The 115,343-nt window shown below is 38.5% G+C and carries 106 protein-coding genes and 2 pseudogenes (2 of these 108 cut by a window edge); 55 read left to right on the top strand and 53 right to left on the bottom strand.

What is annotated here, in order from left to right:
• Positions 1-1,230, top strand: partial view of a glutamyl-tRNA reductase gene (locus H6G06_RS09665; protein ID WP_190559468.1) — the 3' portion only. Its footprint begins 57 nt before the window's first position; 1,230 of the gene's 1,287 nt are visible here — the last part of the coding sequence; the start codon falls outside the window, past its left edge; it ends in the stop codon at positions 1,228-1,230.
• Positions 1,231-1,317: 87 nt separating this feature from the next.
• Here H6G06_RS09665 and H6G06_RS09660 read toward each other — a convergent pair whose 3' ends face one another.
• A complete protein-coding gene (locus H6G06_RS09660) occupies positions 1,318-1,650 on the bottom strand; it encodes an ArsR/SmtB family transcription factor (protein ID WP_190559466.1) in 333 nt (110 codons plus the stop codon).
• Positions 1,651-1,740: 90 nt separating this feature from the next.
• On the opposite strand from H6G06_RS09660, the gene H6G06_RS09655 reads away from it, so the two are divergent.
• Entirely contained in the window at positions 1,741-2,442 is a 702-nt protein-coding gene (locus tag H6G06_RS09655; RefSeq protein WP_190559464.1) for an MBL fold metallo-hydrolase, read from the top strand.
• A 151-nt stretch (positions 2,443-2,593) separates the two neighbouring features.
• On the opposite strand, the gene H6G06_RS09650 is transcribed toward H6G06_RS09655, so the two are convergent.
• From H6G06_RS09650 to H6G06_RS09635, 4 genes are all read right to left on the bottom strand, one after another.
• On the bottom strand, positions 2,594-2,770 hold the full coding sequence (locus tag H6G06_RS09650; RefSeq protein WP_190559462.1) for a helix-turn-helix domain-containing protein: 177 nt from the start codon (positions 2,768-2,770) through the stop codon (positions 2,594-2,596).
• A 265-nt stretch (positions 2,771-3,035) separates the two neighbouring features.
• Entirely contained in the window at positions 3,036-3,821 is a 786-nt protein-coding gene (locus tag H6G06_RS09645; protein ID WP_190559460.1) for an ABC transporter ATP-binding protein, read from the bottom strand.
• A gap of 101 nt (positions 3,822-3,922) precedes the next feature.
• Positions 3,923-4,492 (bottom strand): Uma2 family endonuclease, encoded by a 570-nt coding sequence (locus tag H6G06_RS09640; protein ID WP_190559458.1) that lies wholly within the window; start codon positions 4,490-4,492, stop codon positions 3,923-3,925.
• 101 nt (positions 4,493-4,593) lie between these two features.
• A complete protein-coding gene (locus H6G06_RS09635) occupies positions 4,594-5,703 on the bottom strand; it encodes a branched-chain amino acid ABC transporter permease (protein WP_190559456.1) in 1,110 nt (369 codons plus the stop codon).
• Between the two features lie 292 nt (positions 5,704-5,995).
• Between H6G06_RS09635 and H6G06_RS09630 the strand changes: the two genes are divergently transcribed.
• Positions 5,996-6,193: a hypothetical protein gene (locus H6G06_RS09630; RefSeq protein WP_190559838.1), complete on the top strand. Its 198-nt coding sequence runs from the start codon at positions 5,996-5,998 to the stop codon at positions 6,191-6,193.
• Between the two features lie 47 nt (positions 6,194-6,240).
• Positions 6,241-6,501, top strand: coding sequence for a cytotoxic translational repressor of toxin-antitoxin stability system (locus H6G06_RS09625; RefSeq protein ID WP_190559836.1), 261 nt, complete (start codon positions 6,241-6,243; stop codon positions 6,499-6,501).
• Positions 6,502-6,557: 56 nt separating this feature from the next.
• Here the strand turns inward: H6G06_RS09625 and H6G06_RS27795 are convergent, their stop codons facing one another.
• Complete coding sequence (locus H6G06_RS27795) at positions 6,558-6,689, bottom strand: hypothetical protein (RefSeq protein WP_277875189.1); 132 nt, start codon at positions 6,687-6,689, stop codon at positions 6,558-6,560.
• A gap of 174 nt (positions 6,690-6,863) precedes the next feature.
• On the opposite strand from H6G06_RS27795, the gene H6G06_RS09620 reads away from it, so the two are divergent.
• From H6G06_RS09620 to H6G06_RS09610, 3 genes and pseudogenes are all read left to right on the top strand, one after another.
• Positions 6,864-8,447: a glucose-6-phosphate isomerase gene (locus H6G06_RS09620; RefSeq protein ID WP_190559834.1), complete on the top strand. Its 1,584-nt coding sequence runs from the start codon at positions 6,864-6,866 to the stop codon at positions 8,445-8,447.
• 242 nt (positions 8,448-8,689) lie between these two features.
• Positions 8,690-9,007 carry a hypothetical protein gene (locus H6G06_RS09615; protein ID WP_190559454.1) on the top strand — a complete coding sequence of 106 codons (318 nt, stop codon included), beginning with the start codon at positions 8,690-8,692 and terminating at the stop codon, positions 9,005-9,007.
• A pseudogene (locus tag H6G06_RS09610) lies at positions 9,004-9,326 on the top strand (aspartyl protease). Before H6G06_RS09615 ends, H6G06_RS09610 begins: the two are co-directional and overlap by 4 nt.
• Positions 9,327-9,373: 47 nt before the next feature.
• Here H6G06_RS09610 and H6G06_RS09605 read toward each other — a convergent pair.
• The 5 genes from H6G06_RS09605 to H6G06_RS09585 all read right to left on the bottom strand — a co-directional run bounded on the left by H6G06_RS09605 (position 9,374) and on the right by H6G06_RS09585 (position 15,670).
• Positions 9,374-10,771 carry a DUF1802 family protein gene (locus H6G06_RS09605; protein ID WP_190559452.1) on the bottom strand — a complete coding sequence of 466 codons (1,398 nt, stop codon included), beginning with the start codon at positions 10,769-10,771 and terminating at the stop codon, positions 9,374-9,376.
• Between the two features lie 6 nt (positions 10,772-10,777).
• Entirely contained in the window at positions 10,778-12,730 is a 1,953-nt protein-coding gene (locus tag H6G06_RS09600; protein WP_190559450.1) for a P-loop NTPase fold protein, read from the bottom strand.
• Between the two features lie 47 nt (positions 12,731-12,777).
• The gene (locus tag H6G06_RS09595; protein ID WP_190559448.1) at positions 12,778-13,449 is read right to left on the bottom strand and encodes a hypothetical protein; all 672 of its coding nucleotides are present in this window, start codon (positions 13,447-13,449) and stop codon (positions 12,778-12,780) included.
• A gap of 440 nt (positions 13,450-13,889) precedes the next feature.
• Positions 13,890-15,020: an aldo/keto reductase gene (locus H6G06_RS09590; RefSeq protein ID WP_190559447.1), complete on the bottom strand. Its 1,131-nt coding sequence runs from the start codon at positions 15,018-15,020 to the stop codon at positions 13,890-13,892.
• Positions 15,021-15,172: 152 nt separating this feature from the next.
• On the bottom strand, positions 15,173-15,670 hold the full coding sequence (locus H6G06_RS09585) for a bifunctional nuclease family protein (protein ID WP_190559445.1): 498 nt from the start codon (positions 15,668-15,670) through the stop codon (positions 15,173-15,175).
• Between the two features lie 369 nt (positions 15,671-16,039).
• On the opposite strand from H6G06_RS09585, the gene H6G06_RS09580 reads away from it, so the two are divergent.
• Complete coding sequence (locus H6G06_RS09580) at positions 16,040-16,696, top strand: riboflavin synthase (protein WP_190559443.1); 657 nt, start codon at positions 16,040-16,042, stop codon at positions 16,694-16,696.
• A gap of 228 nt (positions 16,697-16,924) precedes the next feature.
• On the opposite strand, the gene H6G06_RS09575 is transcribed toward H6G06_RS09580, so the two are convergent.
• The gene (locus H6G06_RS09575) at positions 16,925-18,598 is read right to left on the bottom strand and encodes a M23 family metallopeptidase (protein WP_190559441.1); all 1,674 of its coding nucleotides are present in this window, start codon (positions 18,596-18,598) and stop codon (positions 16,925-16,927) included.
• Positions 18,599-18,804: 206 nt separating this feature from the next.
• Positions 18,805-19,614, bottom strand: a complete 810-nt coding sequence (locus H6G06_RS09570; protein ID WP_190559439.1) for a biotin--[acetyl-CoA-carboxylase] ligase — start codon at positions 19,612-19,614, stop codon at positions 18,805-18,807.
• A 77-nt stretch (positions 19,615-19,691) separates the two neighbouring features.
• Between H6G06_RS09570 and pgeF the strand changes: the two genes are divergently transcribed.
• Positions 19,692-20,468 carry a peptidoglycan editing factor PgeF gene (gene pgeF, locus H6G06_RS09565; protein ID WP_190559437.1) on the top strand — a complete coding sequence of 259 codons (777 nt, stop codon included), beginning with the start codon at positions 19,692-19,694 and terminating at the stop codon, positions 20,466-20,468.
• Between the two features lie 324 nt (positions 20,469-20,792).
• On the top strand, positions 20,793-22,646 hold the full coding sequence (locus H6G06_RS09560; RefSeq protein WP_242039647.1) for a c-type heme family protein: 1,854 nt from the start codon (positions 20,793-20,795) through the stop codon (positions 22,644-22,646).
• Between the two features lie 19 nt (positions 22,647-22,665).
• Here the strand turns inward: H6G06_RS09560 and H6G06_RS09555 are convergent, their stop codons facing one another.
• From H6G06_RS09555 to csaB, 3 genes are all read right to left on the bottom strand, one after another.
• Complete coding sequence (locus H6G06_RS09555) at positions 22,666-23,244, bottom strand: Uma2 family endonuclease (protein WP_190559435.1); 579 nt, start codon at positions 23,242-23,244, stop codon at positions 22,666-22,668.
• 248 nt (positions 23,245-23,492) lie between these two features.
• On the bottom strand, positions 23,493-23,621 hold the full coding sequence (locus H6G06_RS27790; protein ID WP_277875185.1) for a hypothetical protein: 129 nt from the start codon (positions 23,619-23,621) through the stop codon (positions 23,493-23,495).
• A gap of 86 nt (positions 23,622-23,707) precedes the next feature.
• Complete coding sequence (csaB, locus tag H6G06_RS09550; RefSeq protein WP_190559433.1) at positions 23,708-24,754, bottom strand: polysaccharide pyruvyl transferase CsaB; 1,047 nt, start codon at positions 24,752-24,754, stop codon at positions 23,708-23,710.
• A gap of 33 nt (positions 24,755-24,787) precedes the next feature.
• On the opposite strand from csaB, the gene H6G06_RS09545 reads away from it, so the two are divergent.
• From H6G06_RS09545 to hisA, 3 genes are all read left to right on the top strand, one after another.
• Complete coding sequence (locus H6G06_RS09545) at positions 24,788-25,123, top strand: DUF2499 domain-containing protein (protein WP_190559431.1); 336 nt, start codon at positions 24,788-24,790, stop codon at positions 25,121-25,123.
• The gene (locus H6G06_RS09540) at positions 25,120-25,431 is read left to right on the top strand and encodes a DUF3593 domain-containing protein (protein ID WP_190559429.1); all 312 of its coding nucleotides are present in this window, start codon (positions 25,120-25,122) and stop codon (positions 25,429-25,431) included. Before H6G06_RS09545 ends, H6G06_RS09540 begins: the two co-directional genes overlap by 4 nt.
• Positions 25,432-25,523: 92 nt before the next feature.
• On the top strand, positions 25,524-26,297 hold the full coding sequence (gene hisA / locus H6G06_RS09535; RefSeq protein WP_190559427.1) for a 1-(5-phosphoribosyl)-5-[(5-phosphoribosylamino)methylideneamino]imidazole-4-carboxamide isomerase: 774 nt from the start codon (positions 25,524-25,526) through the stop codon (positions 26,295-26,297).
• Between the two features lie 321 nt (positions 26,298-26,618).
• Here hisA and H6G06_RS09530 read toward each other — a convergent pair whose 3' ends face one another.
• Together H6G06_RS09530 and H6G06_RS09525 are read right to left on the bottom strand one after the other, a co-directional pair.
• Positions 26,619-27,722 (bottom strand): coiled-coil domain-containing protein, encoded by a 1,104-nt coding sequence (locus H6G06_RS09530; RefSeq protein ID WP_190559425.1) that lies wholly within the window; start codon positions 27,720-27,722, stop codon positions 26,619-26,621.
• A gap of 327 nt (positions 27,723-28,049) precedes the next feature.
• Positions 28,050-29,033 (bottom strand): coiled-coil domain-containing protein, encoded by a 984-nt coding sequence (locus tag H6G06_RS09525; protein ID WP_190559423.1) that lies wholly within the window; start codon positions 29,031-29,033, stop codon positions 28,050-28,052.
• Between the two features lie 600 nt (positions 29,034-29,633).
• Between H6G06_RS09525 and H6G06_RS09520 the strand changes: the two genes are divergently transcribed.
• The 7 genes from H6G06_RS09520 to H6G06_RS09490 all read left to right on the top strand — a co-directional run bounded on the left by H6G06_RS09520 (position 29,634) and on the right by H6G06_RS09490 (position 38,444).
• Positions 29,634-30,386 (top strand): winged helix-turn-helix domain-containing protein, encoded by a 753-nt coding sequence (locus H6G06_RS09520; RefSeq protein WP_190559421.1) that lies wholly within the window; start codon positions 29,634-29,636, stop codon positions 30,384-30,386.
• 53 nt (positions 30,387-30,439) lie between these two features.
• Entirely contained in the window at positions 30,440-31,816 is a 1,377-nt protein-coding gene (locus H6G06_RS09515) for a sensor histidine kinase (protein ID WP_190559419.1), read from the top strand.
• A 28-nt stretch (positions 31,817-31,844) separates the two neighbouring features.
• Positions 31,845-32,510, top strand: coding sequence for a phosphate signaling complex protein PhoU (gene phoU, locus H6G06_RS09510; RefSeq protein WP_190559417.1), 666 nt, complete (start codon positions 31,845-31,847; stop codon positions 32,508-32,510).
• 1,081 nt (positions 32,511-33,591) lie between these two features.
• On the top strand, positions 33,592-34,194 hold the full coding sequence (locus H6G06_RS09505; RefSeq protein ID WP_190559415.1) for a Crp/Fnr family transcriptional regulator: 603 nt from the start codon (positions 33,592-33,594) through the stop codon (positions 34,192-34,194).
• Positions 34,195-34,326: 132 nt separating this feature from the next.
• Complete coding sequence (locus H6G06_RS09500; RefSeq protein WP_190559413.1) at positions 34,327-35,958, top strand: iron uptake porin; 1,632 nt, start codon at positions 34,327-34,329, stop codon at positions 35,956-35,958.
• A 293-nt stretch (positions 35,959-36,251) separates the two neighbouring features.
• On the top strand, positions 36,252-36,932 hold the full coding sequence (locus tag H6G06_RS09495; RefSeq protein WP_190559411.1) for a conjugal transfer protein TrbI: 681 nt from the start codon (positions 36,252-36,254) through the stop codon (positions 36,930-36,932).
• A gap of 270 nt (positions 36,933-37,202) precedes the next feature.
• Positions 37,203-38,444: an S-layer homology domain-containing protein gene (locus H6G06_RS09490; protein ID WP_190559409.1), complete on the top strand. Its 1,242-nt coding sequence runs from the start codon at positions 37,203-37,205 to the stop codon at positions 38,442-38,444.
• Between the two features lie 109 nt (positions 38,445-38,553).
• Here H6G06_RS09490 and H6G06_RS09485 read toward each other — a convergent pair whose 3' ends face one another.
• Positions 38,554-39,912 (bottom strand): GAF domain-containing sensor histidine kinase, encoded by a 1,359-nt coding sequence (locus H6G06_RS09485; RefSeq protein ID WP_190559407.1) that lies wholly within the window; start codon positions 39,910-39,912, stop codon positions 38,554-38,556.
• Positions 39,913-40,307: 395 nt separating this feature from the next.
• Between H6G06_RS09485 and H6G06_RS09480 the strand changes: the two genes are divergently transcribed.
• Complete coding sequence (locus H6G06_RS09480) at positions 40,308-40,625, top strand: DUF3155 domain-containing protein (RefSeq protein WP_190559405.1); 318 nt, start codon at positions 40,308-40,310, stop codon at positions 40,623-40,625.
• 457 nt (positions 40,626-41,082) lie between these two features.
• Here the strand turns inward: H6G06_RS09480 and H6G06_RS09475 are convergent, their stop codons facing one another.
• Complete coding sequence (locus H6G06_RS09475; RefSeq protein ID WP_190559403.1) at positions 41,083-41,613, bottom strand: cofactor assembly of complex C subunit B; 531 nt, start codon at positions 41,611-41,613, stop codon at positions 41,083-41,085.
• Positions 41,614-41,750: 137 nt separating this feature from the next.
• Between H6G06_RS09475 and H6G06_RS09470 the strand changes: the two genes are divergently transcribed.
• From H6G06_RS09470 to nth, 7 genes are all read left to right on the top strand, one after another.
• The gene (locus H6G06_RS09470) at positions 41,751-42,320 is read left to right on the top strand and encodes a DUF3611 family protein (protein WP_190559401.1); all 570 of its coding nucleotides are present in this window, start codon (positions 41,751-41,753) and stop codon (positions 42,318-42,320) included.
• 55 nt (positions 42,321-42,375) lie between these two features.
• On the top strand, positions 42,376-43,656 hold the full coding sequence (serS, locus tag H6G06_RS09465) for a serine--tRNA ligase (protein WP_190559399.1): 1,281 nt from the start codon (positions 42,376-42,378) through the stop codon (positions 43,654-43,656).
• Between the two features lie 193 nt (positions 43,657-43,849).
• Complete coding sequence (locus H6G06_RS09460) at positions 43,850-44,446, top strand: hypothetical protein (RefSeq protein WP_190559397.1); 597 nt, start codon at positions 43,850-43,852, stop codon at positions 44,444-44,446.
• Positions 44,447-44,696: 250 nt separating this feature from the next.
• Complete coding sequence (locus H6G06_RS09455) at positions 44,697-45,143, top strand: DUF433 domain-containing protein (protein ID WP_242039646.1); 447 nt, start codon at positions 44,697-44,699, stop codon at positions 45,141-45,143.
• Complete coding sequence (locus H6G06_RS09450; protein WP_190559395.1) at positions 45,144-45,506, top strand: DUF5615 family PIN-like protein; 363 nt, start codon at positions 45,144-45,146, stop codon at positions 45,504-45,506.
• A gap of 341 nt (positions 45,507-45,847) precedes the next feature.
• A complete protein-coding gene (gene rseP / locus H6G06_RS09445) occupies positions 45,848-46,942 on the top strand; it encodes an RIP metalloprotease RseP (RefSeq protein ID WP_190559393.1) in 1,095 nt (364 codons plus the stop codon).
• A gap of 184 nt (positions 46,943-47,126) precedes the next feature.
• Entirely contained in the window at positions 47,127-47,786 is a 660-nt protein-coding gene (gene nth / locus H6G06_RS09440) for an endonuclease III (protein ID WP_338422930.1), read from the top strand.
• A 150-nt stretch (positions 47,787-47,936) separates the two neighbouring features.
• On the opposite strand, the gene H6G06_RS09435 is transcribed toward nth, so the two are convergent.
• From H6G06_RS09435 to purS, 4 genes are all read right to left on the bottom strand, one after another.
• Positions 47,937-51,548, bottom strand: coding sequence for a helicase-related protein (locus tag H6G06_RS09435; protein WP_190559391.1), 3,612 nt, complete (start codon positions 51,546-51,548; stop codon positions 47,937-47,939).
• A gap of 89 nt (positions 51,549-51,637) precedes the next feature.
• Positions 51,638-54,637, bottom strand: coding sequence for a hypothetical protein (locus H6G06_RS09430; RefSeq protein ID WP_190559389.1), 3,000 nt, complete (start codon positions 54,635-54,637; stop codon positions 51,638-51,640).
• 120 nt (positions 54,638-54,757) lie between these two features.
• Positions 54,758-55,432 (bottom strand): phosphoribosylformylglycinamidine synthase subunit PurQ, encoded by a 675-nt coding sequence (gene purQ / locus H6G06_RS09425; RefSeq protein WP_190559387.1) that lies wholly within the window; start codon positions 55,430-55,432, stop codon positions 54,758-54,760.
• A gap of 147 nt (positions 55,433-55,579) precedes the next feature.
• Positions 55,580-55,858 (bottom strand): phosphoribosylformylglycinamidine synthase subunit PurS, encoded by a 279-nt coding sequence (gene purS / locus H6G06_RS09420; protein WP_190559385.1) that lies wholly within the window; start codon positions 55,856-55,858, stop codon positions 55,580-55,582.
• Positions 55,859-56,057: 199 nt separating this feature from the next.
• Between purS and H6G06_RS09415 the strand changes: the two genes are divergently transcribed.
• Positions 56,058-56,471, top strand: coding sequence for a Fur family transcriptional regulator (locus tag H6G06_RS09415; RefSeq protein WP_190559383.1), 414 nt, complete (start codon positions 56,058-56,060; stop codon positions 56,469-56,471).
• 15 nt (positions 56,472-56,486) lie between these two features.
• Here H6G06_RS09415 and H6G06_RS09410 read toward each other — a convergent pair whose 3' ends face one another.
• Both H6G06_RS09410 and H6G06_RS09405 read right to left on the bottom strand, forming a co-directional pair.
• The gene (locus H6G06_RS09410; protein ID WP_190559381.1) at positions 56,487-57,476 is read right to left on the bottom strand and encodes an SPFH domain-containing protein; all 990 of its coding nucleotides are present in this window, start codon (positions 57,474-57,476) and stop codon (positions 56,487-56,489) included.
• 36 nt (positions 57,477-57,512) lie between these two features.
• Positions 57,513-57,947: an NfeD family protein gene (locus tag H6G06_RS09405; protein WP_190559379.1), complete on the bottom strand. Its 435-nt coding sequence runs from the start codon at positions 57,945-57,947 to the stop codon at positions 57,513-57,515.
• A 387-nt stretch (positions 57,948-58,334) separates the two neighbouring features.
• Between H6G06_RS09405 and H6G06_RS09400 the strand changes: the two genes are divergently transcribed.
• Together H6G06_RS09400 and H6G06_RS09395 are read left to right on the top strand one after the other, a co-directional pair.
• A complete protein-coding gene (locus H6G06_RS09400; protein ID WP_190559377.1) occupies positions 58,335-60,305 on the top strand; it encodes a PP2C family protein-serine/threonine phosphatase in 1,971 nt (656 codons plus the stop codon).
• A gap of 91 nt (positions 60,306-60,396) precedes the next feature.
• Positions 60,397-60,618 (top strand): ferredoxin-thioredoxin reductase variable chain, encoded by a 222-nt coding sequence (locus H6G06_RS09395; RefSeq protein ID WP_190559375.1) that lies wholly within the window; start codon positions 60,397-60,399, stop codon positions 60,616-60,618.
• A gap of 69 nt (positions 60,619-60,687) precedes the next feature.
• Here H6G06_RS09395 and H6G06_RS09390 read toward each other — a convergent pair whose 3' ends face one another.
• The 6 genes from H6G06_RS09390 to H6G06_RS09365 all read right to left on the bottom strand — a co-directional run bounded on the left by H6G06_RS09390 (position 60,688) and on the right by H6G06_RS09365 (position 66,005).
• Positions 60,688-60,906 (bottom strand): hypothetical protein, encoded by a 219-nt coding sequence (locus H6G06_RS09390; protein ID WP_190559373.1) that lies wholly within the window; start codon positions 60,904-60,906, stop codon positions 60,688-60,690.
• A gap of 92 nt (positions 60,907-60,998) precedes the next feature.
• Entirely contained in the window at positions 60,999-61,790 is a 792-nt protein-coding gene (locus tag H6G06_RS09385) for a YdcF family protein (protein WP_190559371.1), read from the bottom strand.
• 80 nt (positions 61,791-61,870) lie between these two features.
• Complete coding sequence (locus H6G06_RS09380; protein ID WP_190559369.1) at positions 61,871-62,383, bottom strand: hypothetical protein; 513 nt, start codon at positions 62,381-62,383, stop codon at positions 61,871-61,873.
• A gap of 115 nt (positions 62,384-62,498) precedes the next feature.
• The gene (locus H6G06_RS09375; protein WP_190559367.1) at positions 62,499-64,064 is read right to left on the bottom strand and encodes a bifunctional aminoglycoside phosphotransferase/ATP-binding protein; all 1,566 of its coding nucleotides are present in this window, start codon (positions 64,062-64,064) and stop codon (positions 62,499-62,501) included.
• A gap of 203 nt (positions 64,065-64,267) precedes the next feature.
• Entirely contained in the window at positions 64,268-64,564 is a 297-nt protein-coding gene (gene rplY / locus H6G06_RS09370) for a 50S ribosomal protein L25 (RefSeq protein ID WP_190559365.1), read from the bottom strand.
• Positions 64,565-64,670: 106 nt separating this feature from the next.
• Entirely contained in the window at positions 64,671-66,005 is a 1,335-nt protein-coding gene (locus tag H6G06_RS09365) for an adenylosuccinate synthase (protein ID WP_190559363.1), read from the bottom strand.
• Between the two features lie 141 nt (positions 66,006-66,146).
• On the opposite strand from H6G06_RS09365, the gene H6G06_RS09360 reads away from it, so the two are divergent.
• From H6G06_RS09360 to H6G06_RS09345, 4 genes are all read left to right on the top strand, one after another.
• Positions 66,147-68,552, top strand: a complete 2,406-nt coding sequence (locus H6G06_RS09360; RefSeq protein ID WP_199306635.1) for an MASE1 domain-containing protein — start codon at positions 66,147-66,149, stop codon at positions 68,550-68,552.
• A gap of 77 nt (positions 68,553-68,629) precedes the next feature.
• A complete protein-coding gene (locus tag H6G06_RS09355; RefSeq protein WP_190559360.1) occupies positions 68,630-68,977 on the top strand; it encodes a hypothetical protein in 348 nt (115 codons plus the stop codon).
• Positions 68,970-72,683 (top strand): PAS domain S-box protein, encoded by a 3,714-nt coding sequence (locus H6G06_RS09350; RefSeq protein ID WP_190559358.1) that lies wholly within the window; start codon positions 68,970-68,972, stop codon positions 72,681-72,683. The genes H6G06_RS09355 and H6G06_RS09350 overlap by 8 nt, the downstream gene beginning before the upstream one ends.
• A gap of 463 nt (positions 72,684-73,146) precedes the next feature.
• The gene (locus H6G06_RS09345; RefSeq protein WP_190559356.1) at positions 73,147-74,532 is read left to right on the top strand and encodes a diguanylate cyclase domain-containing protein; all 1,386 of its coding nucleotides are present in this window, start codon (positions 73,147-73,149) and stop codon (positions 74,530-74,532) included.
• A 56-nt stretch (positions 74,533-74,588) separates the two neighbouring features.
• On the opposite strand, the gene H6G06_RS27020 is transcribed toward H6G06_RS09345, so the two are convergent.
• Positions 74,589-75,647, bottom strand: a complete 1,059-nt coding sequence (locus tag H6G06_RS27020; RefSeq protein ID WP_199306634.1) for a sensor histidine kinase — start codon at positions 75,645-75,647, stop codon at positions 74,589-74,591.
• Between the two features lie 336 nt (positions 75,648-75,983).
• Here H6G06_RS27020 and H6G06_RS09335 point away from each other — a divergent pair, with 336 nt between their 5' ends.
• The 3 genes from H6G06_RS09335 to H6G06_RS09325 all read left to right on the top strand — a co-directional run bounded on the left by H6G06_RS09335 (position 75,984) and on the right by H6G06_RS09325 (position 78,825).
• Positions 75,984-77,027, top strand: coding sequence for an adenosine deaminase (locus tag H6G06_RS09335; RefSeq protein ID WP_190559347.1), 1,044 nt, complete (start codon positions 75,984-75,986; stop codon positions 77,025-77,027).
• 492 nt (positions 77,028-77,519) lie between these two features.
• On the top strand, positions 77,520-78,254 hold the full coding sequence (locus tag H6G06_RS09330) for a Crp/Fnr family transcriptional regulator (RefSeq protein WP_190559346.1): 735 nt from the start codon (positions 77,520-77,522) through the stop codon (positions 78,252-78,254).
• A gap of 142 nt (positions 78,255-78,396) precedes the next feature.
• On the top strand, positions 78,397-78,825 hold the full coding sequence (locus H6G06_RS09325) for a response regulator (protein WP_190559344.1): 429 nt from the start codon (positions 78,397-78,399) through the stop codon (positions 78,823-78,825).
• A gap of 443 nt (positions 78,826-79,268) precedes the next feature.
• On the opposite strand, the gene H6G06_RS09320 is transcribed toward H6G06_RS09325, so the two are convergent.
• The gene (locus H6G06_RS09320; RefSeq protein WP_190559342.1) at positions 79,269-79,595 is read right to left on the bottom strand and encodes a rhodanese-like domain-containing protein; all 327 of its coding nucleotides are present in this window, start codon (positions 79,593-79,595) and stop codon (positions 79,269-79,271) included.
• A gap of 344 nt (positions 79,596-79,939) precedes the next feature.
• Between H6G06_RS09320 and mutL the strand changes: the two genes are divergently transcribed.
• Positions 79,940-81,592 (top strand): DNA mismatch repair endonuclease MutL, encoded by a 1,653-nt coding sequence (mutL, locus tag H6G06_RS09315; RefSeq protein ID WP_190559824.1) that lies wholly within the window; start codon positions 79,940-79,942, stop codon positions 81,590-81,592.
• A gap of 511 nt (positions 81,593-82,103) precedes the next feature.
• Positions 82,104-83,201, top strand: a complete 1,098-nt coding sequence (locus H6G06_RS09310) for a glycosyltransferase family 1 protein (protein ID WP_190559340.1) — start codon at positions 82,104-82,106, stop codon at positions 83,199-83,201.
• A 58-nt stretch (positions 83,202-83,259) separates the two neighbouring features.
• Here H6G06_RS09310 and H6G06_RS27320 read toward each other — a convergent pair.
• Positions 83,260-83,862 (bottom strand): annotated as a pseudogene (locus tag H6G06_RS27320) (DUF29 domain-containing protein).
• A gap of 257 nt (positions 83,863-84,119) precedes the next feature.
• A complete protein-coding gene (locus tag H6G06_RS09295) occupies positions 84,120-84,965 on the bottom strand; it encodes a TetR/AcrR family transcriptional regulator (protein ID WP_190559336.1) in 846 nt (281 codons plus the stop codon).
• A gap of 123 nt (positions 84,966-85,088) precedes the next feature.
• Between H6G06_RS09295 and H6G06_RS09290 the strand changes: the two genes are divergently transcribed.
• The 3 genes from H6G06_RS09290 to H6G06_RS09280 all read left to right on the top strand — a co-directional run bounded on the left by H6G06_RS09290 (position 85,089) and on the right by H6G06_RS09280 (position 88,395).
• Positions 85,089-86,378 carry an ABC exporter membrane fusion protein gene (locus H6G06_RS09290; RefSeq protein ID WP_190559334.1) on the top strand — a complete coding sequence of 430 codons (1,290 nt, stop codon included), beginning with the start codon at positions 85,089-85,091 and terminating at the stop codon, positions 86,376-86,378.
• Positions 86,375-87,556 (top strand): ABC transporter permease DevC, encoded by a 1,182-nt coding sequence (devC, locus tag H6G06_RS09285; protein ID WP_190559332.1) that lies wholly within the window; start codon positions 86,375-86,377, stop codon positions 87,554-87,556. Before H6G06_RS09290 ends, devC begins: the two co-directional genes overlap by 4 nt.
• 122 nt (positions 87,557-87,678) lie before the next feature.
• On the top strand, positions 87,679-88,395 hold the full coding sequence (locus H6G06_RS09280; RefSeq protein WP_190559330.1) for a DevA family ABC transporter ATP-binding protein: 717 nt from the start codon (positions 87,679-87,681) through the stop codon (positions 88,393-88,395).
• Between the two features lie 35 nt (positions 88,396-88,430).
• On the opposite strand, the gene H6G06_RS09275 is transcribed toward H6G06_RS09280, so the two are convergent.
• The 6 genes from H6G06_RS09275 to H6G06_RS09250 form a co-directional block, all read right to left on the bottom strand.
• Positions 88,431-88,892 carry a DUF29 domain-containing protein gene (locus H6G06_RS09275; RefSeq protein WP_190559328.1) on the bottom strand — a complete coding sequence of 154 codons (462 nt, stop codon included), beginning with the start codon at positions 88,890-88,892 and terminating at the stop codon, positions 88,431-88,433.
• A gap of 68 nt (positions 88,893-88,960) precedes the next feature.
• Entirely contained in the window at positions 88,961-89,203 is a 243-nt protein-coding gene (locus tag H6G06_RS09270; RefSeq protein WP_190559326.1) for a YgiT-type zinc finger protein, read from the bottom strand.
• A 199-nt stretch (positions 89,204-89,402) separates the two neighbouring features.
• Complete coding sequence (locus tag H6G06_RS09265; protein WP_190559324.1) at positions 89,403-89,861, bottom strand: DUF29 domain-containing protein; 459 nt, start codon at positions 89,859-89,861, stop codon at positions 89,403-89,405.
• A gap of 103 nt (positions 89,862-89,964) precedes the next feature.
• A complete protein-coding gene (locus H6G06_RS09260; protein WP_190559322.1) occupies positions 89,965-90,801 on the bottom strand; it encodes an Rpn family recombination-promoting nuclease/putative transposase in 837 nt (278 codons plus the stop codon).
• Between the two features lie 202 nt (positions 90,802-91,003).
• On the bottom strand, positions 91,004-92,527 hold the full coding sequence (locus tag H6G06_RS09255; protein ID WP_190559320.1) for an NAD(P)H-hydrate dehydratase: 1,524 nt from the start codon (positions 92,525-92,527) through the stop codon (positions 91,004-91,006).
• A gap of 53 nt (positions 92,528-92,580) precedes the next feature.
• Positions 92,581-93,297, bottom strand: a complete 717-nt coding sequence (locus H6G06_RS09250; RefSeq protein WP_190559318.1) for a hypothetical protein — start codon at positions 93,295-93,297, stop codon at positions 92,581-92,583.
• 216 nt (positions 93,298-93,513) lie between these two features.
• Between H6G06_RS09250 and mnmA the strand changes: the two genes are divergently transcribed.
• Together mnmA and H6G06_RS09240 are read left to right on the top strand one after the other, a co-directional pair.
• Positions 93,514-94,590 carry a tRNA 2-thiouridine(34) synthase MnmA gene (gene mnmA, locus H6G06_RS09245; RefSeq protein WP_190559316.1) on the top strand — a complete coding sequence of 359 codons (1,077 nt, stop codon included), beginning with the start codon at positions 93,514-93,516 and terminating at the stop codon, positions 94,588-94,590.
• Positions 94,591-94,837: 247 nt separating this feature from the next.
• Positions 94,838-95,440 carry a Uma2 family endonuclease gene (locus H6G06_RS09240; RefSeq protein ID WP_190559314.1) on the top strand — a complete coding sequence of 201 codons (603 nt, stop codon included), beginning with the start codon at positions 94,838-94,840 and terminating at the stop codon, positions 95,438-95,440.
• A gap of 36 nt (positions 95,441-95,476) precedes the next feature.
• Here H6G06_RS09240 and H6G06_RS09235 read toward each other — a convergent pair whose 3' ends face one another.
• The 3 genes from H6G06_RS09235 to H6G06_RS09225 all read right to left on the bottom strand — a co-directional run bounded on the left by H6G06_RS09235 (position 95,477) and on the right by H6G06_RS09225 (position 97,038).
• Positions 95,477-95,899, bottom strand: a complete 423-nt coding sequence (locus H6G06_RS09235; RefSeq protein ID WP_190559312.1) for a hypothetical protein — start codon at positions 95,897-95,899, stop codon at positions 95,477-95,479.
• A complete protein-coding gene (locus H6G06_RS09230) occupies positions 95,892-96,338 on the bottom strand; it encodes a Panacea domain-containing protein (protein ID WP_190559310.1) in 447 nt (148 codons plus the stop codon). The genes H6G06_RS09235 and H6G06_RS09230 overlap by 8 nt, the downstream gene beginning before the upstream one ends.
• 253 nt (positions 96,339-96,591) lie before the next feature.
• Positions 96,592-97,038, bottom strand: a complete 447-nt coding sequence (locus tag H6G06_RS09225; RefSeq protein ID WP_190559308.1) for a tellurite resistance TerB family protein — start codon at positions 97,036-97,038, stop codon at positions 96,592-96,594.
• Between the two features lie 269 nt (positions 97,039-97,307).
• Here H6G06_RS09225 and sat point away from each other — a divergent pair, with 269 nt between their 5' ends.
• The 3 genes from sat to H6G06_RS09210 all read left to right on the top strand — a co-directional run bounded on the left by sat (position 97,308) and on the right by H6G06_RS09210 (position 102,675).
• Entirely contained in the window at positions 97,308-98,492 is a 1,185-nt protein-coding gene (sat, locus tag H6G06_RS09220) for a sulfate adenylyltransferase (RefSeq protein WP_190559306.1), read from the top strand.
• A 653-nt stretch (positions 98,493-99,145) separates the two neighbouring features.
• A complete protein-coding gene (locus tag H6G06_RS09215; RefSeq protein WP_190559304.1) occupies positions 99,146-100,465 on the top strand; it encodes an RNA-guided endonuclease InsQ/TnpB family protein in 1,320 nt (439 codons plus the stop codon).
• A gap of 50 nt (positions 100,466-100,515) precedes the next feature.
• A complete protein-coding gene (locus H6G06_RS09210) occupies positions 100,516-102,675 on the top strand; it encodes a caspase family protein (RefSeq protein ID WP_190559302.1) in 2,160 nt (719 codons plus the stop codon).
• A 154-nt stretch (positions 102,676-102,829) separates the two neighbouring features.
• Here the strand turns inward: H6G06_RS09210 and H6G06_RS09205 are convergent, their stop codons facing one another.
• Entirely contained in the window at positions 102,830-103,705 is an 876-nt protein-coding gene (locus H6G06_RS09205) for an S-methyl-5'-thioadenosine phosphorylase (RefSeq protein ID WP_190559300.1), read from the bottom strand.
• 201 nt (positions 103,706-103,906) lie between these two features.
• On the opposite strand from H6G06_RS09205, the gene H6G06_RS09200 reads away from it, so the two are divergent.
• Both H6G06_RS09200 and ygfZ read left to right on the top strand, forming a co-directional pair.
• Positions 103,907-104,101, top strand: coding sequence for a hypothetical protein (locus H6G06_RS09200; RefSeq protein ID WP_422387047.1), 195 nt, complete (start codon positions 103,907-103,909; stop codon positions 104,099-104,101).
• A 353-nt stretch (positions 104,102-104,454) separates the two neighbouring features.
• Complete coding sequence (ygfZ, locus tag H6G06_RS09195) at positions 104,455-105,435, top strand: CAF17-like 4Fe-4S cluster assembly/insertion protein YgfZ (RefSeq protein ID WP_190559296.1); 981 nt, start codon at positions 104,455-104,457, stop codon at positions 105,433-105,435.
• A gap of 83 nt (positions 105,436-105,518) precedes the next feature.
• On the opposite strand, the gene H6G06_RS09190 is transcribed toward ygfZ, so the two are convergent.
• Positions 105,519-106,262 (bottom strand): DUF5331 domain-containing protein, encoded by a 744-nt coding sequence (locus tag H6G06_RS09190; RefSeq protein ID WP_190559294.1) that lies wholly within the window; start codon positions 106,260-106,262, stop codon positions 105,519-105,521.
• Positions 106,263-106,317: 55 nt separating this feature from the next.
• Positions 106,318-106,632, bottom strand: a complete 315-nt coding sequence (locus H6G06_RS09185; RefSeq protein ID WP_190559292.1) for a (2Fe-2S) ferredoxin domain-containing protein — start codon at positions 106,630-106,632, stop codon at positions 106,318-106,320.
• Between the two features lie 657 nt (positions 106,633-107,289).
• Between H6G06_RS09185 and H6G06_RS09180 the strand changes: the two genes are divergently transcribed.
• Entirely contained in the window at positions 107,290-108,552 is a 1,263-nt protein-coding gene (locus tag H6G06_RS09180; RefSeq protein WP_190559290.1) for a glycosyltransferase family 4 protein, read from the top strand.
• Positions 108,553-108,634: 82 nt separating this feature from the next.
• On the opposite strand, the gene H6G06_RS09175 is transcribed toward H6G06_RS09180, so the two are convergent.
• Together H6G06_RS09175 and H6G06_RS09170 are read right to left on the bottom strand one after the other, a co-directional pair.
• Complete coding sequence (locus tag H6G06_RS09175; RefSeq protein WP_190559288.1) at positions 108,635-109,681, bottom strand: DUF1611 domain-containing protein; 1,047 nt, start codon at positions 109,679-109,681, stop codon at positions 108,635-108,637.
• Positions 109,665-110,717: a dipeptide epimerase gene (locus tag H6G06_RS09170; protein ID WP_190559286.1), complete on the bottom strand. Its 1,053-nt coding sequence runs from the start codon at positions 110,715-110,717 to the stop codon at positions 109,665-109,667. Before H6G06_RS09170 ends, H6G06_RS09175 begins: the two co-directional genes overlap by 17 nt.
• An 86-nt stretch (positions 110,718-110,803) precedes the next feature.
• On the opposite strand from H6G06_RS09170, the gene H6G06_RS09165 reads away from it, so the two are divergent.
• The 3 genes from H6G06_RS09165 to H6G06_RS09155 all read left to right on the top strand — a co-directional run bounded on the left by H6G06_RS09165 (position 110,804) and on the right by H6G06_RS09155 (position 112,033).
• Entirely contained in the window at positions 110,804-111,367 is a 564-nt protein-coding gene (locus tag H6G06_RS09165) for an NUDIX hydrolase (protein ID WP_190559285.1), read from the top strand.
• A gap of 95 nt (positions 111,368-111,462) precedes the next feature.
• A complete protein-coding gene (locus H6G06_RS09160) occupies positions 111,463-111,726 on the top strand; it encodes a hypothetical protein (RefSeq protein ID WP_190559283.1) in 264 nt (87 codons plus the stop codon).
• A complete protein-coding gene (locus H6G06_RS09155; RefSeq protein ID WP_190559281.1) occupies positions 111,710-112,033 on the top strand; it encodes a type II toxin-antitoxin system RelE/ParE family toxin in 324 nt (107 codons plus the stop codon). Before H6G06_RS09160 ends, H6G06_RS09155 begins: the two co-directional genes overlap by 17 nt.
• A 14-nt stretch (positions 112,034-112,047) precedes the next feature.
• On the opposite strand, the gene H6G06_RS09150 is transcribed toward H6G06_RS09155, so the two are convergent.
• Positions 112,048-112,971 (bottom strand): nucleoside hydrolase, encoded by a 924-nt coding sequence (locus tag H6G06_RS09150; RefSeq protein WP_190559278.1) that lies wholly within the window; start codon positions 112,969-112,971, stop codon positions 112,048-112,050.
• Positions 112,972-112,987: 16 nt separating this feature from the next.
• Here H6G06_RS09150 and H6G06_RS09145 point away from each other — a divergent pair, with 16 nt between their 5' ends.
• Positions 112,988-113,419: a nucleoside deaminase gene (locus H6G06_RS09145; RefSeq protein WP_190559276.1), complete on the top strand. Its 432-nt coding sequence runs from the start codon at positions 112,988-112,990 to the stop codon at positions 113,417-113,419.
• 246 nt (positions 113,420-113,665) lie between these two features.
• Here the strand turns inward: H6G06_RS09145 and rbsK are convergent, their stop codons facing one another.
• Together rbsK and H6G06_RS09135 are read right to left on the bottom strand one after the other, a co-directional pair.
• Positions 113,666-114,577 (bottom strand): ribokinase, encoded by a 912-nt coding sequence (gene rbsK, locus H6G06_RS09140; protein WP_190559274.1) that lies wholly within the window; start codon positions 114,575-114,577, stop codon positions 113,666-113,668.
• An 18-nt stretch (positions 114,578-114,595) separates the two neighbouring features.
• Positions 114,596-115,343, bottom strand: the 3' portion of a protein-coding gene (locus H6G06_RS09135) for an aromatic ring-hydroxylating oxygenase subunit alpha (protein ID WP_190559272.1). The gene runs 317 nt beyond the window's last position; the window shows 748 of its 1,065 coding nt (coding positions 318-1,065); its start codon lies beyond the right edge, outside the window; the stop codon is at positions 114,596-114,598.

Below are 115,343 nucleotides of genomic sequence, written 5' to 3'. Positions count from 1 at the left end.
AAATTAAGTATTCCCGAACCTCAAACTGAAGGTGCGATCGCTCATCTCCTCAGCTATCCTCATATTGATGAAGTAGCTATCCTCAGCACCTGTAACCGTCTGGAAATCTACATTGTTAGTGATGAAATCACTCAAGGTCTTCAAGAAGTTACCCAGTTTCTGGCAGAACACAGCAAATTACCTGTGATGTCTCTGCGACAACATTTGTTTATGTTGATGCACACTGATTCAGTCATGCACATTATGCGGGTGTCCGCTGGTTTAGATAGTCTTGTTCTGGGTGAAGGTCAAATACTGGCTCAGGTGAAAAATACTCACAAACTGGGACAGCAATACAATGGTATAAAAACAATTTTAAATCGCTTATTTAAACAAGCTTTAACTGCTGGTAAGCGGGTTCGCACCGAAACTAGTATTGGTACTGGTGCAGTTTCCATCAGTTCCGCTGCTGTGGAGTTGGCTCAGATAAAAGTAGAAAATTTAGCTCCCTACCGTGTGGCTATTCTCGGTGCGGGGAAAATGTCCCGGTTATTGGTACAACACCTGATTTCTAAGGGTGCAACTCGAATTAGTATTGTTAATCGTTCCCGTGAACGTGCGGAAGAATTAGCTAAACATTTCCCAGAACAACCTATTGTCATCCATCTGCTCCCGGAAATGATGTCTGTGGTGGCTAATAGTGATTTGGTGTTTACCAGCACTTCTGCAACTGAACCGATTCTAGACCGGGCTAAGTTAGAAATGGTTTTAGACCCTAATCATTCGCTGATGTTATTTGATATTTCTGTACCCAGGAATGTAGATGCAGATGTAAATGATTTAGTAAATGTCCAGGCGTTTAATGTGGACGATTTAAAAGCGGTTGTGGCGCAAAATTACGAAAGTCGCCGCAAAATGGCACAGGAAGCGGAAAAACTCCTAGATGAAGAGGCAGAAGCTTTTGATGTGTGGTGGCGGAGTTTAGAAACTGTTTCTACTATCAGTTCTCTGCGGAATAAAATTGAAAGCATCCGCGAACAAGAACTAGAAAAGGCTTTATCGCGCTTGGGTTCGGAATTTGGAGAAAAACACCAAGAAGTCATTGAGGCTTTAACAAGAGGAATAGTTAATAAAATATTACATGACCCAATGGTACAATTACGGGCGCAACAGGATGTTGAGGCCAGACGTAATTGTATGCAGACTCTGCAAATGTTATTTAACTTAGACGCAGGGAAACAGTTTAGCTGAAATCAGCAGGGGAGCAGAGGAGCAGAGGAGCAGAGGAGCAGGGGAGCAGGGGAGAAGATTTTTCCCAATTCCCAGTCCCCAGTCCCCTCACATTTTGAGTTGTTCTAACTGCTTGGTTTGTTCTTCGAGTCTGACGGATAAGCGATCGCACACCAAATCACATAACTGAAATAAAATAGGATCAGCGATTTCATAAATGACGCTGACTCCCTCCGGTGTCCGTTTGACAATACCTGCTTGAGTCAAAATCTTCAGATGCTTCGATACATTCGCTTGTCCTAGTCCCGTCTCCGCAATGATTTGGGTTACATTCTTCGCTCCAGTTTTCAAACAACACAACACTTGTAACCGACTGACCTCGGACAGCACTTTAAAATATTCTGCAACCTGACTAAGAGCGCCTGGAAATATCTCTGACATAGAAAACTAGAAGAATTTTATAACTTTATCTTGATTATTTTACCATATAGTTATATGATTAAATAAGTAAAAATGAGCGGAGGTGAAAAAATGTTATTTCGCCAACTTTTTGACAAGGAATCTAGTACATATACATATCTAATTGCTGACGAAAATACAAAAGCAGCAATTGTCGTAGATCCGGTATTAGAACAGGTAGAACGAGATTCACAACTAATTCAGGAATTAGGTTTGACACTGCACTACTGTTTAGAAACTCACATTCATGCAGATCACATTACGGGTACAGGTAAATTACGTCAACTAACCGGATGTTTAGGAGCTATACCGGAAAATGCAGCTGCGAATTGTGCAGATCAAAAAATCAAAGATGGAGAAATTCTAGAACTAGGATCAATTGTAATTGAAGCGATCGCCACACCAGGACATACAGACAGTCATCTAGCTTATTTAGTCAACCAAGAAAAGTTATTAACAGGAGATTCCTTATTAATTCGTGGTTGTGGAAGAACTGATTTTCAAAGTGGTGATGCAGGAACTTTGTTTGATGTAGTCACAGAAAGACTATTTGCTCTTCCAGATGAAACTTTAGTTTATCCAGGACATGATTACAACGGTTTTACAGTTTCCACTATTGGAGAAGAAAAGCAATACAATCCTAGATTTCAAGGACATAACCGCGATAGTTTTATTGAATTCATGTCCAATTTAAATTTACCAAATCCGCAAAAAATCATGGCAGCAGTACCAGCAAATCAACGTTGCGGTAATGCTGTTTCAGTTAACAATTAATCCTACAAATTCAAGTAAAGGTAAAAATGGCAATATAACAGTTATAAAGTAGTATAATATACAAGATACCCGACTTCTTTAAGAAGTCAGGTATCTGATAGGATAATATTGCTATATCAAGGTGATGCAAATTCCAAAAAATTACCCAGAATTACAAAATGTGTCGCATTCTGGCTTGATAGTCCATTAATGCACCTTGAGTAATGACAGTGCAACCATTTCGTCTAGTTGTGGGAATTTGTCCTGTTCTTAAAGCTGTATACAAGGTGCTTTGGTCTACACCCAAAAATCTAGCTGCTTCGACAAGGGATGTACCTGGTTGGAGCATACACCCTCTTCTTCTTTTTCTGCTTGCAAATGTGTATAACATATGGCAATTGAAAAATGAATTATTAAATCTTAATGTTTCTAGGCAAAAAATGGGGAGTTAATATTGTTAAACAAAACCAGAAGTAAACAATATCGAGCATATGAAGATATTGAAAACAAATATCTTACCTCCTAACTAATATTTTAACTCAAAAGTCTACTGATATACTGGCTTAATTATGTTGTTCAAGCCAAGGGTAAAAATGCTGATTTTTATCATTTGTCTATTCTCCCAAATATGCCTCTAAAACTTTAGTATTTCTTTGAATTTCAGTGGGAGTACCGACGGCTAAATTTTGCCCTTCTGCTAGTACCCAGACGCGATCGCACAAGGACATAATCACATCCATATTGTGTTCAATAATTAAAAAAGTCATCTCGTCTTCACGGTTCCACCTGAGAATGCGATCGCATATATCATCAATTAATTTGGGATTCACCCCCGCAGCAGGTTCATCTAATAAAATTAACTTAGGATTAGTCATCAAAGCCCTTCCCATTTCCAGCAGCTTGCGCTGTCCCCCAGATAAACCACCAGCATAGTCATTTGCTTTTTTGTCTAACCCTACAGACTCTAATAAAAACATTGCTCTTTCTTTGAGTTGTTTTTCTTCTTTAGCGACAACGTGCGGTTGAAACTGAACTTGCCAAAAATTCTCCCCGGTTTGTTTTTGTGCTGCTAACAGCATATTTTCTAAAACCGACAACCGCGAAAGAGTTCGCGCTACTTGAAAGGTGCGAATTAAACCTTGTTGAGCAATTTGATATGGTTGTAAATTATGAATAGGTTCACCATCAAAAATCACTCTTCCCTTATCTGGGTGGATGAAATTTGATAGTAAATTAAATAAAGTAGTTTTACCAGCACCATTAGGACCAATCAAACCAGTAATGCTACCTTTAATAACTTCGATATTGACCTCTTTAACAGCTTGAATGCCACCGAAGCTTTTACAAAGTCCGGTAGCAGCTAATAGGGGAAATTGGGGGGATGCTATATTATTTACCATAATGATTTATTCTCAACTTAATTTTAATTATTATGAATGATTTATGAATGATTTTCGACAAATACTTAATGCCTAGTTTTATCAATAGCTTTCATTATATTTTATCCTTGTAAAACCTCAGCTACATTTAACTTGAGATCCATAAATAAAGGAGAACAAATTGTCTGATCAACTGTAAAAACTTGCTCTTCATAAAAACCTTCTACCCACTCTAAAACCGTTACCTTTTGCTGCATCGGATCAACAATCCAATATTCAGCAATACCTCGTGCTGCATACTCAGAACGCTTGTAACGATAATCTCGATTTTCCTGATTTGGACTTACTATCTCGACAACTAACAAAGGTGGTGGCATATCCATTAAAATTAGAGAGCGTGTAGCACCCTGCATTACCTGAGCTAATTCTTCAGAAAACACGATCAAATCAGGAACACGCACCCCGACCTGCCGACTATATACAGCCATTTCTGTTTTCATACTCAAGCGGTAATAGGGAATACCTAATTGAGAAAAATAGATTAATAAAAACATTGCTATGCGCCGATTTAGCTCACTTTCTAAAGGCATAGGAATTAATTCTCCGTTCTCCAATTCATATAAAGTATCTGTACCATCATCAAATTGAAGAAATTCTTCAAAGGTCATTTTTTTAGCCGTAGCAACTATCATGGCTATTTCTCCCTATAAACTGCTTGTATTAACTATTTTAACAAATCCTTTATTTTCTCCCTCTCCTACTGAATATTTTGTATTGCCTGTTTCCTGCTGTATTACTTACCAAGAGTAAGTTCCTCCTTTTTACCTAGAATACCTTGAGGTCGCCAAATCATCAGCACCATGAGAATTAGACCGATGAACATAATCCGAAAAGCGCCGATGCGTTCCACATCCAAGGGGACAATTTTTGGTAAAAATTCCCGTGTCAGGGCATCATAAGCAAAATAAATGACTGCACCTAAAATTGTGCCGATATTATTACCAGAACCGCCTAAAATTACCATAATCCAAGCATCAAAGGTGAGTTGGGGCTGAAAATTATCAGGATAAATGGCGCTGAGTTGCCAAGCGAAGAAACCACCAGCAATACCAGCGATCGCACCTCCTAACATTAAAGATTGTAGTTTGTACCAAAAGACGTTTTTACCTAATGCTTTGGGTACTTCTTCATCTTCGCGAATGGCTTTGAGAACTCGACCCCAAGGAGATTTGACTAAAAATTCTAACCGCCAAAATACAAACGCTAATACTAACAAAGCCAACAACATCAAACCTGCTTTAGGATTATAGTCATACAGTCCCATCGCACCAGCAACATAAATTGCTACTGACAATAAACCCAAAATTACACCCACTACCAAACGGGAAATGAATTCTTGGTTGTTGCTTGGGGATTTTTGAGCCGTTTTCACCCAGCGCCACAAAGAAAATAGAGTAATAATTGTTAGTAGGGTAAGTACAGCAATCATTAGCAATCGGAAAAATAAGTTTGGCGTTGTGTTTAAGGGTATGAGATAACTCTGCACACCAAACGCCCCAGATACCCAAGCATCACCCACTGGTAAATCTTGGTTATTCACCACCAAACGAATTAGTTCCCCAGTGCCGATAGTAACAATACCTAGATAATCTTCCCGTAACCTTAAAGTTGCAAAACCAATTACCAAACCCAACAAAGCGGCGACAATTGCCCCAGCTATAGCTGAAAATAATAGAGGTACACCCTTTAAACTTAACAAGACAGTGGTGTATGCGCCCAAAGTCATAAAAGCAATATGACCAAAGTTAATCAACCCTGTAAAACCCCACTGCAAATTAAGTCCTAGTGCGAACAGGGCAAAAGTAGCGGTAGAAATAGCCAGAAAAATCAGATATTCAATCATAATTAGTCATTAGTCATTAGTCATTAGTCATTAGTCATTAGTCATTAGTCATTAGTCATTGGTCATTGGTCATTGGTCATTGGTCATTGGTCATTGGTCATTGGTCATTGGTCATTGGTCATTGGGTTATTCATCTTCCCAGTCCCCAGTCCCCAGTCCCCAGTCCCCAGTCCCCAGTCCCCAGTCCCCAGTCCCCAAGAATGCAACGGAATAGATTGTAGTGTAACTTGGGTATTGTAAAACTTCGCCCAATATTGTCTACTATTGATTTGAACTGGAGATGGTGAACAATATGAATTTAATGCGGATTAGGATGCACCACCTCATTGAGCAAATACCTGATGAGGATCTGCAAAGTGTTTGGGAGGTTGTCCAAGCCTTGCATTTTGACTGTTATATGCTCAAAGCTATGGGAAAAGTTAAGCGATCGCAGCATCCGTGGGACATACTCACCCATGATGAGGCCATACGACTATTAATGTTTATGTAATCAGCAACGAAAGTTAACAACAAAAAATTGGGTGAGCAAGAGTGAATCTGGAAGTAGAAGTGCGCTATGCCAGGTCTTTTTTGGTAGACCTCAAAAGTTTAGAACCAGTTGCCTATGAACGGGTGTATGATTTTGCTTTTATTGAGTGTATTAACAACAAGTGGCATTTGCACAGCCTGCCGGAGTTGCGACAGCTTGATGATGAGGGTATTTTTTATCGTTTTACCATAGATAACTATCTGATTGGCATAGAAATTACGGGGGAAATAGTCAAATTCTTGCGTGTTGTTCCTAAGCCTGATGTTTAAAGAATTCAAAATGCAAAATAGCCTAACGGCAAGGCTTACGTCCATAAAATTCAAATCTACCGACTCATAACTTCTGGATGTTTGATTGTTTCTGGCAGCTTGAGTAAAGCCTGTTCGAGTAAATTCAGGTACTTTTCTAAGTCCCCCATAAAGTAGGGTAGCAATCTACTTAGTTGTGCTGTAGTCATATAGATGTTGAAATGATATGGGTAGTGCCTTACACTTCAACCTGGCTCGTCTCCTACTCGGAAAGCTCCCTGCTCCCCTGCCTGTCAATTGTAAACTGTATAAGACAAAGCAGGGATCGCCAAAACCATACATTAAACTGGAGTTTGACCAATATATTTGAGATTTCCCTCATGATGGATGCTAAGGCACTTTGGCAACGTTACCAAGATTGGTTATATTACCACGAGGGATTAGGACTGTATCTAGATATTAGCCGGATGCGGTTCGATGATGCTTTCGTGGAATCGTTGCAGCCGAAGTTTGACAAAGCGTTTGCGGATATGGCAGCTTTAGAGAAGGGAGCGATCGCCAATCCTGATGAAAACCGGATGGTAGGACACTACTGGTTGCGGAATCCCGATTTAGCACCGACTCCAGAACTAACACAAGAAATTGTCCAAACCTTAGAACAAATCGAAGCTTTTGCTGACCAGGTACACACTGGGGCTGTACATCCCCCCAAGGAAAGCCGCTTCACAGATATCATTTCTATCGGTATTGGTGGTTCGGCTTTGGGGCCAGAATTTGTGGCTGAAGCCCTCGCACCCGATTTTCCACCCCTGAAGATTCATTTTATCGACAATACCGATCCTACAGGTATTGATCGGGTTCTCTCCCACATCGACAATTTAGCCAGCACTTTAGTATTAGTCATTTCTAAATCTGGGGGAACTCCCGAACCCCGTAACGGCATGATTGAGGTGAAAAAAGCCTATGCTGCCAAAAATTTAGACTTTACTAAATATGCAGTTGCTGTTACTGGACCAGATAGCAACCTAGATAAAGTCGCAAAATCTGAAAACTGGTTAGCCCGGTTTGCGATGTATGACTGGGTAGGTGGACGTACCTCGGAAATGTCTGCTGTAGGGCTAGTACCTGCGGCTTTACAGGGCATTGATGTCCGTGCCATGCTGGATGGGGCAAAAGAAATGGATGACGCTACTCGCGTCGCTAATATCAAAAATAACCCAGCGGCTTTGTTAGCTTTGGCTTGGTATTTCTCCGGTAATGGCAAAGGCGAAAAAGATATGGTTGTCTTACCTTACAAAGACAGCTTGTTATTATTTAGCCGCTATTTGCAACAACTGGTAATGGAATCTTTGGGTAAGGAAAAAGACTTAGACGGTAAAACTGTATATCAAGGTATTGCTGTTTATGGTAACAAAGGTTCTACCGACCAACACGCCTATGTACAGCAGTTGCGGGAAGGTGTACCCAATTTCTTTGCAACCTTAATTGAGGTTTTAGAAGACCGTCAAGGTGCATCTCCAGAAATTGATCCTGGTGTGACTTCTGGTGATTATTTGGCTGGTTTCTTGTTAGGAACTCGTCAAGCACTGTATGAAAATAACCGCGATTCGATTACAGTGACTATTCCTCAAGTTAATGCTCGCACAGTTGGCGCGTTAATTGCATTGTATGAACGGGCTGTAGGTTTATATGCCAGTTTAGTAAATGTCAATGCTTATCACCAACCAGGTGTAGAAGCTGGTAAGAAAGCCGCCGCTGTTATTCTCGATTTACAACAAAAAGTAATGACTGTATTGCAAACAGAAAAGAAAGCACTTTCTATTTCTGAAGTTGCTGATAAAGCGGGCGTTGCTAATGAAGTTGAAGCAATTTACAAAATTCTCCGTCATTTACACGCTAATCATCGCGGTGTGGTGTTAACTGGTGATTTAGCTAAACCAGGTAGTTTAACTGTTTCTCTCGGTTAAATACAATTAATTATCTTGGTTTTTTAGATCCTCGATTTCTTGAAGAAGTCGGGGATTTAAATTTTTTAATCTCACGCAAAATAGCAATCGTTCATACCCAGATCCCCGACTTCTAAGATCAATTTATCATTTATGAACACAATAAACAAAAGAAGTCGGGGATCTTATCGCCTCTCATGAATTCTTACAACAAAATATAATATGTTACAATTATCTTAGTTTGAATAATTGAGTTAAAAACTATGACACAATTAACATCACAACAACCAAGAAGAAGAGGCAGAATTTTTCCTGAACTGACTTTATCACCGGAAGAATTAGCTAAACGTAAAGCTGAGAATGAAGTAGAACATCAACGTTATCAAGCTATTTTTGAAAAATTACGTCCTGAGTTGATCAAAGATCATTATGGTTGGTATATTGCCATTGAGCTAAATAGTGGTGATTATGTGATTGATCAAGATAAGGAAGTTGCACATAAAAAAGCACGGGAAAAGTTTCCCAATGCGGATCACTGTGTTTTTTGCCTGAATGAATCGGGGGCAGTTGGTAGAATATGATACAGGGTTATTTTGGTGAGAGGAGGCAGTTATTTTTCGAGATTGAATTAATTACTGCTGATGGCTTGAATTTACCTGTTGATGCTTTGTTTGATACAAGTTTTACAGGGTTTATGGCTATTAATACGCAAGATTTAGATAGTCTCCAATGGGAGTATATAGATAAAGATATTTAGGTAAGGTAATTTTGAATAATCAAGAGTATGAAATTCCTGTTTACGCTGGTGATGAGTTAACGGAGATTTTATTGGGTTCAGAATGGTTGGAGTTTTTGCCTTTGGTGGTGAATTTTAAAGCTGGTGTTTTGACTTTGGGATGATTTTTTCTCACGCAGAGACGCAGAGAGCGCGGAGAGAAGAGTTATTTTTAATTTATTGGTAAGTCGCGTAAATAATAGAATTTATCATTTTTCCAGTCGTTTCCTTTTTCTTTTCCTAAGTAACCTGTTAATGGTGATGATAGTTCTATTAATAAATCATGTACTATTTCATCTGTTAAAGTTGATTTATTGATGGCGTTATAGTGACTACGAATTTCTATCACTGTTACAGAAATTTCGTTAGTTGATTTAGGAATTTCTTTGACTGCTTGAATAATGTGCGATCGCAATTTAATCTCTTTTTCTATTTTATCTATATATTCGTTAATTTTATCATCAATTTGTCCAGGTTCTAAATATTGCTTTAATTCAATTAAATTTATTGCACCTGGATATTTTGCTTTTAGTTCTACTAATTTTTGTAATGTCATAGCTTTAATAATACTGGTTTTAGATATTTTGGCAGATTTTTCGAGAGATTTTTTGAGTTGTTTAGTAGGTTCTCCTGGTCCAATAATTAAGCGTACTGCTTGTAGATAATTTTCTTGCAGATGTCTTTTTCCTATTCTATCTAATTCTTCTACGGCACGATCTGGAATACTTCTCCCTGCTTTACATTCGCACACTAAAGGATAAGGTTGGGAACAATATAAGTCTAAACCTCCAGCACCACCTTTATAAGCATTTTCAACTTGAAATCCTAAAAAATAAAGGCTTTTACGGGAGATGTTTTCAAAGTCTGTACCCGCTTGATAGTTGCTTTTTTTCTCTTCTAGTTCTATGCTTCTATTTCCTAAAGTTGTAATTGTTTTTATCCAAGCTAAATCGGAATTTAGTGTATTTGTAGTTGGTTCATTACTCCAACATAAAAATATTTTGATGTCATTTTCTAATTGTTGTGCTGCTGGGTTATTGTTGGCTATTTGTGATAATGCAGTTTGTAATTCTTCTAGTTCAGGATGTAAGGGAGGTTCTAGTTTTTCTAATTGTTGTTTGCGTTGAAGAAATACTTGATCACTTAATACGGGTTTATCTTCAGATACAGAAATATTATGAGGTAAAGGTGCAAATTTACCTAGTTTATCTTGGATATTGGGAATAGCTGGAATTTCCCAAGGTTGAGATAAATGATAAACGCGCAAATAAGCTAGAAAAAAATGCGGCTGTTTTTTTAATATTTCCTCAAATGTTTCTGGTTTCCAGATTGTTAATTGAGATAAAATATCTAAAGGTTTAGTTTTATCTAGGATTTCGCAAAGTTCACATTTAGCCCATGCTTTAATTGAAACTACATTTGCTGAAATATCAACAGGAGAAAGAGCAAATTTTTGTTCAGTATACAGCAATTTACGAGGAATTGCAGTAATAATTCGCCCATGTATTAAAGCTTCAATATCGGGAGCTTGTAAACACAAGGCGTTATAAATTAAACCTGATTTATTCATAATTCATTAACCAAATAAATCACTTAAATCATCGGTATCTTCTGTTTCATCTATAGTTGAAGAAGAGGTGAGAAATTCATCTATAATATCTTCATCATCAATATCAGGCATATTACCAGATGGATCACTTAAAATTTCTCTCAGTAACAGATTATCAAAGGTAATATTATGCTTAGAGATAATATCAAAAATCTGTTCTTCTGTTAATTGATAATTTTGTCGCTTTTGATAAATGGCTAATATAGCTATGAGCGGACGAATTTGATCTTCTATTAAGTCTACATTTTCGCCTCCTTTTTGTGAGATCAGTTCATTTAGCAACCTATATGCTTCTGAATTTTTCTTCATTTGTTCAATTTTCGATTTAGACCGGACTAAACAACCGCGAGTAAGGTCATATTTTTGGTAGTCTATTAACCATTTTAATCCTGCCGTTAATTTAACTTGAGAAGACTGTATTACCGCAACACCAATTTTTACGTCTTCTCCTTTATCATTACCAATGATTTTGAAATTTATATAATGTTTTATATGGTATGCTCTGGGTCTGACATCGTTTGTAACTTCTTCAATAGTTACTCCTTCTAATGTTTGACCTTTTAAAGTATTAAAACCAAAATATAGAGCTTCAGTAATTAAATCACTATCCTCTAGATAATCTCCAATGTTTGCTTCACTTTCTCTTTTGAATGCTAGTTCAAACCTCTCAAACGGATCTGAAGGAAGTGGATCTAGCTCAACAACCTTAAAGTTATCTGCACACCATCGTAAAGCTTCCCTAACACTGGGTTTATTTACCTTCCCATATTCTCTTAATTGATTTTCTTCAAATGGGTAGAGTGGATGAGGTGGAATTAAATCTTTCGGCTTGTAATACTCTTGTAGCCAAACGGTTACTAATTCTACCATAGAATCCCCACTAACATATTTTAAGTCTATTGGTTTGCGTTGTGTAAATTTTGAAATTCTATCGGGTGTACCACCAGGAAGAGAATTTACTTTATCTCTCCATGTTTCTGGTAACATTACTGTCAGAATAACCACACCTTGGCTCAGGTCTGAGTTTTCAAGAGTGTCATGGAGGATTTTAACAAAATTAGCAATTACACTTTCTGTTGGCAACCCATCTTCAGTAGAGTTATTTCTTACATCTATTTCATCAAAACAAATAACAATTGAGTTGTAGTAACTAACTAGATTCAAAATTTGCTGAATATTCTTGAGTGCTTCAGCTTCTCTATCTTGATTAGTTTTTGTAGGATTAGGTAATCCCAATTCATCAGCATTCAACTGAGCTAACTCTTCACCAGATAGCCACTTTATTGCAAACGGAGATTGTGTTTCTGATAGAGTCCATAAAATAGCCCGAATAATGTAAGGATCTGCATCAGTTTTATTTTTAATCACCTGTTTTTGCAGAGCATTCATGAGATTTTTATTTTTAGTCAAACTGCTTTTATAAGCTTGGTCAAATTTTTTGAATAACTCTGCTGGAGAAGTAGCATTTTCTCTGCCTTCGTTTGCCATAGCTGCGGCTACTTCTTGCCATTGTATTACTTGTTGGCTACCAGTTTTACTGAGACTATCTGCTAAAGTTTGCTGGAATTGGTACTTAACTAAATTTAAGTCTGTATAGTTATTAGCACTGGCATAGACAAATAAAGCACCTCCCTGTTTTTCCAGTTCATGACGAATGCGACTCAAAAGATGGGTTTTACCAACTCCCTGTTGTGCAGTAATAGCAATTGAAGTTACTTTATCTTGACTAGATTTACTTTTGCGAACAAATTCAATGGCTTGAAAAACTTTATTAGAAGCATGGGCGTTTAATGTTGGTACATCGGGGACTCCTTTTCCCCAAACATCCTGTTCTTTAACAATTCCAGCGTTAGTAAATGGATTGTGACTATTAATGGCGGCGTTAACAGCTTCTATGGGAGAAAAAGGGGTATTTGTCATGGTAAGTTCTCAGGTGCAAGGAACGAAAAAGTTTGTAGACAATGTGATTAAATCAAGCGTTTAGCATAAGAACGTAATTGTGTACCTGGTATAGAAATTGAATCTTCGCGTTTATCAGCGGTAAAGTCTGGTATTTCTCCTGTCATTAGTTGCAAAATGTCATCTGCTTGCAGTTCTACTAGCCATTTATTGAATTTTTCACGGCTAACTCGTTCACCGATTTCTCTTCTAATGCGATAAATAGGTACTAAATCATCTAGGTTGTAATCGTTATTCAACTTGTCATAAACATCCAACGCGACAGACTTAAACTCCTCATAGGAACCAATAACCCCACCCTTAACCCCACCACCAGACACAACCGGCGCACTCACTGCAACATCAATTCGACCTATCCACCGCAACAACGCATTAGCAGCCCAAGTACCAACAATAGTCCCCTCAAATTTAAACTCACTACTACGCAAACCCGCACCCAACACCTCTAAACCTATAGGTGACATGAGAGAGTAACCAGTCCGAGAAACATTAACCGCCCCCTGCATTTGCAAATCCTCTAAAATCTCCTTATAGTCGGCCATCTTCTGACCCTTAGCCACGATGCGCTTAGTCAGCAAACCTTTTTTTACTTCCTGCTGACTTGCTCCCAAATCCCACAACGCAAGCAACAAGCGAGTTTTAGCGTAACCCGCCTGTAATTCCTTTGTTTTTGAACTCATGATGATGTGTGTTAAATAACTAAGATAATTATAATAATGATTGTAATTTTTATGTCATTACAATCAAAAAATTGTTTATTTTCGAGATATTGCTTATAAATAGCTCAAAATATCTACACAAAAAGCAATAGAGAATTTACGTAACTTATAAAATCACTAGTTACCTAACACCAAATATAAAATATAAAAGAGTCAGGGAATAAATTCCCTGTCTAAAAGCTCAAGTCGGTTAAAACCGACTATTTTTTTGTATTTTTTGTTGTATTTATTAAATTTATATGCTCGAATAAATTTCCATAACTTTGGAATTTCTATTTTATAAGAGTGCGTTTTAACGCACTTTAGCTATGAGACAGGGAATTTATTCCCTGGTGGGTTTGGAAGCTAACTTATTTTTTATCTTGTAAATATATTATCACTTAATCTTAGAAGTCGGGGATCTAACTCCACAACCTTCTCCCAGCTTTCCCAGCTAATCTTTCATGGGTATCTGCTAACAAAGCTGGAATATTTAAATTTTCAGGACATTTAGGCAAACAATCACCGCATTCTGTACAACGATTTCCCTTCATTCCTGGAAACCAATGACCAGCATTTTCAAACATCCCATAACGATATTTGCCATAATCATTCATATCATAAGCAACTGCTAAATTTCTTAACCTTAAAACTTCAGGAATATTGATATTTTCAGGACAAGGTAAACAAGCATAACATTGACTACATTTATCAGTTACTAAAACCTGATTTTGCTGATTTTCTAATCTTTCAAAAACAGTAATTTCATCTGTTGTCAACTCACCCACATCATCAGCAACTTCTAAAGGTGCAATTAATTCTTCTGGAGTTGCAGCACCTACACTTAAAGTTGTAATCCGATTATCGCTCAACAAAAATCTATAATTTAATGCTAAAGGTGTAAATGGTTGACAAAGTTCTTTTAAAGTTGTCGGTGGTGTATAAAGCCTTCCTCCCTTATCAGCAGGAGAAATAATAAACACACCCATATCTTTTTCAGTTGCTGCTTGAATAGCTGAAGCGTTACGTTGGAAAAAATAATAATAATGGAGATTAACAAATTCAAAAAAATCTGTATTTATTGCAGCCAAAATAATCTCTAAAGACCCGTGAGTAGAAAAACCGACGTGTCTCACCATGCCATTATTTACCGCTTCATCTACAGCTTGCATACAGCCGTTTTTAGCTTCTACCCATTCCAGATGTTGCTGAGTATTTAAACCATGAATACCCAAACAATCGATATAATCTAAATTTAAACGTTTTAAAGATTCATCAATATGCCGACGCATGGTGTCAGCATCAGCACAGGGGGGAATTTTGGTAGTGATATATAACTGATTTCGTGGTACAGACAACCCACCTTTTATCGCTGTACCAAAATACTCCTCACTTTTACCATAACCCCTAGCGGTTTCTATGTGATTAATGCCTAAAGATAAAGCTTGTTCAATAGTTTTATTGGCAATTTCCGCGTTAGCTAAATAACGCATTGTCCCCAAAGAAAAAACCGAAAGGTGTAAATTTGTTTTACCAAACCGACGATATTTCATAATAGGTAATTAGTCATGAGTAATAGGTAATGGGTAATGGGTAATTGGTGATTGGTGATTAGTGGTTAGTGATTGGTAGAAGATTATTCTCCCCTGCTCCCCTGCTCCCCTGCTTCCCACTTCCCAGTCCCCAGTCCCCAGTCACCTATTACTTAACTATCACCATTACCAAATCGCTTAATTAAATCTTCAGGACGAAGATTAGAAACAAATTCCCGGAAGGCTTCTTGTTCAGCTTCATCAGCATCACGATCAACCGGAATAGAAGCATCAGCTACTACTTCTTCCATCACCCAGATAGGTGCATTTGTACGTAGAGCAATAGCGATCGCATCACTAGGACGGGCATCAATTTCTTTTTTTACTTCGCCTTGCTGAACAATCAAAGCTGCGTAAAATGTATCCTTTTGCAAAGAATGAATAATCACCTTTTCTAAGGTCATATTCCATGCTTCCAAAATATTCACCATCAGGTCATGAGTTAAAGGTCTAGGAGGTTTTTGATGCTCCATAGCACCCATAATCGCCCTAGCCTGATCCTGACCTATATAAATTGGCAAAGCCCGACGATCTGAACTATCTTTCAGGAGTACAATCGGGCTGCGGGTTATGGCATCTAGTGCTATACCAGCGACTCTCATTTCAATCATTGGCTAACCCTCTAAAATCCTTTAATTGCTTGAGTGCTATGTGGCAAATAATACCCTTGATTGGGTTTTTTGGGACAGAAGTAAACATAGAGCTTTTCTTCTTTATAATGGCTTCTATTAAACTGCTACATAAAACCCAGGTAATCTGGACTTTATTTCTTGCTGCAATGACTTACGCCAAGCTATGCTCTCCCAAAATAATCATCGTCTTACCCAAGTATGCCTTGAGATTGATGTTAATGTGTGAAATTTGATCAACCAAAAAAAACTCCAGAAATTATCTTTAAAGGTTTTACATTTTGGGTCGTAATTATCAGTTGATTTCAGCCAAAATTAAGCAATAAATAGAGTTAGTTTGGCAAAAAAACCATGTTTACAGGATTAATTCAAGGATTAGGTAAAATCAAACCCTTATCAAAGGATTCTTGGCAGATTTCTTTTGTTAGCCACTCAGATGCCATTATGCAGGATTTAGCTTATGGCGACAGTGTAGCAGTAGATGGCGTATGTCTAACAGTCGAAGAGATTTTAAAAGACGGCTTTATTGCCACCGCTTCACCAGAAACCCTGCTTCGTACCACCTTAAGTAGAGAAGAAACTCAAGCCAGATATGTCAACCTAGAAACGTCGCTGCGAGTGGGTGGTAAAGTAGGAGGTCATTTTGTCATGGGTCATGTAGACGGGATGGGAGAATTAATTGCAGCCCAACAAACAGCGACCTCTTGGGAAATGACATTTGCTGCACCCGATGCGATCGCTCGTTATATCGTCCCCAAAGGTAGCATCGCCATCAATGGTATTAGCCTCACCGTAGCCACATATCAACCCGAACACTCCCAGTTTACAGTCGCAGTCATTCCCCTCACATACTCGGAAACAAACCTGAGTCATTTAGTCCCTGGTAGCTGGGTAAATCTAGAAGCAGATATCCTGGGTAAATACGTTGAAAAATTCCTCTCTCCCGGAAAAAACCATCATCAGGAGGATATTTCACCCGCATTCTTAGTAGAACACGGGTATTTATAGGGATTGGGGATTGGGGACTGGGGACTGGGGACTGGTGACTGGGGACTGGGGATTGGGGATTGGGGATTGGGAACAGAACAGATAGAAAATTATTCTTCCCTTCTCCCCTGCTCCTCTGCTCCTCTGCTCCTCTGCTCCCCTGCTCCCCTGCTCCCCTGCTCCCTGGTCACTGAGCGTAGCCGAAGTGCTGCTCCTCTGCTCTCTTAACTGTCACCTGTCCCCAGTCCCCTACCTTGCCTGTGCTGTACGATTGCTGTACAACAAGTTATTGAGTCCAGCTTGGAGTTTTACACCAGGGTCAACAGCAACCCAGCCGTTTGCGGTTAGGTGGCGGACTTCAAAGTGCAGGTGAGGACCAGTAGAATTACCAGTGCTACCAACGCGGCCGATTACAGTTCCTGGTTCTACCAACTGACCGGGACGCACCAGGATTTCTGACATATGAGCGTAAAGAGTTTGTTGGGCAGAACTGTGATTAACGGTGACAGTTAAACCATAACCACCCATCCAATCAGCGGTTTCCACTTGACCTTTAGCCGCTGCTAAAATTGGTGTGCCTGTGGGTGCGCCAATATCTGTACCTGCGTGGAAACGGCGATCGCCAGTAATAGGATGTATCCGCCAACCAAACAAAGAAGTAACTGGTGCAGCAAAAGACACGGGAAAAGCTACTCCAGAAGCACCACCACGGTAAGCAAAGGCATTACTATAAGGAACTTGTGGTAAAACCGATGCCAGGGCGAAATCATAGGAGACGTTGCTAGGACGAGGTTCCACATTACCTTCTGCCATAGGAGCAGGTAAAGACCCAAAACTGGGGGCTATGGGTGTAGCACTGACTGTTGTAGTCGAGGAAAACTCGCTGGGCTGAGGAATAAACCGATTAGGGTGATAGGCGGTTTTTGTATGACCGCCAGTGCGAGTTTCGGGAGTACGCCAACTCTGATTATTATTGACAGCAGCAGCAACAGTCCTAACTACACTCTGGGGTTCTAGGCTGGACTTGGTGGCTACTTGTGGTGCGGTTGGCGCTTTTTCTAAACTAGCGGTTTCACTTTTTTTGATCCAACTAGGTGCTGATTTTTTGGGTGAATCAGCTACACGGGGAGTATCAGTTGCTTTTTTACCACAAGCACCAGCAGCAATTTCTTTTTTCGAGAAAACAGCTTCACAACCGCTAGAGCGTTCTGTGACAACTACAGAACTGGGTGCTTCATAGTTGCCAGTTGCAGTCCCGTTGTATTCGGTGGGATCAATGTAGGTGTTATTGTAATCTTTAGTTTTTCTAGCGGTTGCACTGCCAGCAGCGTTAGAGTTATTTGCTGGTTGAGCCACTTCTGCGGGTTTTTCAGGTGCTGAGTCAGCAGTAGTCTCTGGTTTTTCAGCCTGCGATCTTTCCACTTTCGGTTGAGAAGTTCTCACACGTACTTCCGGTTGAGAAGTTTCCACTTTCGGTTGAGAAGTTCTCACACGTACTTCCGGTTGAGAATTTTCTACTTTCGGTGTCGAAGTTTTGATGATAACAACAGGTTGAGAATTTTCTACTTTCGGTTTAGACTGTCTAACCGGTTCTGCTGTTTGGGAAATTTCTTCCCGATTAAGTTTTTTTCTGAGTCTGGCTCTCCGTTCAGTAAAATCTGGCTGTGATGGTGCTGCTTCTGGGGCGGCACTTTCTTTTTTTCCTGTATCTGCAACTGCTGCCGGCTGGGAACTTTCAATAGTGGGAACAATGTTATCTACTGTTGATTCCGTTTGAGCAAACACGAAGCCACCACTCAGGAGGCTAACACTGCTCAACCAACCAAGGCTTTGGGCTGGTAATGTAGACGCAAAGCGTCTTTTTGTTAAACCTTGAGTCCGCTTATTTAAACGGTCATGGGCAGATTTATGGGGCTGCGTCATTTTTGCTCTCAGTTGTGTGTAATAAGTTTCAAGAGATGATGTCAAAATTTAGATTTGTGCTACTAACAAGCAGCGGGATATGTGGTTTGCTTCTGGAGTAGAAGTAAGGAACTACCTCAATCCAAAATCCAAAATCCAAAATCTAAAATTGGCTCGGTCAATGGTTTGTCTTGCCCAAAGAGCGAAATTTTCAACAAACCTAAAATTTAAACAGAAGATTTACAGTAACCCAAACTGATTGTACCGGGTTCGACAGAAATTTCTGCTATCGGTTCTTTCCTATCATATCCAGCTATTTTTAAGCGGAGATTTCCTTGGGTTGTCACCCCAACTACAGTGCCTAAAAGATTGTTTACATACACCTGATCACCCATATTTATAAGTAAATCAAGATAGCGAGACAATAGTATGCTTATTCCTTCGGTGTTAAGACACTTGAGACCGGATTGTATTCCCAGTAAAACGGCGGCAGTGAGCATTTCTAGTCCAGAAATCGGTTGAGAATTCTGGGTAGCTTGCCACGATTTCAGGTTGATGCCAGTTTCTGGTACTGGGTTAGACCAGTTGATACCAACACCAATCACTGCTTGGGTAATGTGACCTTTATGGACTTTGGTTTCCGTTAAAATGCCGCCTAGTTTGCGACCATCTAATACTAAATCATTAGGCCATTTTATTCCCACTGGTACGCCACAGTTTTGTAATTGTGACGCAATGCCCCAAGCACTAGCCAAGGTTAGTTGATAACTATTGGTAACATCTAGTTTAGGAGCGATCGCCACCGAAAGATATAGACCACCAGTAGGAGATACCCATTGTCTTCCCCATTGTCCCCTGCCTGCGGTTTGTTGGGTAGCAATAACTACACATCCTGGTTTGCCTCCTTGGGTGATTAAGTCCCACACCATTTGATTAGTTGACGGGAGACTGTCGAAAATGTGCAGAGAAAATGGCAAATGTGGATGCTTACGCCCTAAGTGTAAGGAATTTTCTAAAAGTTGCCGATCAAATTCCACAGTTATTCCCCTAAATCCCGTTGTTCAAGTTAGCATTGATTGGCGGTTTTGTATTTTTTGTTTAGGTTTGGTTGAAGATGCACACTTGGCACTGGCACAATTGGGAAGGTCTACCTTACCTGACTTGTAATCTTTTAGCACCTTGGCCCCATGGTTTTTTTACCCAGCAGTTTTGGCCGCGTCCACCACAGGAGTTAACAAAGGTGCTACAACCAGAGGCTGCTGCTTATCGTTTAAAACAGGTTCATGGTAATACTGTTTTGACTCCCCAAGAGGTAGATCAACATTTAAACGACAGTGATGATGAGTTGGCTTTGGCAGATGGTTTAATCAGTGAGCTACCTTTACAGGCCGTGTGGGTGGCTTCTGCTGATTGTACACCTGTGCTGATTGGGGATGTAAAAATTGGACAGGTAGGGGCTTTACACGCAGGTTGGCGAGGCACAGCAGCGAAGATTGTCCCCCAGGCCATTAATAAAATGCAATCCCAAGGTAGCAAATTACAGGATTTGCGAATTGCCATGGGTCCGGCGATCGCCGGCGAAGTTTACCAAGTTTCCGTGGAAGTGGCTGCGGAAATCGGAAGCACTATTGTACCACATAATGAACCAGAAAAAATAGTTGCTGCTTTACACGATTTGCCTGATTCACCTTTATTACCTGATCCAGAACCAGGAAAGGTGCGTTTAGATGTGCGTCGAATTAATGCTTTGCAGTTGGAGCAATTGGGGATTAGTGTAGAACAAATTGCGATCGCTCCCTACTGTACCTATCAAACTCCAGATCATTTCTTTTCTTATCGACGGGAAAAGGAGAAAAAGGTGCAATGGTCAGGAATTGTTAGTTTATCTTAATCTCCTGTTAGTAGTGACATGATGTGTGATATGTTACCGTTGTATTAAGAATACCATTTAGTATTTCTATTTGATGGGCAAACATTTTAGTAGGGTGGGCAATGCCCACCTGAAAAATTGTTGATCTTTGATCAAACAGAATACAGGAGTCAGAATTGAGAATGAAATTTGTAAGACTGGCGGATGTATAAGTGGGTTTAATACACCCACCAAATCATAGATTTGGTGGTCTTTCATTAGTGGTAGATCTGAAGCCCCCACTAAAATTCTGACTCCTTTTTAAATAAAAATTGTGGATAGATATATTAATTTTTTTAGAAAAAAATGCGGTACAAAAAATCTGAAGATATGCCTACTCAGGTATTTACACCTCTTGTCAAATCTCAGCCCAAAATTTCTATTAAATTTAAGTTCACAATAGCAGTAATTATATCATTAATAATAATTATGGGACTTGGGGTATGGAATTTAAGTATAATCCAAGCAAAAGCCTTTGAACAAGAAGCCCGTACCCGCAGTGAATTAGTTTTGAATTTTGGACAAGCCAGCCGAAATTATGTGATTAAACAATTAGCTCCAGCAGTAGAAAAGCATACAAAAGAAATGATTTTTGAAGCTAAATCTAATGCTTTTGCTACCCGAAGTATTTTTGAAATTTTTAATGAACAATTACCTGAATATATTTATAAACAGCCAGCATTAAATCCCATGAATTCTGCTAATAAAGCAGATGATTTGGAGAAAGAAATTATCGCATATTTTCAGAAAAATCAAAATCGAAATCAAAATAAAATTCTTCCAGAAAAAACAGGATACAAGAAAAATCAGAATACAGAATTATTTTATGTAGCACAACCCATCACCATGGAAACTAGTTGTTTACAATGTCATGGTAGACCTGAAGATGCACCTCAAGCAATTAGAGATAAATATGGTACAACCAACGGTTTTAATTGGACAGTTGGGGATATTATCAGTGCATTGATGATTTATGTACCTACTAAAGATTTACGCGCAAATCAAGCTTCGATGATTCAGGCTGTTTTATTTACATTTATAGGTATAACAATTGTACTTATAACTCTTATATATTTATTATTTGACAAGTTAGTAGCAAAGAGAATTTATCAAGTTTCTCAGGCTATGAATCAAGCTGCATTAAATCCTGGAGTTACAGTCAGGATTAATGATAAGGGTAGGGATGAGCTAGGAAGAATGGCGAAAATATTTAATATAATGGCTGATTCTCTTGACGATGCTTACGCCAATTTAGAACATAAAGTAGCAGCTAGAACCGCAGAACTAGAAAAGACATTACAAGAGTTACAAATTACCCAAACACAATTAATTCAAAATGAAAAAATGTCTAGTTTAGGACAGCTTGTAGCGGGTATTGCCCATGAAATTAATAATCCCCTGAGCTTTATTTCTGGGAATATCAATCATGCAGAGATGTATAGCAAAGATTTATTGAGATTAATAGAACTTTTTCGGCAAACCTATCCTCAGCCAGATTCTCCTGTTCAAGAATATATTCAAAAAATTGAGTTGGACTTTGTAGCTGAAGATTTACCAAAGTTATTAAGTTCAATGAAAATAGGGAGCGAACGCATTAATCAAATAGTGCTAAATTTACGTAATTTCTCCCGTCTAGACCAAGCTGAAATGAAGTCTGTTAATCTTCATGAAGGAATCGAAAGCACTTTAGTAATTTTGCAGCATCGTTTAAAAGCAAACTCAGATCATCCAGAAATTGTAGTGATCAAAGAGTATACTAATTTACCCCTAGTTGAATGCAATCCGGGACAACTTAATCAAGTATTTATGAATTTGCTCAGTAATGCTATAGATGCTCTTGTCTCTCACTGGGAAAATCATATCATCAAGGATGGAACAGAAGCAAATTTTACTCCTCAAATTTTGATTAAAACCGAAATGGCAAATTCTGAATCTGTAAAAATATATGTTTCCGATAATGGCTCTGGCATACCTGAGAAGGTAAGCTCACAAATATTCAATCCTTTCTTCACCACAAAACCCATTGGGAAAGGCACAGGTTTGGGACTATCTATTAGTTATAAAATTATCGTCGAAAGACATCAAGGATCAATTTCATGCGAATCAGAATTAGGCAAGGGGACAACATTTTGTATTCAGATTCCTGTGAGACAGGCTTGATAATGAATAAAACATTCATTTATCCCCAAACTATTTGCAAGTTTAAAACAAACCCTGGTAAAACATCTTCTCCTGATAGTTCTTGGGGAAATTCTAATACTTCCACAGATTTACCAAGACGATAAATTTCAACTTGACGCATTTTCCGATTAATTAACCAACCTAATTTAACTCCATTATTTATATACTCCTGCATTTTTGCTTGGGTGTCTTGTAAACTATCACTTGGTGACATTAACTCTAAAACAAAATCTGGAGCAATTGGTGAAAACTTTTCCTGCTCTTCCGGTGTCAGTGCATCCCATCTTTCTTTTTTTATCCAAGCTACATCAGGAGAACGGTTTGCACCATTAGGAAGTTTAAAACAGGTAGAAGAATCGAAACAAACTCCTAGTTTAGTTTGACGATTCCAGAACACAAAATCTGCTGAAATTTCAACATTGCGTTTTCCCGTCCCTCCTCCTGTGGGTGACATTATCAGTATTTCTCCTTTTGAGTTGCGTTCAAATTTGACATCAGGGTTTTCCCGACACAATTGATAAAATTGATTGTCGGTAAGTTGGATAATTGGGTTTAAGTTGACGGTGATAGCTGTCATAGTAATCTCCTTGCAGATGATATCAACTTTAATTTAAATTATCAGATAAGTTGTAAGTTTTGTGTTCACAACTGAAGTTACTTAGACAACCCCGATTTGATTTCTAACATAACCCAATCCAGCATCAAACCTAAATAATATTTTGCAATTAGATCTGTCTAAAGCTTCTTCAATATCTGGATTATCGAAATCTTTAGAATTTCTATTAATAAAGCAGCGTTGCTGTTCAAGTGATCTACTTAAATGCTTTACAATGGAAGCATAAAAATAGCATCTTGGCGTGTAAAATTAAGCTCAGATTGATGTTTATTTTTAGCTTCTACTAAAAGTTGCAAATTTTTATCTTTTCCATGTACGGCAATGTCTGCATAATACATTTATATCACCTCATAACTAGGGAATGTCTCACCAATCTTTACCTATTTTTTAGGATCAATTTTTATATTATCCAACCTTTTACTTTTCACTTTAACGCTTCCTGCAACAATTCCCGATGCAAAAAAGCCCCATTTACCAAAGATTGGATTTTCTCAGATGATAAAGCATTACCTTTTTGATAAAAATCAAACCACGTTTTACTAACTAAATCTACATCATTTGGTATATTTGCTAAATCCCATCCAGGTATAGATAAATCTTCCATTAAACGGTTGATTTTCGGATCATAACTTAAAGCAAAACAACGACAACCTTCACTAGCTGCCATAATCAAACTATGTAACCTCATACCAATTACCATATCTACACCACGAAACGCACCTTTTAAAAGTTGTGGTTCTTCTAAACAGAAAATTTGACTATTATCTTTTAATTGCAGTTGAATTCTTTCGGCAATTCCTAAATCTTCACTTTTTTGAAATGGTAAGATTAAAATGAATGCTTGGGTTTGTGTCTGCAAATTCACCAAAGCATCAATTAAATTGATTAACCGAGTTTCTGTTAGTTGGGGATGATTTCTTAAAGTAACTGCAATTCTGGGTTTTGGTAAATCTGCTAATTCTGCTACTGGCTTTGATGCTAACGCCCAAACCGGATCAGGTGCAAGGATATGAGGTATACCCCAATCTGATAATAAAGCAGAACTATTGCGATCGCGCACACTAACTTTAATACAACCAGCAAAATTCCGTTTTGCTAACCAACGAGTTTGAGGACGCAACAAAGGACCAATACCCTGTCCCCAAGCCACTGTTTTCAAACCCATAACTTGAGCTAAAGCCATCAATCCCCCATAATAAAAAGGGCTAATGGTACTGGTCACATCCTGGATTAAACTTCCACCACCCCAAATGAAAGCATCACAGGAACGCAAAGCCTTAATTACCTGTAAAACAGCCATGCGGTTGTAACTTTCCACACCATAATGCCAACTCGTTTCTTCAGGATTTCCAGAAAGCACCACAGGAGTGACATCAGGTGGTAACATTTGCAGAAGTGTGGCTAACAAAGCTTCATCACCACCATTACCCTTACCGTAATACCCAGACAATAACGCCCGCATCTTCACCATTTTAGATTTTGAATTTTGAATTTTGAATTAATTATGCACGCTCTTTCAATTCCCACCTGGATAATTCATGTTTCTAGCGTCATTGAATGGATAGCCGCCATTTGGTTAATCTGGAGATACGGTGAACTGACAAAAAACCCCAGTTGGTGGGGATTATCCTTTGCTATGTTACCAGCTTTAATCAGTGCAATGTGTGCTTGCACCTGGCATTATTTCGACAACGCCGAATCTCTAGAATGGTTAGTCACTCTACAAGCTACCATGACATTAGTGGGTAATTTTACCCTCTGGGCAGCGGCCGTGTGGATTTGGCGTTCTACCAAGTCTGCAACCACTGTTGAGGCAAAAACTATCAAATCAGAGCAATGATCTCAAAAGAAACCCTATTTGCCCTTTCTCTATTTCCCTATTTGGGTTTCTTGTGGTTTATCAGCCGCAGTCCGCAAATGCCACGTTTAGCCCTATATGGATTTTACGGCACTTTAGTATTTGTCGGCGTTACTATTCCCGCTGGTATTTATGCCAAAGTTGCTTATGGAGAAGCTTTAGCCAATATAGATTGGTTACATGGCGGTGCAGAAGTCTTTTTAACCCTTTCCAACATTTTACTGGTCTTGGGTTTTCGCCAAGCAGTGAAAAATTTAGGGAGTAGGGAACAGGGAACAGGTGACAGGTAAGAGAGCAGGGGAGCAGGGGAGGTTAATAACCCAATTACCAATTACCAATTACCAATTACCAATTACCAATTACCAATTACCAATTACCAATTATGGAAGTAATACCAGCAATTGATTTACTAGAAGGTCGCTGTGTGCGACTTTATAAAGGAGACTATGCACAATCGCAAGTATACAGCGAAAACCCCGTTGAAGTTGCGAAAATGTGGGTAGACCAAGGCGCAACGAGATTGCATTTGGTTGATTTAGACGGGGCTAAAGCAGGTAAGATCATAAACTTATCAGCTATTGAAGCTATTAGTAATGCTGTTTCAGTACCAATTGAAGTCGGTGGGGGATTGCGCGATCGCTCCAGTGTGCAACAATTATTTAATCTCGGCGTAAATTGGGCAATTCTGGGAACCGTCGCTGTCGAACAACCCCAGCTAGTCCAAGAACTCTGTCAAGAATTTCCCCAACAGATTATCATCGGCATAGATGCCCGTAATGGTTTAGTTGCTACACGTGGTTGGTTAGAAACCTCAGAAGTTTTAGCTACCCAACTCGCTACCCAAATGCAAGAATTAGGTGCAGCAGCCATTATTTACACAGATATTAACCGCGATGGTACACTAGAAGGTCCAAATTTAGACGCATTAAGAGAACTTGCTGCGGCAATTTCCATCCCTGTCATCGCTTCTGGTGGTGTTAGTTCTGTCACCGATTTGTTAAGTTTATTAGGCTTAGAACCTCAAGGCGTAACAGGTGTAATTGTTGGTAAAGCCTTGTATACTGGGGATATTCTGCTTAAAGAAGCATTGCGTGCAATCGGCCCAGGACGAATTCAAGATATTCCACCCAACCTAGATTTTTCTAGCTTCGCTTGAACATTTCAGATTTCGGGAATAATTTATATTACTTTTGTAGATGGAATTATGATCGAAGTTCAAGGTAAATTCTGATGTCTAACCAAAACGCAAGTTCCAAGCTAAAGCTTAATCTACAACAGATATACACAAAAGCTAAAAGACCTCAGCCCCCAAAGGGACTAGGAAAACCGAAGACAGAATAAACGGAGTCAGGAGTCAGAAAAATAAGTAGGGGTAATTCATGAATTACCCCTACGCGAGAATAAGGCTTTCAGTCGTATCTTGTGTAAGTCCTAATAATAAATTTTACCTCTGCTCCCATACACCCCAGGCTCCTTATTATTTATTTTTTACCTGACTTTTAGCCTGTTCTAAAGCTATTTCTTTAATAGCTTGATAGGAATTCACATTTGCAGTTCCTTCAATTGCTTTAACAGCCAAATCTTGAACTTGTTTGAGTGCAGATTCTAATTGTTTAGAGAGGTTTTGCAGTCGTGTTTCCTGATTAGTAATTGTCAATTCTAGAGATTGCAATCTTTGTTCATAAAAACGCTTTTGTCCTTCCACTTCTTTAGCATTTAAATCTGCTTTTACCTTAGCCTGATAACTAGCGATACCTTTACCTTCTTCAGTGGCTTTTTTAATTGCTGCTTCTTTCTCTTTCGGGAAAGCTTCTACCTTAGTTTTCAATTCTTCAAATTGTTTTTCTCGCTCAGAAATTGCTTTTTCTCTTTCAGTCCACTGTTTTTCAGTTTCTTGTTGCAGTTCTTCCAATTCTTTATATAATAACTTCTCCTGTTGTGCATATTCATCACTGGCTAATTTACGCTGAAGTTCTAAATCATATTTATACTCTGTTGCATCTCTTTGTCTAGTTCTGTTAAGATTATCATTGCGTTCTTTAATTGTGCGTTGATGTTCTTCCTGTTCTTTTGCCCAAGCATTCCTCAGTTCTAATATTTCTTGCGATAAGACTTCATGGCGTTCGTTATACTCTTGCTGATAAGCTTTAGCATTATCATCATAAGATTGAATTAGAGTATCTAAAATATCTTCAGAGATTTCTAAGTTATGCAGTTGGGCTAATTGTTGAATTTCATTGGTTACACATTCCCCAATTTCTGCCAACTTAGAGGCTTTTGTACTTAGCTGTTCTGATAATTCATTAGCTGCACTACCAAAGCCTAGCTGAATTTTAGCCAAGCTTTCAATGGTATTATTCATTTTTTGCTGAATACTTGGAGACTGAATTGTAGGCTGACTCATAGCTATCGTAGGTTCTGGTTTAGGTTCTGCTTTGGGCTTTTCTTTCGATACAGATGGAGTTTCTTTTTGCGCTTGTTCAAGTGCTGATTTTAGTGCGGCTTGTTCTTTAGCTAACTCTTCATAAGCTTGGAGAATTTCGGCTTTAGTGCTTTTTTCAGTTGGTTTTTTAGCTGGCATTATTAACCTCTAATAAATTCAAAATTGAAAATATTTAAGCAACAATTGATCGTACAATTACGGGTTCAGGAGAATTGTCAAATCAGGAAATAACAGATTTGAGATCCTATAAAAAATATTAAGCATGATACTCAAAGTCTTATGTCTTATAGCATTTCTCAAGCTAGTGAGGTACAGAGTTTTTTATTCTTAGGGAACGGGCAACTCTTAACAGGGAACAGTAAATAAATTAGGGTGTACCTCATGAGACTGAGAAAAACTATATGTATTCTGTATCCTTACAAGTTATTTAATGTTATTTTAAAGTAGGCATCATGAAAGCCCTACTTATTTAGCATTGGCACTATCAAAAGCTCTCATTGCTAAGTCTTGCGCTTGCTTGAGTGCAGTTTGCAATTGAGCAGAGATACCTTCAATTTGCTCAATTTGTTTCTGAATCGTTTCTTCTAGAGATTGGATTTTAGCTTCATAACTTTGTTTGGTAGATTCCCATTCTTTATCAAACAAATCAGCCTCGACTTTGGCTTTTTGGCTGGTTTCTTTAATAGCATCTTCTCTGGCTTTTTTCACAACTTCTTCCAGTTCGGTTGGAAATGCAGCTACTTTCTGCTGATATTCAGTAAATAATGGTTGACGTTCAGTAATAATTTTTTCTCGTTCTGTCCAATCTTTATTTTTTTGTTGGGTGTTTTCTTGTATTTCTAGTTCTAACTTGCGTTTTCTCGCCTGATAAGCATCTGTATTCAGTTTGCGTGTAGTTTCTAATTTATATTGATATTCTTCCTCTTGCTGTTGACGTTCTTTAGCTAACAATTCATTGTAAGTTTGCAGTCTTTCTTCAAAGTCCACCTGTTCCTTTTGCCATTCTTTGCGTCTTTGAGCAGTTTCTTTTTCTAATGCTTCTCGTGTATTCGCTATATCTTGTTCTAAAATTCTCAATTTTTCTTGATGTTCTTGAGTAAAAAAATCTAGGGTATCTGCTACAATTCTAATTTGCTGTAGTTCTTGCAGACGTTGGGTTTCAATTTCTATCGCTTGATTTAGTTCATCTAATTTAGAGTTCTCTTTAGCTAATTTATCTGACAGTGCATTAACAATACTACCAAATTCTAATTGTAAATCAGCTAAACCTTTAACAATACTATCAACCGTATAGGTAGAAGCAGCAGACAGAATTTCTTGGTTTTTAGCTTTTTCTGCTTCCTCTTGTTTAGTTGCTATTTTCGATTCTAGTATTTTCCTTTCCGCACGAATTGTTTGAAATGCTTGCACTAGTTGTTGTTTACTGTCTTTAATTGCACCTGTGGTCATATTTCAACTCCCTGAATAGTTAATGATTAAAGGGGTAAAAAGTCATGTCCTATACCCTATGCAGATATAATGTTAGCCTTTAAAGCAGCGTTTCTAGCATAGTAGAAATACTGAAAAAAGGTTATACGAGCTTTGTCAAGACTCAGGCATAGTATTTTTGTACTAAGATTTTACTCAACTCCTTTGTGATTGTCAAGACAAAATTTTACAAAGAAGGCAGGAGGCAGAGGCCTGTCTTGCTGGAGGGAAGAAGTATGAATTAAAACTTTAGTTCTGGGTCTAAAGCCCAGTTTAAAAGAGGAATTGTATCGAGACGCATAGCGCCAGATACAAAGCGTCCTTGCTTCAATCCCACGTTTTCTCTCCCTCCGTGGGTTCCTCCTGCCTCCTGCCTCTTATCTCCTGCCTCTTGAATGATTCAGGATAATTATCCAAAGATACGGAAAATACTTGTCCACTGGTGGAAAATGTGATTTATAATATACTCGATTTGTTATATTCAATACAATTAGCCCAAAATAGATTCGCTGAAATCAATGTGGATGATGGGCAGTTAAGGATTTATCAATACAAGTACAATCTCAAAATCTTGTGCTATCAATGTATACCACTGAATTAACTAAATATTCTGCTAAAGCGGATATGGGACAAACTAGCCGCATCCTAATAGTAGAAGATGAAGAACTGATCCGGGAAATGCTATCTGTGGCTTTGGAAGAAGAAGGTTATGAGGTCATAACTGCTACTGAGGGCCGAGCAGCTGTAGAATATCTCAAAAATTGCGAATCCAATTCAGGGGCATCGTCTTTTGATTTAGTAGTCTTAGATTTGATGCTACCGCAAATTAATGGACTGGATATTTGCCGTTTGTTGCGTCATCAAGGCAACTCAGTACCTATTTTAATGCTCAGTGCTAAAGGTAGTGAAACTGACAGAGTGCTGGGTTTAGAAGTAGGAGCAGATGACTACCTGACTAAACCATTCAGTATGCGGGAAATGGTTGCTAGATGCCGCGCTTTACTCCGTCGTCAACGTTTAAGCCATTTGCCATTGCTCCCCGTACTTAAGTATAAAGAGATTAGTTTGAATCCTCAAGAGTGCCGGGTGTTGGTGCGAGGAAAAGAGGTAAATTTATCACCGAAAGAATTCCGCTTGCTGGAACTATTTATGAGTTATGCCCGTCGGGTGTGGTCACGGGAGCAATTGTTAGATCAAGTCTGGGGTCCAGATTTTGTTGGTGATAGCAAAACCGTAGATGTTCATATCCGCTGGTTACGGGAAAAGTTAGAGCAAGATCCCAGCCATCCAGAGTATATTGTGACTGTGAGAGGTTTTGGCTATAGATTTGGTTAACTGGTGCATATAGTTGTTAGTTTTGAGTAATTACATAGCAACTAACTACTCAAATGTTCTTATTGGGATTTCTTCTGGGTTTGGCGGTCGGCCTTGGTTTTTGGCTTTGGCAACAGGTTCAACTCAACGGCTATCTGGAGCGAGTACTCCAACCTTTAAGCTCCCATTCTTATAAAATAGCATTACCTCTGCTGCCACGCTTACGGCAGGAAATGTCTATGGTGAAGCAGCAGCAGCAAGATTTGCATCTATCATTGCAAACCTACAAGGAACTGCTTGATTCTGCACCGTTGGGATATTTGCAAGTAGACGAGGAAAATCAACTATTATGGTGCAATCAGCAGGCGAGGGAAATGTTGCATCTGCAAAGGTGGCAACCAGAGCAGGTGCGCTTATTGTTAGAGTTAGTAAGGTCTTATGAACTTGATCAGTTAATTGAGCAAACTCGTGATTGGCAAAAGCCCCTAGTGCGAGAATGGATTTTCCACCCTTCCCGTGACAATGCTAAAGCGATGTTGGAGTTAAAGCCTTTGGCTTTAGAGGCTACCAGTTTGCCTTTACCAGCAGGACAAGTTGGTGTATTCTTGGAAAATCGCCAACCATTGCTAGATATGAATCAGGAGCGCGATCGCTCTTTTTCTGATCTCGCTCATGAACTGAGAACACCCCTAACTTCCATTCGTCTGGTAGCAGAAACTTTACAAAACCGCTTAGATCCACCCCTAGATCGTTGGGTTAAGCGTTTGATGCAGGAAGTTGATCGGCTGATTAATTTGGTGCAAAGCTGGTTAGAACTGACGCAAATGGAAACTAACTCCACCATGCAGTTACATCCAGAAGCGGTGGAAGTGCGATCGCTGATTGCATCAGTGTGGGAAACACTAGAACCATTAGCACAGCATCAACATCTGAATATTTCTTATTCTGGTCCAGAAAGCATCTGCATCCAAGCTGATAAATCCCGAATTTACCAAGTATTTGTCAATTTACTAGATAACTGTATTAAATACAGCCTTCCTCATACTAGTATCCACATAGAAGTTAACCTGATCTCTGTCAGTGGTTTTGTTACAGGCGATTCCTACGGATCGCCGAGTGCAAGGCACACACTCCGCGAAGGCGATCGCCAATCTCAACTATTGGAAATTAATATTATTGATTCTGGTCTTGGTTTTGCACCTATCGACTTACCCCATGTCTTTGAGCGATTTTACCGGGGAGACAAAGCCAGACACCATGAGCCACGTTCTGACAGTAGTCAAACAACAGCAATTACTGGTAGTGGTTTGGGTTTATCCATTGTGCGCCAGATAATTATAGCCCACAAAGGAGCAATCAAGGCTATGAACCATCCCGAAACTGGTGGCGCTTGGATACAAATTCACCTCCCTGAGGTCATTGCAAACCCGCTAAGTGAAGACTATAGTTGAATATATATTAAAATTTGAGATTAGAATTGTGAAAGCTGTTGTTAATATTACCAATTCTGGACAGCCCCAGCCTATACGCGCCATCAGGCGTTTAGAGCGCGATGTACTTCGTATGGGAGCTTTGGTAGAACAATCCTTCCGTCTCAGCCACCAAGCGTTATTTGCCCGCGATTTAACAGCAGCTGAGGAACTTCCCCGGTTAGACAAGAAAATTGATCGCTTTTATAGACAGATAGAATCTGATTGTACATCCATAATCACATTGCAAGCATCTACGGCTCAAGATTTACGCTGTTTGAGTGCTTTTATGCAGCTAGTACGAGATTTAGAACGTATTGGAGATTACGCCAAGGATTTAGCGGAAATTGCCATTAAAATATTTCCTTACCCACCTCATCCTTCTTTACCAGATATTGCGCTGATGTCTCACAATGCCCAAGCAATGTTAGCAACTAGCTTAGTAGCTTTGGCTGATTTAGATGAAGTCAGTGGTCGCCGTATCAAATTATTAGATGATGCTGTAGATAATGCTTATGATAATTTATATCAGATTTTAGCACACCAGCGAGATGTTCCAGGGGTTGTTGAGCCAATTCTGCTCTTAACATTAGCGATTCGATGTTTAGAACGAATGGCAGACCACGCTACTAATATTGGTCAGCGAGTAGCATATATTGTCACAGGCCAAAGGTAGTATCAGTTATCGTTTGTAGCGGTTTTAGGAATGCGCTTTACCCTTACTTATCATCTGTCACTATTCCCTGTTAAGCGTTATCTACATTTCACCTATTTCCGCTAGGAGACACTGAAGCCCATCAGGTTCAGTGTCTCGTTTTTGCAAACAAGTCTTTAGACATCTGGTGGTAATTAAATGTGCGTGGTTTGAAACCCTTGTAGAGACGTTCCGGCGGAACGTCTCTACCATATTTCCGGAGAGGTCTTTTGTATTGTCAACTCATATGATGTCCGGCTAATCACCCTTAATATTTCATTGCGAGTGAAACGACACAATCTAAAGGTTTTTGGGATTGCTTCCCTATGGTCGCAATGACAGTTATTTGAACAGACATGATATCAGCACAGAAAGAAAAGTTTTTGGCGAATATAATATGGCTGATGCCTCCGGCACGCTACCGCGAACGCCACGCTGGCGCGAACACTACTACACAAACTAAGTCCACCTACCTCCGTGGACTAATGAAAAATAAAGGTTTTGAACCCACGCAGGTGGGTTTTGTCTGTGTAGGCGCGATTTCTAATCGCTCACAGTAGTATGAATTTAGACTTTTCAAACACCCTCTTAGCGAAGCGTCAGTATAGATAAGTAAGTGGGCGTTAAAAATTGTCGTTATGACAAGGGAACAGGGAACGGGGAACGGGGAAGAGGGTTTTGGTGAATTTACTTTTTGTTACATACTTCGGTTTTTTCCCGCCGACTTACTTACTTTACTAAAAGCTTACCTATTCTTAAACTTTGGCTATTAGAGTAAATAAAAGATAGCTTAAAAATATCTTCTATGTAAAACCTATTAACCATTAATTTATTTGCTTAATTTAGAGATGTGTGATAACGCCAATATGTTTGAAAACAGGGTATAAACCAGTACCCATTGTTTGGAAATGAATAAAACTGAGGAACATAACAAGTGAATACCTATGGTTAATGCAAACTATAGATTTTATTTGAAAATTATCATCAATTCTGCCAATAGATGCTTTCTAGTGATGAATTATCAGTCTTCTGCATCAGAATTTATTCCCCATCTCACCTAAAAATGACGTTTTCTACAACTGAAACCTTAATATCTCCTACAAACAAACTTTTAAGCCAACACTTATTTACTCGGCGGTCAATAATTCCCAACAGAAATGATGTATTGTGGCGTATTAAGCGAGGCATAGTTCGTACCCTGACCTGGAATGAAGATGGAACATCTATCACCTTGGGTTATTGGGGTTTAGGAGATATAGTTGGCTATCCTTTGTCAAAAGTCACACCCTACCAAATTGAATGCTTGACAAGTGTGGAAGCAACTATTATACCGCCCCATCTCTGGCATGAAGATATCAAGGCTTTGTTATATCACATCCAACAAGCGGAAGAACTTTTAAGCATATTACATCGCAAACCTACTTCACTGAAATTGTGGCAATTTTTGGTGTGGTTGGGTGAAAAATTTGGTCGTGATTTAGAACACGGTAGATTGATTGATTTAAACATTACTCATCAAGATATATCAGAGGTGCTGAACACAACTAGAGTCACAGTTACACGGTTATTACAGAAATTTGAAGAGGAAGGAAAAATATTACGCCATAAACGTAGTATTGTTCTGAATTTACCGACCAAATTCACCAGGATTGAGTACAAAAATTAAAATGGGGCTTGTGCTAACTAGCATAAATAATGTATAGTCATTACTGAGAATTATATGTGTAAATTCCCTGAACAATAAAGGGAACTTATCATAACCTTAGAGTTTTTTAGGTGTGAGTGAGAGAGTAAAAACATGACAAAACTATTTTGGAATGTTCTGAAGGTAAGTCCAGCTATTGCAGCTACATTGCTGTCTGCTAACAGCGTATTAGCCAATGAAGTCAACGAACAAGCAACCAGCGTTGCGAGTTTGTCCCAAGAAGCTAATAGCCTTGGTCAAGTAACATCCGTTTCTCAATTTTCTGACGTGCAACCCACTGACTGGGCGTTTCAAGCTTTGCAGTCTTTAGTTGAGCGTTACGGTTGTATTGCAGGTTATCCCAACGGTACATACCGTGGTAATCGTGCTTTGACTCGGTATGAATTTGCAGCTGGTTTGAATGCCTGCTTAGACCGAGTTAATGAATTAATTGCTACAGCTACCGCTGACATGGTAAGCAAAGAAGATTTGGCTACCTTGCAGCGGTTACAAGAAGAATTTTCGGCTGAATTGGCAACTTTGCGTGGTCGAGTAGATGCTCTAGAAGCTCGTACTGCTGAATTAGAAGCAAACCAGTTTTCCACCACAACTAAGCTGAAAGGTGAAGCTATTTTCAGCGTGTCTAGTGCTGTTGGTGGTGCGGCTGGATCAGGTGGAGACATCGTGGAAAACACGACTTTCTCTGACCGCGTGCGCTTGAGTTTAGAAAGCAGCTTCATGGGTACTGATATGCTGCAAACCCGTTTAAATGCGGGAAATATTTTCCAAAATAATGTTCCTGGTGGTACAGGAACTAACATGACTCGTTTGGGTTATGACGTTGGTAATGCTGCTACTGCTAATAACAGTGTTAGTATCGACAAACTCAACTACGCTTTCAACTTCGGTGAAAAAATCCGTGTCAAGATTGACGCTACAGGTGCTGAGTTAAATGAGAACGTCGACGTCTTCAACCCAGATTTCAGAAGCAGTGGCTCAGGCGCTCTCTCTCGTTATGGACGCTTCAGCCCTATTTATCGTCAAGCAGGTGATGGTGCAGGTATCACTGTTAACCTTAATCCTCAAGGACCATTGACTTTAAGTGCAGCTTATTTTGCCACAGGCAGAAATGATGCAGCTGACCCATCTAATGGTGAAGGGTTATTCGATGGTAGTAACACTATTTTCGGTCAGTTAGCATTCAGACCCAATAAAGCTTTCAACGTGGGTTTAGCTTACGCTCGGACTTATCAGACTGCTAATGACGTAAACTTATTTGGTAGCACAGGAAGTTCCATTGCAAATGGTATTTTGCCTGCTCCTATTCCTAATGTTCCGGTTGTATCTGACAACTATGGTTTACAAGCTTCCTTCCAGCCCAGTTCTAAATTGACTCTTGGCGGTTGGGTTGGTTACTCCAAAGTGAACAACCAAGTTGGACCTCAAGATGCAAGTATTTTTTATTGGGCTACTACCCTAGCTGTGAAAGACTTTGGTAAAGAAGGTAATACTTTAGGTCTAATTTTTGGTCAGCCACCTAAAGTTACTGATGTATCAAATCTACCTGCTGGGATTTCTAATCCAGACGACAACGGCACTTCTTATCATATAGAAGGTTTGTACAAGATGAAGCTTTCCGACAACATTCTTGTAACACCTGGTGTGTTGGTGATCTTGAATCCTAATCACAACGATAACAACAACGCCATCTATGTAGGGACTCTGCGTACTACCTTCAGCTTCTAAGTTGAGTGATGAGTTAGTTGCATAGTAGGCGTTTCCGTCAGACCTACAAATATGAACCCGCCTTTGGGCGGGTTTTTGTTTGGGAAGAACTAGCTATATATTTGCTATATTTTATCAGAAATCGCCGTAATACCCAGTCCCTTTACAGAGCGGGGAGCGTCAACTCTCAACCCATTGCTAAAATAGGGATAGGTAGGGTTTTAGCATTGTTAAACCCCTAAAACTGATAACTGAAGAAACTATCCTAGTAAAGCCACGTCATCACACCTATCACATATCATTGGAAAAATCCTATGAGTAGTCTTATACGTTGGCAATCTAACACAGCTGCACTAATGGCAATAGCTATTACTACAGGTGCAGTTACCCCTTTATTTACCTTTGCTCCTGCTCAAGCACAATTCAATATAAATCAATCTCGAACAATTACTATTCCGGTAAATGTCACCTTGCCTGTTACTTATGAAAAAGAGAAAGTAATTGTTAATCCTGGAGAAAGATTACCTCTGACTCTGAGAATAGCTAACGATGTTATCGACAGCAACAGAAATGTGTTGATTCCTGCCAGAACAGAAGTTGTGGGAGAGTTAGAACCAGTCAATCTCAATAGTGGTTATGACAATGAAAATAAAAAAGGTGTCCGCTTTGTAGCACGAGAATTAGTGTTTAGTTCCGGGAAGCGGCAGCAGATTAATGCTAATTCTCGTACTATCTCTGAAACTCAAAGAATCTCTCAGGGCAGCGATACAGGACGGGTATTAACTGATGCGGCAATTGGTGCTGGTGCTGCTACTGTAATTTCATTACTCACAGGTAACAAGAAAATTGAAGTCTTAGAACCTGTTGGTGGTGCAGCTGCGGGTGCTTTAGCAAGTGTACTGTTGCGAAAAAAACAAGTTGATGTCTTTGTTCTGCGACCGGAAGATGATTTAGATATCACGCTTGTGTCCAATTTGGTACTTTCTCGTAACTAGACTTAACTTAATTAAAGTCGTGACTTTTATTACCAATATTTCCTATAAGATCCTCGACTTCTTTGAGAAGTGGGGGATCTATTATTTGAGAATTGGGGTATCTATTGCTATATTATATAACTAAATTCCTCTTGCTCACAAAAAAAAACAATAAGTAAAACTATTTACGAAATATAAAAAACATAGGGAACTGTTTAATGTCAGAATTGTCTAGGTAGTTAACAGAGTAGTTAACAAAAAGAAAAAATAATTTTTACAGGAGTAAAATCAATGTTTACTTTAAATCGCTTGCAATCAAACACAGCCCTATTTATGGCTTTAAGTGTCACAGTCGGTACTGTAGCACCTTTAATGACATCTGCGCCATCCTTAGCACAAACGAGTTTTTCTGATGTTTCATCTAACTACTGGGCATCACAATTTATTCAACAATTATCACAACGGGGTGTAATTGCGGGATTTCCTGATGGTACATTTCGTCCAGAAGAACCGGTGACACGCGCTCAGTTTGCTGCAATGATTAACAAGGCTTTTAGCAAGTCTGCACAACGGCAACCAATCAATTTTAATGATGTACCCAGTAATTATTGGGCATACAGCGCCATTAGACAAGCTTACACTATCGGTTTCTTATCTGGATATCCAGGCAATGTCTTTAGACCTAACCAAGCTATTCCCCGTGAACAAGTTTTAGTTTCCCTGGCTAACGGTTTGGAATATGCTGCTGGTGGTAATGTTGAAAGCACTCTACAATACTACAACGATTCTGGCAGTATCTCCGGCTATGCCCGCACTCCCATTGCTGCGGCCACTGAGAGAAAAATTGTAGTCAACTATCCTAATGTTAAGTTTCTCAATCCCAGTGTGACTGCTACTAGAGCGCAGGTAGCGGCTTTTATTTATCAAGCCTTGGTTAGTGCTAATCAAGCTGCTGCAATTAACTCACCTTATGTTGTCTCTCTTCAAACCACTCCACCACCAGTCACAACTGTTACTATTCCTCAAGGGACTATTATTCCTGTGAAGTATGAAAAGGCAGCAAAAATTCTGGTAACTAAAGATGAAACTGCTCCTTTAACTTTGACAACATCACAAAGTGTAATTACCCAAGATGGAACAGTGGTTATTCCTGCTGGTAGTCAGGTGATCGGTGAACTCAAACCTGCTCAAGGTGGTTCTCAGTTTGTGGCTCAAAAATTAATTTTGACCAATGGTAAAGAATATAACCTTATTGCCACTTCTGATGTGATTACCAAAACTGAAACTGTGAGAAAAGGCACTAGCACCACTTCAATTATCAAAAATACCGTATTAGGAGCAGGAGCAGCTGCCGCAGTATCTGCGGTGACAGGCGATCGCGCTATTGCTACAGAAGAAATTCTCGGAGGTGCTGGTATTGGGGCGCTGATTGGTCTTTTCTTTGGTAGGAATAGTGTTGATTTAATTGCTATTGAACCCAATACAGATTTAGAAATGACAATTAACCAAAATTTGTTAATTTCTCTGCAATAGTGACTGGGGACTGGGGAGAATCAAGTCAAAAGTCAAAAGTCAAAAATTCTGTTCCCTGTTCCCTTATTTCCCCATCACCAATCACCAATTACCAATTACTAATTACCAATTACCAGTCTTTAACTTCAGGCAACCAAATAATAAAGGTAGTTCCTGGATGTTGAAGTGAAGTAATTTTTGAATTAAATGCGGGGCTAAAAACTTCTATTTCTCCCTGCATTTGTTCTATCAATTGTTTGGCGATCGCAATTCCCAAACCTGTACCGGGAATTTCTGTTTGCGCCTGTACACCTCGGTAATGTCTTTCCCCCAAATGCTCTAAATCTTCTGCTGGAATACCCGGACCTGTATCACTAATCGCAATGCCTTGAAAATTAGCTTTTTTCTGTCCAGCTTGAATCCAAATTTTCCCACCAGCAGGGGTATATTTCAAAGCATTATCAATAATATTACTCAAAACTTCTCTTAATGCTTTAAGATTAGCTTTTGTTAATGGTAAATTTTCAGGAAGATCAGTTATTAATTCCAGATTTCGTTCTTGAGCAATAGCTTGAGCCGATTTTAATAATAGTGCTAATAAATCTGTTAAGTCGCAATCAGTAGCATTTTCCCCTGTTCCTGGCAATAATAGTGGTGGTTTGGCTTCTTTCTGCACCGATGCTTCGACAACAACCTGAGATTCTGCTAGGGGAATGGGTGTTAAATCTGCATCAGTCAAGTCTATCACTTGATCAAACTGTAGCAGCAATTCTTGCAGGCGATCAGTTTCCCGCACTATACTAGTCGCTACATCTCGGTTAGGGTCTGTTGGTCGCAGTCGCTTAAACAGGAGTTTCCCAAAAGTGCGGATAGCCGTCAAAGGGTTGCGAAACTGATGCAAAAGATTATCCAGTAAATCCCTTTGTTGTTCTTGAAGAACTTGCTGTTGATGTAACTGCTGCTGTAACCAAGCTCGACGCTGATCTAAAATGCAAGCGATCGCTATAGTTTTGGCTATGCGCTGAATTTCGCTTTCCTCCCCTTCATTCCAGGCTCGATCTTCCCTTCCCGTTACCAATAACCCCATCATCACACCTTCATAAATCAGAGGTAAAACAATTTGATTGCCACTAAATATATATTCATCTTCTAAATTTGGAGGGGCTGTATTTGTACTTTCTGACTCCTGGGAAGGAGGAGCAGAGACTAGTCCTGCTGTCAATAACTTGCTCCGGTGATTCGGTAATGCCAAAATCTGACCAAATTTGATTTGCTTGTTGACTGTCCCCTGGGCTAGTTGATCTCTGTACTTTAATCTTGCTGTCTCAGGGGAAACCACCACAGGGATCAATTGAGCCTCACCTGTGGGGCTATCTACTAATTCTTGCGTTAAGTAGACAACACTCAAAGACGCTCCCAGTCCTTGGGTTAATAGAGATATTTGCTCTTGGCATAGAGCAATAAAATCAGAACTGGCAGACATTAACATTTTTTAGCTCTTGCTCAAAATTATGGACTAGCAGGGACAAATAGAAAAGATGCTAAATTTTTCGCGATCGCACTTTCAGCTTAACTAAATCTTCTCATTAATGCTTTATTCCCGGGAATGATATTTTTACTCCCAGAAAATACAGAGCTAGAGGCAGTTGGCTGAAATGCTCATCAAATCTACTAATTTGTGGTTTATTGGCCGCCTTCTAGTTATTTTCACTGTACTTGCACTCATTACTTAGCTACAGATAATTTCTCTAAATTTCCAAAGGATGACTAGGGTTGTATCAAAACGTTAAAAACCATTGATTTTTTCAAATATAACTTATATAATTACGACGGGTTTTGTAGCTATGACTACAATCTTATAGCTTGAAAGAGGAGGACAATAGGTTGGCAAGGAGACGTAAACGGAAAAGTCGTCGTCGTCAAGAAGGACGACGGATTTTAGAACACGTGCCTCAATACAGCATCGAAAGTGGCGAAGATAAACCTGTGACAGCAGCGAGAAAATTTATTCAAGCTGAAGGTATTTTGCCTCCTGCCTTGCTACTTGTAAAACGGAACGAACACACCACAGACCGTTATTTCTGGGCGGAAAAAGGTCTGTTTGGCGCTCAATACGTAGAAGAAAATCATTTCTTGTTTCCCAGTCTGAGGGTCTTGGAAGCTCCCGCTGGTCAAGAATTAGTGGCGGTGGCTACTCGTTAACATCTAGAATGATCCTCTTACGCATTGAATCTGACTTCTTACTTCTGACTCTGACATTAATTAACTGGCAAAATTGATCAGTTTATGCAAAAATTCAATTTTTTTTAAGTTTGTAGCTGAACTGCCAGTAAAGCTTATCCAAATTAGATCATCAAATCCTTTGCAGCCTGCGGTTGCATAATTTGATATCTAGTATGCTGATCCAGAAGGGAGTAGCAACAAAATCAAGCACATACAAAAGCGTCTTGCTTTGAATATTTTGGCTACAGTTGCCAAAATTATCTGTCAGCAAATTTAGATTTAGATTTAAATTTTGTCGATGACAGAAATCGTTAGCAAAACTGCCAACTTTAGATTTTTTCTGCCTCCTCCCTACTGTTCCTTTTCCTCAAAAGTCAGTCAGAAGTTTGCACTTCATCATCAGGACGTGCTTCTCTCAAGCAAAAACTAAAAACCTTCAATCAACCATCTTTAACTGTAAAACCCTCTGTAACTCAGCGAGTTCATCTCGATGGGCAATAACAGTGATGATACTTGAGGAGTGTTGTTCATTTTGGATAGAATCCATTGTGAGTGACACTTTCTCAATTCTCCCAGCTTTTTGCCAATAAAATATACCACTCAAGGGAGATAACAGGACTAAGGACAGTAAAAACGGACTTTGACTCGAAGAAAGTTGAGCTAAAACCAGAGATAGACAAGCAAAACCAACGGCTGCTAAAACAGTTAAAAAGATAGCTAAAAACCAGCTAGGTCTGACAAACCCTTCAAAAGTGACTTGGTTTTTTTCTTGGTCTACAGATGTAACACGGTAGGAGCGGGAGCGAAAATACTCCTTGAGTTGAGTCATCAAACTAGCTTCATCTTGCTCAGATACTAATTGCGCTTTTTCTGTGCGGTCTTTAGTAGAAGCGCGGATAAAGAAAAACAGTCCCACCGATAACAACAAAGTTAGCAGGAAAGTAGATGGCACAATAGCAGTATCCATAATTAATTGTTACTGTTTCACTTGATCTGACTTATTCATTATCAATTATTCTTGATAGGGATTGTCAGGATTTTTAGGCTAGACAATAATTGTTTTTTCCCAATCCTCAATCCCCAGTCCCCTATCCCCAGTTCCTTATGACACAAAACTCCGAAACCCCATCCTCTAATATTCGAGCGATCGCCCAAATATTTCGACTCGCTGGTTGGATTAGTTTCTGGATTCAACTTGTACTAGGTGTAATTTCTGGGATAATAGTATTATTATTCGCATTTTTCAGTCAAAGAGCAGGTAGTCCCAACAACAATCCTGGAACTGGATTTGGCGTATTTCTGGCTGTTTGTGGGCTAGTTGTTTTAGGTGTGGGGATGTACTTAGCCTATCGTTACACCAGAATTGGCAAACAACTAGATTCCTCCAATCCTGCCAATCGTCCCCGTAAACTAGAAAGCGTGCAAATATTAAGATTGGGGCTATGGGTGAACTTAGGAGGGATTCTGGTGACACTTTTGGGAGCGCAAGCAATAGTTGGTACGCTGGTAGCTAGGTCAATATCTCCACAAGCCGTAACTACTCAATTATTTGACCCCACTCGGATTATTAGCGGTTTAGATATGCTGGTAGTTCAGGCTAATACAAATACTATTTCAGCGCATTTTGCAGGGCTTGTAGCTTCACTATTTCTGCTAAATCGCATTACCAAGTGATAATTGCGTGAAGAAATGATATAACAACTTAGAACCGACCAAGAACAAGCAAAAAATGCTAGATATTAAACAAATAAGAGAAAATCCCCAACTCGTACAAGACAAGTTGAACAGTCGTAGTGGTAAATACGACATTCAGCCTATTTTAGATTTGAGCCAAAAACAACGAGAATTAGAAGGAAAACGCAACGAACTTCAAGCCCGTAGTAATGAAATTGGTAAACTGGTTGGACAAAAGGTAAAATCTGGTGTTAATCCTCAAGATGCGGAAATTCTTGCTTTAAAGGAAGAAGGAAACACCCTCAAAACCACATTAAGCGAATTAGAACCCCAGGAAAAAGAGTTAAAAGCGCAAATTCAAGATTTACTCTTAGCACTTCCTAACCTTCCTAGTGATTCTACCCCCATAGGTCAAAGTGAAGATGATAACCTAGAAGTGAGAAGATGGGGAGATGAATATAAACCGGAAAACCCGAAGATTTTACCTCATTGGGAAATTGGGGAAAAGTTGGGAATATTGAACTTTGAAAGGGCTGTAAAAATTGCCCAAAGTCGGTTTGTGAGTTTGATAGGTGCGGGTGCGGCTTTAGAAAGAGCATTAATTCAATTTATGCTTTCTAAGCATATTGAAAATGGATATATTGAAGTTAGTCCACCGTTGTTAGTAAATACTGATTCGTTAATAGGAACAAGTCAGTTACCGAAATTTGCAGAGGAAAGTTTTAAATGTGCAGATGATGATTTGTGGTTAATTCCGACTGCGGAAGTTCCGGTAACAAATTTTTATCGGGGAGAAATTATCAACGCGGAAGAATTACCAATTTATCACTGTGCATATACTCCATGTTTTCGTCGAGAAGCGGGAAGTTATGGACGGGATATGCGGGGTTTAATTCGGTTGCATCAATTCAATAAAGTGGAGTTGGTGAAGTTAGTAAAACCGGAAGATTCTTTTGAAGAATTAGAGAAGTTAGTAGGAAGTGCAGAATCAATTTTACAGGCTTTAAAGTTGCCTTATCGAGTGATTAATTTATGTACTGCTGATTTAGGTTTTGGTGCAACAAAGACTTATGATTTAGAGGTTTGGTTGCCATCTTCTGGTAAGTATCGAGAGATTTCTAGTTGTTCTAATTGTGTTGATTTTCAAGCCAGAAGGGCGGATATTCGGTTTAAGGAAGCTGGTAAGAAAGGGACGCAATTTGTACATACTTTAAATGGTTCTGGTTTAGCTGTGGGAAGGACTATGGCGGCTATTTTGGAGAACTATCAGCAAGCTGATGGAACGATTAAAGTACCGGAGGTTTTGCAGGTTTATTTGGGTAGGGAGGTTTTGTAGTTTAGGGTTTTTTGTAGAGGCGTTTTTGGGTTGCGTCTCTACGTATTTTTATGTAACAAGCAGTGAAGTTACGAAAATAAATGTTACCAGTTTAATTTCGATGAAGTAATAATTGGTTATGATTCAACCATGTTGGAAATTATCTGATGTACTTGCTTTTTCACTGTTCTATCACATATTCAAGGTGCAATAAATGTCTATTATCAACCTGAGTGTTATTCTAGTATTGAATATTATTTACTGGATATTTTTTGGGCGTGATCCTAAAGTTATTGGAATATGTATTTGGAGAGCTTTAGGTCTTTCTATACCCACATTCATGGGAGCAATTATAGGGATTATTGAAATATATCACTTTTTATTTTTATATTTAAAATTTTCATTTAGTCAAGTTTCAGAGTCTTACGTAGCACTATTACCAGTCCTATTATTTTTAATATTATCTTTGGTAATATATCTAATTTTTGTAGGATTATATTTACTATTGCTAAAAATATTTTGGAGAAATCCTCCTAAATGGCTTAGGTTTAGAAATTGGCGAACCATTTTTTTAGGTTTTATGATTTCTGTTTTAGCTGCTTTACCAGCTACAATAACTTATGTACCATTTTTTGTATTAATTCCTAGTAGTGAATTAATTATAGACACCTTAATGAAAAAAGGTTATGAAGCATCAGATATTATAGGTGGGATGTTTTTAATTTGGTTCTTGTTTGCAGTTGAGTTATACCATTCTGAGTATAAGTTTAAGAAATGGTGTACATATAGAAAAACAACTAAGAGTCAATGAAATATAGCAATAACTCATCTCGTAGGGTGCGTTAATGAAATATAATGCACCGTTTTCTATTAATATTTAACTGTCTGAATCAGGATAACCAGGATTAAAGGATTAACAGGATAATATTTGATTTTGATATTCTGGGATGTTTGAATAAGTGCAATTTCTGAAAATGTAGATGAATATTAAAAAAACATCCTGTACATCCTCAAATCCTGGACATCCTGATTCTGACAAAATACAATTTCTGAAAATGTAGATGAATATTAAAAAAACATCCTGTACATCCTCAAATCCTGTGCATCCTGATATGGCTTACGCCACGCTTCGCTATCAGACAAAAAATGATATACTAAAATATAGTGCTTCGAGCAACTTAGCTAAATCAAATAATATGTTAACCCTGAATTACCCGCATATTGAAAAAACCGAAAATCAACCAGCAAGATTAAAGCGTTTTCCGAGAATTAGAGTAGCACAAATTGTCATGGACTATATTGCTTATGGTTGGTCAGTAGAAGAAATGTGTCGTCAACATCCTTATTTAACCCAAGCTGAAGCTCATGCTACTATGGGTTATTACTTTGACCACCAAGAAGAAATTGACCAAGAAATTAAAGAGGAATGGGAACAAGTACAACAAAGCAAAAATGAATTAGTATCATCTCCATTTTACAGCAGAATGAAAACCAAAGGACTGCTGTAAATGACTATTGCTCTATATATGGATGTTCATGTACCTCAATCTATTACATCACAATTGCGTCGTCGGGGTGTGGATATACTAACTGCTTTTGATGATGAAACCCAAGAACTTCCTGATGATAAACTATTAGAAAGAGTGACTGAACTACAACGAGTCCTATTTACTCAAGATATTCGTTTTCGAGTTTTAGCGGAAACTTGGCAAAAAGAAGGAAAACAGTTTTCAGGATTAATTTTTGGACATCAACTATGTGGTACAATTGGTAAATTTGTGCAAGATTTAGAATTTATTGCTAAAGCTTCAGAGATTGATGAATGGATGAATATATTCCTTTCAAATAATACTGCTCTTAGGGTGCGTTAAATAAAATTGATTAACGCACCTTTTATTATTAAAATTTAACTGTCAGAATCAGGATATCCAGGATTAAAGGATTAACAGGATTATATTTGATTTTGATATTGATATTGTAAGATGTATGAATTAAGTTTATATCCTTGATAATTTTTGCCAAGAGTTAGCAAATTTGCCCTTAAGTCCCAAAAATTCCCCACTTTTTGGCTCAAAACTTGGAAACTGGCGAAAATTTCCATAATTTGCGCTTTCCATCGCAGTTGACAACAAACAAAAGCAGATTTCGTTTCTACGTCTATTCCCAAACTACAATAAAGATATATATCTCAATATTTTGACTAATTTGCTCTATGTCAGTTTTAGCAGCGATCGCAGTTTTGGCTATTTTGATCTTAGTACACGAGTTAGGACACTTTATAGCCGCACGTTCCCAAGGTATTTACGCTAACCGCTTTTCCTTGGGTTTTGGTCCCATCCTGTTGAAGTACCAAGGATCACAAACGGAATATACTATCCGTGCTTTCCCTTTGGGTGGCTTTGTTGGCTTTCCCGATGATGATCCTGATAGCGACATTCCCCCCAACGACCCAAATCTGTTGCGTAATCGTCCCATTTTAGATCGAGCGATCGTCATTAGTGCGGGAGTGATAGCAAACTTAATATTTGCTTATTTAGTCCTGGCTTTGCAGTTGGGTATTGTTGGTATACCACAAGAATTTAAATATCAACCAGGAGTAATTGTCAAACCTGTTAACGAACAATCTATTGCTTACCAAGCAGGTATTCGTGAAGGTGATATTATCCTCAGTGTCAATGGTCAGGAACTCACAGCTGGTAACGATTCTACCTTATTGCTGACCAAAGAAATTCAAACACATCCCAATCAGCAACTTGACCTGAAAATTCAGCGTCAAAATGAACAAATTCCCTTAAAATTAACCCCTACACAAAGTGCTGATGGTAAAGGGTTGGTGGGAATTGAACTAGGACCCAATGGTAAAGCAGTTTATCGTCGTCCCCAAAATCCTACAGAGATTTTCACAGTTGCTGCTAACAGATTTCAACAGTTAGTTGTGGGGACAATTAAAGGATTTGGACAGCTATTAACTAACTTTCAAGCAACTGCTAGTCAGGTTTCTGGACCAATTAATATTGTTAAAATTGGTGCTAAATTAGCAGCTGATAATCTTGCTAATTTGTTGTCTTTTGCAGCAATTATTAGTATTAATTTAGCAGTTATCAATATTTTACCCCTCCCCGCTTTGGATGGTGGACAATTGGCTTTTTTGTTAATTGAAGGTTTGTTTGGTAAACCCTTACCAGCAAAAATTCAAGAAGGTGTAATGCAAACTGGTTTAGTGCTACTCTTAGGATTAGGTATTTTCTTAATCGTCAAAGAAACCACTCAATTAGATTTTGTACAACAATTATTCCAGGGATTGTAACTGAATTTCAGATTTTCATCTCGTTCCCAGTCTCAAACTGGGAATGTGATCCAGAGGTTCTACCTCTATTTGACAAAGAAAGCAGAGCCTTATACAATTCATTCCCATACAGAGTATGAGAACGAGAAATCAGGAAATTCATTCTCATACAGAGTATGGGAAGTATTCAATTGAAATTGCTGATGTGACTCAAAAAAAATTATCAAAAAAGCAACGCGCTTTAGAAATTCTCTCTCGTCTCCACCGTCTGTATCCTGACGCGACTTGCTCTTTAAATTATGAAACTCCGGTACAATTATTAGTAGCAACTATTCTTTCTGCACAATGTACAGATGAACGAGTGAATAAAGTAACACCTGCTTTATTTAGTCGCTTTCCAGATGCGGAAAGTTTAGGAAATGCGGATATATTAGAATTAGAAGAATTAGTCCGTTCAACGAGTTTTTATCGTAACAAAGCCAAGAATATCAAAGCTTCTTGTCGGATGATTGTTGCTGATTTTAACTCGGTTGTTCCTAATAAAATGGAAGAATTATTAAAGCTTCCTGGAGTTGCGAGAAAAACTGCAAATGTGGTTTTAGCACACGCTTATGGTATTAATGCTGGGGTGACCGTGGATACTCATGTGAAGCGGTTAAGTCAGCGTTTGGGGTTAACTAAAAATACCGAACCTATTGGAATTGAAAAAGATTTAATGCAATTATTACCCCAACCAGATTGGGAAAATTGGTCTATTCGGTTAATATATCATGGTCGTGCAGTTTGTAAAGCGCGTTCTCCTGGTTGTGATGTGTGCGAGTTGGTTGATGTGTGTGTGAGGAATTTAGGGAATGGAGATGATTAAAATTTTTCTCTAGCAGAGTCGCAGAGAGGAGTTAAGAATTTGCGGCTAATGCAGCCGAGATAGTTCTTCCTCGTCAAGATAAGTGTAACAAGTTTTCCGGTCGGTGTCAATAGGGTTAGCTTAAAAAATGCGAACAATTTAAGAGAATTTTTAACAAGAGAGAATTAAATTGAGTACGTTTAATTCCTGAGAATTTAACAGATATTTCTCTGTCAAGATTTTGTTTCTAATTTCTTCTAAGCTGTAACTCCTAAACACTACAAAGGGAAATTCTTGATAATTATGACCTATTGGTAAAACGTTACCGACAGGATATAATCCACGAATGTAGGTAGATAAAATATCCCGAAAACGTTGATCTTCTGGTTCTTCTGCTTTACTTTCAAAATATTCTTTCATGACTTCACCGCTAATAAATGCAAATAATGGTAAAGCATAATATTGATCTGTGTGTTGACTTTTCTGTTCGAGTTTTTGTGTTTTTTCTACTCCATTTCTTAACTTATTGACCAATTCTATAGCATCTTTAATAGCAAATCGTAAATTTTCTGGATAAGAAGATTTCCGACGGGTAATTTCGTGCATATTTTTCCATAGTTCTTCATTAGCGTAGGTTGTTATATCAGCTAGTCGCATTTGATAAGTTTCTTCTAACTTATTATTAGCAATAGGAACTATTAATAAACCTCCACTGATGTAACCAGGTTCAATTTTACCAAAATCTAGTAACTTATCTAGAGTATGAGAAATTTCTGAAAACTTGCTGTTAAAAGATTCCCGCATTGCTAAATAATTAGACTCAGTTGCATTTTGAATCACAAAATCTGCTCGTCCTAGTAGGTTTTCTAAGTTTGTAAAAACTTGTTTCAGCAACACATCACTTTTAGTGCGTTGGTATTCTGTTTTTAATTGACGGATAAGGTTGACCATTTGAGCAGAAAATGTCTCTCCAGCAGCAAAAACAGATTTTCCACCTATAGGAATAAGAATAAAATTATCCCGACCTATCCGACCATAACCAAAAATTCTGGTCATGATAGAAGCCTTTAAAATCAATAAGATATTTAACAGACTCAGCACACTTTCTTGTAAAGAAATTTCTGGGTCATCTTGATAATAAACTGCTCGTTCTGCTAAGTAAAAAATTAGTTCTTTATCCTGATTATCTATATTTTCATTTCCTCGACCTCTGTAAATAACCTGAATTACTTCCATCAGATTTTTTTCAATCTCAAATTTGGGAATTTCCACCAAAATATGTTTAGCTTTAGGAAAGGATAAACCCCGACTACCGGAAGCAGTCATAAAAATGACTTTGACATTTTCTTGAAATTTTTGAATTTCTTTCTTTTCTTCCTCAGAAATATTTGCGTGTATTTCTAAGTAATCTGTACACTTTTCAAACTTTCCCCAGTTTCGCTTAATGTTATCAATCAGTTCTGCTAATTTACGCTTGTTTTGAATATAAACTATCACCTGTTCAACATCTGACCGTTGGAGGAGACATTCAATATCTTTTAAAATTTCATTTTTTAATCCAGATTCTAAATTATATTGTTGCTTTAGTCTGACTTCTTCACTAAATTTACAAGATTCAACTAATACTTGATAACTTATAGATAAACTACTCGCTGGGTAAGAGTTAGTGTTAATAACAGTTGAGTCTAAACCTTTAAATATTAATGGTTGAACCGAAAGAGGTTGAGCAATATCTACAGCACGACGGAAATATATTTTATCTGGTTCTGGAGAGGTATCAGACAGGTGTTGAATAATCACATTTTTATCAACAATAGAAGCATCAGCGACAATTACTTTGGTATTAAAACCATGCTGAGAATCCATTAATTGATACTTCTCGATTATCTGATGGATTCCATTTAAGAACTCCACACCTCCATCATCTCCTGTAATTTCATCTATCATGATAAATATGTGCTTAATTCTCCCAGATATTTCTTGCATTTTTTGAGTTAAAACTTTACCATCTGAGGTATTGTAAGCATTTCTAAAAATTTTATCAAAATGCTTTAAAGTGTTACCAGCATCAGTCATTTTCAAGGCTTGAATAGAAGCCGTTGCGATAATATTATTCGATGTTTTTTGTTCTATGATTGTGGATATAGCTTCACAAACACTATTGAGAACACCCAGCTTCTTTTGTCCAATATCTTGAATTACATCTTCCTTGGTTCGCTTGAGTCTGTCCGAACGTCGGGTTTTTTGTTCAACATCTCTATTATCCAGAAAGTGAACAGACTTTTCAATAAATTTACCCTGACGTTGGTTAGAGGTGTATTGAACAGTGTAACGTCCAGGGTTATCTGTAAGTATGTTGCTGTTGGTGTTTATAGCTAATAACTTATCATGACATAATTTTCCGGTATTTTTATCTTTAAATTTTTCGATGATATCCAGATTTACTTGTTTGCGAGGACTGACGTAAAAGAAGAGAAAACCTTCATCTATATGTGTTTTCAAGAAATCAACAATTGCGGTAGTTTTACCAATTCCAGGATTTCCTGTTAAAAATATATAAGTTGATTGAGAAACTAGAGATTTTTTAATTAATTCAGCATGAGTATCTCTTAGTTTCATGGTTCCAGTTAACCCTAACTCATTCATCAATTCTGAAGAAACTTGTCCCACAGAGTTGATAAATCCAGTAATTTTCTCTGTGTGACGAGGTAAAATAGTAATCCTATCAGCAGGAATTTCTAAAAGAGAATCAACAAACTCTTTACCGCGCTCAAAACTTCGGTAAGCACTGCTTTTAATTTTCTTTAAAACCTCCTTGCGTGCTTGGGGAATTTCTTGAGGACTGGAGTCATGTTTGTAAATCTGATAACAAGTTTTTAAGATATCTACATTTTTGCGTTGAATGGATATTGTACTAATGCCGCGATCGCTATATCCTATAGAATTGAAAACTACACTTGCTGTATCTGGGAGAATAGTGGTTTTTTGCAGAAATTCATAGAAGCTATGGAGATAGCAAGCAGCTTGAATTGACTTGGTACTTTCTTTATCTCTATATTTAAAAGCAGTAAAATATGTTTTTAAGCCTTCCGAGAATTCTAAACCTAAAGATTCAGTATCAATACGAAGATTAGAAAAGACGCTTTTTGACCGTAAATAGCTAATATCCCGCATTAATAACCGACGGATAATTTCTATATAATCAATATTTTCAACATCTTCATTAGTATTGATAGAAAACACCGATAAATCAACACAAATAACTCGATACTCTTTCCTATGACGTAATAGAATTAAAGTATCTGCATTGAGAAATTCACCTTTCTTTTTATAAGCTGTAATATATTGAGAGATGTGATCTAAATTATCAAATTGAGATAATGCTTCACTAAACCACTGAAAATCATCTTTGGTGTCATAAGTACCAATACTGTTATCACCATTAAACCGACATTGATAATATAATATTTCCACATTTGGTAACTTGTGCGGTTTATCCCAACCTGTAGATTTAATGTATTCTCGAAAGAAATTAAAACCACTTAAAAAACCCTTTTGAATAAAAAATATACTCCAATTTTTAGCCATATCTCTTTCTACAGTGCTAATAACTTTATCAACAACTCGCTGTTGCATTTTGGGTAACTTTAGCTGCTGTAATTCCTGACGATATAAATCACCAAATTTATGCTTGATTTTATTTTCTTCAATGTAAGCAAGAACCCCAACATTAAAACCTACTTCAAACAAACGTCCTAAATCTTCGGCTATTTTAGATTTCATGTTAATCTCTATATAATTTTACAGTCGTATGGGTAATACCCTATGGCTTCGCCACGCAAGCTACGGGAAGCAAGCTACATGAATTACCCCTACTGCTTTGCATTTAATACTGTTCTTACAAGAGTTAAAAATGCTAAAGAGTTAAATTCACCTTTTCCTCGAAAATGATTAAACAAGGAAAGTTTACCAACGGATTTATCTCCAATCAACTTGTCATAAGGATCTAGTTTAATGTGAATTTGTTTGTCGGCTTTTTGGTAGCGGGAGAAGTGAAATAAAGTCAAATACTGCAAGATATCATCTTTTAATGAACCATCAAAAATAAGTCCTTTATGGATATCTTCATCATCAAGTATTCCTTGATAAATATTTAACAGCGTCGCATAAGAAATTACACCTCTATAATATCTTTCTTCCTCTTTACCTACTTTCATTCCATTAAATAAGTTGAAAAACACAACCGATTTTTTGCTAGGATCTTCGACTAAATTTGTCAGTTCTACTGTATCTTGAATATATAAAGAACCTGCTGCGATATTTTCTAATCTAACTGCATAGTATTTATCAAAAAACATGGGATAGATTTTAATATCATGATATTCAGATTTTAAACCTCTAATTACATCTCTGGACATAAAGAAAAGTCCATCATCATCTTCTGCTTGTGTCATGTGTAATGTGCTGGTGTAAGGTGCTTTAGCAATATAGACAATATGCTTGTATCCCAATTTGTAAAGTTCAGTCACTTTATCAATAATTACGCTGGGATTTGTATACATTTCTTGCTGGTTATAGTTATCAGAAAAAGTTGTAGGTAACTGAAATTTAACTACCCCATTTTTCATGTTTACACCGATAATTTCCCCCATTAAGTTGGAGATTTTCGCAGAACCACTCCAACCTCGATCACTTTCACGACTGGAGACAATAATAATGGCTAATTTGTCTAGTTGGGGAGATTTTGAAGAACTATGGAAACTAAATTTTTTGGGTAAAACAGAGTACAAAGAACTCATGGTATTAGGAATTTTAAATCCCAACTCTCTAATGTCAAATCCTTTCTTATTAGCACGATGTGTTTCATTGAATAAATGAGATAAAACACCAGATAAAGAAACTATAAATTTTTCTATCGGTGCATCATCATCTTTACCGTGCAGATGTAATCTGAGAATGGGGATAAATAATCTTGTTTGCTTATCTAATAAAATTTTAAGACATATATAAGCAAGCAACCCGTAAGTAAATTTATAAATAAAAGCTTGATGAGGTTCTAGTTTTTTATCTTCTAAACTATAGGGAAATAGTAAAAGTTGACGATTTTTGAAATGTTGACTGCAACTTTTTAAACATCTCGGATCATCTAAAGGTGCAAAAACTACTGGTAATGCACGAATACCAGTTAAATCATATTCCATGCTAAAGGTTTCTTGATCATCTGTAGCAAAAAAGTGAATGTCTTTGATAGTAACTTTAGCTGGTAGGGTACAAAGAGAATTTGTTTCTGTATTCGGTTTTCCTAAAGATATGTATTTTAGAACTTCTTTAGGATTTCCTCTCACAACAGGTTTAAAAAATGTATTGTTATTAAAAATATTCTGGGTATCTTCTTCAAGAAGACCGTTTTTTACGGAAATGTGTACAGGATAATCTCTTGTGGGGAAAGAAGTTTTGTGCTTGAGGAGATTTTGCAATACACCTTTAAGACGATTGATTTTAAATTGAATATTAAATTCTTGTAAGTATTTATAAATATTCCGAAGCAGTTGTTCTTTTGCTGTTTCGTCAGAACCCTGTAATTTATGAATTACCTTTTTCTCAAAAGCTTCTAAAGGATCATATTTTAATTCATCCTTGAGAACATAATTATTACTTTTGGGATTATGAGGAGACGCAAATAAGAAATAGTACAAAAACGCTATTTGTAAGACTTTTTTGGGAAATGATTCTCGTTGTAAAGGATCTGCAAGTGCATCTTTATGTTCTTGACTATCTGGATTTAGGATATTGAGACGATAATCAAAAACGCTTTTACCACCGTCAGTATGAACTTTACCATCAAACTTCAATTTGAGTCCAAATACAAATTGAATTTCTCCCCGATTTTCATCTTTTGTTTCTCCCAAAAAACCTTCTACTATGGGAATAATTGGCAGCTTATCAAATGCTTCACCACGAGAAAAAGCATCTTTGTAATTAATTTCTGCACCTGCATAGTTAACGAGGTAATCACCATCAGCTTTGTTACTATCGTTAATGTATGTTTCTATAAGTCTGAGTCTTCTAATCAAATCTTCTAAATAGATAGCACCAGCGGCATTTAAATTGCTAGTTTTAGTGTTAATATTTTCTAGCAGAAACTCTAAATAATTTATTTGTGCTTGTTTTTTGAGTTTCCCTAATGTTTCTTTATTGACAACATCCCGCAACCGGAAAAGGTCAGAATTTTTATCTTTTTCTAAATCTTCAAGAATGTATTCTAAGTCTTGTTTTTCTTCAGGATTTGCACTCGCAAATTTAACCCGAATATAATTTTCTAAACCTTTTCGCAATTCTGTATCAAAATCACGGGTTTTCTGTACAGAAATAGTTAGCTTATGAACTTTTAGCAATTCTCTATTTTCAGGATTATTTTTCTTAAAAGTTAACCGTTGTTTTTGCAAATTGTCATAAGGAAGAAAAGGATAGGTAAAGTCTAATTTAGCTGTTTTCCCTTGAAATGTCTGTAGATCTGTAATTAATTTACTAACAAATTCCTCTATTGATTTGCTATTTCCTAGTGATGATTCTAACAATTTCTCAACACAATCTTTAATTGCATGAATTTGATTCCGAAACTTTTCTTCAGAACCTGGACTAATATTTACGGTAGCAGAACGGACGCTGTTTGCAGATGCTCCCAGGGGATTTTCTACCTGCAAATTAGCGACTTCAGTAGCTACCTGATCAATATTGATTCGCAAACGTTTATTATCATCAGAAAGTTTAAATATTTGCTGATTTGGTTTCTGTAATACCAATAAGATTTTCGCTAATAAATCAGTATAATCTACATTGGCTAAGTCTGGATTTATTGCTATTTTATTCATTTGCACCCCTTACTGTTGTCTTGAAAATCACAATCGTTAAATAATAAACTTTTGCGATTTGACAAGTCAAGACTTAATCAGGATAAAAATACCCGACTCCGTTCAGAAGCCGGGTATCTATTACACTAAAGCTGCAAACTTCCCCAACAAACCCTGAAACAAGCGCAAACCATCGCTATTACCTAACGCTTTATCTGCTGCTCGTTCTGGATGTGGCATCATTCCTAAAACATTACCTTGAAGATTGCAAATCCCCGCAATATTGTTTAATGAACCATTGGGGTTTTCCCCGTGATAACGAAATAGAACTTGCCCGTTATCTTCAATTTTTGCTAAAGTCTCTTTATCAGCGTAAAATCGCCCTTCTCCGTGAGCAATCGGTAAAGTGATAACTTCACCCTCAGTATAACCTTGAGTCCAAGGTAAATTATTCCGCTCAACTTTCAAAGGAGAGCGATCGCAAATAAAATGCAAATCTCGATTTCTCGTTAATACCCCCGGTAGCAAACCAGCTTCAGTTAATACCTGAAACCCGTTGCAAATACCGATGACAAACTTGCCTTTATTTGCATGATCAATTACTTGCTGCATCACAGGAGAGAAACGAGCGATCGCCCCACAACGCAAATAATCTCCGTAACTAAAGCCACCAGGGACAATAATTACATCTATATCACTAATATCAGTATCTTGATGCCAAACCATGCGCGTTGGTTGTCCTAGCAAGTCTCTAGTAACATAAGCAGCATCGCGATCGCAATTAGACCCTGGAAAAACTAAAACACCGAATTTCATAATTTAGTCATTAGTCATTAGTCATTAGTCATTAGTCATTAGTCAGGGAATAGGGAACAGGTAACAGGGAATAGGGAATAATCAAATATTACCAGTCCCCAGTCCCCAGTCCCCAGTCCCCAGTCCCCAGTCCCCAGTCCCCATTACCTAGAACACTCCCGTTTGAGATTCCACCTCAATCAAATCAAAGCGATAGTTTTCTATCACCGGATTTGCTAACATTTGTTCACACATTTCATTCAAGTCTTTACGTGCTTTTGGCTCATCTGGTGAGATGATCGTGACTTCCATGTACTTGCCAATACGCACCTGTTCAACGTTATCGTATCCGAGTTGCTTAAGGCTAGATTGTACAGCCACACCAGCGGGGTCTAAGACTGAAGGACGAAGAGTAACGAAAATTTTAGCTAGATACTTCCTTTGCATTAGGCTTTTGCTGAAAGCTGCGATCGCTATACTATAACTTTCTGTTCCAACTGAGTGAAAATAAGATCACACAGTCGTTAGAGTTAATCTATCAGTTAGCCAATCAAAAAGCTGTCATCACATATGCTAATTTAATATAGTCTTATATGATACAAAATTTTTATTATTCTCAGATCCAAATCTAAAATCCAAAATTGTTATGAGAGCTATACGTACCCGCAGTCAAGACCGGATTTTGAACCTGTTAAAAAACATTAAACAAGGAATTTCTGCACAAGATATATACATAGAACTACGTAACTGTAGTCAAAGCATGGGTTTAGCCACAGTTTACCGTTCACTAGAAGCCCTCAAACTCGAAGGGAAAGTACAGGTAAGAACTCTGGCTAACGGTGAAGCCCTCTATAGTTTAACCCAACAAGATAAACACCACCTCACCTGTTTACAATGCGGTCTTTCCATCCCCATCCATCAATGTCCAGTCCATGAACTAGAAAACGAGTTAAAAGCCAGCCATAAGTTTAAAGTCTTTTACCACACCCTAGAATTTTTTGGACTGTGTAACAACTGTCAGGAAACAGGGAACAGGGAACAGGGAACAGGGAACAGGTAATTCTTTCGCTATACCCTACACCCTGCCACCTTGATCAAATATGGGATTGGAATTTGTTGGTACATCAGAGACAATAGAACGTATACCCTCTAAAGTAGCGGGGATAGTGCGGGGGTCCATAAACATCACCTTGCTACTATCGCTTTTACCAATTATTGAACCCATATCTAAATAACCCAAAGCCAATAGCACTTCCACCGCTTTCTGCGCTTCCGGGTTAGCTTTCATTTTTTGAGCCAGAATTTCAGCTGATTCAGCGATCGCCTGTGCCTTCAAAACTTGTTGTTGTCTTTCCGCTTGCGCTCTCAAAATAATCGCCTTTTGTTCCGCCTCTGCCTGTAAAATCACGGATTTTTGTCGAGCTTCTGCATCCAAAAGTTGAGCATCAGCCTTACCTCTAGCACTATTAACCGCAGATTCTCTATCCCCCTCAGATGTGAGAATTGATGCCCGTTTTCGCCTCTCCGCCGACATTTGCAATTCCATAGATTCTTGCACTGCCTTAGAGGGGATAATATCTCTCAATTCGACTCGTGTAACTTTAACACCCCAAGGGTCAGTAGAAATATCTAATTCTTGTAAGAGAATTTCATTAATTTGGGTGCGGGCGGTAAAAGTTTGATCTAACTCCAATTGTCCCATTTCTGAGCGAATTTGCGTTAAAACCAAGTTGACCATTGCCGATTGGAGATTTTCTACCTTATAGTAAGCCTTCTCCAAATCAACTATCCGCCAATACACGACCGCATCAACAGTGATAGAAACATTGTCACGAGTAATACATTGCTGTGGAGGAATATCTAAAACCTTTTCTCTGATAGTTTGTTTGTAAACAATGTTATCGAAAAAAGGATTAATCATATTCAAGCCTGGGCCAAGTTTCTTCTTATAACTACCTAAACTTTCTACCAAAGCTTCATCACCCTGATTAATCACTCTTATTGATTTCAGTACAGCAGTACCACCACCAAGAGTTAAAGCAAGCAACAATAAAAACTGATACATTTGTAAGCATCTCCTCAGTAGTAAGTAAATTCACAACTACGAATGCAAAACGTTTTCCGGCATGACAATTAACGTTGTACCTTCTCTGCTAACTACATAAACTGTTTGCCCTGGTGCTAAACTGATTTTGTGATCATCACATCTAGCGCGCCAAGAATTTCCCTCATATAGTACCCTTCCCACCTGTCCTGGTAAAATTTCTGTTAAAGTTTCCCCGATCACCGCATCAGTGATTTTAGACTTACGTGTTGGTGGTTGTAAAAACCTACGGGAAAACACAACTAGCAGACTGGAAAGCAACAGCCAGATCACAACTTGCAGCCATAAACTTCCCAAACCCAAGTAAGACATTAGCGCCACCACAAAGGCACTAATTCCCATCATGAACTGTACAAAAGCAGTTGGTAACAAAAGTTCCATTAAACACAGAACTATACCTGCTACTAGCCAAACTAAGGTAAAAATTTGCATAGCGCCATCCTAGACACTACATTTAATTTATCCCAATATTATTTTGTGATTAACTACATCTAGACAATCACTATTTACGGAAATCAAGGCTTGGAATTTCTCACAAGCAATTTTTGATTAAATTAAGTAACAACGTCTAACCGGAGATACAAGTAAGTCGGCGGGAAAAAACCGTAGACGCGTAGCGGCTTCTCGAAGAGTAGTATGTAACAAAAAGTAAATTCACCAAAACCCTCTTCCCCGTTCCCCGTTCCCTGTTCCCTGTTCCCTGTTCCCTTGTCATAACGACAATTTTTAACGCCCACTTACTTACACACAGTTTATTCTAAACTTCCAGTTCTTGACATCTAAAGTTAATTGAAATTCACTTTTATAATTTATACATTTATGATTTCTAAAGAGCGGATCATTCATTGCCCAAATCCAGACTGTGATCAACCCATTAATAATATAGGCGATCGCCTTTGTCAAACTTGTCAAACACCCATACTTTACCGCTATCTTTGGGCAACTGGCACAGTAGCAGCGACAATACCCCCAGAAACAAAAATTGCAGACAGATATGAGGTAATTACACAGCAAATTTGCCTGGATACTCAACCAGGACTACCACCAGACATGGTGTCAGAATTGCCACCAGCAGTTATTCCTTACCTAAAACTATATCCAGAAAGGTTGCACATCCCCCAGCCCTACGGATTCACGAGTTCTTTAAACGCAGACACAAATGATATTCTCTTATTAGAAAATGCCCCCATAGATGGTAAAGGGAATCTCTACCCCAGAATTACCGAAGTTTGGGAACAAGCAAAGGCCGTTAGGCAATTGTACTGGCTATGGCAAATTCTCCAATTGTGGAAACCATTATCAGAATTGGGAGTAGCCGCAAGCTTGGTATCACCAGATAATTTATTGATTCAAGGTTGGTGTGTAAAGCTGTTAGAACTGCATCAAACAACAGAAAAGCTAACCTTACAGGACTTGGGTGAGTCTTGGCAGTCATGGGTACTAGTAGCAAAAGCAGAAATAGCCGAAGGGTTAAGTTGCATCATCCAGCAGATGTGCCAGGGTGATCAAGATTTGGCCACAATTACCAATCAACTCAATCAATTATTACTGGCATCAGCAGCAGAAATGCCCTTAATGTTGAAAGTTGCAGGGTTCACAGATACAGGTCCTGTGATGAGACACAATGAAGATACCTGCTACCCCAGTAACTCTAGTGACTTAGATAACTATTTAAACCAACACTTATCAATAGTTTGTGATGGCATTGGTGGCCATGAAGGTGGAGAAGTAGCCAGTCAATTAGCAGTCCAGTCTTTGAAATTACAAATCCGTGCTTGGTTACAAGATGTAGCAGAACAAACAGAAATTGTCCCTCCGGACTTGTTGCAGCAACAGCTAGAAGCTAGTTTGCGTGTAGTGAATAATATGATTTGGTCTCGTAATGACGAACAACAGCGCCAAGGTAGAGAACGCATGGCCACCACTTTAGTCATGGCCATACAATTACCGCAACGCATAGTTACAAACACAGGATGGGAGTCGGAAAACGCCCATGAACTTTATTTAGCTAATGTTGGTGATAGTCGTGCTTACTGGATCACTCCCCACTATTGCCAACTACTAACCATAGATGATGATATGGCAACTAGGGAAGTCTGTTTTGGACAAAGTTTGTATCGTCAAGCAAATACAACACCTAATGCTCATGCCCTTACGCAAGCATTAGGGACAAAAGAAGCCGAATCTCTGCAATTTTCCATCAAACGCTTTATTTTGGAAGAAGACGGGATTTTATTACTTTGTTCCGATGGTTTAAGTGATCATGATTGGGTGGAAAAATCTTGGCAGGATTATGCAATTCCCCTATTAACAGGTAAACTTGCTGTGGAAGATGCTGCACGTAACTGGGTTAAATTGGCAAATGAAAAAAACGGTCAAGATAACACATCTGTTGTTCTCACTGTTTGCCACATTTCCCAAGCCTATTTAGTGCCTGTTAAAGCTGCACCACTAGTATTAGAATTAGAACCTATTCAACCAGAAGACGAACTAGCAATAACAGCACCAGAGGCAGAAACTTCAGAACTACAAGCAGCAACAGTTGATTCCTTAGCAGATAGTTCTCTAGCTTTATTGGATTTGGATCAAGCAGAGGAATCAGCCCCTACTGTAGTTAAAGAAGCAAATCGCGGTAAGCTGGTAGTTATACTGGGAGGGTTTTTAGCTTTGCTGGTAGGGGGTACAAGTCTGGGTCTATTTGCTTGGTGGCAACTTCAGCCCCAATCTTTTGGGCAGGTTTGTCGGCAACTTCCTCAACAATTACAGCAATTCTGCCCAAAGCGCGAATAAGCTATATTTCTCGACTGTAGAGATATGGTAAAATCAACCAAGCGAGGAAACCTCAGTAAACAAGCACAACTCAGGTATAAATAATAATAATATGAATATTGGCGATCGCGTCCGTGTAAAAGAGTCGGTAGTAGTTTATCATCATCCTGAAAATCGCAATCAGCCTTTTGATCTCAAAGGTACAGAAGGCGAAATTTCTGCTATTGTCACCCAATGGCAAGGTAGACCCGTAAGTGCCAACCTGCCGATTTTAGTCCAGTTTAGCAAAAAATTTAAAGCTCATTTACGTGAGAATGAATTAGAAGTTATTTAAATAGGAGTCAGGAGTCAGGAGTCAGAAGGCATAAGTCACAGATAACTGATAACTCACTACTGTATTCTTTTAGCGGCGAAAAAACCACCCCATAATATTCAGTTCGCCGCGCATTTTTTCTAATTCTCTACGGTTTTCGGCAGCGGTTTTGTAATACCAATCGCAATAAGTTTGAAATTCAGAACGGGTCTGAACTTCTTGGTAAAACTCTATAGTTGTTTGGTGAACTGCAAACACTTCCTCAACTTCCGGCTGAGATGATGGGACAATATATGGTAGTTCTTTCATGAGTAATTGGTAATTGGTAATTGGTAATAGTCAGAAGTTTTTGAATTTTGCTGGCGTAGCCTGCCGGAGGCAATATTGTGAATTTTGAATTTTTATAACCAACCTCGTAAGCTATAAATAAAACTGCCAATATATTCTTTTAAAGCAGTAGTAAATTGGTTCAAGTTATCAGTATCAGGTAATAAATTCAGTATAGCGGCTTTGGGCGTGCTGACTAGTTCTTGCAGTTCACCTTGGCTAACCAGAAAGTCGGTTGGTGCAGGAGTGACATCAATACCTTGACGTTGAAAAATTTTCAGCGATCGCGGTGTGTGCATTGCAGAAGTTACTAATAATACCTTTTTAATTCCGCGAGATTCCAGAATTTTCTTCACATTTACAGCATTTTGGTAGGTATTTAAAGAATCTGGTTCTTGAATAATCGCCTCTGAAGGAATACCAATAGATGTGAGGATAGTAGCCATATCTGCTGATTCTGGAGAACCACCACCACGCCAATCGATGCGGCCACCACTTAAAATGATTATAGGCGCTTTTTTTTGCCGATAGAGTTGAGCAGCATAAATAACGCGATCGCCCGATTCACTTAAATCCACAGTCGGACGAGGCCAAATACCTGATTTAGTCGCACCACCTAAAACCACAATAGCCTCAGCTTTTGGTATTTCCGTAGCAGGGATATTTTGCCATTCTAGCGATCGCACCAGATTCTTAGCCACCCAAGCATTACTACAAACCAGCAATAAAGTTAAAGACAGAGAAATACATATAGCCGCAATTTTTGGACGTTTCCACAAAGTTACCAAAGCCACGATTAAACTAATACTAGCTAATCCCAAAGGGTAAAAAAACAGAGGCAGTAATTTAGAAAGATATAGAAACATAATTCATAATTCATAATTGGTGATTGGGAAAATACAAATAATTTTCCCCTGCCCCCTGCCCCAGTCCCCAATTCCCAATCTTATCTTTGCCAAAAGCGAAAATTGAAACTTCCAGAAGCGCGACGATAGCGACGGGTAGGTATTCTTTTTTGCCTTTTGCTGCTTCTTTCATTAGGTTCGGCAATATCTGTTTTTTCTATAATTTCATCTGATAGCTGAGTTCTAGTTTCTTCCTTACTTCTCCACCAAGCAATAATCCAACCTCCACCTAAAGCTGATATTCCTCCAAATAAAATACTTATTGGTGCTGAATAACCGAGAAACAGGAAACTGAACATGAAAAATAACCAGTATTTCAGTGCTGCATCAATACCATCATTAGAAGCTACATCTGGTATTGGGGGGTTATTTTCGTTGACTGTTGTAAACCAACCTAAAGCAACACCACCCATAATACCCAAGAACAAACTTAGTATTAATGAAGCTCCCGTATAACCGAAAATAATAGTTAACAGAAACCCAAATACCAGTTGAGAAAAAAAGTTTGGCGAAGAAGATAATATTTCGCTGAGGATATTCTTGTTAGAAGCCATAATGTTAGGAATTCAAAATTAAGGAATAGGTGACAGGTGACAGGTGAGAGTCCAGAGGGAATTGAGAGTTATAGAGAGAAAAATTAATTCTTTTTCGTGACTCCTGCCTTCTGCCTTAAATCAATTCTTGTAATTGTGCCTCCAGTGGTTGAGTAGTATCCAATATTTTAATGTAAGGTTGTTCTTTGTCTGTGAACGGTTCAGCTTGGTTGAGTTGGGACACTAATAAATCGGCGGTAGCATCAGCAATATCACCAGTACGGTTGACTAAACGCTCTTGCAATACTTCTAATGGTGCAGTGCAGTGGATAATCTGTAATTGATGTTGAGTTGCCTGAGCAGTAGCTTGATCGCTACCTTTAGTCAGTGCAGCTATCGCTTCTTGGCGTAAATGCTGGCGGTCATATTTAGCATCTAAAATCACACGCCAACCTTGATTAGCCAGTGTAATTCCCAGTGTTAATAACCTATCATAAGTCTTTTGAGTCATCTCAGGTGTATATATTTCATCTCCACCACGTTCTAACAGAGGAATGCCAGCCAAATGCTTCCGCACCGCATCTGAGCGCAAGTGAACTGCTCCGAGTTGACGCGCTAAATACCTAGCTGTGGTACTTTTGCCAGAACCTGATAAACCTGACATCAAAATTACTTGTCCTTGCTTGGCTTTAGTATACTCCCAAGCTTGGTGATAATATGCAGATGCCGTTTTTGCGGCTTCTTCTTTTACCTCTGGGGGTACACTAGGATCATCTAATAAAAAGGAAGTCACCTTTGCCCGCACATAAGCTTGACGGCTTAAATACAAAGGTAACACCTGCAAACCTTCCCAATCTCCAGTTTGCTCAACATAAGCATTTAAAAAGGCATTACCTAAATCTTTTCTACCGCGTGCTTCGATATCCATCACCGTAAACGCCACATCATACATGACATCAACGAAGCGAAACGGCTCATTAAACTCAATGCAGTCAAACAGCATGATTTTATCATGCCAAAGAGCAATATTTCGCAGGTGTAAGTCGCCGTGACATTCACGGATGTAGTTATTGGCAATTCTGCTAGTAAATAATTCTGGACGATTAGCAAAAAATTTATCTGTATATTCTTTTGTTTCCGTAAATTGTTGCTGTGTTTGAGGTCCACCAATATACTTTAAAGTTTGTTCATAATTCTCATCAATAGCCAACCGCACTTGTGAGACTTCCCCAAAACTGCGAATGTAATCATTCGTCTGGGCTTTGGCATGATAATCAGCTACCACCCGTCCCAATTCTTGCAAGTGCATTTCATTTAACTTACTCTGGGCAAAAAGTTCACTAAATAGGGACTCTTGGGGAAACTGGCGCATTTTTAGTGCATATTCTACAATCTCTCCCGTTCCCTCTAAATGGTATTGTTCCCCTGTCAAAGTTATAGGTAAAACTTGCAAATACAATTCACCTGCGCCCCGCTGATTTAAACGTAACTCTTCCTGACAAAAATGTAACCGCTTGTCTAAGGTGGAGTAGTCTAAAAAGCCAAAATTCACAGGTTTTTTCAGCTTATAAACATAATCTCCAGTTAGCAACACATAAGAAACATGAGTTTGAATTAGTTGAATTGGTTCTGTCACCGCATGGGGATAAAATCCTGGCTGTAACATTTGTTCAATTAAAGCTGGAAGATTTGCTTCTGTCATCAGATTTATACTAGTATTGGATGTTAAATGTGGGATTTTTAGCCGCAGATAAGCACAGGTAAACCCATACAAGTATCGGCGGAGATAGTTTTAGAAAATATTAACCCTGATAGCTTAACAAAAAAACCAGGGGTTCAACCCTGGTTTAATCAGCAATTATGACAAAATTTAAGTGCTATTCACGATAAAATGCACACCATCTTTTAGGCTTTAGCAACAAAAAAACTCAGATGGTAAGGTGTACCCTTGGCTGGGTGAATCTGAACTTCGCGGAGGACGGTTTTACCAGTCCACTGAAGTTCAGGAATATTGAGTTCAATTTCAGTCTTATTGGGAGCAGCTTGTTTGAGCAAGCGTTCCACGGTTTTCGCATCAACTACCAAAGAAATGGATTCAGTGCCGTTGTGGCCGTACAAATTAGCGGGGATTAAACCAGAACGGCGCAAAGCCTTGGGCTTGCTACCTTCTGGACGTTTTTGAGATTCTACTGTAATAGCCATACTACTTTTAATGTGTTAGTTGTTAGTTGTTTGTTGTCAGTTGTTAGTTGTCAGTTATCAGTTGTTAGTTGCTAATGACTAATGACTAATGACTAATGACCAATGACTAAACAGCAACTTGTTTACCGTCTGGTTGCAAAAGAGCGCGTTTTGGCCCGTGAATCGGGTCTTCGACAATGATAGTTTGATCACGACTTGCTCCCAAGGAGACGATCGCAATCGGGACTTCCATTAATTCTGCTAAGAATTTTAGATACTCCAGTGCTTGCTTTGGCAAGTCTTCCAAACGACGGCACTCAGTGGTTGATACCTGCCATCCTGGTAAAGTTTTATAGATGGGGCGACAACGGGCAAACTGACGGGCGCTAGTGGGGAAGTTTTCGCAGCGTTGGCCATCAATTTCGTAAGCCACACAAACTTTGATTTCTTCTAACTCATCTAGGACATCGAGTTTGGTAAGTGCCATACAATCCATACCGTTAATACGGACTGCATAACGACCAATTACCGCATCAAACCAACCACAACGGCGCTTTCTGCCTGTAGTTGTCCCAAATTCCGCACCGCGATCGCCTAACAATTCGCCAATTTCCCCATCCAGTTCTGTGGGGAACGGTCCTTCACCTACTCTGGTGGTGTATGCTTTGGATACCCCGATCACCCGATCTATCATTGTCGGACCAAGACCGCTACCCACGCAAGCACCCCCAGCTACAGGATTAGAAGAGGTGACATAAGGATAAGTCCCATGATCTAAATCCAGCAGAGTCCCTTGTGCGCCTTCAAACAAAATGTTACGTCGTTTTTGCACCGCATCATATATTTTAAATGATGTGTCTATCACAAAAGGACGTAATCGTTCTGCATAGCCTAGATACTCCTCAATCACCGCTTGGGGGTCAAGGGGAGGAACATCATACAACTTTTCTAAAATTGTGTTTTTATAATTTATCGTCCATTCCAACTGCTCACGCAATCCATCCGGGTCCATCAAGTCTAACATCCTGATGCCTATCCGTTCTGATTTATCCGCGTAGGTAGGACCAATACCTCTACCAGTGGTACCAATTTTATGACTTCCCCGACGTTCTTCTGATGCCTTATCGATTAACCGATGGTAAGGCATGGTGACGTGAGCCGTCTCTGATATCACTAGATTAGCGGTAGAAATATTTAATTCTTCAAGTTGGTCGAGTTCTTTTATCAAAACCTGTGGATCAATGACTGTCCCACAGCCGATAATACACTCAGTATCCGGATACAATATACCAGAGGGAATTAAGTGCAGTTTAAATGTCTGACCTTGGACTACTATTGTATGTCCAGCGTTAACTCCCCCCTGGTAACGTACCACGACATCTGCGGAGCGGCTGAGTAAGTCAGTTATTTTACCTTTTCCTTCATCGCCCCACTGGGCACCTATGACAATGACGTTAGCCAAGAGATTATATTAAAGGGTAAAGTTTCCACAAATATCAATTATTAACAGATTTTTTAGCTTTTGTCAAGAAATTGGGGATCAGGGACTAGGGACTGGGGACTGGGGACTGGTAATATTTGACTATTGCCTATTTTTTTGTCTATGAAGATTTTTCAACGTTTCGGTATCGACTACAAAAACCCTCGTTGGTGGTTTGATGTCTTAATTATTGCCATGAGTTACTATATCGTCTCTTGGCTGGTTTTGAAAAAAATGTCTGTGCCGGCTTTTGGTACTCCTGTTTGGCCAGGTACGGGTTTTGCTGTGGGCTTTTTGTTGCTTTGGGGGCGATCGCGTTGGTTTGGGGTATTCTTAGGAGCAATGTTAGCTAATTCCATCGGCATTAAAAATATAATTTTAGCTTTGATTGGAGGTATTGGTACTACTATTGGCTCACTAATTTCTGTAACACTCATACTGCGATTAACTCGAACCAATTATCCTTTTAATCAAGTTAGAAACGTAGTCGTTTTCTCGCTTTGTAGTTTGTTCACTGGCACTATTTTTCAATCATTGTTAGGTGCAATTACAGTTTGTTTAGGTGGTTATGAACCTTGGAATAAATATTTAGAAATTGCCTTGGGCTGGTGGGTTGGTGATTCTATAGGAATTTTAGTATTTGCTCCACCTATTTTAATTTTGGCTAAAAAGAGACCTGATGTTGCAGCTAAATCTTGGCTAACCGAGGAAATGTTAGTTACAGTAGTTATTTTATCTATAGTTAGCTATTTAACTTTTATTCAACCACAACCATTAGAGTATTTACTATTACTGCCTTTGTTTTGGTCTGCTTTTCGTTTTAGTAGCAAAGTCACTACTTTATTAGTGGTAATTATATCTATAGTAGCTTCTGCTGCTACGAGTTATGGATTAGGAGTTTTTTACGATGCAGCTTTGAAGAATCATTCAATTTTATTATTACAACTGTTTATGGGCGTAATATCTGTGACTACGATGGTGATGTTAGCTATTGTCACAGAAAACCACCAATATAGGTTAAATCTCAAAACAGCTAATACAGAATTAGAACACCGCGTTTTTGAACGCACTAGAGATTTACAAGAAAGTGAAGCTAAAGCACAGGAACTAGCTACCAAAGCCGAAGCAGCGAACCAGGCCAAAAGTGCGTTTATTGCCAATATGAGTCATGAGTTGCGATCGCCCCTCAATGCTGTAATCGGTTTTTCGCAATTGATGTTACGTGCTAACAATCTTCCCGCAGACCAGTATGAAAATGCAGGTATTATTTATCGTAGCGGTGACTATTTATTAACTCTAATTAATCATGTTCTTGATCTATCCAAAATTGAAGCCGGCAAAACAACCCTAAATCCACAAGACTTTGACCTCTATCGCTTACTTGATGATTTAGAAGATATGCTGCATCTGCGGGCTACCCAGGCAGGATTAGAATTGATATTTGAGCGGCATGAAAATCTCCCCCATTATATCTGCACTGATGGGGTAAAACTGCGTCAGGTCTTAATAAATTTACTCAGCAATTCCATTAAATTCACCTCTGTGGGTCAAATTACTGTTTATGTCTTTCCAGGAGAACAAGAAACAATAGATGTTTTTAATCTCCATTTTCGGGTGCGTGATACTGGGGTAGGAATTGCCCCAGCAGAACTACCTAAACTGTTTGATGCTTTTACCCAAGCGGAAGCGGGAAGAGAAATGCAAGAGGGAACAGGTTTAGGTTTAGCTATCAGTCGCAAATTTGTACAATTGATGGGAGGTGATATTTCCGTAGAAAGTGAGTTAGGAAAAGGGACAACTTTTCAATTTTATATTCAGGCAAAATTAGGTCAAGCAACAAACAGCAATAATGTGGAAGAGCGTCCAAGGGTGCTGGGACTAGTTCCTGGTCAACCTACATATAAAATATTAGCAGTAGATGATAAACCTATTAATCGTCAATTATTAATTAAGCTTTTAGAACCGTTGGGTTTTGAAATGAAAGAAGCTGGTAATGGCCAAGAAGCGATCGCTATTTGGGATGAGTGGGAACCACATTTAATTTGGATGGATATGCGGATGCCTGTGATGGATGGTTATGATGCCACAAAACATATTAAATCTACTACAAAAGGTAATGCTACTGCTGTGATTGCCTTAACAGCAAGTGTTTTAGAAGAGGAAAAAGCCATAGTGCTTTCTGCCGGTTGTGATGATTTTCTGCGTAAACCTTTTGCAGAACATACGATTTTTGATGCACTTGCTAAACATTTAGGTGTAAAATATATCTTTGCAGAAACACAAGCAGTCACCTGGGATAATGTAGCGGAAAGCCCCTTGACATCGGAAAATTTAACCTGTATGTCTGGAGAATGGATTACTCAATTATACGAGGCTGCTCTTGAGGCTAATACTAACTTAGTCTTGGAACTGGTAAGAGAAATTCCAGAAACAGAAACTCGTTTGATTCAATCTTTAACAAAACTTGTACGTCAATTTGAATTTGAGCAGTTGGTTGACTTAGCCGAAACCTTGATAAGCAATGATTAGCGATCACATCGGTTAGTTGGTTATCTTTTCTACGTCCGTGGGCAAAAAGCGTTATAATTTACTTTTCTTTACATACTTTGGTTTTTTGCACTTTTCTACTTAAACCTTTTGCAGAACATACGATTTTTGATGCACTTGCTATACATCTGGGTGTAAAATATATATTTGCTCTAACTAATTCCTCTAACTGCGATGTGATCGGAGAAATACCTTTAATATCTGCTCACCTAAATGATATGTCTCAAAAATGGATTAATAAGCTATATAAAGCTGCCCTAGATGCTCATACCTACTTTGTTATAAAATTAATTGAAGAAATTACCAAAAGAGAAACTCGTTTAATACAAACCTTAATAAAAATTGCCCATCAATTTGAATTTGAACAGTTGGTTTATTTAGCAAAACCCCGGATAAGCAATGATTAGCGATTCTCCTCAGGAGAGGCTACACAAACTTCCCAATCAATCCAAAAAATTCAGACAAATACCTCTAAGATTAGTTTTAATTATCCCCTTTGTCGTGCAAATTGTTGGGGCAGTTGGGCTTGTGGGCTATTTGTCATATCGTGGTGGACAAGAGTCAGTTAATCAACTAACGGCAGAAATTCGCACCCAAACTACAAATAATGTAGTCCAGTATTTAGATCACTATTTAGCCACACCAGTTTTAATTAATCGTATTAATGCGGATAATTTTCGTTTAGGATATCTAAAAATTGAAAATACATCTCAACTAGAGCAGTATCTCTATACTCAACTGCAACAGTTTCCTACAGTTAGCCACATTATGGTAGGGACACAGAAGGGTGTTTTTAGGGTTGCAAATCGTCATCCTTCTCCCAGCCTAGTAATGTCAAATCCTAGCAAATCTTCACAACTTTATGTTTATCAGGTTGATGAAAATGGCAAAAAAATCGGATTAATTGAAACCCTTGAGCAATTTGATTTAAAATCGCGTCCTTGGTATCGGGTTGCAGCAGAAGCGGGCAAACCTGTGCAAATACCAATCTTTCAACTTGCGGATAATTCTGATCTTTCTCTCAATAGTAGTCATCCCATTTATGAACCAAAAACGGGTAAATTATTAGGTGTTTTTTCGGCTGCATCCGATCTCAGTCTATTGCGGAAATTTATGCTTGGTTTGCAGATTGGAAAAACAGGACGAGTATTTGTCATAGAGCGCAACGGCTTATTAATTGGTACGTCAACCAATCAACTACCTTACACGAAAAAAAAGTATAATGGCAAAATTCAGTTAGAACAGATTAAGGCAATTGATAGTGAAGATATATTAATTCAAGCAACAAGTCGCTATTTGTTGAATAAATTGGGCGGTTTTGAGGGAATTAAAAAAACCTTACAATTAGATTTTTTGATTGGTAATAATCGAGAACGTCAGTTTGTACAAGTGGTTCCCTATCAAGATGATTTAGGCTTAGATTGGTTAGTTGTTGTTGTCGTTCCTGAGTCTGATTTTACAGCAGCAATTAAAGCTAATAATAACCAGACAATTTTATTATGCCTGCTGACATTTTTAACAGCCACAGGAATAGGTATTCTGACAGCACGCTGGATTACTCATCCTATTTTGCAATTCAGTCAAGCTAGTCAGGCTATAGCAAAAGGAGAATTCAATCAGTCTTTATCAGAAAATCACATAATTACAGAAATTATGACTTTATCCACATCTTTTAATGTGATGTCTGAGCAAGTCAAACAATCATTTGAACGAGTAGAAATTGCTTTGCAAGAATCAAGAGAAAAATATAAAACTATCTTTGAAATCTTGCCAGTAGGAATTTTGATTACCGATGCTGAGGGCAAAATAATTGAAGGTAATCCCAGTTTAGAAAAGATTTTAGGTATTTCTCCGCAAGAATATATTGAACATCTCAAGGATGCAACCGCTTGGCAAATTATTCGTCCTGATGGTTCACCTATGCCACCAGAAGAATTTGCCAGTGTCCGAGCATTAAAAGAAAATCGTTTTATTGATGATGTTGAAAAAGGTATTATTCAAGCAGATGGAAGTATTCATTGGCTAAGTGTTAGTGCTGCACCTATTCCTTTAACAAATTATGGTGTAGTGATCGTCTATATAAATATTACTGATCGCAAACAATCAGAATTAAAAACATGGGGAGTTCAGAATTTCCTCAACTCGATTATTGAAAATATTCCCAACATGGTCTTTGTGAAAGATGTTGAAAATCTGAAATTTGTGAGTTTTAACAAAGCCGGTGAAGAATTACTAGGCTATCCTAGAGAAGCATTAATCGGCAAAAATGACTATGATTTTTTTCCCCCAGAGGAAGCAAAATTTTTTATTGCTAAAGATCGAGAAGTTCTGAAAAATAGAACAGTTATAGATATTCCTGAAGAATTTATTCAAACGAGATATCAAGGTACTCGAATTTTACATACTAAAAAAATCCCCATCTTTGATGAATCTGGTCATCCTAAATATTTGTTAGGGATATCAGAAGATATTACTGAACAGCAAGCTGCACTGCATGAACGCAAAAAACTAACTGACGACTTGCTCAGTAAAACTGAAGAATTAGAGAGTTTTTTCAACACCAGTTTAGATTTACTCTGTATTGCGGATTATGACGGTTATTTTCGGAAGTTAAGCTCATTATGGGAAGTAGTTCTTGGCTATTCTATTGAGGAATTAAATGAGCATAGGTTTCTCGATTTTGTTCATCATGAAGATATTGAAGCCACTGTTGAAGCAATAAAGACACTTGACAAGGGAAAAGATGTCTTAAACTTTACCAATCGCTATAGAAAAAAAGATGGTTCATATATTTATCTAGAATGGCGTTCAACTCCTAAAAACAAACTTATTTATGCAGCAGCTAGAGATATCACTGATCGCAAACAAACAGAAATTGCTTTAGCAGCCGCAAAAGAAGCCGCAGAAGCAGCTACTAAAGCCAAAAGTCAGTTTCTGGCTAATATGAGCCACGAAATTCGTACTCCCATGAATGGTGTGTTGGGTATGGCTCAGTTACTTTCAAGTACCAATCTTTCTGAAGAACAACAAGATATTGTCCAAACTATTCGAGATAGTGGCGATACTCTTTTAGTTATTATTAATGATATTCTTGATTTTTCGAGACTTGAATCAGGAATGTTGCAATTAGAGCAACTTCCTTTATGTTTAAAAAATATAATTACTTCCGTCTGCAATTTACTAAAGAAACAAGCTCTAACCAAAGAAGTTAACCTTGAGTATTCGATTGCTCCTGATATTCCTATTAACATTTTAGGTGATAGTTCTCGTCTGCGGCAAATCCTCTTAAATTTAGTCGGCAATGCGATTAAATTTACTAATCATGGCAGTATTTATATATCAGTTGTAAGGAATAAATCACAGGAAAATAGACAATTAGAATTAATGATTTCTATTCAAGATACAGGGATTGGTATTGATAGAGATCGCCTGCATCTACTATTTCAACCATTCACTCAAGCTGATGCTTCCATTAGTCGTAAATATGGCGGTACAGGTTTAGGTTTAGCCATTAGTAAGAGCTTGGTTAGTTTAATGGGAGGTACAATTTGGGTAGAAAGTCTAGGTAATATTGGTGGTACAGTTCCTGAGCATTGGGTTTTAGATGCAGAAAAAACACAAATTCAAGGTTCAACTTTTTATTTTACTTTTATTACTAAAGAAGTTTTAGATTATGAAAAATTCCCCAAAGATTCTCCCGAAAATTCTCAGCAAGAAGCACAAAGCAATAAGTCTCAAATAAAAATCCTTTTGGCAGAAGATAATAAAGTTAATCAAAAAGTTGCTACTTTAACACTGAAAAAGCTCAACTATCATGCCGATATTGCTAACAATGGTTTAGAAGTATTAGCAATGTTAGAAAAAGAAGTTTATGACGTAATTTTAATGGATATGCAGATGCCAGAAATGGATGGTATCACAACCACAAAAATAATTCGTCAATCTGACAAAGCTCAACCTTATATTATTGCTTTAACTGCTAATGTTTTAGAAGAAGATCGACAAATATGTTTAGAGGTGGGTATGAATGATTTTATTAGTAAACCCATTGCCATACCAGATATTACCAAGGCCCTTTCAGAATATTTACAAAGCCATAGTGATGATAGGTAACAGGTTTGACATTATTTGATGATTTTCTGGGTAAATATTTTGCAAAACATACGATTTTTGATGCACTTGTCATACATCTGGGTGTAAAATATATATTTGCTTTGCTTAAACTAGTTCCTCTGACGGCGATGATACTGGAGAAATCCCTTTGATATCTGATCACTTAACTGATATGCCTCAAGAATGGACTAATAAGCTATATACAGCACTTCCCGGTGTTATGAGGTACACTTCTAGCCGTCAAGATGCCCATACCACAAGAGTTTCATGATTTAAGTTTGTACCTCAAAAGAGCGGAATCTGCTGTAAAGCTGCCCTAGATGCTCATACCCACTTTGTCATAAAATTAATTGAAGAAATTACCAAAACAGAAAATAGTTTAATACAAACCTTACTTAATAAAAATTGCCCGTCAATTTTAATTTTAACAGTTGGTTGATTTAACCGAATCCTTAGATAAGCAATGAATCTTGATTTAGAAAAAGAAAATAAAGGTAACATTCTCCTAGTCGATGACATTCCAGAAAACCTACAATTACTAAGCGATCTGCTCATCAAACTCGGCTACACTGTTCGCAGCGTCACCAGTGGGCGCATGGCACTGAAAACGGTGAAAGTGAAGCGACCAGATGTCATCCTCTTAGATATTAAGATGCCAGAGATGGATGGCTATCAACTTTGTCAAGCTCTCAAAGCAGATGAGGATTTCCGTAACATTCCCGTTATTTTCATTAGTGCTTTAGATGAAGTTTTTGACAAAGTAACTGCCTTTAATTCAGGTGGTATAGACTACATCACCAAACCTTTTCAGATAGAAGAAGTAGTAGCACGTCTGGAAAATCAGTTAATCATTCAACGTCAGCAGCGGCTTCTGGAACAAGAAATTAATTACCGCAGAGAAACACAAGAGGTACTTTATCAATCTAGGGCATTGCTCTCTAGTGTGTTGAATAGTTCCCTTGATGGTATTGCGGCCATGCAGGCTATCCGTGACCCGTCCACCGGCGATATCGAGGATTTTCGCTGTTTAGTCGTCAACCCGGTGATTGCTAAGGTCTTTCAACGTAGCCGGGAAGAGATGATTGGCAAATTGGTACTGAAAAAATTTCTTACCAATATTGAGCCAGAACTTTTTGAGAGTTTCGTGGAAATTGTCGAGACAGGAGAACCTCTAGAACGGGATTTTTACTATCCATCAGGAAATTCTGATTGGTATCACTTTGTGGCAGTAAAATTAGGTGATGGTTTTGCTATTACTATACGTGACATCACCGCACGTAAACAAACTGAAATAGCTTTGCAAGATGCCAATCAAAAACTAGAACTGCTGGCAAATCTAGATGGCTTAACTCAAGTGCCTAATCGTCGCTGTTTCAATAATCGCCTAAAAAGCGAATGGCAGCGTCTAGCACGCGAAAAGCAGCCACTTTCTCTAATTTTATTTGATATTGATGCCTTTAAACGCTACAACGATTATTATGGTCATCTAGCGGGTGATGATTGCTTATTAAATATTGCCCAGGCAGTGTATAAATTTATTCGTCATGAAGATATGAGTCGTCCTGTTGATTTAGTGGCGCGTTACGGTGGGGAAGAATTTGTAATACTCCTGCCGAATACGGATTTAGTAGGAGCGATTAAGGTAGCATCTAGAATTCAAAAAGTAATTCATAATCTGGGGGTTCCCCATACAGATTCTAATGTCAGGGATATCGTCACTGTGAGTTTAGGAGTTGCTTCACTCATACCAACGCTGGAAGTTCAACCAGATACACTGGTAGCCTGTGCAGATAAAGCTTTATACGATGCTAAACAACAGGGGCGCGATCGCTATGCTTTTAATCATTAACAAGATGCCCAAATTATAGGGGTTAATTAACAGTAGCCCAAAAGCTAACAAATGCGTTAGCTTTTTTGGATCGCAAGTTTAGGCAACTTAACGATAAAGCTTGTCCCCTTGTACTCGGCACTTTCAACTTCAATCGTCCCCTGATGCGCCTCAATAATACTCTTTGCTAAAAATAATCCTAATCCCCATCCTGTTTGATCCTCAGCAGAGGTGGTTCGACGAAATTGTTGAAATAAGATTGATTGAGCGTCTGAAGAGATTGGATTACCTTCGTTGTGAATAATCAGACTGATCTGCGTTCCAATTTGCTCAAGCGTGAGTGTAATTGGCGTATTAGCAGCACCATACTTCACGGCGTTAATAGCTAAGTTTTCAATTACCCGTTGCATCTGTTTACGGCTGCAATTGCTTTTAATAGCAGCATTAGAAACTACAACAAACCGATCTCCATAAGCAAAGCTCAAATCCTCCACTACCTCCAGAAGGAGGCTGTCTAAGCTGCATTCTTCAAATTCAAACTTTAAGCTTTGCCCTGCCCGCAGCCGACTAGCATCGAGCAGGTTTTGGATCATCGAATTCAAACGCTCGATTGCTTTTAGCATTGTCACCGCGATATTCACATGGGAGTCTCCTTGGTCAAGCCGACGCAGAGTCAGGTGAGTACCCATTTTTATGACATGGAGTGGGTTTCTGAGATCGTGAGTCAGTGTCACCATAAATAACTCTTGAATATCTCGCAACGTCTGGGAAAATTGAGTTGCCGCATCGTTAACCGCTTGCTCAATGGAGTCGATAATAATATCTCGTTCCCTCACCTCTAAAGTCGCTTCTTCTTCTAGAATCTGAAATATGACTTGACGGAGAATGTGGTACTCAAAAATGAGTTGAGTCATCGAGTAGTCGGCAAAACCTGCCCGCTCATGTCCATGCAGTTTACCAATCCGAGTGCTTTCTAGTTTATCGGTTTTTATTCTGGCTGGTGTCCTTTCAATCTTCGTTGACAGTTCATCCACCAATTGCTCTAGATACTGAGGTAGCGAATTTTGTAGCATCAGAGAGTCCTGATGCATTGATGCACCAACTTCATCACGCGCCCGCTCTTCCCACCTCTGCATAATTCTTTCAGCATTTTGCTTAAGACACTTAGACGTTTGGTTAGACATATATTATAAAAACACCAAAAAGGGAAGAATAAAGCCATCGTTCATTTGGAAGAAGAAAGTAGACACAAATCTAAGAAATTAAAAAGGAGAACTCAACTTTCATTAAAATGATTGTGACAGATGGAATGTAGTTAATCGTGTAAATCCTTAAATCCTGATATGGCTTGCGCCACGCTACCAGATACTTTTGCGCTTATGTACAAAGCCAAGAATCTTTCTGAGGATATAGATTGTTTTATTTATAAATTTTGTTACAATTGATGAAATTTTTAGATAAAAATTACCATTATGGCCTTATACGCTGAGTTACATAGACACCTGGGGGGTTCCGTCGTCCCCCGTGTGTTGTGGCGGTATTTTGAGCGCCATGCTACAGATTTAATTTCTCGTTTTGCTGAATATTCAGAATTTGAAGACTTTTACACCCGTCCCCGCAATACTTTAGATGAGTATCTAGAACTGCATACTTTAGTTGAAAGTGTGCAAACAGTGGAAACATTACCTTACTTTATTTATCGGTTGTTGCGTGGTGCGTATATCTTTGAAAACTTGGCTTATTTAGAACTGCGGTATACTCCCTATTTGCGAACTCCTGAACATCTGAGTCAAAACGAAAGAATTGATAAGATGACGCAAATTGTGGAGATTGTCGGAAAATCTAGCCATTTACCAGAATATCCCATTGTTACTAGCCAAATTCTCTGTATGCACTCCCGTTTACCTTATGAAGTGAATAAGGCAATTGTGGATTTAGCCGCGCAAAATAGAGAATATGTCTGTGCGATAGATGTGGCAGGGGGCGATCGCTATTATGCTGAACGTATGGAAGAATGGATTAGTTTATATAACTATGCCCGTTCTCAAGGTTTGAACACTACCGGACATCTTTACGAAACTACCGATGGTTGCTATACAGAACTTTTACCTTATTTAATGCGAATCGGTCACGGTATCCAAATTCCTTTACTTTATCCAGAATTATTGCCAGATTTAGCGGAAAGAGGGCAATGTTTAGAAGTTTGTCCCACAACTTACTTAAAAACAGGAACTTTACAGGATATTCGGCAACTAAAGTTAGTTTTTGACCGCTGTTTTGCCGCTGGGGTTGATATTGCCATCTGTACTGATAATGCAGGTTTACATAATGTCCGCTTACCCTTTGAGTATGAAAATCTCTTGACTTACGACATTATTAGTTTCCAACAGTTACAAGCTTGTCAGGATGCAGCTTTTCGCCATGCTTTTGCGTGGCCACATGAACAACATCCTGCTTCTTTATTAAGTGGGTTGTTGAAACCTGAACTAGCTAAGGTTTTGGCTATGAAAGACTGAATTTGAATGTTACAGCTTTTAATTATCCCCTACTTGAATGCGGGGGTTTTTTTTTGCGAGTATATCCACTGTTTTTGGGTGTTTTACCAGTGATAAGTAGAATTGTGACTAATGTTATTATTTTCATATCCCAAACCTGATTAATTCGGAAAAGTAAAAGTGCTTATGGCTGGCCTCAAAAGCAGGAATTTCAAATTAAAAAAGACATAATTCCTGATGGAAATGAATCTCTAATTACAATGACTCGATGAAAATAAATTTTTTGGATATTAAAGCTAGATTTTTATTTAATTACAACTATCTTTTGGCTAATTGTAAAGTTGTTAGTTAGATTATCTATAATAGAGTTATGTAATATATTGGTGTCAAAGATTTCCGTTAAAAAGATCACTTTAGAGAATACATCTTTTGACATTAGGGCTAAATACGGATTTTCTCTCTTTATGCCTTGGGTTGCTTTTTCTAAAGACAGCTAAATTCAGGAGAATCCTAATGTTATTAGATAATAATTTACTACATTCAAATAACAAGCTTATTGCTGCTTTGCCTAACTCTGTTTTTAAGCGTATTGCTCCACATTTAGAACTTGTTTCACTCTCAAGCGGGCAAAGTATTTACGAAGCAGAAGAATCAATCAAATACATCTATTTTCCTGAAAAGGCAGTTATTTCTTTACTCTGCGTTATGGAAAATGGCTCATCAGTAGAAGTTGGTTTGGTGAGTAGTGAAGGTATGGTGGGTATACCTGTAATTTTGGGAGATAACATCACAACTCTCAACGCAATTGTCCAAATTCCAGATAATTCATTGCGAATCGATGCAGATATAATTAGAACCGAATTTAAGAGTGGAGGAGCGATTCAGGATTTGCTGTTACGCTATGTAAAAACTGTCTACCTTGAAGTTGCACAAAGCGCAGCTTGTAACCGACTACATACTTTAGAAGAGCGACTTTCTCGGTGGTTGTTGACAGTTTCTGACCGTCTAAATGCAGACGAATTCCCTCTTACTCAAGAATTTATTTCTCATATGTTGGGTGTACGTCGGTCTGGTGTGACAGTGGCAGCGTATACCCTCAGTAAAGCCGGATTGATTAATTACCGTCGCGGTAATATTAATATCCTCAATCGAGAAGCTTTAGAAGAGAGTTCCTGTGAGTGTTATAAAGTAATCAGAAATGAATATGCACGCTTACTAAACAATTCACTTCAACATTATTCCGATTGAATATTTTCAGCTTCTATGTACGAAACCGGACAGACAACTAACATTTGTTTTGCATAAAATAAACGAAGATTAAAGGGAGTTATGCTTTTTAATTCCTTTATTCTTATTAATCGAACTGTTAAAAATAAAAGCAGGTAAATTCATGTGTAGCCAATCTATCCATCTTGATAACTTACGATTGCTCATTGTCGATGATGACAGTGACACCAGACAAATACTGACTTTATTATTTGAATTGGAAGGTGCAGAAATTATATCTGTTGCTTCCGCGCATGAAGCGATAGAAATAATATCTAATTTTAGACCTGACATCTTAATCAGTGACATATCTCTACCAGATGAAGATGGCTGTTCATTGCTACCAAAAGTCAGAAATTTGGAGGCATTAAAAGATAAGTGGGTTCCAGCTATTGCTATGACTGGATGGGCTTCAGCAGAAGACCAAGAATATACATTAAAAGCAGGTTTTCAGAAGCATTTATGCAAGCCAATTAATTTAGATGAATTAGTTTCTGCTGTTACTAGTTTGGTTAACTCGCGGCAGTATGTTAACAATTTGCAGATGTGTTGATTTGATGTCAGTTTATCCTCATAAGTAGGTTGGCGTTAAAAATTGTCGTTATGAGAAGGGAACTCTTAACAGGGAAGAAGTTTTGGGAAATTTTACTTTTCTTGACATACTACTCTTCGAGAAGGCGCTGTGCGTCTACGGTTGTTCTCTTCCCACCTACTTAGCAGGCTCTGTCAGTAGCTAATGGCTACGCTCCTGCTAGGGTAAATTTATTAGAGGGGTACGTGCTTGAATGAGATACAAAATTTAGGGTGAAAGCCATACAGGAAAGGACTTTTACTCCTCACTCCTGACTGCTGCTATAGCAGCAGTTAGTATAATTTTTAATTCGTAATTCGTAAAGATAATCAGCCTTTTTGCTCTTCTATAACTGAAGTTAGAGGCTGATAGTTTTAATTACGAATTACGAATTGTTCGGTCAAATTGATATCTCTGGGTTAAGTTTACACACCTTCTGTAGCGCCACCAACGGTTTTCCAAGCGGTGATACCACCTTGAATGGCAAATACATCATTAAAGCCAGCAGATCGTAAGATTTGGGCTGCATAGGCTGCTTGGGTATCATGTTCACCATAAATGTAGATGTGGCGTTCTTTATGTAAACTAGATTTAGCACGGTCAGCCAAGTCATCTAAGGGGATTGATATTGCCCCAGTAATATGACCATGATTGTAGGTATGGCGATCGCGTACATCAATAATTGTAAAAGCGGGTTGACCCCATTCGAGACGCGATTTCAAATCATTAACATCAGCAACTAAATTACTCATCAGCTGGTTCCGCTTACAACCTCACCAGCAATTTATCAAAAATAACTCTATAATTCGGTTTTCTTTAGAATAAATCTCAAATTCTTTAGAGATATTAACCAAAAAATTCAGAACATTAAAGGTTGGGATTTATGAGTCAAAATATTGTAAGCTAATTCTCTGCACATACAGACAATTTTTAATTTTTAATTAAGTAAGTCGGCGGGAAAAAACCGAAGTATGTAACAAAAAGTAAATTCACCAAAACCCTCTTCCCCGTTCCCTGTTCCCTGTTCCCTGTTCCCTTGTCATAACGACAATTTTTAACGCCCACTTACTTAATTTGTAATTTTTAATTATTCATGATGGCATCTACTATTCAACCTTTACCCACAGAAGTCGTATATTTAATTACGGCTGGAGAAGTAATTGACTGTTTTGGTTCTGTGGTACGGGAATTGGTGGAAAATTCCCTGGATGCTGGTGCAACGCGCATTGTAGTTTCTCTATGGCCGCAGCAGTGGCGAGTGCGTGTAGCTGATAATGGTTGGGGAATGAATTTCGATGATTTGCAACAAGCAGCAACGGCGCATACTACTAGTAAAATTCACTCTTCTGCTGATTTGTGGAAAATTAAGAGTTTAGGATTTCGTGGTGAAGCCTTGCATAGTTTAACAACTTTAGCAGATTTGGAAATTTTCAGCCGTGCTGTGGGTATAAATGAAGGATGGCGGGTTGTTTATGGGGATAATGGGGAAGTTTTAGAAACGGAAGTAACTGCGATCGCACCTGGTACTGTGGTTACAGTTGATAATTTATTTGCTAATTATCCTGCACGTCGTCAAGGTTTACCTAACGCTACACAGCAAATGAAAACTGTACAAGGGATAATACAACAAATTGCTTTGTGTCATCCTCATGTTACTTATCAAGTTTGGCAAAATGACCGAGAATGGTTCACTATTTGTCCTGCGTCGAGTGTAGGGAAATTAATCCCGCAAATTCTCCCCCAAGTCAAACAAGGTGATTTAAAAGAAATCAAGTTAGAAATACCCAATCCTCAATCTACAATCACATTAGTAATTGGTTTACCAGATAGATGTCACCGTCATCGTCCTGATTGGGTGAAGGTAGCGATTAATGGCAGAATGATTAAATCACCAGAGTTAGAACAAACGATTTTATCATCATTTCATAAAACATTACCCCGCGATCGCTATCCTGTTTGTTTCTTACATCTTGCCATTTCTCCAGACCAAATCAACTGGAATCGTAACCCTGCCAAAACAGAAATTTATCTGAATGAAATAAATTCTTGGCAAGAACAAATTACCGAAGCTATTAACCAAGCACTCCGCATTTCTGAAGCTAATCTCAAAGAATCTGTTCACACTACGCGAGTTAGTAACTTGCTCAAAGTTTCAGAAAAAAAAGGAAGTTATAATTTTAACTCTAAAAATGTAGATACGAACACCCATAATTACTTAAAAGCGGTTGCCCAAGTCAGCAATACTTATATTATTGCCGAACATTCTGGGGGAATGTGGTTAGTAGAACAACACATCGCCCATGAACGAGTTTTGTATGAACAAATATGCGATCATTGGCAAATTGTCCCCGTGGAAACTCCCATAATTCTTTATCAATTATCCCCCACCCAAGTAGCCCAATTAGAACGTATTAATTTAGATATTGAACCTTTTGGGGAACAACTTTGGGCTGTGCGTACCATTCCTGCAATGTTAAAAACACGGGAAGACAGCGCCGAAGCACTTTTAGAATTGAGTTGGGGAGGAGACTTACAAACCGCTCAGGTTGCTGTTGCTTGTCGCACTGCTATTCGCAACGGTACACCTATGAGTTTAACAGAAATGCAGCAATTACTAGATGATTGGCAACGCACGCGCAACCCTCTCACCTGTCCACATGGTAGACCAATTTATTTATCTTTAGAAGAGTCTGCGTTATCTCGCTTTTTCCGTCGTCATTGGGTAGTTGGTAAAAGTCATGGTATCTAGTGCAAAAAGGCAGAAGATAAGAAAACAAACTTTATCAACTTTTTAAACTTTTTTCACTGGATATTTATTATTGTCATACTGCACTAGTTTGTTACCCAATAATACTAATCATCGAAAATTCCGCAACAGATGAGAACCTGGAAACCCAGATACAATCTCACTTTTTATAATTATGAATTATTAATTATCAATTATCAATTGGTATAAATTTCCTGTTTATGCAATACAAAAGAGCAAAATTGAGATAAGGCGATTTTAGGAAATACCGCGTAGAATGAACTGAAAACGTAACACCCAGATCCCCGACTTATTTGATAACTCAGGGATCTATTACTTATAGGACTTACGCAAGATTGAACTCAAAACCTGATTCTTGCGTAGGGGTAATACCGCAACGGGCAAGCAAGCTACATGAATTACCCCTACTTCCGTTCTGTTTTGCGTAAGTCCTGACTTAGTGTTTGTGATTTCAAATTTTCGCAGCAATTCTGACACATCTTACCAAACTTAGATGACTGTAATTACCGCTCTTGCTAATCAGTATTATCTCTACATCCGCAAAGATAAAAAACCAATTGCTTGGGATATATACGACACTAAACCACCGTTTGAATTCAGTTTAACCACTTATTTCGCTAAAGTATTTCAGGCTATAGAGAAAAGTTCGGTTATCAGTGGTTTAGTCTTTTATGTCACCTGGAATGAAATTGATGAATTGCCATCTTATGGGCAAAATGTTGTAGTTTTTGTACTCGGAGATGAATGGTATCGGATACCCAAATATGCTCACAAGGTCAGGGCTGTATTTAAGTGTGTAGGCACACGCTCAATACTTGGATGTAATCCTCTCCTTCATCCTTCGTTGTTAAACTTGCTGACACTAATTCAGTTTTTAAGAATCTTAGTTGTTGGTGTACCAGGTTGGGTGAATTATCATTGGCATAAATTCAAAAATTTGGCATTAGGTAAAGGTCAAATTACTCCCATTTATGATATTCCTTTGGGGTATCATAACTCCAAGAATTTGCCCATCAAAAATATCGAATCTCGTCTCTATGATACTTATTTTTCAGGTAGTGTGATTCATAGAGAATATCCTGTATGGTCTTTGAAATCCTGGTTAGGGACTCCCAAAGCTTTGTCTCGAAAACTAATGATATCGACTTTAAATAAGTTCCAGCAAAAACATCCTCAATTTAAAGTTGAATTATCAATTACTGGTGGTTATCACAATAGAACTAGTGAAGATGAGCGCAGTTATTGTGAAATCATGATGGACACAAAAATATGTGTTGTTCCTAGAGGCACATCTTTTGAAACAACTCGTTTATTTGAAGGTATGAAATATGGTTGCGTCCTCGTCACAGAGGCTTTACCTTCACGATGGTATTTAGATGGTGCGCCAGTGATTAAAATCAATGATTGGCAAGAGTTACCAGGGATATTGAAAAACCTGCTGGAAAATAAGGAACTCATGGCAGAAATGCACAATAAATCTTTAAATTGGTGGCATGATAAATGTTCTGAAGCTGTAGTGGGAAAGTACGTTATTGGCAAACTGAACAGAGAATTTAAGGGAAATTTGGGGGTTAATTTAGATCCACCCTAGTTTGATTTTATATCCCCCCAACTCACATTAACAGGGGGGATAAGAATAAAGATCTTAATTAATCAGGTAAAAAGTCTTGATTTAAACATTCATCTTCATTAAAAGGAGATTCTAAGGTAAAAATATCTAACTTCAAACCAGTTTCTATAGATGCTTGTTGACGTGCATCTTGATAACATTCTGCAAATGTTTCTAAAAAATATTTTTTTAAACTAAGTAACTTGGCACAATTAAATATAAAACCTCTCTCCAAACCTCTCCCCTACCAGGGGAGAGGCTTTGACTCCCCCTTCCCTAGTAGGGAAGGGGGCTGGGGGGTTAGGTTTATATTATATTTTTTAACGCCCACTTACTTAGGACTATCTTGGAAATGTTTATTTAATCTTCGGCGATGTTCAAAGATAGTTGAAAGCCAGCTTTTAGAGCGTTTTTCTGGCTGATATTTATATTTGAGGAGGTGCATTAAAAGCACTACTAAATTACTTTCTAATGCTCTTTTTTCACTTCTTCCCATGCTTTCAATTTCTTCTATCAGATTTTCTAAATCAACCTCTGCAAATTTCCCTGCTTTTAATTGTTTAGCAGTTGTTTCTATCCACAGGTAAAAATCTTGTTCGTACAGATTAGAGTTAGTAGTTAAGGTTGATTGAGGTGCTGTCATATAATTAATTATTTAACCTCTAAAATCTAATAATTTAATTTATCTATAGCGTTTCCTAGTCTGGTGAAGTACAAAATCATCTGCGTCTATCTGCGTCCATCTGTGTTTAATTATTACTGCTTGTACCTCACTTGAATGGTAATTGCTATATTTGACAATTTTCTCCTTTTTAATATTAACAACAATTTGAGCAAATTTGCGTCTTTGCACTCAATCAAATGTGGTTGATTTGCCTAATCACCATGTATATACGATTTTCAATCTCCCAACCCTTGACGCGCAAATACTTCAATCATCTCACTGCGAGTTAAATTATTTTTCTGTGCTAATTCATCTAACTTTGCCCAAGCAGTATCTGTAAGCCGGATAGAGCGCAGCTTTTTAGACTCAGAACCATAATCAGCTTGAAATTTACCCCCAGATGTGCGCTTGCGTCTGGGTGATTTATGCCTTGTTCCAGAATACTGCCCACCATGTATATCTATTTTGTTACTAGTCATTAAATTAACCAGATTATCAATCAAGCGATCGCTCTCCATTGGTAAAATCTCTTGACTATGGAGCATATTCTGAATAATTGTGAAATGGATTAATGTACCCTTAAAAATCCGTGCAGCTACCTCTGGATCAGGTAATTGTAGTTCTGGATGGGCTGTAAAATATTGGGCGATCACTTCCAAAGCAGGTTTATCTACATTGCGGACGAAGACCTGCGCTAGTGAGGGAAACCGTCCAGATTCGGCAATAATCAGCCTGACAAGACCCAGTAATTCCTGTGAACAATTAGTATTATCTAAAATACTTTTTGCCAAGCGACGCAGAACAACCTCCGGTTCACCTTCCAGAAATTGGGAATCTTCAGGGTTAAAAACTGCCAAATATTTTTTCTGTGCTAATCGTTCAATCAGCGCAGTAAATAATCCTTCCTTATCTTGAAAATAGTTGTATACCGTTGTTTTCGATACCCCTGCGGCTGCTGTCACTCTATCCATTGTCGCCGCAGCGTAACCATGTGCTAAAAATTCCTGCATAGCACCAGCCAGAATAGCATCAACTTTATCTGCTAATCGCTCTGTCTCTATTTTTTTACTCTTTTTTGGCATATAAGCAACCCAAATGAATTATTTTAGCGATCGCTCTTGACTTATTGTAATGGACGGTTTAGTTTAGTCTTATCACTAAACTGATTAGTTTAGTTAGCATCTTCAATCTGAGAGGGAAACTCTATGATGCGTGATCTAGCATTTAAACCTAACTCCCGACCCATAATTATGCTGGGGACAGCGATAATTGTCGGCGTTGGAGGCTTACAAGGGTATAGAATTCTACAAGAGCAATCTAAAACTGCCAAAATAACCCAAGCCTCCCAAGTTAGCATACCGCAAATTAAGACGGTGACGGCATTAGGGAGACTCGAACCCAAAGGTAAAGTCATTAAACTTTCTGCACCTACATCTAGTCAAGGTAGCCGAGTAGAGCAGCTTTTGGTCAAAGAAGGGGATAAAGTTAAAGCTGGACAAGTTATAGCCATTTTAGATAACCGTCCCCGACTCCAAGCAGCTTACCAAGAAGCACAAGCAGCAGTGAAAATTGCTCAGGTAAACTTAGAAAAAGTGCAAGCGGGCGCGAAAGTAGGTGAAATAGAGGCGCAAAAAGCGGAAATTGACAGAATAAAAGCCCAAAAGCTCGGAGATGTTACCGGACAAAGAGAAGCAGTAGCAAGATTAGAAGCACAATGGCAAGGTGAAACAACTGCACAACGGGCAACAATTAATAAACTGCAAGCCGAACTCAAAAATGCTCAAGTAGAATTGCAACGATATCAGCAACTTTACCAGGACGGTGCAATTTCTCAGTCATTATTTGATAGTAAAAAGCTGAGTTTTGATACTATCACCCAACAATTGAGCGAAGCGAGAGCAAACCTCAACCGTATTGATAGCACGGGAAGGAAGCAAGTTAGCGAAGCCAAAACCGCTCTAAACAGGATTAACTCTACTGGTAGTAAACAAGTCACTTCAGCCCAAGCTACCTTAAACCAAATAGCTGAAGTTCGTCCTGTAGATGTAGCAGCAGCTAAAGCTGAAATTAACCGTAGTATAGCCGCAGCCCAACAGGCAAAAGCAAATTTAGATCAAAGTTACGTAAAATCACCACAAAATGGCGTAATCTTTGATATTCACACCCGTGCAGGTGAAATAGTATCCAATGACGGGATAGTGGAAATTGGGCAACCTAACCAGATGTATGCAGTAGTAGAAGTTTACCAAAGTGATATTAGTAAAATCCGTCCCCAACAAAAAGTAAAAATATCTAGCAATTCCTTACCAGGAGAATTACAGGGAACAGTAGATTGGTTAGCATGGCAAGTCAAGCGGCAAAATGTGATTAATAGCGATCCCAGTGAAAATATTGATTCTAGAGTTGTAGAAGTTTATGTACAGCTAGATAAAGGTTCAAGCGATAAAGCAGCAAAATTTACTAATTTGCAAGTTAAGGCAGTGATTTCACTATGATAGGATTTATTCAAGAACTGCAAAGACGCACACCGCTGGGATGGTTGCAACTCAATCATCATAAAAGTCGGTTGTTAGTTGCTGTATCCGGGATTGCTTTTGCAGATGTGTTAATTTTTATGCAGCTTGGCTTTCAAAATGCCTTGTATGACAGCAACACCACCTTAAACCGTGCTGTGCTTGCAGACATCGTTTTGATCAGTCCGCAAAGCCGAAATATGCAAAATATGTCTACTTTTTCCCGCAGAAGATTATCTCAAGCGGCTGATGTCCCAGGTGTGAAATCAGCCGAAGCCATGTATATCGGTTTAGTGACTTGGAAAAATCCGCAAACCAAACGCAAAACCACAGTCCAAGCAATAGCATTTAATCCTGAACAACCGGCATTAAATATACCAGAAATCAACGCCCAATTAGATACAATTAAATTACCTGATAACTTTCTTTTTGATCGTGGTGCAAGAGGAGATTATGATCAAGTTTTTACTCAAATAGATGCAGGTAAAACTGTCAGCACAGAAATAGAAAAACGGACAATTAATATTAGTGGATTATTTAAATTAGGCGCTTCTTTTGGTGCTGATGGAACAATAATTTCTAGTGATGAAAACTTTTTACGCATCTTTCCTAGAAGACAAGCAGGAAGTATCAATCTTGGTTTAATTAATATCAAACCAGGATATGAAGTAGAAAAAGTAGCAGCAGCATTAAAAGCGCACCTTAAAAATAATGAAGATGTGAAAGTTTTAACTCATGCAGAATATATAAAATTTGAAGAAGATTATTGGAAAAAAGAAAGCCCAATTGGTTTTATTTTTACATTAGGTGTATCAATGGGATTTATTGTAGGTGTGATTATTGTTTATCAAGTTTTGTCCACAGACGTAAACGCCCATCTTAAAGAATACGCCACATTTAAAGCAATGGGATATAATAACTCATATTTATTAGGAGTAATTTTTGAAGAAGCAATCATTTTAGCAGCATTAGGTTTCATTCCTGGATTTATAGTACCTTTAGGAATTTACCAACTAGCGAGAAACGCCACAAATTTACCCATATATATGACATTAGCTAGAGCCTTATTTGTTTTCATTCTGACAATTATCATGTGTACAATTTCCGGCACAATAGCCACTGGTAAACTACAATCAGCCGATCCCGCAGATATGTTTTAAATAAATTGTAGGTTGGGTTAAGCGACAGCGTAACCCAACATCACCGTTAAATACAAACTATAAAAATGTTGGGTTTCCTTGCGTCAACCCAACCTACATTAACTTCAAAATATCGATTGATTATGCAAACTCTTAACTCTCTCGAACCAGTAATTGATGTCCAAAACCTTGACCATTACTTCGGTTATGGACAACTCAAAAAACAAGTTCTATTTAACATCAACATCACCATTAACGCAGGTGAAATAGTCATCATGACTGGTCCATCTGGTTCAGGTAAAACCACCTTATTGACATTAGTTGGTGGGTTACGTTCTGCTCAGTCTGGAAGTTTGCAAATATTAGGTAAAGAACTGTGTAACGCTAGTGCAAAACAACTGACCCAAGCAAGAAGAAATCACGGTTATATTTTCCAAGCACATAACCTACATGGGAGTTTAACAGCAATTCAAAATGTGAGAATGGGTTTAGAAGTACATCCGAAAATCTCACCTCAAGAAATGCTGATGCGATCGCAAAAAATGTTAGAAGAGGTAGGATTAGGAGAAAGACTAAATTACTATCCAGATAATTTATCAGGGGGACAAAAACAAAGAGTGGCTATTGCACGTGCATTAGTTAGTAATCCGAAAATTATCTTAGCAGATGAACCCACCGCCGCACTTGATAAACAATCGGGACGGGATGTGGTAGAATTGATGCAGAAATTGGCAAAAGAACATGGTTGTACAATTTTACTTGTCACCCATGATAATCGGATTTTAGATATTGCTGACCGGATTGTTTATATGGAAGATGGTCATTTAATTAGAGATGGTGTAAGTGTGATGAGTTCCTAACAGGAAAATGACGAGGATAAGAATTAGGAATTTAATTAATCAGGTAAAAAGTCTTGATTTAAACATTCATCGGTATTAAAAGGAGATTCCACAGGAAAAATATCTAACTCTAAACCAGTTTCATCACTAGCTAGTTTTCTCGCATCTTGATAACATTCCATAAATACTTCTTGAAAATAGGCTTTTAAGCTGGGGCTATCTTTAAAACTTCTTGTTAATCTCCGTCGGTGTTCTCTAATAGTTGATTTCCAACTGTTAGTAAGTTTTTCTGGCTGATATTTATATTTGAGTAGGTGCATTAAGAGAATAACTAGGTTACTTTCTAGAGCGTGTTTTTCACTTCTTCCCATGCTTTCGATTTCTTCAATCAGATTTTCTAAATCAATTTCTGCAAAATTCCCTGCTTTTAATTGTTTAGCTGTTGTTTCTATCCACAGGTAAAAATCTTGGTCGTAAAGATTGGTGTTAGTGGTTAATGCTAGTTGAGGTGCTGTCATATATTTTTTAACCTCCTCTGGTTGCTTACCAATATTATATCTTTAAAGATTCCATGTTAACTTGTTTATCATGCAACTTCAAAAGATTGACCAACGGGAATTAAATCTTGAGTTTCTTGTCTTTCTAATTTCAGTTTAATATTTTCAAATCTTCTGATTGTATCTGCATGATAAAAACGTTCTCCACAATTTTGACAAACTAAAGCATTAACTTGTAAGGTTGCAGTGTTACCACCACCTTTGATAATTTCTGTAACTTTAGTTTCTAATAAGTTACCATTACAAACCACACATTTATCAATGGGAAGCATAATTATTAACTCCTATATATTGGAACTGTTACTAGTAGGACTTACGCAAGATTGAACTCAAAACCTGATTCTTGCGTAGGGGTAATTCATGAATTACCCCTACTTCCGTTCTGTTTTGCGTAAGTCCTGACTAGATAAGACTTAGACAGTCCTATCTAAGGTAGTAATTTAGTTTGATTTAGATTCTCAGTTTGTTTTTCTAATAATTATTTAAAAAATAATCATTCAAAGTCTCATCTAAAGTAAAAGGAGATTCTTTTGAAAATAAATTCAACTTAATCCCTGTTTCTTCAGATGCTTTCAAACGAGCTTTTTCATAACAATCTGCAAATACTTCTGTAAATAAAGGTTGCAAACTAGGACTATCTTCTAATAAAGCTTCAATAAAAATACGTTGTTCAGTAATCCTACTGCGCCAACTTTCACTGCGTTTTTCAGGTTGATATTGCCATTTTAGCAAGTGCATCAATAACACAATTAAACGGCTTTTTAACTCCCGTTTTTCACTTCTACCCATGCTTTCAATTTCTTCAATTAAATTAGGTATATCTATTTCATTAAATCTATGTTCTTTCAACTGCTCAACGATTGCTTTTGTCCATAAATAAAAATCCTGATCATAGAGAGTTTGAGTATTGACAAAAGATTGATTTATCATTTATGTCCCTCCTAGTTTTTGATCACTTTCATCAAATATTGATCTAAACCACACCTTTTGGGTGTGGCGATATTCAGACATCAAATAGGATAAAAAGAGTAACTTATTGCTGTTGTAACCACCCTTCCAAATCTGCCACAGTGGTAAAATCTAAAAGCACATCACATAAATCTTCAATCTGTGCCAAAGATAACCCCTGCACCTGTGATAATAACTCATCAGGAATATTACCCAACCGCCGATTTAACAAACGCAGAGCAATGGATAAAGCTTCTTCTTCTTTACCTTCTTCTTTACCTTCTTCTTTCGCTTCCTGTATTGCTCTTGGCTCTTCTAAATCTAATCCCAACATGGTTATAATCTCCTTTCGACTTAGTTTAGTAAACTTGTAAACAATAATCGTCGTGATTAAATCTATTATCGCTGCTTCCGACTGTTTTCGCGCCTCAGCTAACAAAAACTTTGCTGTTTCTATTGCTTCAGTATCTTCCTTAATTGTCAGCAACATCAAACCTAACCCCAACGGTTGCTGCTGTACATCCCCCAATTCATCTAAATATACCCGACGAATTTGATCACCTGCTAATAAAGACCGATGAATCTTTAAATTTGATGGTTCTAAACTACGCGAACCAAAAATTATCACACCATACCAATCATCATAACGAATAGTATGGCGATGCAGAAACAGCGATAATTCGGAAAAGAAGCGAAAATATAAATTTTCATCTTTCTGAAACTGCACCTCTGCAAAAAACACTACTTGAGAAATCGCATTAGCTGGAGGTAAAAACACCCCATCAATTCGGAAAGCTGTTTCTTTAACTTCTACCGATTCAAATTGATAACTATCGGCTTCTGGTGGTGGTTCATCTACTAATTCAAACAACAAACCAGGAAATTGCTTGAACAATTTATAAAAAATCGAATCCCGTCGCATTATTAATGAAAATTGTATTGTATTTATTCACTACTTCTACATAATAAATGATTAACGGGCTGTTTTTTTGATGTTTATCATCCTCAGATCCCCGACTTCTAAGATAAATTTATCATTTATGGACATAATAAACAAAAGAAGTCGGGGATCTTATCACATAATAAATGATTAAGGGCTGTTTTTTTTGGATGTTTAAAAAAAACTACATATCACACAAAATCCTCATCAAATACTGTGTTAAAGTAAAAGCATCAACACCTAATTCTGTCCTTTCTTTTGCTGCTAAAATACCTGCTTGAGAATGCCACCAAGCCGCAGTTGCTACCACATTTTCAATATTAACTTGTTTATTAACAACTTGCGCCAAAATTCCACCCATTAACCCAGTTAAAACATCGCCGCTACCACCACGGGCTAAAGCTGGCGTACTTTCAGGATTGATCCAAACGACACCTTGAGGATTAGATATGGCGGTTCTTGCTCCTTTTAACAACACTACAGCCCCCGTTTGAGATGCTGCTGTTTGTACTGCTTTAACTCTATCTTGAAAATCAATATCGGGAAATAAACGATGAAATTCACCTGTGTGGGGTGTGAGAATTGTTGTATTTTGCCGTTTTTGTAAAGTGGAAATAGTTCCTAATTCTGCCAATATATTTAAAGCATCAGCATCGAGAATTAAAGGAACTTCGCTATTAATTACCTGTTCAACTATTGGAGTTGCATCTTTAGTTAAACCGGGTCCACAAGCAATGGCAGTAAATGAACTTAAATCCGTTCTTTCTGGTAATTTTAACTGAGAAATTGCCCCGGTTTCTGTTTCAGGACATCCAATAATTAAAGCTTCTGGTAAATGGGAAACCAACAAAGGTTTAATAGATTCAGGTACAGCAATTGATAACATTCCTACCCCGGAAGAACGCGCACCCAAACCCGTTAAAATTGCTCCTCCTGCATAACGTTCTGAACCACAAATTAATAGTAAATGTCCGGCTTTATATTTATGTGTAACTGGGGGACGGGGTAAAGGTAAAGTTTGAATTACTGTGGTTTTAGTAATGCGTTTGATTTTGGGAACTTCACCTAAAACAGCATGAATATCAGCTAAGGGAATATCAAAATCAATTAATTTAGCTTGTCCAATATATTCTAATGCTTGTTCTTGTAATAACCCCTGTTTCCACAAACCTAAACAAAATGTATGAGTTGCTCGAATTGCAGTACCTAAAACCTCTCCTGTATCTGTGTGCAAACCGGAAGGTAAATCAATACTAAAAATTGGTTTGTTCCAATCATTAAAATGATTAATTGCGGAAGCAATAGGATCGGTGATTTCTCTTTCTAAACCAAAACCAAATAACCCATCAACCAAAAAATCACAATTTGGTAATTTATCAAGTTCTTGAAAACAAGAAATTCCTAAATTTTGAGCATATTGGAAATGTTGATTAGTTAATTCTTTGAGTTTAGCAAAAGGTTGATAAATCCAAACTTGATAACCACGAAAATGCAATTCACGGGCTACAACTAAAGCATCACCACCATTGTGACCGGGACCGACTAGAATTCCTACACATCGCCCTTTTGGTATGATAACCTGTAAGCGATCGCTAATCAATCCCGCCACTTTTTCCATCAAAGCTGCAACAGGCATTCCCGCTGCAAATATTCGCCCTTCAATGTCACGCATTTGAGCAGATGTAACTATTATTTGTTCTTTAGTCATTAGTCAGTTGTTAGTTGTTCTTATTTGTATTCCTCTGTTCCCTGTCACCTAAATTATTTTCCATAGTAAACCCTGGCGTTACGGTAACCTAAATTTCGGATATAATTATTCCATTGTTCTGCTTCTTGACGCTCTTTAAAACCACCTACTGCTATATGCGCTCCTCGTGGCTGAGTTCTCATAAAAACATTAGTATTTCCATCTATTTTTTGCTGAATTTCTTGCCTAAGAAAGCGTAAATTTTTACTGCTGCTGGGAATGATAACATAGTAATATTTAGCCTGTTCTCGGCGAACACTAGGACTAACATTGCGAAAATCATCTCTACCCGTAGAATAATAAGATGTTTGCTCTTGGTTAGAGAAGTTAAGAATACCTGCGCCACTGATACCATTTAACTCTAATTCTCTCACCCGCTGTTCTGCATTATATGGTTTGCTAAAAACACCTGACTGGATGATATTACGTCCATTAAACTGGCGGATATAAGCACTGCTTTCAATTTGACGCACTCGTTGTAGTATTTGGGAGTTATCGCTATCAACATAGACAACGTATCTTTCAAAGTCTTGACCATATTGACTAATTTGTGTAGTTTGGGAAGGTTGATAGTTTTGGTTATTTTGGTTAAATTCCACTGCTTCCGCCGGTTGCAACTGTGGAAGTCTGGTCTGTGCTAGACTATCTTGGCAAGTCAGCGCCAAATATCCAACCACAAGCGAGGAAAGTATGGGTAGGGTGGTAATTTGATGTGTGATGAAACTAGGCATATTTTTAAACAGGGGATGCAAACATTTTCGTCTAGTCATCATTGTAGCCAGCTAAGGGAAAATTACCGAGATGGCTGAAACCCCATAATTGAAAGTTGCTTACTACCAAAGCTTTTCAGGAACTTATGCTACAATTGGACAGTCTCGCGTTTTGTTTAGGTTGGAAAACAATCTCCCAGTAATCATCAGTAGCAAGCACTGTTAAAAGTGTGAATTATGAAAAAAGTTGTCGTTGGTCTTTCTGGTGGCGTTGACAGTTCTGTAGCCGCCGCTATGTTACACAATCAGGGCTATGATGTAATTGGTTTAACCCTTTGGCTGATGAAAGGCAAGGGGCAATGTTGCTCTGAAGGAATGATCGACGCGGCTAGTATTTGCGAACAATTAGGCATTCCTCACGAAATTGTTGATATTCGCGATGTCTTTCAAGCTAATATTGTTGACTATTTAGTATCGGGTTACAGTGTGGGAATTACGCCGTTACCTTGTTCGCAATGCAACAAGACGGTGAAGTTTGGACCAATGGTAGAGTATGCGCGGGAAAAATTAGGAAGTAATGCGATCGCTACAGGTCATTATGCCCAAATTCGCTACGATGACATCACCGGACGTTACCAATTATTACGGGCTGTTGACCGCAACAAAGACCAGTCATATTTCCTGTATGATTTGTCTCAAGATTTATTAGGTTCTTCTATCTTTCCCTTGGGAGAATTAAATAAAACAGATACCCGCCGAATTGCGGCTGAATACGGTTTAACAACAGCTGATAAACCAGAAAGCCAAGATTTATGCTTGGTGGAAAGCAACGGTTCTATGCGGGCATTTTTAGATAAATATTTAGCTCCCAAACCCGGTGATATTGTGGATACCACAGGTAAGGTTTTGGGACAACATGATGGTGTACATCATTACACTATTGGCCAGCGTAAAGGCTTAGGAATTGCTGCGGCTGAACCTTTGTATGTGATTGAATTGGATGCAGTTAATAATAAAGTAATTGTAGGTGATAGCGAAGCTCGCCGCAGGCATCGCACCAAAGGAACTGATTCAGAATGTACAGTAAACCGGGTAAATTGGGTATCCATCGCTGAACCAGCAACCCCCATTCGTGCAGAGGTGCAAATTCGTTATCGTTCTCAACCTGTTCCCGTGACAGTAATTCCGTTAGAAAATGACCGCGTGCGCTTAGTTTTTGATGAACCTCAGTTCAGCATTACCCCAGGACAAGCAGCGGTTTGGTATGAAGGGGAAAAGGTATTGGGTGGGGGAATAATTGAACAGTTTAGTTAACGTGAGTTCGATGAAAATAATTTGACCCCTCTCCAAACCTCTCCCCGCACCCCTCCCTAACCCTCCCCTACAAGGGAGGTAAGATGAGTAACTTTTAATACGGGAGAGGCTTCAAAACTAAATTTTATGTTGCTAATATAGAGGTTATAATGCCCCTCTCCGCGTCGGAGAGGGGTTGGGGAGAGGTTCATGGAACTGAGGTTTTAGTTAATTCCCAAGATTTAGCTAATCATGAGGAAAAATAATAATGGTACAATCAGCCCTAAAACTGATCACAGTTAATGAATTTATTACTCAGTACGGTGACAGCGATAATTATGAACTCATTGATGGGGAATTAATCGAAATGGAACCAACAGGACCCCATGAGCAAGTATCATCATTTATTGGGCGAAAACTGAATGTAGAAATTGATCGTCAGGACTTATCATATTTTATTCCCCATCGCTGTTTAATTAAACTATTAGGAACAGATACAGCCTTTCGTCCTGATGTCATTGTGTTAGACCAAACACAACTAATTAATGAACCATTATGGCAACAAGAACCTGTAATTACATCAGGAAAATCAATTAAACTAATTGCAGAAGTCGTGAGTACAAATTGGCAAAACGACTACGCCCGCAAAGTTGAAGATTACGCCCTATTAGGTATACCTGAATATTGGATTGTAGATTATTTGGGTATTGGTGGAAGAGAATATATTGGCAAACCTAAACAGCCAACTATTACTATTTGTACTTTAGTGGAAGATGAATACGAAAAGCGATTATTTCAAAATAACGATCCACTTGTTTCTTCAATCTTTCCCAACTTGCAATTAACAGCAAAACAAGTCTTTACAGTGTAATTGTTAGATGGAAAATTTACTATCTGCAAACAGCAATCAACTATGATCGTAAAGAGTAAAATTTCTATCTAACCAAATAACATAAAATATAGCACCATCTCTATAGCCTACCATTGGTTTCATCCCAGAGAAACGAAAAGCAATAAAATTTACATCTTCTGTAATGAAATTGGGAATTGGTGCTTTAATAGCATCTCTAGAAATTTTCTCATAACCAAGTTTATGTCTATCTTGCGAGTGTATTTGACTCCAAGTTAACTTACTGAGTCTATGCAATTTTAAAGCAAACGCAGCCTGATCATCTTTATCGCATTTAGTTAAACAATATTCACCTTCTAAATAACGTAGAGAAAATATTGGTGGTTGTTGTTCTGGTGGTATGCTTAGTTTATCATCGGGAACACCTATTTTACTATCTTTATTCTTTGGTGGTTGCTTAAATCTTTTCTTGTTACTCATCGGCATTTACAAGCTGATTTTTAAAATACTTTTTCATGGCTTGATGAGTTATTACTAAATCACCTTCACGTGCATTTTTCCAAGGTTCTTCTTCAAGAATTAAACTGACTAATTTCCAAGCAGAAAATTGACCATAAACAGAATAAACTTCATCTAGTAATTCCCGACTTTGTTGATCATATTTAGAAAAATCAATATCTTCGGGAATAGGAATAGCACCGGAATCATATTTTTTATATGCACGATAAACTTCAGGTACTACAGGTCCATAAGTCCAAGCTTCAATAGATTCAGGAAATAAAGGTTCATCATACAGTGCTAAGTTAAAACCTTGTGCATAATAAAGTAACTTTTGTAGCTTGAGATTAGACATTAAATCTCCAGCTTCTTCGTTGGTTTGAGCGAGAAAATACTTAGCAACATCATGACCACTGAGCATACTTGTTTACTACCATTTTTATAATTTTAGGAATCTTTTTAAGAATTATATTAAATTTTCGTTATTTGACATTTTTTACCTTATTAATACTATTCACTATCATTTTCTCCCAAATCTTCATCTAAGATTGCTTCTCTTCTATATATTATATGGCAATTTATGCAATTTACTGCCATGAAAAGACAAACTTGTTGAATGGGGAATTATTGAACAGTGTTAAAAGGTGTCCATAACGACACCTTAAATCAACTTTTTAACCTTTATTCTTAATCAACATCACATCAATAATTTTAATCGCCGTTTCTTCGGGAACTTCCAAAATTCGACACAGATCATTCAAGAGTTTTTCTTCTTCATCAGTCACTTCCCCATCAGCTAAAACGATATCTGTAGCCACAGCAAAAGCCGTTTCTGTGAGATCATGAGGTAAAGCAGTAGTAGCAGCATTAAACAAAGCATCCAAACCTTCACGCTGCATAATGCTCAAGAGTTTATCAAACATCTTCCGCATCACATCACCGGGATAACTTCTAAATAGTTGCATCCGGCCTAAAATCGTACTAAGTGCTTGCGCTTCGCTGTCTGTAATATAACCATCAGATGCAACCGCAATGAGAGCGATTGCTGCAAATGCTTCCGCAGGTCCTAATGTAGTAGAAGCTTTTTTGCGACTGCCAGCAATTCTATCGAACAAACCCATAATTCTTGTTCCTTTTGTATTACTATGAGCCTGTTTACCAATTTAACAGCTATAAATCAGTATGTGCGATATATTACAGTATTTAAAGTTTTGTGAATAGAAGATGACAGGAGTTTAGGAGTTACAGGAGTTCAGGAGTTTTGATTTTTTCCCAATCACACCCTTTCCGACCGGCAAAGGAAAAAATTTCACATAAATTTAACTATTTGTACCAACAATTTGATAACTTAATACATAGTTCGCAACAATAATTTAGGGAAGGAATCACGTTGAGTTACCATCCAGATGCCATCGCCCCCCATGGCGGAGAGCTAATTAACCGGGTTGCTACACCAGCACAAAGAGAAGTATTTCTCTCCAAAGCTGACTTTCTGCCACGAGTGACACTTGATGAGCGAGCCGTTTCTGATTTAGAAATGATTGCGATTGGTGGTTTTAGTCCGCTGACTGGTTTCATGAACCAAGCGGACTATGATCGCGTAGTGATAGAAATGCGGTTGGCTAACGGTGTTGTCTGGTCAATTCCTATTACACTATCTGTCACAGAAGAAGTTGCAGCCCCTCTCCAAGTAGGTGGTTTAGTGCGTCTGGATAACCCCAGAGGCGAGTTTATTGGGGTTTTGGAACTGAGCGAAAAATACACCTACGACAAAAAACGCGAAGCCATCAATGTCTATCGCACAGATGAAGCCAAACACCCTGGAGTGCAGGTAGTATATAACCAAGGTTCTGTGAATCTGGCTGGGGATATCTGGTTACTGCAACGTGATTCTCATCCCCAGTTTCCCAGCTACCAAATTGATCCCGCTGCTTCCCGGCAAATGTTTAGAGAAAAGGGTTGGAAAACTATCGTCGGTTTCCAAACTCGCAACCCTATCCACCGCGCCCATGAATATATTCAAAAGTGCGCTTTAGAAACAGTAGATGGTCTATTTTTACACCCATTAGTAGGCGCAACCAAAGAAGACGATATTGCCGCTGATGTACGGATGCGTTGCTATGAAATACTCATGGAACATTATTACCCCTTAGATAGAGTAATTTTAGCTATCAACCCAGCGGCAATGCGTTATGCTGGACCAAGGGAAGCTATTTTCCATGCTTTAGTTCGCAAGAATTACGGCTGTACACATTTTATAGTTGGGCGCGATCATGCTGGTGTAGGTGACTACTACGGTACTTATGACGCTCAATATATATTTGATGAGTTTGCGCCTGAAGAATTGGGCATTGTGCCAATGAAGTTTGAACACGCTTTCTACTGCACACGCACCAAACAAATGGCGACAACTAAAACCAGTCCCAGCAAACCAGAGGAACGGGTTCACCTGTCAGGGACAAAAGTCCGGGAAATGTTGCGTCGTGGTGAGTTACCCCCACCTGAATTCTCTCGTCCAGAAGTAGCGGCCGAGTTAGCACGGGCAATGTCTATCCCACAACCAGCTTTAGCTTAAAGCTGATGGAAAAGTAGCAAAAATAGGACTTACACAAAAGAAAACGGAAGTAGGGGTAATTCATGAATTAGCCCTACGCAAGAATCAGGTTTTGAGTTCAATCCTGCGTAAGTCCTAAAAAAGTGTAATTTCAAACTTTACTCTACAGCCGCGAAATTCCCCGTCTCTCTATAGGGCGGGGAGGGATAGCTGACAGGTGTAGGTTTTTTACATTAGACCTCTCCGGAAATATGGTAGAGACGTTCCGGCGGAACGTCTCTACAAGGGTTTCAAACCACGCACATTTAATTACCGGAGATGTCTATTGTCGTGAGGGCAAGACTTGGGGGACAAGGCAGACAAGGTGACAAGGGAGGAAAAACCTACAAAATATGTAATTTAGGTAACAAAAACAGCACGTTAAAATACCATTGTGCGTATAAAATCTTCCTTGTCTACTTTCCCTCCTTGTCTTCCAGGTCCAGCCTTCACAGATAATATTAAAAACCTACCCTTGTGAGGGGAGGGATAGCGGGACAAAAACGAAATGCCCTGGAGCCGAAACTAAGCACAGGTTAGTCGGACCCAGGGTGATTGAGTTTTTGTCAAACACCAAGATCACTTATTTGGTTATAATCAACAACAATACATCAAAACCAAGGAGGTGATAAACATTGGCATTACGTAGAGCAACATTTAGACTTTATCCAACAAAGAGAATAAATGAAATACTGCTCTATCACCGCAAGTTACACAAAGACTTGTACAATGTTGCTGTTTATCACCGCAAAACTGAATATCAAAAATTCGGTAAATCAATCAAATATTTAGACCAACAAAATTGTTTACCCGCATTCAAAGAACAATGGACAGAATATAAACATATCAATTCCCAAGCATTACAAGCAACCCTAAAAAGGGTTGACTTTGCATTCAATAGATTTTTTACGGGTTTAGCAAAATATCCTAAACTCAGATCAATTAGACATTATTCAGGTTGGACATATCCATCTGGAACCGGATGGAAAGTACATTCAACAGGTGATAACGGCTATTTGGAATTAGCCAAGATTGGTCAAATTCAAATGCGTGGCAAAGCCAGGTTATGGGGAACTCCTAAAACCTGCGATATTGTTTACAGGAATGGTAAATGGTATGCTTCCATTGCATTAGAAATTGATGATGAATTACTCAAAAATAGTCGTCAAACCAATAGTGGGACAATAGCAATTGATTTAGGATGTCAAGATGCAATTGCTTGGACTAATGGTGATGAAAATGGACTAATTGAAGCACCGAGATTTTTGAGAAAAGCAGAACAGCAAATCAAAAAACTCAGTAAATCAAAACGTCGTAAACAATCACCAAACTACAAGAAAAAACAGAAAGCTTCTAGAAGGTGGAAGAAAGCACAGTCGAAGGTTAGTAAATTATGTCGTCAGGTTGCGAATTCTAGACAAGACTGGGTACACCAAGTTACAACACAGATAATTAGCGGTAACAGCATGGTTGTAACAGAAGAACTAGAAGTCAAGAAAATGACCTCCAAAGCTAAGACAGGCAAGCGCAAAAAGCAAAAAGCTGGGCTGAATAAATCCATTCTTGATGTGGGGATGGGAATGATAAGAAGTGCTTTGAAATACAAATTACAAGATTTTCAAGGTGTGTTTTTAGAAGTTCCTACCAGGAAGGTAAAACCATCTCAAACTTGCCCTAAATGTGGGCATCAAGAAAAGAAAAATTTAGACCAGCGTGTTCATGTTTGTGCTAATTGCAATTACACTCAACAGCGTGATATTGCTGCTGCTGAGGTAATGCTGCTTTGGAGTCAAAATAATCTACCGGGGTTAGGAACTAACCTCGCAGACGCTGATGGGAGTAGCTCTACCAAAAAACGTCGAGCAACTGGCAGTTTGAGGCAACTATCCCAAGTGAAGCGTCAGAAATCTCAACCTACTGCTGGGGATGTAGAAACCCCAGCCTCAACGAAGTAGGGTGGGGTAGTTCATGCTGTACTTTATGGACTGACCGCTGATAGCTTATTATGAAACGGCGTGCGTTTTTAGAACGAATTGGCTCCATACTGGCAATCTTGGGATTGACTGAAGCTGAGTGGTTGACTTTAGGAAATCGCTATTATCAAGCTTTAGCAGCACCAAATTCCCGTAAGTTGGCATTGTTGATAGGTATCAATCAATATCCACAAAGTCCCGCCCTTGCTGGTTGTTTGACTGATGTGGAATTACAAAGGGAACTGTTAATTCACCGTTTTGGCTTTGTAGCTTCAGATATTCTCACCTTAACTGATGAAGAAGCCAGTAGGGAATTTATTGAGGCGGCTATTTTAGATCACTTGGGTAAGCAAGTAAAAGCTGATGATCTGGTGATCTTCCACTTTAGTGGTTATGGTAGTCGTGCCAAATTGGGGAATTTCCCAGAGACTGTGCAGAATGCCCTCATTCCAGTTGATGAAAATACACAAACTGGTTTATTTGTCAACTATTTATTAGAAGAATCTCTTTTACTATTATTGCGATCGCTCCCTACAGACCGAGTAACCGCAGTATTAGATACTAGTTACTATACCAAAAGTACATTACAGCCATCAGGTTTGCGATTTCGCGCCCGCCCAGAACCATCAACAGCAAAGTTAGCACTCCAAGAACTAGAGTTGCTCAAGCACCTGCAAATGCAGAACTCAGTTGTTAACAATGCAATGGTGCTAAAAGCAACTTCACAACCAGAGCAGCCAGCGGGAGAATTGTTTTTTTCTGGTTTCAGTGCAGGTTTATTTACATATGCTCTCACCCAATATCTATGGGAAGCAACCCCAGCAACAACAATTCAAATTTTTCTCTCTCAAGTAAGTAGTTCCATGTACAAACTGGGCAGCGAACAGCAACCAGGATTATTGACTGAGAAGAAATATCCTCACAGTGCTTTAATTACTGATTATTTCCCCATAGAAAGCTCTGAGGGTGAAGGAGTGGTGAGAGCTACGGATGAGGATGGTAAAACAGCCCAGTTATGGTTAGGAGGATTACCAGCACACGTTTGGCAATACTATAGTGTTGGTTCGAGATTCAATCTACCAACTGGAGAACAGTTAATATTAAAGTCGCGCAATGGGTTAACAGCGAAAGCACAGATGTCTAGCCAAGACCTTAGCAAATCCCTACAAGTTGGGCAACTGGTACAAGAAGCTGTGCGCGTGTTACCCCGCAATATTAATTTAACAGTAGCCTTAGATTCGGGACTAGAAAGAATTGAGCGTGTAGACGCTACCAGTGCTTTTGCATCCATTACCCGGATGGTAAACATCGCCTCAGCAGAACAGGGCGCTAATTACGTATTTGGTAAACTGCAAAATATCCCTAGCCGTTATGGACTTTTTTCTCTTGGTGGTGAGCTAATACTTAATACTGCGGGGGAAGTTGGGGAAGCGGTGAAAGTTGCTGTGCAGAGATTAACACCAAAATTGTCCACCCTGTTAGCAGCAAAGTTATGGCGACTGACAGAAAATGAAGGTTCTTCCCGGTTAGCGGTGAAAGCGAGTTTAGAGATTATTAGTAAAATCTCACCTCGTGTAATTATGCAGCGTCAAACATGGCGCAGTCGGAGTGGGGAAACTACAACTAACAAAGCATTTACTACCCCAGGAACAGCTATTCCTACAGTTCCCGTGGGTAGTAGGATGCAGTACTGGGTAGAAAACTTGAGCGATCGCCCCATATATTTAATGTTAGTGGGGTTAAATAATACTAGAAGTGCGTTCGGCTCGGCCGCACCGGAGGTGATTGCTTTTTACCCTTGGCAAATGTCCCCAGCAGCGGATGTCTCCGAGACTAAACCCCATCTGCAAGAAATTGTTATTCCCCCAGGGCAAACCTTGAAATTCCCGCAAAACGATAATACTGCAGGCTGGATGCTGCCTACACGAGCATTGTTTTGTGAACATCAACTAATTTTGGGTACATTTCCTTTCACTGAAACCCTGGCAGCCTTGGGAATTGCTAAGTATCCCACCGCTGATCAACAGCCTATTGGTCCGTTAGTTAATGCCTTAGAAGTTGCCCAAGCTTTGCTGCAAGATTTACATAATGCTAGTAAGGTGAAAGCGGAAATGAATGTAACTGCTACCGACTCTTATGTATTGGATGTGAATAATTGGGCAAGTATGAATTTTAGTTTTCAGGTAGTGTGAGGAGGCAGGAGGCAGAAGGCAGAAGGCAGAAGGCAGAAGGCAGAAGGCAGAAGGCAGAAGGTAAATATTTTTCCCCTGCTCCCCCGCTCCCCTGCTCCCCCGCTCCCCTGCTCCCCCGCTCCCCTGCTCCCCCGCTCCCCTGCTCTCTTCACTGTCACCTGATGTACTTCTCCAACAACAAACCCAACTTCTCCTTAGTGGCAGCTGGTGCATTGGCTAAATTCGTCAAAATTGCATATTTCAAAGCGGAATGGGCATCACTTGTAGGGGGGTTTTCACTGAGCCGCTTCACAGTTTCTTGAATTACTTTTTGAGCATTTACCGCATTGCGTTGTAAATTACCAATCACCATCTCTACTGTGACACTATCATGATCTGGATGCCAACAATCATAATCTGTGGCTAAAGCCAGTGTTGCATAAGCAATTTCCGCTTCCCTGGCTAACTTTGCTTCCGGTAAATTTGTCATGCCAATTACGGTAGCACCCCAACTTCGATAAAGATTTGATTCGGCTTTGGTTGAAAATGCTGGCCCCTCCATACATACATAAGTACCATCACGGTGAAGAGTAACATCTGGTAAATTTAAAGAGGCAATCGCATCTGCTAAAACTGCCGCTAAATTTTTGCAAACTGGATCACCAAAGGCAATATGTGCTACAATTCCTTCGCCAAAAAACGTAGAAATGCGATTTTTGGTTCTGTCAATAAACTGATCAGGAACCACCATATCTAGTGGTTTGATCTCTGCTTTCAACGAACCAACTGCACTGGCAGAAATTAAGTATTTTACCCCTAATTGCTTCATTGCATAAATATTGGCACGAAATGGCAACTCAGAAGGCAATAAAGTATGATTACGACCATGACGTGCCAAAAAAGCCACTTTTATGCCATCTAGCATCCCTAGAATTACTGTGTCTGATGGCGAGCCAAAAGGTGTTTTTACTTCTAATTCTTCCACATCTTTAAGAGCTTCCATCTTGTATAAACCACTGCCACCAATAATTCCAATTTGAGCTAATGCCATAGTCTTAAACCTGTTATTTTTTAAACATCTAAGTTATTTTACCGAAATATTGAATCGATTAAAGCTACAAAGTAGCAATTAGTTGAATTCCATTGTGTGTCCGTAAGGCTACGATTGGAAACTTTATCAGATTTTGTTATTTTGTAGTCAATTAGGATAAAAAATAAAATATATAAACTGCGAGGAAAAAATATGCAATTTATGGCTAACTCAGATCCAAGCAATTTAGAGGCAATCTTGAAACGCATATTTGCCAATCGCCGAATTACGCGTCAAGATCAACAGATAATGATGTCTAATCTTCTGGCAAAAGAAGGTCTGAGTGAAGATAACATTATGCAAATCAATCAAGTATTTGATGGTTTAAAAAGAGGATTAATTAGAGTTGTAGATTAAAAAGAAAGATTTGGTTCTTCAGTACCTAATATGCAAAATCTAGACAAAAAAAGCTCAGGAAGCTTACTATGTATCGGAAATGAACCATAATTTTTAACATTATGGCAAAATATTATCTCTTCCCCCTGTCCCCTGTCCCCTGTCCCCTGTTCCCCGTTCCCTGTTCCCTGTTCCCCAATTGGTAATTTAGCATAACAAGTACCAAAGAACCAAAGATTTTCCAGCTTCAGTATTACTGAACCCATGCCGGGAGTCCACTCAAAACACAGCGCGAGTCAGTGGCAAGAAGGTATACCTATTTGTTAATATATGATCCAAAAACAAATATTAAAATAGGGCAAGTCTTGATTACTATGCCAACATCTGCAATCAACAGTAAAAATGCAGCCGCTATCCATGCAGCAAGGGAAGGAGTTGCTGTATGCGATCGCTCGCATTGGGGACGCATACGTGTTTCTAACGATGAACATCTGCGGTTTTTACACAACCAAAGTACCAATGATTTTCAAAGCCTCAAACCAGGAGAAGGTTGTGATACAGTGATGGTAACATCTACAGCCCGCACAATTGACTTGGTGACTGGCTACGTTTTCAATGATGCAGTGTTGCTTTTAGTTTCACCTCATCGTCGTGCATTTTTAATGGAATGGTTGGATCGCTATATCTTTTTTGCAGATAAGGTAACATTAACCGATGTCACTGATGAAACTGCAACCTTGAGCCTCATTGGACCCCAAAGCGATGCTATCGTAGAAAAGTTGGGGGCTGGTTCACTTGTTGGTCAACCCTATGGCAACCACATATTAGTTGATGGGATAATTTTTGCCGTGGGTAGTGGCTTGGCTAACCCTGGATATACTCTAATTTTCCCCGTAGCTGAAAAACAAAAGCTATGGAATCAAATATTAGATCATGGTGCTTTAGAATTGAGCGATCGCGCTTGGGAAATGCTGCGTATATTACAAGGTCGTCCTGTACCAGATTTAGAACTCACCGATGATTATAATCCCCTAGAAGTCGGTTTATGGCAGACAGTTTCTTTTAATAAAGGCTGCTACATCGGTCAAGAAACCATTGCTAGGTTAAACACTTATAAAGGTGTAAAGCAATATCTTTGGGGAATTCGCCTCAATGCTCCCGCAGAACCAGGAACCGTGATTACTTTAGGAGATGAAAAAGTCGGTAAACTTACCAGCTATACAGAAACCCCAGATGGTCATTTTGGACTAGGTTACATTCGCTCTAAAGCAGGTGGTGTAGGTTTAAAAGTGGAAGTAGGAACAAGCAGTGGGGAAATAGTCGCAGTCCCGTTTGTTTCTCACGAATACCCTTAGCTGGAGACTGGGGACTGGAGACTGGGGACTGGGAAAAATTAATCAACTTTTCCCTCTTACCTCCTGACTCCTGACTCCTATTATCATCTCACACCCTGACAAAACTCGTCTATCCAAGAAGGTAAACTACGGGCATTAGTACCAGGTGAAATACAGGAGACTTTTTTCACTGGGATGCTCGTAAATTTACAGTTTTCATTAGATTCTTTGTTTTGAGTGGAAACTTGTGTAGTCATAGTGAGCGATCGCCCAGATGCTAACTTGTTAGTTGGGCTGGGTGTTTCCCCAAACCCAGAAAGCAACTTGCTTGAAGAATGATAACGCACTGGTGTAGCTACCGCAATCACCGAAACAGATTGGCGCTTTTGTTCCACACCTGGAGTAATTCCTAATAATACTTGTTTGTTTTCCTGGGATGGTATGGTGGGTGGCTTTTCACATACTTGAATATTTAGATAAGACTGACGATGACTCTGGGTTGACAGTGTATTTACAGAGGAATTCTTCACAGGAGGTTTACTAACAATCTGATTTTTAGCTGAAGCACGCTGTAATTTTAATAAACGTAACTCTTCCTCTGGATTAAAATGAAGACCTAAAGCCGCCACTATTTGGTCAGGATTATTATTCAAATCCAGGATGAAAGGCAGTATTTGCTTTAACTGCGGTTCCAAAACAGACAGAGTGGCCAAAATATAACCAGATGATGGTCGTCTAACACCATCATAAGAGCGCCAGATTCGCATTTTGACCAGCCAAGGACGATTTTCCTCGCAGTAACTCAGCCACTTCAGTTTTAAAGATTGACGTAGCTTCTGAATGTCCATCAGTTGTCTCGCTTCAGTGATCAAGAGTGCAGTTTTAGGATATTTTTAATCAGCTTTATCCTTGGTGATGAAACCGATGATAAAGCATCTTTTGAACTCTTTGACCACCTAATAAATGTTTTTCCACTAGTAGTGGTACTTCTTGAGGTAAAACTCGGCAATACCAGACCATATCGGGTAACACTAGCACCATTGGTCCATTACCACATTGTCCTAAACAGCCACTAGCTGTAACTGTCACATCAGGAACTGGTAACATCTGAAAAGCCGCTAAAACTTTTCCTGCTCCTTGTTTTCTACAAGAGCGATGTTGACATACCTGCACGCATTTAGTTGCATCTGGTTGATATTCGGTTGTGAAGTTTAACATTTATTTATGCTATGTCGGCTATAAACGGCAGTTATCGAGTATTAATAAATAACCTAAATCCTGAATTATTTGATAAATGATAGGGGTTTACCTCATCTTAGCAGCAAAGCCTAGAATTCCTGGATCTCGATGTTCGTAAAGTAACTACCCTTTGGTATCAAATAGAGAAGTTCCAGGGCGCTAAGTTAAGTAGTCAGAATTTAGACTTGAGCGGAATCAGGAATCAGTAGAGGTGCTTTAAGTGCGCCTAAGAGGGTGTTTGAAAAGCGACTAGAAGTCGCGGCTACACAGACAAAACCCACCTGCGTGGGTTTCAAGCCCTTGATTTTTCATTAGTCCACGCAGGTGGACTTAACTTGTGTAGTAGTGTTCGCGCCAGCGTGGGGAAGCCATATTATATTCGCCCAAAACTTTTCAAACATCCTCTAAGAGGTTGTTCAAAAAGTATTAGATGAAACCAATAATCTTCAGCAACCTAACCCCCCTTCCCCCCTTCCCTACGAGGGAATGGGGGTTTCAAAGCCTCTCCCCGCGTCGGGGAGAGGTTTGGAGAGGGGTTTATTTATACATTCAAAACTTTTCAAACATCCTCTAAAAAAGTTCTTTTAAAGAACCCAAGAAAAGTTTAGAATAAGGGTTTTCAGGATTTTAACCTCTATGAAAAATGCTTACACAAACTCTAAACGCATTTTATTCTTACATCCTAACTTTCCCGCCCAATTTCGCCACCTAGCCACAGCTTTAGCAAAAGATGATAATTACCAAGTTGTGTTTGGTACTAATCGTCAGGAAGGAACAATACCAGGTGTATTTAAAGCTATTTATGAACCTTCCCGTACAGCAGCACCCCAAACTCATCATTATGTCCGCAATTTAGAGAATGCAGTTCTCACAGGACAAGGTGTATATCGAATCGCTGAACAACTTAAAGCACAGGGTTTTATACCTGATATCATTTACGGTCATTCTGGTTGGGGTCCGACTTTATTTATGAAAGAAATTTTCCCCAAAGCCGAATTATTATGTTTCTTTGAATGGTTTTATCATGCTCGCGGTTCTGATGCTGATTTTGATCCCAGTGAACCACTCAGCGCCGATGATCTATGTCGAATTCGTGTAAAAAATTCACCAATTTTGATTGATTTATATAGTTGCGATCGCGGACTTTCTCCTACTAATTGGCAACGTCAACAATTCCCACCAGAATATCACAGTAAAATTACTGTTTGTCACGATGGTATTGATACTAATTATTTTCAACCCAATCCAGGTGCTAAATTAGTTTTACCTCGCATTAATCTTGACCTTTCCCATGTCTCAGAATTAGTAACCTATGTAGGCAGGGGGATGGAACCTTATCGGGGTTTTCCCCAGTTTATGGAAGCGGTAGCACTAATTCAACAACAACGCCCAAATTGTCATGTTGTAGTTGTGGGAGAAGATAGGGTCGCTTATGGTAAAACTCTTGCTGATGGTAAAACTTATAAACAGTTAATGTTAGAAAAGTTAGATTTAGATTTATCGAGATTACACTTTACAGGTTTACTACCTTACCATGAATATCTGCAAGTTTTACAAGCTTCTTCAGCCCATATTTATTTAACTCGTCCTTTTGTTTTATCCTGGTCAATGATGGAAGCAATGTCAACAGGATGTTTGTTAATAGCTTCTAATACTCCACCAGTATTAGAGATGATTAGAGATGGAAAAAATGGACTGCTGGTAGATTTCTTTTCTCCCCAACAAATTGTAGACAAGGTAAACGAAGCTTTGGATAATTCTCAAGATATGATGGCTATTCGTACAGCAGCACGAAAGACAATAGTGAAAAATTATGATTTAGAAACATTATTACCACAGCATTTAGATTGGTTGTTGGGTAAGAAAACTTCTCTAAAATCTCATGGGTTTGGTAGGTAGAGACTAAACACCTGATGAGGAGATGAGGAGATGAGGAGAAAAATAGATTCTTTACCTGACTCCTGACTCCTGACTCCTATTCCTAACTTCGCATCACTGCATCCAACAGTAGCCCACCACCAAAGCGCACGGGGTCTGTACAAGGTAGATCTGTTTCGGTTATGATTTGAGCGATCGCCTCTTTGGCCGCAGATTCATCTAAATGTCTGGTATTCAAAGCTATTCCCGCTACAGGAACTTTACCAAAAGCACCCGCAGCACAAGCTACTATTTCATACATCTTAATTACTTCTGGTAGTGGTGGAATAGGTACATGAGGATTATTACGGTTATGAGTTTGTCCTGCTTGATGAACTAATACCAGATGTGTTGGTTGAGAACCACGAATTAGAGGTAAAGTTGCAGTAGAACCAGGATGTAACAGAGAACCTTGTCCTTCAATTTGCAGAATATCGTAGTTTTTCCCAAAACGCATCACTAACTGTTCCACAGCACCAGCAGCAAAGTCCACCCGCACAGCATCCAACGCTACCCCATCCCCTTCTAACATTAACCCGGTTTGACCAGTTGCCAAAAATTTAGAACGCCAACCGCGCAACTTTGCAGCCCAATGTAGTTCTAAACTAGTAGACATCTTACCAATAGCCATATCCGTTCCCACCGTCAACACCCGACGACAGGGAAGATTTCGTGCTAACCCCGAAGCTATATCTAAGTTAGCTGGTTCTTTGCGGACATCCCAAATGAACTGTCCTGGTTTCAGGAGTGCATTTAATTCTGGTATACTAGCTAAAGGTGTGTGTAAGCCGTTCACCAAAGACATTCCCCCTTTCAGCGCATCTTTGATATCAGTCCAGTAATTATCAGGTATGATCCCACCTTTGGGAGCAATACCAATTACTAAAACTTCCGGTTTGTACTGTAAAGCTGTGGCCACAGATGCCACAACAGGTACATCACGCTTGATACCGGTTAGCTCTGGTACAGATTTACCCACGGATTCCCGATCTACAACTGCAACAATAGGGGCTTCACTGTAGCGTAAAATTGATAAACCTGTTTTTCCCTGAGTTCCACTCAGTCCTTCATGTAATAGAATTGCTATCTTTTTATTAAGTGGCAGACGCACTGTATTGTACTCCCAAACCTGGTAAATCGTTAGGTAAAACTCGTCCTTGTTTCACTGATGCACCGATAAAAGGATCATCAATTAAATTTAGGTGACTATCTAAGTCTAAATAATCAGCTAAAGGTGCAATGTGTGAAGCTGCTGTATTAGCCAGAGAACTATCCGAATAACAGCCAAACATCACTTTTAAACCATGAGCTTTGGCTGTATATACCATTCTTAAAGCTTCACTTAAACCCCCAGATTTCATCAGTTTAATATTAACCCCATCTACATAATCAGCTAATTGGGGAATATCAGCACTAATAAAGCAACTTTCATCAACAAAGATGGGTAAAGGTGAATGTTCTTTCAGGGTTGCTAAATGTGTTTCTTGACCTCGTGGTAATGGCTGTTCTATATACTGTATACCCAAATCTGCTAACCAAAGAGACATAGCGATCGCATCTGCTAAACTCCAACCTCCGTTAGCATCTACAAATAAATCTATTTCTGGTGCTGTTTCTCGCACAGCTAAAAGCATTTTTCTGTCTGCTTCTATTCCCTCGGTCGAACCTAATTTTACCTTTAACAGCCGCACATCCATATATTTTAACCAGTCTTTCGTCCTAGCAGCTGCACCTTCTGGAGAATTAATACCAATTGTCACCGAAGTTGGTGCGATCGCATTTCTATTCAGTCCCAAAAGTTGCCATACTGGTAAACCCAAACTTTTACCCATCCAATCATACAGCGCCATATCCAATGCGGCCTTGGCTGCGGAAGGAATTTTAAATTGTGCTAAAACTGCTTCGATTTCTTGATGTTGCCAAGGGTTGAATGATTCTAACACAGGGGCAATTTTTTGCAATGCTTCGGTAATTATATCCGTAGTTTGGCGGTGATTACCAACACCAAAGGGTGATGCTTCTCCCCATCCTTCAATGCCATTTTCGATAATTTTGACTCTGATATTTGTAGTTTGGGCTGTTGTTCCTCTACTAATGGTTAGGGGAAATCTTTTGTTAACTGTAAATAAGTTGATAAGTATTTTCATGTTTAAGATTTATGCTCACGCAGAGGCGCAGAGGCGCAGAGAGAATAATGTTATAATTTTGGACTGGTGGTATATTTTAACTGAAAATGAGTAATTTACAAAAGTGGGAAGTTTTAAATTCACAAATGTTAATTAATCATCCTTTTTGTCAGGTACGACGGGATGTAGTTAAGTTACCTAATGGTAAGGTTATAGATGATTATTTTGTCAATATTAAACCTGATATTGCTTTAATTTTACCAGTGACTAATAATCAGGAAGTTGTGTTTGTTCGTCAGTACAGACACGCTGTAGGTGAGTTTTTTATTGAACTTCCCGCAGGACGTTTTTATCCAGGTGAAGAAAGTGCTGAAGCAGCAGCGTTGAGGGAATTAAGGGAAGAAACAGGTTATGTTGCTGAAAATCTCCGAAAAATTGGTACTCTTAACGATAATCCCAGTAAAGATACTAATCAAACTCATTTATTTTTGGCTGAAAATGTGGTGAAGGTGGGAGAACAGAAAAATCTTGATGTTACTGAAGAAATTGAGGTAATTTTAATTCCTATAAATGCGATTTACGAGAAAATTATTACAGGAGAAATTTCTGTTGCGGGAACAGTAGCGGCACTGTTTTTGGGGTTGAATTTTACTGGTTGGAATAAAAAGTAAGAAAAATATTTATTTTTACTTTTTAAAATTTGCAGGAATAATTTTCAGTACATAATTATGATATAATTGAAAAAATGATTAACTGCCTAAGAATTATGCTAAAAACAGTCGAAGGTATTTATCAAGACGGTAAAATCGAATTAACCGAACTCCCCGAAAATATTAATAATAGCACCCAGGTTCTCATTACCTTTTTAGATCCTCGTAAAATCAACCCTAGCAAGATACGTCAATTAATTGAGCATTTAGAAACTATTGCGGGTATTCAACAGGGTTTTGATGAACTCAATAGTGGTGAAAGTCGTCCTCTTACAGATTTTATTCAAGAAATGCAACAGAAATATGACATTTCAAGTTGAGATTACTCCTATTGCTGAAAAGCAAATTGAACAATCATATCGCTGGTATCGAGAACGTAACCCTGAGTTTGCTGATAGCTGGTTTCGAGGATTCATGAATTCTATTGCTACTTTACAAGATAAACCTAATCGTTGTGCTTTAGCAGTTGAATATGAGATTTTTCCAGAAGAAGTTCGTCAATTGCTTTATGGTAAATCTAAGAATGTTTACAGAGTGCTATTTACAATTCGAGATCCTATAGTCTCTGTTTTATATGTTCGTCATGTTGCTCAAGCACCTATGACTATGGATGATTTAGAAGATTAATGTATGATTCTACCTCACCTTCTCCATTGTTGTAATATATAATTGTAAAAAGCCGCTTTATCTACTTTATCCATCGCCTTAATTTTTCTACCACTTGAAACTACTTTAGTTCGTCCTTGACTCAGACCATGAGTAATAACTTCTGTTTCCCATTCTCGCAGTTCATAAAACTCAGGTTTTCCTAAATAAGCTGTTGCTAAAACATCCCAAAAATAATAATCTTGGGGAATAACTAAGGCGTAACATTGTCCAGCTAAATCAGAAAGAGGATAATTACGTTGTTTTCCCATTTTCTGCACCAACTCTGATGTGACTGGTACATTATTTGTTAAATCTAAAGGACACATAATAATTTCAATTTGCGTTTTCCAAACTTTTGCGGCAGAAACTGCATCCCAATAAACATTCCATTCCGCAGAACCATCTTGTCCCATTTCTAAACTTTTTTCTACATTCCCAGGAACATTTAAAGCACCTCCCATCCAAACAATTTTAGCAATCTTTTTTTCGATTTCTGGTACTTTTTCTAAAGCTACCGCTACAGTTGTTAAAGGTCCTGTCACCATCAGCGTTACAGGTTCCGGTGCTTCTTGCAATACCCGCACCATAAAATCTTGACCTGTTTCTGCAACTAAAGGAGTATTAATTGTTTCCTGTTGATTGAGAATAGGTAAATGATCAACAATAAATGAATCACGACGATAAAGACGTGGAAAAGGATTAATTCCCCTAACTGTACTTTCTGCGACCGGAATATGAGAAAATTCCATTAAATCAATAATTTTGCGCGTAGCACTGACAGCAGGTTGAATATAGCAGTCTGCGGGAGTGACGACAATACCGACAAGTTCGATATGTTCCATTGTCAACAGCAGCATAGTGGCTAAATAATCATCAACACCACCATCATGATCCATTAATACTAGTTGTTTTTTCATATTAGGAGTTTATCAAATGGACGAATTTATGCAAGCTGCAATTAGCGAAGCTAAACAAGGCAGAAAAGAAGGCGGAATTCCCATTGGTTCTGTTTTGGTCAAAGATGGTAAAATTCTCGGTATAGGACATAATAAACGGGTTCAAGACGGTGATCCTGTCACTCATGCCGAAATTGATTGTTTAAGGAATGCCGGCAGAATAGGTAATTATAAAGGTACAACATTATATTCTACTTTAATGCCATGTTATTTGTGCGCTGGTGCTGTCGTGCAGTTTGGGATTAAAAAAGTGATTGCAGGAGAATCAAAAACCTTTCCTGGTGCAAAAGAATTTATGGTTTCTCATGGTGTGGAGGTCATTGATTTAAACCTTGATGAATGTGAACAGATGATGAGTGAATTTATTACAGAAAAACCAGAATTATGGAATGAAGATATAGGAAATTGAAGCATTCAGAAATCTCTCGTTCCCAGTCTCTGACTGGGAATGCTATCATAGAGTCTCTGACTCTAATTTTACTAAAGGCAAAGCCTTTAATAATTCATTCCCATACAGAGTATGGGAACGAGTAACTCTAATTTTACTAAAGGTAGAACCTTTAATAATTCATTCCCATACAGAGTATGGGAACGAGTAAAACGAGTAAAATTCTCTGCTTCCTTCTTGCTGTCACCTGTCACCTGTCACCTAACTCTAACCCAAAAACTTTTCCAAAGTCATTTTATCAGGTAAAGAACTCTGCGCCCCTAATTTTGTAGTTGCTAAAGCCCCTGCTGCTGCACCCCAAACCACTGCTTGATGTAAAGGGAGTTTGTGAAAAAGTGCTGCTGCTAAACCACCATTAAAAGCATCACCAGCTGCAACGGTATCAACTGCATGAACAGGAAAAGCTGGAATAAAGAAAGCTTCCTCCGCAGAGGCACAATAAACACCTTTTGAGCCTAATTTGATAACGGCACATTTTACACCCTTTTGTAATAAAATCTTTGCGGCTTTAGCTGCGGTTTCTTCTCCATTGACAGGAAAACCTACTAATTGACTTGCTTCTATTTCATTGGGTGTAATAATATCTATTAACGGGTAAAGTTCATCTGGTAAATGAGATTGTGCGGGTGCGGGATCGAGAATGACGGTAATATTTGCATTTTTCGCGGCTTGAGCGGCTGCAACGACGGTTTCAATAGGAATTTCTAATTGTAAAAGTACGGCTGTTGCTTGTGGTAATAAACGGTGTAATCTGTTTATATCTTCTTGGTTAACTTGCCCATTTGCACCAGGTATTACAATTATGTGATTTTCACCTTTTTTATCAACGGTAATAACAGCAATTCCAGAACTGACGTTTTTATCAATTAAGATATTGTCTGTTTTTACACCGGAATTTTGCAAATTCTTAATTAGTTCTATACCAAAATTATCAGCACCTACACGCCCGATCATTTGAGTGGGAATTTCTAATTTTGCTAATGCAACTGCTTGATTTGCACCTTTACCTCCTGGTGTTTGTAAAAAGCTTTCTCCTAGCAATGTTTCGCCAGCGATTGGTAAGCGGGGGGCGGTTGCTACTAGGTCTATATTAATGCTGCCAAAGACGATAATAGTCATAAAATATTAAGATTAAGATTAAGCACGCCACCGCAGTAATAGACTTTTTACAGGATTGATAAATTCTCGTTTTTCAGATGTCGCACGGGCAAATTCTCGTTTTAATTGATAATACCATTGTGCTTGCATATCTGAATCTTTAATTAGTCGTAAAACTGGATTGTATTTAAGTCCAATTTGCTGCTTTTCTACTACTGTTCGGTCTTGACCTAAAAATTTTCTGGCTAATATATGAATTAAAGGTGTGAATATTCTTAACCAAGAAGGTATACCATAAAGCACAAAATTTACTTCTGTTTCGGTTTCGGAAATTGGTGTAACTGCGGTTAAATTACAAACTCGATGTTTCCCAAAAGTTATCTCTTCTATTCTGACTCCAGGTAAACGAAAAGAAATTTCAACTTCGGGAATTCCACCACCAACTAACCAATATAATCGGCTCATGTTCTCCATATTTTCTGACAACTTATGTCGTCTGACGGTAAAGCCGTAAGGTGAAGGATCAAATTGCTTGACTTCTTCATGCAAATCGCCGCTTCTCCACCACCATACTCGATGCACGTAAGGAGAATGTGCAGGGTCCATTAAACCTGTGACTGCATGATCTATAAAGCAGGGAAACCGCATCACTTCTACTAAGTGGGGTTGTTGTTCAGGAAAACCGGGAACTACCGGAACGTCTTTTTCCTCAGCATGGGTTTGAGATTTTTCCCCATCGGCCATGTATATCCAAATGTTACCTTGAGTTTCGTGGATGGGATATGAT

It is taken from the genome of Anabaena sphaerica FACHB-251 (assembly GCF_014696825.1).
GTDB lineage: Bacteria > Cyanobacteriota > Cyanobacteriia > Cyanobacteriales > Nostocaceae > RDYJ01.
The sequence above is the reverse complement of the archived record's forward strand: the minus strand, read 5'-3'. Positions and strand labels throughout refer to the sequence as shown.

What these genes read in the sequence shown, in the direction of transcription:
- H6G06_RS09660 (WP_190559466.1), bottom strand. Translation starts at nt 1,650, where the DNA reads ATGTCAGAGATATTTCCAGGCGCTCTTAGTCAGGTTGCAGAATATTTT.
- H6G06_RS09655 (WP_190559464.1), top strand. Translation starts at nt 1,741, where the DNA reads ATGTTATTTCGCCAACTTTTTGACAAGGAATCTAGTACATATACATAT.
- H6G06_RS09650 (WP_190559462.1), bottom strand. Translation starts at nt 2,770, where the DNA reads ATGCTCCAACCAGGTACATCCCTTGTCGAAGCAGCTAGATTTTTGGGT.
- H6G06_RS09645 (WP_190559460.1), bottom strand. Translation starts at nt 3,821, where the DNA reads ATGGTAAATAATATAGCATCCCCCCAATTTCCCCTATTAGCTGCTACC.
- H6G06_RS09640 (WP_190559458.1), bottom strand. Translation starts at nt 4,492, where the DNA reads ATGATAGTTGCTACGGCTAAAAAAATGACCTTTGAAGAATTTCTTCAA.
- H6G06_RS09635 (WP_190559456.1), bottom strand. Translation starts at nt 5,703, where the DNA reads ATGATTGAATATCTGATTTTTCTGGCTATTTCTACCGCTACTTTTGCC.
- H6G06_RS09630 (WP_190559838.1), top strand. Translation starts at nt 5,996, where the DNA reads ATGAATTTAATGCGGATTAGGATGCACCACCTCATTGAGCAAATACCT.
- H6G06_RS27795 (WP_277875189.1), bottom strand. Translation starts at nt 6,689, where the DNA reads ATGACTACAGCACAACTAAGTAGATTGCTACCCTACTTTATGGGGGAC.
- H6G06_RS09620 (WP_190559834.1), top strand. Translation starts at nt 6,864, where the DNA reads ATGGATGCTAAGGCACTTTGGCAACGTTACCAAGATTGGTTATATTAC.
- H6G06_RS09615 (WP_190559454.1), top strand. Translation starts at nt 8,690, where the DNA reads ATGACACAATTAACATCACAACAACCAAGAAGAAGAGGCAGAATTTTT.
- H6G06_RS09605 (WP_190559452.1), bottom strand. Translation starts at nt 10,771, where the DNA reads ATGAATAAATCAGGTTTAATTTATAACGCCTTGTGTTTACAAGCTCCC.
- H6G06_RS09600 (WP_190559450.1), bottom strand. Translation starts at nt 12,730, where the DNA reads ATGACAAATACCCCTTTTTCTCCCATAGAAGCTGTTAACGCCGCCATT.
- H6G06_RS09595 (WP_190559448.1), bottom strand. Translation starts at nt 13,449, where the DNA reads ATGAGTTCAAAAACAAAGGAATTACAGGCGGGTTACGCTAAAACTCGC.
- H6G06_RS09590 (WP_190559447.1), bottom strand. Translation starts at nt 15,020, where the DNA reads ATGAAATATCGTCGGTTTGGTAAAACAAATTTACACCTTTCGGTTTTT.
- H6G06_RS09585 (WP_190559445.1), bottom strand. Translation starts at nt 15,670, where the DNA reads ATGATTGAAATGAGAGTCGCTGGTATAGCACTAGATGCCATAACCCGC.
- H6G06_RS09580 (WP_190559443.1), top strand. Translation starts at nt 16,040, where the DNA reads ATGTTTACAGGATTAATTCAAGGATTAGGTAAAATCAAACCCTTATCA.
- H6G06_RS09575 (WP_190559441.1), bottom strand. Translation starts at nt 18,598, where the DNA reads ATGACGCAGCCCCATAAATCTGCCCATGACCGTTTAAATAAGCGGACT.
- pgeF (WP_190559437.1), top strand. Translation starts at nt 19,692, where the DNA reads ATGCACACTTGGCACTGGCACAATTGGGAAGGTCTACCTTACCTGACT.
- H6G06_RS09560 (WP_242039647.1), top strand. Translation starts at nt 20,793, where the DNA reads ATGCGGTACAAAAAATCTGAAGATATGCCTACTCAGGTATTTACACCT.
- H6G06_RS09555 (WP_190559435.1), bottom strand. Translation starts at nt 23,244, where the DNA reads ATGACAGCTATCACCGTCAACTTAAACCCAATTATCCAACTTACCGAC.
- H6G06_RS27790 (WP_277875185.1), bottom strand. Translation starts at nt 23,621, where the DNA reads ATGTATTATGCAGACATTGCCGTACATGGAAAAGATAAAAATTTGCAA.
- csaB (WP_190559433.1), bottom strand. Translation starts at nt 24,754, where the DNA reads ATGGTGAAGATGCGGGCGTTATTGTCTGGGTATTACGGTAAGGGTAAT.
- H6G06_RS09545 (WP_190559431.1), top strand. Translation starts at nt 24,788, where the DNA reads ATGCACGCTCTTTCAATTCCCACCTGGATAATTCATGTTTCTAGCGTC.
- H6G06_RS09540 (WP_190559429.1), top strand. Translation starts at nt 25,120, where the DNA reads ATGATCTCAAAAGAAACCCTATTTGCCCTTTCTCTATTTCCCTATTTG.
- hisA (WP_190559427.1), top strand. Translation starts at nt 25,524, where the DNA reads ATGGAAGTAATACCAGCAATTGATTTACTAGAAGGTCGCTGTGTGCGA.
- H6G06_RS09530 (WP_190559425.1), bottom strand. Translation starts at nt 27,722, where the DNA reads ATGCCAGCTAAAAAACCAACTGAAAAAAGCACTAAAGCCGAAATTCTC.
- H6G06_RS09525 (WP_190559423.1), bottom strand. Translation starts at nt 29,033, where the DNA reads ATGACCACAGGTGCAATTAAAGACAGTAAACAACAACTAGTGCAAGCA.
- H6G06_RS09520 (WP_190559421.1), top strand. Translation starts at nt 29,634, where the DNA reads ATGTATACCACTGAATTAACTAAATATTCTGCTAAAGCGGATATGGGA.
- H6G06_RS09515 (WP_190559419.1), top strand. Translation starts at nt 30,440, where the DNA reads ATGTTCTTATTGGGATTTCTTCTGGGTTTGGCGGTCGGCCTTGGTTTT.
- H6G06_RS09505 (WP_190559415.1), top strand. Translation starts at nt 33,592, where the DNA reads ATGACGTTTTCTACAACTGAAACCTTAATATCTCCTACAAACAAACTT.
- H6G06_RS09500 (WP_190559413.1), top strand. Translation starts at nt 34,327, where the DNA reads ATGACAAAACTATTTTGGAATGTTCTGAAGGTAAGTCCAGCTATTGCA.
- H6G06_RS09495 (WP_190559411.1), top strand. Translation starts at nt 36,252, where the DNA reads ATGAGTAGTCTTATACGTTGGCAATCTAACACAGCTGCACTAATGGCA.
- H6G06_RS09490 (WP_190559409.1), top strand. Translation starts at nt 37,203, where the DNA reads ATGTTTACTTTAAATCGCTTGCAATCAAACACAGCCCTATTTATGGCT.
- H6G06_RS09485 (WP_190559407.1), bottom strand. Translation starts at nt 39,912, where the DNA reads ATGTTAATGTCTGCCAGTTCTGATTTTATTGCTCTATGCCAAGAGCAA.
- H6G06_RS09475 (WP_190559403.1), bottom strand. Translation starts at nt 41,613, where the DNA reads ATGGATACTGCTATTGTGCCATCTACTTTCCTGCTAACTTTGTTGTTA.
- H6G06_RS09470 (WP_190559401.1), top strand. Translation starts at nt 41,751, where the DNA reads ATGACACAAAACTCCGAAACCCCATCCTCTAATATTCGAGCGATCGCC.
- serS (WP_190559399.1), top strand. Translation starts at nt 42,376, where the DNA reads ATGCTAGATATTAAACAAATAAGAGAAAATCCCCAACTCGTACAAGAC.
- H6G06_RS09460 (WP_190559397.1), top strand. Translation starts at nt 43,850, where the DNA reads ATGTCTATTATCAACCTGAGTGTTATTCTAGTATTGAATATTATTTAC.
- H6G06_RS09455 (WP_242039646.1), top strand. Translation starts at nt 44,697, where the DNA reads ATGAATATTAAAAAAACATCCTGTACATCCTCAAATCCTGTGCATCCT.
- H6G06_RS09450 (WP_190559395.1), top strand. Translation starts at nt 45,144, where the DNA reads ATGACTATTGCTCTATATATGGATGTTCATGTACCTCAATCTATTACA.
- rseP (WP_190559393.1), top strand. Translation starts at nt 45,848, where the DNA reads ATGTCAGTTTTAGCAGCGATCGCAGTTTTGGCTATTTTGATCTTAGTA.
- H6G06_RS09435 (WP_190559391.1), bottom strand. Translation starts at nt 51,548, where the DNA reads ATGAAATCTAAAATAGCCGAAGATTTAGGACGTTTGTTTGAAGTAGGT.
- H6G06_RS09430 (WP_190559389.1), bottom strand. Translation starts at nt 54,637, where the DNA reads ATGAATAAAATAGCAATAAATCCAGACTTAGCCAATGTAGATTATACT.
- purQ (WP_190559387.1), bottom strand. Translation starts at nt 55,432, where the DNA reads ATGAAATTCGGTGTTTTAGTTTTTCCAGGGTCTAATTGCGATCGCGAT.
- purS (WP_190559385.1), bottom strand. Translation starts at nt 55,858, where the DNA reads ATGCAAAGGAAGTATCTAGCTAAAATTTTCGTTACTCTTCGTCCTTCA.
- H6G06_RS09415 (WP_190559383.1), top strand. Translation starts at nt 56,058, where the DNA reads ATGAGAGCTATACGTACCCGCAGTCAAGACCGGATTTTGAACCTGTTA.
- H6G06_RS09410 (WP_190559381.1), bottom strand. Translation starts at nt 57,476, where the DNA reads ATGTATCAGTTTTTATTGTTGCTTGCTTTAACTCTTGGTGGTGGTACT.
- H6G06_RS09405 (WP_190559379.1), bottom strand. Translation starts at nt 57,947, where the DNA reads ATGCAAATTTTTACCTTAGTTTGGCTAGTAGCAGGTATAGTTCTGTGT.
- H6G06_RS09400 (WP_190559377.1), top strand. Translation starts at nt 58,335, where the DNA reads ATGATTTCTAAAGAGCGGATCATTCATTGCCCAAATCCAGACTGTGAT.
- H6G06_RS09395 (WP_190559375.1), top strand. Translation starts at nt 60,397, where the DNA reads ATGAATATTGGCGATCGCGTCCGTGTAAAAGAGTCGGTAGTAGTTTAT.
- H6G06_RS09390 (WP_190559373.1), bottom strand. Translation starts at nt 60,906, where the DNA reads ATGAAAGAACTACCATATATTGTCCCATCATCTCAGCCGGAAGTTGAG.
- H6G06_RS09385 (WP_190559371.1), bottom strand. Translation starts at nt 61,790, where the DNA reads ATGTTTCTATATCTTTCTAAATTACTGCCTCTGTTTTTTTACCCTTTG.
- H6G06_RS09380 (WP_190559369.1), bottom strand. Translation starts at nt 62,383, where the DNA reads ATGGCTTCTAACAAGAATATCCTCAGCGAAATATTATCTTCTTCGCCA.
- H6G06_RS09375 (WP_190559367.1), bottom strand. Translation starts at nt 64,064, where the DNA reads ATGACAGAAGCAAATCTTCCAGCTTTAATTGAACAAATGTTACAGCCA.
- rplY (WP_190559365.1), bottom strand. Translation starts at nt 64,564, where the DNA reads ATGGCTATTACAGTAGAATCTCAAAAACGTCCAGAAGGTAGCAAGCCC.
- H6G06_RS09360 (WP_199306635.1), top strand. Translation starts at nt 66,147, where the DNA reads ATGAAGATTTTTCAACGTTTCGGTATCGACTACAAAAACCCTCGTTGG.
- H6G06_RS09350 (WP_190559358.1), top strand. Translation starts at nt 68,970, where the DNA reads ATGATTAGCGATTCTCCTCAGGAGAGGCTACACAAACTTCCCAATCAA.
- H6G06_RS09345 (WP_190559356.1), top strand. Translation starts at nt 73,147, where the DNA reads ATGAATCTTGATTTAGAAAAAGAAAATAAAGGTAACATTCTCCTAGTC.
- H6G06_RS27020 (WP_199306634.1), bottom strand. Translation starts at nt 75,647, where the DNA reads ATGCAGAGGTGGGAAGAGCGGGCGCGTGATGAAGTTGGTGCATCAATG.
- H6G06_RS09335 (WP_190559347.1), top strand. Translation starts at nt 75,984, where the DNA reads ATGGCCTTATACGCTGAGTTACATAGACACCTGGGGGGTTCCGTCGTC.
- H6G06_RS09330 (WP_190559346.1), top strand. Translation starts at nt 77,520, where the DNA reads ATGTTATTAGATAATAATTTACTACATTCAAATAACAAGCTTATTGCT.
- H6G06_RS09325 (WP_190559344.1), top strand. Translation starts at nt 78,397, where the DNA reads ATGTGTAGCCAATCTATCCATCTTGATAACTTACGATTGCTCATTGTC.
- H6G06_RS09320 (WP_190559342.1), bottom strand. Translation starts at nt 79,595, where the DNA reads ATGAGTAATTTAGTTGCTGATGTTAATGATTTGAAATCGCGTCTCGAA.
- mutL (WP_190559824.1), top strand. Translation starts at nt 79,940, where the DNA reads ATGGCATCTACTATTCAACCTTTACCCACAGAAGTCGTATATTTAATT.
- H6G06_RS09310 (WP_190559340.1), top strand. Translation starts at nt 82,104, where the DNA reads ATGACTGTAATTACCGCTCTTGCTAATCAGTATTATCTCTACATCCGC.
- H6G06_RS09295 (WP_190559336.1), bottom strand. Translation starts at nt 84,965, where the DNA reads ATGCCAAAAAAGAGTAAAAAAATAGAGACAGAGCGATTAGCAGATAAA.
- H6G06_RS09290 (WP_190559334.1), top strand. Translation starts at nt 85,089, where the DNA reads ATGATGCGTGATCTAGCATTTAAACCTAACTCCCGACCCATAATTATG.
- devC (WP_190559332.1), top strand. Translation starts at nt 86,375, where the DNA reads ATGATAGGATTTATTCAAGAACTGCAAAGACGCACACCGCTGGGATGG.
- H6G06_RS09280 (WP_190559330.1), top strand. Translation starts at nt 87,679, where the DNA reads ATGCAAACTCTTAACTCTCTCGAACCAGTAATTGATGTCCAAAACCTT.
- H6G06_RS09275 (WP_190559328.1), bottom strand. Translation starts at nt 88,892, where the DNA reads ATGACAGCACCTCAACTAGCATTAACCACTAACACCAATCTTTACGAC.
- H6G06_RS09270 (WP_190559326.1), bottom strand. Translation starts at nt 89,203, where the DNA reads ATGCTTCCCATTGATAAATGTGTGGTTTGTAATGGTAACTTATTAGAA.
- H6G06_RS09265 (WP_190559324.1), bottom strand. Translation starts at nt 89,861, where the DNA reads ATGATAAATCAATCTTTTGTCAATACTCAAACTCTCTATGATCAGGAT.
- H6G06_RS09260 (WP_190559322.1), bottom strand. Translation starts at nt 90,801, where the DNA reads ATGCGACGGGATTCGATTTTTTATAAATTGTTCAAGCAATTTCCTGGT.
- H6G06_RS09255 (WP_190559320.1), bottom strand. Translation starts at nt 92,527, where the DNA reads ATGACTAAAGAACAAATAATAGTTACATCTGCTCAAATGCGTGACATT.
- H6G06_RS09250 (WP_190559318.1), bottom strand. Translation starts at nt 93,297, where the DNA reads ATGCCTAGTTTCATCACACATCAAATTACCACCCTACCCATACTTTCC.
- mnmA (WP_190559316.1), top strand. Translation starts at nt 93,514, where the DNA reads ATGAAAAAAGTTGTCGTTGGTCTTTCTGGTGGCGTTGACAGTTCTGTA.
- H6G06_RS09240 (WP_190559314.1), top strand. Translation starts at nt 94,838, where the DNA reads ATGGTACAATCAGCCCTAAAACTGATCACAGTTAATGAATTTATTACT.
- H6G06_RS09235 (WP_190559312.1), bottom strand. Translation starts at nt 95,899, where the DNA reads ATGAGTAACAAGAAAAGATTTAAGCAACCACCAAAGAATAAAGATAGT.
- H6G06_RS09230 (WP_190559310.1), bottom strand. Translation starts at nt 96,338, where the DNA reads ATGCTCAGTGGTCATGATGTTGCTAAGTATTTTCTCGCTCAAACCAAC.
- H6G06_RS09225 (WP_190559308.1), bottom strand. Translation starts at nt 97,038, where the DNA reads ATGGGTTTGTTCGATAGAATTGCTGGCAGTCGCAAAAAAGCTTCTACT.
- H6G06_RS09210 (WP_190559302.1), top strand. Translation starts at nt 100,516, where the DNA reads ATGAAACGGCGTGCGTTTTTAGAACGAATTGGCTCCATACTGGCAATC.
- H6G06_RS09205 (WP_190559300.1), bottom strand. Translation starts at nt 103,705, where the DNA reads ATGGCATTAGCTCAAATTGGAATTATTGGTGGCAGTGGTTTATACAAG.
- H6G06_RS09200 (WP_422387047.1), top strand. Translation starts at nt 103,907, where the DNA reads ATGGCTAACTCAGATCCAAGCAATTTAGAGGCAATCTTGAAACGCATA.
- ygfZ (WP_190559296.1), top strand. Translation starts at nt 104,455, where the DNA reads ATGCCAACATCTGCAATCAACAGTAAAAATGCAGCCGCTATCCATGCA.
- H6G06_RS09190 (WP_190559294.1), bottom strand. Translation starts at nt 106,262, where the DNA reads ATGGACATTCAGAAGCTACGTCAATCTTTAAAACTGAAGTGGCTGAGT.
- H6G06_RS09185 (WP_190559292.1), bottom strand. Translation starts at nt 106,632, where the DNA reads ATGTTAAACTTCACAACCGAATATCAACCAGATGCAACTAAATGCGTG.
- H6G06_RS09180 (WP_190559290.1), top strand. Translation starts at nt 107,290, where the DNA reads ATGAAAAATGCTTACACAAACTCTAAACGCATTTTATTCTTACATCCT.
- H6G06_RS09170 (WP_190559286.1), bottom strand. Translation starts at nt 110,717, where the DNA reads ATGAAAATACTTATCAACTTATTTACAGTTAACAAAAGATTTCCCCTA.
- H6G06_RS09165 (WP_190559285.1), top strand. Translation starts at nt 110,804, where the DNA reads ATGAGTAATTTACAAAAGTGGGAAGTTTTAAATTCACAAATGTTAATT.
- H6G06_RS09160 (WP_190559283.1), top strand. Translation starts at nt 111,463, where the DNA reads ATGCTAAAAACAGTCGAAGGTATTTATCAAGACGGTAAAATCGAATTA.
- H6G06_RS09155 (WP_190559281.1), top strand. Translation starts at nt 111,710, where the DNA reads ATGACATTTCAAGTTGAGATTACTCCTATTGCTGAAAAGCAAATTGAA.
- H6G06_RS09150 (WP_190559278.1), bottom strand. Translation starts at nt 112,971, where the DNA reads ATGAAAAAACAACTAGTATTAATGGATCATGATGGTGGTGTTGATGAT.
- H6G06_RS09145 (WP_190559276.1), top strand. Translation starts at nt 112,988, where the DNA reads ATGGACGAATTTATGCAAGCTGCAATTAGCGAAGCTAAACAAGGCAGA.
- rbsK (WP_190559274.1), bottom strand. Translation starts at nt 114,577, where the DNA reads ATGACTATTATCGTCTTTGGCAGCATTAATATAGACCTAGTAGCAACC.